The following is a 113,924-nucleotide window of genomic DNA, read 5'->3' as shown; positions in this document are numbered from 1 at the left end:
CTAACGGATTATGGTTTTTATCCAGCTGGTGGCGGTGCCTGGCGTGCGCGTATCCACCCCCTCTCCAATTTATCAAAACTGGAACTGACTGAAAGAGGAGAGCTACTGGAGCGCAAAGCTGTAGCCATATCCGCGAATATACCGGCTCATATTGGCTTGCGTGAACTGGCGCAGGTGAGTAAGCAATGTGAGTGGCCGGCTGAGTATTTGCAGCGAAAACAGGTGCGTTCCCAAGGGCCCGGTAATTTGCTGTCGCTGCGGTTGCAATCTGAACAGGTAACTGAAATCTTCGATTCCATGGGCGAGCAGGGCGTAAGTTCAGAGCGGGTTGCCCAGCGTGCGATTCGGCAGATGCAGCGTTATCTGAATTCTGGTGCGCCGGTAGGTGAATATCTGGCCGATCAACTGTTATTGCCTATGGCTTTGGGCAATGGTGGTCGCTTTTGTACATTGAAGCCCAGCCAGCATTTATTGACCAATATTCAGGTGATCCAGAAAATTGCCGGAGTTAATATTCAGTTGCGCGAGTTAGGTGAAGATACTTGGGAAGTAACGGTTGGTACTATTTAGATGCAAAATTGTAATTGAGGGATACGGGAGTAGCTCTAATGGCGAAAAGTTGGATACAGTTTTTCCTTGTTTTTTGATACTGGGAACGGCACATAATTTCCTTGGCCGGATTCCCGGTCTGCATATTGTCTATTAAATGATTCAGCAAACTCCTTTTCCTCGCTATGTTGCTGATCTTTGAAAACTCAGCTTTATACAAATTGAAGACCAGCGGTTGTAATGGAAAGTGGCCCTACTCTCTATGTTACTCTGGTGGTTGAAAATCATCTAATGATTAATCGTCGCAGTGAGGGTTACCGTCAATACAGCACTCCTCCTGCAGGAATTCCACCAGCCTGAATAGTTCTTCATACTGAGGCACACAATAGAGGGTGCGGCCCTCTCGTCGTTGAATGACCAACCCCACAGATACCAAACGGTTAATGTGGTGGGAGAGAGTGGAGCCAGGAACATCCAGCGCTTCCTGTATTTCTCCAACAGGCATGCCCTCTGGGCCACCTCTGACCAATAGGCGGAATATTTCCAGGCGGGTTAAATGGCCTAATTCAGCGAAGCACTTGGCGGCTATGTCTGTCTGCATTGTTGTGTTCCTGGGGCTCCAATATTTCTATATTACTAGAAATAACTTGTAGTCACAAAAAAGCTGCACTAATATATTTCCATGAATCTAGAAATACGGAATGAATGCAATGTCTCCAGAAGTTCTTGTAATGCTTGAAGAGGCGCTGGGCATGTTTGTATGGCTCGGTATCGAGCTGACAGCGTTATTTTTGGTAATCAGTTTTATTATTGGCGTAATTCAGGAATACCTGCCGTCAGGAAAAATCCAGGCTATTCTCAGCTCAAAGAATGGCCGTGGCTACTTTTCTGCAGCGATACTCGGTGGTCTGACACCATTCTGTAGTTGCTCAACCATCCCTATGCTGAGCGGCCTGTTGAAAGCCCGAGCCGGTTTTGGACCAACAGTCACCTTCTTATTCACTTCGCCACTTTTGAATCCCATCATTATTGGTCTATTCCTTGTGACCTTCGGCCTTAACATCACTTTGGTTTATGCCGCAACGGCACTGGCAGTTTCAGTGACTGCTGGGTATGTATTGGAGCGGCTCAACTTTGCTCGCTTCATTCGCCCGGAAGTATTGAAGGGGAATACTGGAAGCGGCTGCTCTGGTGCGAGTAAACCCAGGAAACCAGAGACTGGCGGCTGTGGTGCCAGTGCATCTGCAACTACTTGTACAGAAGAGAAAGCTTGCAATGGACCACCTCCCCAAGTCGCCGCTTGCGATGGTACCGTTGCATTGAGTGCCGTGCAGGACAATCGCTGGGTGCGGATCTGGCGGGAAACCTGGAGCCAGTTTAAGAAAGTACTGCCCTACCTGTTGATTGGGATCGCAATCGGTGCTTTCACCTACGGCTTTATACCTGCAGATTTCATTGCAAAGTATGCTGGAGCCGGTAACCCTCTCGCCATCCCTTTCGCGGCAGTAATTGGGGTCCCGCTATATATCCGTGCTGAGGCCGTAATCCCCTTATCTGCGGCGCTGCTCGCAAAAGGCATGAGTATGGGGGCAGTAATGGCATTGATTATTGGCAGTGCCGGTGCCAGCCTAACTGAGGTGATCCTACTGAAGTCAATGTTCCGCAAACCAATGGTAGCGGCTTTCCTGCTAGTGATCTTCGGTATGGCAATTTTTGCAGGTCTGCTGTTCCACCTGTTTTTCTCATAAACCCCTGAACCACATGTAGGAGCAATGATGGACTTTAATAAAAATAATTCCGGTGCTGAAAATCACTTTGTGCGTAACAGCCCATCGGCACTTAAAAATATTTTTGGCACAGAGAAAGTAACTCCCTTTTGGGTAGCGGATATGGATTTCAATGTAGCCGACCCTATTAGAGCAGAATTGCAAAGGTTGGTGGATAGAGGGCAGTTCGCCTACGAGTTCTACCCCGCGGGGATCTTTAGTGCAATTAGTAGTTGGTATCAGCGGCGTCACAATTTGCGGTTAGAAACGGATAAATTTGTTCAGGTTACAGGCGTTTTGACTGGTATTGCGCTATTGATCCGTGAGCTTACTGAAAAGGGTAATTCCGTTCTGGTTCAGCCCCCGGTCTATCACCAATTTAGTAAAGTGATCCAAAGTGCAGGCCGTAAAATTGTTAAAAGCCCGTTGCGAATGAGTGATGGAAGGTACCGGATGAACTTTACGGATCTGGATAAGCAGTTCGCAGATCCGGAAGTAAAAGCAATGATCCTTTGCAATCCGCACAACCCGGTTGGGAGGGTCTGGCAAAAGGAAGAGCTGGAAAAGCTCCTGCAATTAGCCAATAAATATAATGTGACCATTATCAGCGATGAAATCCATGGTGATATTATTTATTCGGGTCATCAATTTACCAGCTTGATGGCTCTGGATTCAGAGAAACATGTAGCCTTGATTGGCTCGCCAGCCAAGACTTTTGGTATGCAGAGTATTTCCAATGGATACATCTATACCCAAAACAGCAGGTTGCTAAAGGCAGTTAGTGATGTAAGTGAATCCATGTATCTGAATCATGGCAATGCCTTCACCACTTTTGCAACTATTGCTGCTTTTGAAAAGGGGGATGCCTGGCTGGATCAGTTATTGGCTTATCTTCAGGATAACTTGGGTTGGATAAAGGAGTTTTTGCTGGAGGAATTATCGGTTGTAAAAATGACGTCCGTAGAAGGTACCTATCAGGTCTGGCTGGACTTTTCAGAAACTGGCTTTGCGGGTAGCGAGCTTACTACAAAATTGGCTGAAGCCGGCTTTGGCGCATCGCCAGGAACCTGGTTCGACGACACAGCAACACAGTTTGTACGGATGAACTTTGCTGTACCCAGGGCCGATATAAAAAAGGCCTTCCTGCGTTTAAAAGAGGTTTTTGCAAAGCCCAATACAAGTTCTGGGAGCAGTGCCGGTGATAGAAAGTGTTGTGGCTGCTGCGATTAGCTCAAAGTATCATCGTTTGCTAGTTGTCTATTGTTAGTAAGTATTTGGGCGGCCTCCAGTGCCGCTCAAGAAATCCTTGAGGCTACCAGGTAGATAATGGTCCCAGCCACTTTTGCACATATCCCAACATTTCATCTCAGGGGAAAGGCCAATGTGGGTAAAAGTAACCAGAGTTCCCTTATTCTCCTCAGAAAACTCGAAGCGCAGGGTACTGCCCTTCCACTCCTCGGGGTCGTCCACGTTATCGGACACCATATTCGACTCGATGCATTCGAGCTCAATCAGTTTTTCTGGCTTCAATGTTTTGGCGCGGAAAACCCAGTAAGACTCTCCCTTAAACCCGGTTTTGGCAGTGTCGCCCACCTTTAGAAAGGGTGCGCTTACCGGTGTCCACCACTGGGACATTTTTTCGGCTACCGCTTTATAAGCATCTCCCTGGGAGCTTGGGCTAAAAAAGAGGTGGTGTAGTTGGACATTACCGCTCTCCATAAGGTTGTTGTAATTGGCCCAGCAGGGCATTCATTAAATACTATTTATCTTTTACCAATAATCCAGAGACTTCGCCTTTGGGGTCCAGTTTTGTATGCAAGTTAATGAACACTTTATTATCCATTAATCCTTTCCGATAAGGTTCCTCGACAAGCCATTTCCCCATAATAAAACCGCTGTTGCCCTCAGAGCATTTCTTTTTAAGTCCGTGTTTATCCTTGTCTGTTTTGGTAGCGGGCCAGTCTGGGACCATCCCCGGTTGGGTTGGCATACCACAGATAGTTTGAATAATCGGGCCGCTCGCCTTGCCAGGCTTGCAAATAGGAGGTTCCTTGCCGTCGCCCGAACACTGGAGGTGGAAATGCGACATGGCGACCCCACCCTGTGATAGATCACTGTACCCAACCATAAAGCTCAGCATATGCGTCTGGTTGTTATAGGCGCCGATTAAGAAACCATTAGCATCTTTGGGGGTTTGCGGATTGACTTTTTTACCGAGCATATTTTCATTAGCAGTGGTTAGGTCAGCTTTAAAGATGGTAAACCGCTTGTCATCTCCCGCATCAGACCAGGCTTTCTCGCCAGCACCATGTTTAGCGGTTGGTGTATCTTTTTCTTTTTTATTGTGGCTATCGGCAGTTGTGAAAGTGGAATAGGCCAGTACAAGCATCGCCATTATTGAAAAAACGGCGATGGGCAATGAATTCAGTTTCATTAACCTCTCCTCTTTATTAAATCAATATTGTCATTGCACGGTGGAAAATGGGATGCCAGCCCCTAAACAAGACTTATTCACCATGATGAATGGGGACAAATCATGGGGTGTATTGGCGATAAGTACTTGTAGCATATGTGGTAGGTATTGGCCTTACGGGGCCAATTTAAAAGACAGTATTTTTTACCCTATTTTTTATCCTGGACATGTTTAGGGTTGGGCGAACCCCGCGGTGAGAGCCTGGCTCACAGCGACTTACTGGCTCACGGAGTGGGAAGCAATCGGAAAATATTGGGATATTTCGCTGAATTTTATTAACAGAGGTATTTGCCGAATTTAAAAAACTGGTTACGGAGCTTATTTATCCGTGCCCAATGATTCTTCTATCTAAAGTGGGGTGCTGTCACCCCACATCCTTCCAAACCAATTCCCGCTCCCGGGCATACAGGGGAATAAAGTTAAACCGTACTTCTGTGCCCCCTCATCGCGCCGGCGAATATTTAATTTGCCGTTCAGGTTGCTGGCGCGCTCCTGCATGATCGACATGCCAAAGTGATTGCGCTTTTCCGGAGAATTGCTGATACCGACGCCATTGTCACGGATACGCACGTTGAGAGAGTGATTCTCGGCCTGGGTAAGGCTGATCTGTACCATATCCCCTTGGGAGTGGTAGACGGCATTTTGCGAGGCCTCGCGCACCAACTGCAAAAGGTGGATTTCCTCATGGGGAGTGAGAGGTACCTCGTTGAGGTGATAGTCGAGCAGGATGGTGATTTGCGGGTGTTGCTCACGGTAAGCGAGGATGGATTGCTCGAGGATATTACGCAGGCCACCGGGGCCTATTTGCAGGCGGAAGGTGGTGAGCAGTTCGCGCAACTGGCGATAGGAGGAGTCCAGCCCCTCCTTCAATTCGGTAATAATTTCCTCCACCTTGGCTTTGTCCATCTGCTCATTGCGGTTGGCGCGATTGAGCCGGGTAACCTGGATTTTCAGGTAGGAGAGGGATTGTGCCAATGAGTCGTGCAGTTCCCGCGCGATTATTGCGCGTTCATCCAGCAGGGCGACGCGGCGTTCCTGGGCTTCACGCTCGTTGATGGCGATGGCAGCGGTAACGCTGTCGGCAAAGGTAGCCAAGCGTTGTTGCTGCTCCTCATCGAGGCTTTCACCGCGGGGTAGGGTGCACATCAGTACGCCGTAATTGCGCTTGTCCACTTCCAGCGGGAAGCGGTACACGCGGTAGTCGCCCTCGTCGGAGGGACCACAGGTGCTTACGCACATGCGGCACTCATTACCGTCACACTGGCTGTTGCCGAGGCCCTGCACCAGGTGCTCGTAAGGAGCTTCGCCCTCGGGAGTCATCAGGCAAAGGTCCAGGTTGCTCAGATCGGCCACATTAGCGAACTCTCCCAGCCATTGTCCCAGCTCAGCACTTGCCAGGGGCCCCTCGCTGATACGTCGCGCCAGGCGGTATTGGAAGTCCAGTGCCTCGTGACTCTTTTGTAATTGTGCAGTTTTGAGTTCTACACGATGGGCAAGGTCACGGTGGGTTGCGTGGATCTCATCGCTCATGTAATTGATGGTGCGCGCCAACACCCCCAGCTCATCCTCACTGTCGATTTCCAGGCGGTGCCCGTTGAAGTCTCCCTGTGCAATGCTCAGGGAGCGGTTGGTGAGTTGCTTGAGTGGTTGTTCCACGGAGCGGTGGAGTATGTAAAGAGACAGGTACACTAGCGCCACTATGGCGAACAGGGAGCCCACCTGTACTAAGCGCAGCAAGCTGATCTTCTCTTCAGCGATGGTTTGGTAGTCGGATACCAGGGTATCTACATCGCCAATAAACGGTTCCAGGCGGTTAGCCAGCTGCAGAGAGTCCATGGGCAAGCGGCCGGCGGCAATGGATTCCAACAGGGGGCGTATCTCCCCTTCCCAACTATCGATCACCTTGCGGTAGTTGTGTGCTGCGCGCAGGTTGTCGCTGGCGTTGAAGTCGGAGATGCTCAGTACCCGAGCCAGGCGCGATGCAACCTCATCGGCGAGTTCGGTAGTGGCATCAATATCGCCGGAGGGGGCGGTAGCGGCCAGCCGGTAGCTCATGGCGCGCAGGGAGCCAGCCAGGTTTACCGCGGCGGCATCGTTTTCGGCGGCATCGGAGATGATATAGGACGCCACCATGGAGCTCAGGGCCACCAGCACGGTGAGCAGCATCAGGGTACCGATGCGGTAGACGATGGATTGTCGGATTCGGTTCAGCATATCTGATTCACTTCGCCCCTGGGCGGTTGTGGGAACTCTTCCCTATTGTGTCGCCCACGGGCGCTCAAATTTGTGAGTACCACCAAAGAACGCCAGTTTTGCACAAAATTTAACCTGATGCCTGCTTTTTAAGCGGAGGCCCAGCCACTCTGCGGTTCGCGCAATACCTTAGCCATGAGTTGGCGCCATTTCCCTACCCACTCTGGGGTAGTTCGTCGCTTTTCTACCCCTTTTTGGTCAGGTGATCCTTCCGCACAGCGCTTTTATATTCCCCGCTAAACCGATGCTTTAACCGCATTTCGATGCCCTGGGAGTACCGCATGAGCCATTTCCTGGACCGACTGAAATACCTGAAGAAACAAAAAGAGCCTTTTTCCGGAGGACACGGGGAAAAGACCGATGACGACCGCAGCTGGGAAGATGGCTATCGTCGCCGCTGGCAGTTCGACAAGATTGTGCGCTCCACCCACGGGGTGAACTGCACCGGCTCCTGCAGCTGGAAGATCTACGTCAAAGACGGCCTGGTCACCTGGGAGACCCAGCAGACCGACTACCCGCGCACCCGCCCGGACCTGCCCAACCACGAGCCGCGGGGTTGCCCCCGTGGTGCCAGCTACTCCTGGTATATGTACTCGGCCAACCGCCTCAAGTACCCGAAGATCCGCAAACGCCTGGTAAAACTCTGGCGCGAAGCCAAGTTGAGACACAGCGATCCGGTAGAGGCCTGGGCCAGCATTGTTGAGGACCCGGCCAAGGCCAGGTCCTACAAAGAGCGCCGCGGTATGGGCGGATTTGTGCGGATCAAATGGGATGAAGCCAATGAGCTGATCGCCGCTGCCAATGTATACACCACCAAGAAATATGGACCCGACCGGGTAACCGGCTTCTCGCCGATTCCCGCCATGTCCATGGTCTCCTACGCTGCCGGTGCCCGCTATTTGTCATTGATCGGCGGTAACTGCCTGAGTTTCTACGACTGGTACTGCGACCTGCCGCCCGCCTCTCCGCAGATTTGGGGTGAGCAGACCGACGTGCCCGAGTCCGCCGACTGGTACAACTCCAACTACCTGATCGTCTGGGGTTCCAATGTGCCGCAGACCCGTACCCCGGATGCGCACTTCCTTAGCGAGGTGCGTTACAAGGGTGCCAAGACCTGCGTAATCACTTCCGACTACTCCGAGTGCTCCAAGTTTGGTGATACCTGGCTGGCACCGCGCCAGGGTACCGATGCGGCCCTGGCGATGGCCTTCGGCCACGTGATTTTGAAAGAATTCCACGTCGACAAGCCCAGTGCTTACTTCACCGAATATGTGCGCACCACCACCGATATGCCGATGCTGGTGACCCTGGAAGAGCGCGACGGCAAGCTGGTACAGGGCCGCTTCCTGCGCGCCTCCGACCTGGCGGATGACCTCGGCCAGGACAACAATCCCGAGTGGAAGACCATCGCCGTCAACCATGATGGCCAGCTGGTGTCACCCCAGGGTTCTGTAGGTTACCGCTGGGGCGAGCAGGGAAAATGGAATATCGAACAGCGCGACGGCCTTAGTGGCGAAGAGGTAGAGTTGAAACTCAGCCTGAAAGACTGCGCCGATGAAATTGCCCAGGTGGCCTTCCCTTACTTCGGTGGCCAGACCCACGAGCACGACTACTTCCAGCACACCGACCACAGCGATGTGATTGACTACAAGGTGCCGGTGAAGTACGTGCGGAACAAAGACGGCGAGGTGCTCAAAGTTGCCAGCGTCTATGACCTGACCCTGGCCAACTACGGCGTGGAGCACGGCCTCGACGATCCCAACTGTGCCCACAGTTACGACGAAGACAAGCCCTACACTCCCGCCTGGCAGGAGAAGATCACTGGCTGTCGCCGTGAGAACGTTATCCAGGTAGCGCGCGAGTTCGCCAATACCGCCGACAAGACCCGTGGACGCTCCATGGTGATTGTGGGTGCCGCCCTCAACCACTGGTACCACATGGATATGAACTACCGTGGCCTCATCAATATGTTGATGATGTGCGGTTGTATCGGCCAGAGCGGCGGTGGCTGGGCCCACTATGTGGGGCAGGAAAAACTGCGTCCGCAAACCGGCTGGACCCCCTCGCTTTCGGCCTCGACTGGCAGCGTCCGCCGCGCCATATGAACGGCACCTCCTTCTTCTACAACCACGCCAGCCAATGGCGCTACGAGAAGTTGGAGATGGACGAAGTGGTTTCGCCGTTGGCCGACAAGAGCAAGTGGCAGGCTTCCATTATCGATTACAACAGCCGCGCCGAGCGTATGGGCTGGCTGCCCTCCGCACCGCAGCTGGGTATGAACCCGCTGCAACTGACCAAAGACGCCGCCGCTGCGGGTATGTCCGCCAAGGATTACACCGTGCAGCAGCTCAAGCGTGGCGCGCTCAAGTTCGCCAACCAGGACCCGGATAATCCGCAGAACCACCCGCGCAATCTATTTATCTGGCGCTCCAACCTGCTGGGTTCCTCCGGTAAAGGCCACGAGTACATGCTGCGCCACTTGCTCGGCACCAAGCACGGTCTGATGGGTAAGGACCTGGGCGAAGCCGGCGGCAAGAAGCCGGAAGATGTGGCCTGGCACGATACCCCCAGTGAGGGCAAAGTCGATCTGCTGGTGACACTGGACTTCCGTATGTCCACCACCTGTCTCTACTCCGACATCGTGCTGCCGACGGCCACCTGGTATGAGAAGGACGACCTCAATACCTCCGACATGCACCCCTTTATCCACCCGCTCACCAAAGCGGTGGACCCGGCCTGGGAAGCGCGCAGCGACTGGGACATCTTCAAAGGTGTGGCGAAGAAATTCTCCGAACTCACCGATGGCCACCTGGGGGTGGAAAAGGATCTGGTAACCCTGCCAATCCACCACGATACCCCCACCGAAATCGCCCAGCCCTTTGGGGTGAAGGCCTGGTGGAAGGGCGAGTGCGACCTGATTCCCGGTGTTACCGCGCCGAGCATGATCGAGGTGGAGCGCGACTATCCCAACACCTACAACCGCTTTACCTCTATCGGCCCATTGCTGGAAAAGCTCGGCAACGGCGGTAAGGGCATCAGCTGGAATACCGATGACGAGGTGGACTTCCTCAAGAAGCTCAACCGCACCTGGAAAGATGAAAGCGCCCGCGATGGCCGCGCCCGTATCGACAGCGCCGTGGATGCCGCCGAGATGATCCTGTCTCTGGCTCCTGAAACCAATGGCCAGGTGGCGGTGAAGGCCTGGGAAGCCCTGGGCAAGATTACCGGTCGCGATCACACCCATCTGGCCAAACCCAAGGAAGACGAGAAGATCCGCTTCTCCGATATCGTGGCGCAGCCCCGCAAGATCATCTCCTCGCCCACCTGGTCCGGCCTGGAAGATGAGCATGTGAGCTACAACGCCGGCTACACCAACGTGCACGAGATGATTCCCTGGCGCACCATCACCGGCCGCCAGCAGTTCTACCAGGATCACGAGTGGATGCGCGACTTCGGCGAGACCATGTGTGTGTACAAGCCGCCCATCAACCTGAAAACCGTACAGCCGGTGCTGAACCAGAAGCCCAACGGTAACAAGGAGATCCTGCTGAACTGGATCACCCCGCACCAGAAGTGGGGTATCCACAGTACCTACTCCGACAACCTGCTGATGCTCACCCTGTCTCGCGGTGGCCCCATCGTGTGGATGAGTGAGAACGACGCCAAGCTGGCGGGTATTGAAGACAACGACTGGATCGAAATCTTCAACGTCAACGGCGCCATTGCTGCCCGCGCGGTGGTGTCCCAGCGAGTGCCAGACGGCATGGCCATGATGTACCACGCCCAGGAGCGCATCGTGAATACACCGGGAGCGGAAACCACCGGCACCCGCGGCGGTATCCACAACTCCGTAACCCGCGCGGTGATGAAACCCACCCATATGATCGGCGGCTACGCCCAGCAGTCCTACGGCTTTAACTACTACGGCACTGTGGGCTGTAACCGGGACGAGTTTGTGGTGGTGAGAAAAATGAACAAGGTCGACTGGCTGGATGGCGAAGACGTCAAAGAGCCGACCCGAGAGGAGGTGTAACAATGAAAGTTAGAGCCCAGATCGGCATGGTGCTGAACCTCGATAAGTGTATCGGCTGTCACACCTGCTCGGTGACCTGTAAAAATGTCTGGACCTCCCGCGAGGGGGTCGAGTATGCCTGGTTTAACAACGTCGAGACCAAACCCGGTGTCGGCTATCCCAAAGAGTGGGAAAACCAGGACAAGTGGAACGGCGGCTGGACCCGCAAGAAAAACGGCAAGTTGCAGCCGAAGATCGGCAGCAAGCACCGGGTGCTGGCGAATATTTTCGGCAACCCGGATATGCCGGAAATCGACGACTACTACGAGCCGTTCGACTTCGACTACCAGACCCTGCACAAGGCGCCGGAGCAGAAGCACCAGCCGGTGGCCCGCCCGCGCTCGCTGATCAGTGGCGAGCGTATGGAGAAGATCGAGTGGGGTCCCAACTGGGAAGAAATTCTCGGTACCGAATTCGACAAGCGCAAGAAGGACAAGAACTTCGAGCAGGTCCAGGCAGATATCTACGGTGAGTTCGAAAACACCTTTATGATGTACCTGCCGCGCCTGTGTGAGCACTGCCTCAATCCCGCCTGTGTGGCCTCCTGCCCAAGTGGTGCCATCTACAAGCGCGAAGAGGACGGCATCGTCCTGATCGATCAGGACAAATGTCGCGGCTGGCGCATGTGCGTATCCGCCTGCCCCTACAAGAAGATCTACTACAACTGGAAAACCGGTAAATCCGAGAAGTGTATCTTCTGCTACCCGCGTATTGAGGCGGGCCAGCCAACTATCTGTTCCGAGACCTGCGTGGGCCGTATCCGTTACCTGGGGGTGCTGCTCTATGACGCCGACCGCATCGAGGAAGCTGCTGCGGTAGAAGACGAAAAAGCCCTCTACCAGGCCCAGTGCGATATCTTCCTCGACCCCAGCGATCCCAAGGTCCAGGAAGCTGCCCGCGCCGAGGGTATCCCCGAAGCCTGGCTCGAAGCTGCGCAGAAATCCCCAGTGTACAAGATGGCCATCGACTGGCAGATCGCCCTGCCGCTGCACCCGGAGTACCGCACCCTGCCCATGGTTTGGTACGTGCCGCCGCTGTCTCCGATCCAGAACGCAGTGCAGGCCGGCCAAGTGGAAACCGTCACCGTGGGCCGCAGCGCCGAGATCCCGGATCTCTCCACCCTGCGCATCCCGCTGCAATACCTGGCCAACCTGCTCACCGCCGGCGACGAGAAGCCAGTGGCCCGCGCCCTGGAGCGCATGATTGTGATGCGCGCCTATATGCGCGGCATCCATGTGGACGGCGTGCAGGAACGCGAACTACTGGAAGAGGCGGGCCTGACCGTACAGCAGGTAGAAGAAATGTATCGCTATATGGCCCTGGCCAACTACGAAGACCGCTTCGTAGTGCCCTCAAGCCATAAGGCCTACGCGGAAAACGCCTACGACATGAAGTCCTCCTGTGGTTTCAGCTTCGGCAACGGCTGTAGCACCGGCAACGACAGCACCAATATCTTCGGCGGCAAGCAGCACGCAGTGCGCGAAGTAATACCAGCCAAAGTGGTCGACTGAGGCCGAGGGGAGAATACCGATGAAAGTGTTAAACCTGATTGCCCGCCTGCTGGATTACCCATCCGAAGAGCTGGTGGCGCACCTGGATGAGCTGACCAACTGGGTGGCGGAGTCCGATGAGCTGGATGCACCCCTGCGGGATATGTTGCTGGCATTTATTTCCCACTACGAGTGTATGGATGCGCTCGACTGGCAGAGTGAATACGACGGCCTTTTTGAGCGCGGCCGCGCCGTGTCCCTGCACCTGTTCGAGCATATTCACGGCGAATCCCGCGATCGCGGCCAGGCCATGGTGGACCTGACCGCGCGCTATCGCAGTGCCGGTCTTGAACTGAATGAACGCGAGTTACCGGACTATCTGCCCACCTATCTGGAGTTCTGCGCAACCCAGGGTGAAGAGGCCTACGGCTGGGTGCATGACATCACTCATGTCATCGCCTTGTTGAGCGCGCGCCTGTCCAAGCGCGAAAGCCCCTATCACTTGTTGATGGACTCACTGCTGCTGATGGCAGGCGTTTTTGTCGATCTGACTGCACTTAAGGAAGAGGTGGCCAACGAGGAACGCGACGACACCCCGGAAGCCCTGGACAAAATCTGGGAGGAAGAGGTGGTCAGCTTTACCGGCGCCAACAATTGCGACCAGTCCATATCGCGGCCCAGCGCTGCGCAGCTGCGCGACGGCCAGCCCCTTACCTGGGCCCCCAGTGCCAAAGATGCCGCGCAGAATTCTGCCCAGCCCGCACCACAGGAGTAACAAGATGAACTATCTGAATACGCTGCTCTTCGCCATTTACCCTTTCGTCGCCCTCACGGTCTTCCTGGTGGGGAGCCTGATCCGCTACGACCGCGACCAATACACCTGGCGCACCGGCTCCAGTCAGTTATTGGAGCGCAAACAATTGCGCATCGGCAGTTACCTGTTTCATATCGGGGTGATCGCCATTCTCGCGGGCCACTTTATCGGCCTGCTCACGCCCAAAGCGGTGTGGCACTTCCTCGGCATTGAAGCCTCCACCAAGCAGATGATGGCAATGGGGATCGGTGGTTTCTTCGGGGTGATCTGCTTTATTGGCCTTACCATTTTGATCAAGCGCCGCCTCACCAATCCGCGAGTGCGCGCCACCACTTCCAAAATGGACCTGACCATACTGTTGATGCTCTACGCCCAGTTAATCCTCGGCCTGATCAGCATCCTGGTTTCCGCCGGCCATATGGACGGTGCCGAGATGCTCAAACTGATGGCCTGGGCCCAGTCCATTGTCACCCTCGATGGCTCCGCAGCCGCAGCGGCTATCGCCGACGTGAATATCATCTACAAGCTGCATATTTTCCTCGGCATGACCCTGTTCCTGCTGTTCCCCTTCAGCCGCCTGGTACACGTATGGAGTGTTCCGGTGCAGTACTTCCGCCGCAATTACCAAATAGTCCGCGCCAAAGCCGCGCGCTAATCCCAGCAATTGTTAACCCGGCCCGCTATGAGCGGGCCTTGTGTGGAGTAGAGTCATGAGTGCATTACTGGCCTCCGACGCCGCCGGGCGCGAATTCGAACTGGCTGAAGCCGTGGCCGTTAACGGCAATGAAATCCCCGCAGACCTGATTTACCAGGAGATGCAATACCAGACCGCCAACTCCCCGCGCCAAGCGATTTACCGCGCAGCGCGGGCCCTGGTTATCGGTTGGCTTTTACGGGAAAAGGCCGCGGGGCAGGGGCTTTGCGCCGCCGATGAAGACCTGCATAGCGAAGCTTTCGATCACGCAGTTTCAGACCTTTTAAAAGGCGAGCTACAAGTGAGCCCGGCCAGTGAAGCCGAGTGCCGCGCCTATTTCGCAGCCCATCCACATAAATTCCGCTCCGATCCCCTCGCCGAAGTGCGCCATATCCTGATCCCGGCCGCACCGGATGATTCCGAAGCTTGCGCCAAAGCGCGCGCCGCCGCCGAGGACATGCTTAAGCAGATCCGCGCCGATGCCAATCCGCTACAGGCCTTCGCCCAGTTGGCCCAATCCCACTCCGCCTGTTCCTCTGCGGAAGCCGGCGGCAGCCTCGGCCAAGTGGGGCGCGGTGATACCGTCGCCTCCTTCGAGCGCGCAGTGTTCGAGCAGGGCACCGGTTTGGTAGCGGAACCCGTGGAAACACCTTACGGTGTACACCTGATTTATGTAGAGCAATGTGAGCCGGGCCGCCCGCTGGAATATGAATATGTTGCGGAGCGAATCGAGGAATACCTGACCGAAAAACGCCGCCGCCAAATGACCAGCGATTACCTGCAAAAAATGGTGCAGGCCGCGCAAATATCCGGCCTGGACTTATCGGGGGAGGCCCACTGAGGTGGCAGAGATTCGCCAACTGTTCGCGCGCAATCGCGCCTGGGCAGAGGAGAGGACGGCAAAGGACCCGGAATTTTTCCAACGTCTGAGTCGTCTGCAGGTTCCCAAGTATTTATGGATCGGCTGCTCCGACTCCCGCGTGCCCGCCAACGAGATTGTGGGTATGGCACCGGGGGAGCTATTCGTACACCGCAATATCGCCAACGTGGTGGTACATACAGACTTTAATTGCCTCTCGGTGCTGCAATACGCCGTAGAAGTACTCAAGGTGGAACACGTGGTGGTGTGTGGCCATTACGGTTGTGGCGGCGTACAGGCCGCCATGGGCCACAGCGAATGTGGCCTGGTGGATAACTGGCTGCGCCATATCAAGGATGTCTACGCCCGCCACCAGCAGGAACTGGAATCCCTCGATAAAGAATCGCGTTCGGCACGATTGTGCGAATTAAATGTGATGGCACAGATACAAAACCTGGCCATGACCAAGATAGTGCAGCACGCCTGGGACCGAGGCCAAAGCCTCAGCCTGCACGGCTGGATCTACGATATTCGCGATGGCCTGATTCGAGACCTGGGTATGCGGATGGACGATCGCGGCCAGGTGCCGGAGATTTATCATGTTTATGGTGGGGTGCCGGAGGAGGGGTGAGGCTTTACTGCGTATCTTAATCAGAAAATCCCTAAGTTATTTTCTGCTCAAGCTTCTAATAATTGGGCGCAGTATAACACCCGTGGTATACACGGCTTTGAAATGAAGGCAAAGTCGAAATGGAAAAGCCAATACCGAGCCTGTGAGTGTTATGTGGCTAGCTCGCTTCTGATCTGCACCTCAGGTGCAATATGATGCAAATCAATATAAAGCTCAAGCATTGGTCTTCAGCCATAATCATCTCAGTTACAATTTACAGAAATTAACTACTGCTCATCAGCTTGTATTTGTTTCTCGGCCAGAATTTCTTGCTGCTTCTGTTTGGCACGCTCTTCGCGCAGCCTGTTAGACTTTACAACGAACTTACCATCAATAAAGTCAAAGTTTTTTGTAGAAATAAGCGTATATAAATCGTCTTTTTCACCAGAACCCTCTGTAACAAAGACAAAATAATTTTTCCCAACTTGGTCATCCGGTATTCTTAAGGTACAACTGGTATTATAATCATGTACTGCTGAAATAAAATTCTTCTTTTCCCCTTTATATATTTTTATCACTTCAAACTTAGCGACCTGCAGATATGCTGGGACATACATTAAAGATAAAAGTTTGCCTTTAAATACGGATTTTGAACGTTTAATAACTTTCTGAGGGTTTTGAAGAGCAATCGTTCCAGGGGCAATTATACAGGCTGATGTATTCAGGCTAATCAGTATAAAAAAAGAGCTATAAGAAATTTCATAAAACAAAACATCATTAGCAATTGTAAATTAAGGGGCTGAAGTGATTTTTCCGTTCACCTAAGTTTATTAATTTTGTCCAGCTCCATATGTAGCAGAGGATACGGTTTTCCTTGACCATCTAGCGGAGATCTACCTACTACAGTAAAACCTAAATGCTTATAGAACTCTAGGGCTTGAAGATTCTGTTCGTTGACGTCAACTTTTGTCACACCTAGATTTTCAATGGCATACTTAGTTAAAAAAGTTCCAACGCCTGAGCCTCTTGATTCAGGCGCAATGAACAACATTTCAATATTCCCGTTAAGAACTCCACAGAATCCAAGAATCTTTCCATCCTCATTTTTTGCACACATCAGGTCTACTGAGTCGAAGTATTGTTCTAATATGAGCGGTTTAAGAATGACAATATCCTCTTCTTGCAAAAAATCGTGAGTAGCTCGAACAGAATCCTCCCATATTTCGATCAGCGTTGAATAATCGCTTTTACCTGTTGTCTCTACTTTCATATATTATTCTGATAGATATGTAATACCGTGAGAATCGGCATGCCGTGTGAGGCGTAGCATTTCCAGTAGGGCCTGTAAGGCCGAAATAAAAAGCATATACCTTAGTATATGAGCTTCACTCCTTACATTTTAATTTCTTGAACTTTCGCACTTTTGTACGAATATTTTTCATTGGGGATGAAGTGTTAAATTGAATCATTCGTCCCAGTGTGTAATTTTTATACCAACTTCTAGCATAGAGTTCATCGTTGCTCAGTGACTCGATTAGCTGCAATATTTGCTCGGTAGTTAATTGAAACTCTGATAGCAGATTTTTAAAAGACCAATCTCGATATTGCCTGTGAAAATGATGAGCTAACCGACCAAGTTCATTCCATTGATAACCTGTTTCAGGAAAGTCTACCTTAAGTCCTCTTGATGTGAGGTCATACCATTTCAGGACCAGTTTTCCCCATCCAATCAAATATGACAGTGTATCGCAAACACTTATCTCAGTATTCTTTATATTACCTTCAACACCAATTTGTCGTGAGTATTCTTCCGGGATTTCTGAATAATCCGTAAGAAGTTTATCAAAAGTGGTTCGAATGGCTTGATGCAACTCTTCTTTATTATTGGGTATTGATGACATAGTTGATTAATTTACATAATGCCCGGCATAGCGGAAGTTTTGTAGCAAAATGGTTTGCATGCAAATGTCATAGCAAACATAAATGAGCTGAAGGAAAACTATTCAGCTGATGCTAATTGTTTATCTCCAAGAGTACCCTTGGAAATTTTAAATATCCAATGAGCACCAACTAAAATTGGTAAAATCCATGGCGTGGTTACCGGCTTAAACAATTGACGGTCACTAATTTCACCAACTAAAAATAAGCAAGCGATACTTAGTGCTCCAGACAAATAATAATAAGTACATTTTGTTAATATTAAGCTCACCCTAAACTCAAGAAACAGAAACATTCTCCATAATGAATATACTCCAAGAATACCACCAATGTAAGCTGGAATAATGAATTCAGGACGGAGTAATATTCCAAATGGAAAAAGTAAAGTGGCAAACAAAATAATGGCTGTAGATGGCAGTACCACCACAGTGAACTCAGTCCAATGTATGAAACGCTCAATCATAAAAAGCTAATGCTCTAAAAGCGGGTAGCCGTAGAAGCTAGGGTTGCCGTAGAAGCTAGGGTTGCCGGATGCACGTTTTCCATGCATGAAATTGGTTGGCTTGTATGATAAATATTATCCAATTCCTTAGCACGGAACTAGACTCCCCGCCTGGCCAATAGCTTTAAGGCAGGCATTGAGTGCTTCTGTTGTTATCCTGGCTCCATTAAAAATGATGTCACATAAGATAGCAAAGACAAAGCTCAAGTAACTAACATATGCGAAACCGGTATAGTCATTGTAAATTATGGTGTAGAACCAATTCTGCTCAAAGAGATAAAAATATGAGCATATACCTGTTGATGCCAGCATTAACCCAGCAGGCAAGAATAATTGTTTGATAGCCCTAGGCTGCATAAATGAAGCAATTAATAAGAGGATAAAAACAATTGAGTTAGTGGCCAAAAAAATACGTACGTCCAAAGTTAATTTATGGACAATTTCCATGTACTTGATATGGCTGAAATCAATTAGTTTGGTCTTGGCAGTCTCAAGCGAGGCAAGCTTTGACTGCATAGATACCCTGATTGATCGTTCCCATTTTCTTCGACATTCGCAATCCAGATTTCGAAGTTTTGCAATTTGATTTGCAAGAATGGCTGGTGCATCTTCTTTGAGCTGTTGCTTTACCTTTTCAAGATCCCGCTCAGTTTTAGCTCGAAACTCTCGCGCTTTGGCACCTAGCAGACCTTCTAGCTTCGTTGGCGCAGGAAGTCGTAAGGCATCAATCCTTTTATCGGCTTCAGATTTAAGCTTCCATTCGATAAAGGAACTGCCCGATTTTTCTATGATATGAGGAGCGGTGAATGTAAATAGATATAGAGGAACAAATAAAAGCACCCCTAGAAGCCCCCAAATTCTTAGTGACACTTTTTCCATGTATTACTCTGGTACTATTTAATAGCGTATTAAAAAGAAATTATATTATATCTCGTTATTCTATTCCTTTAGATCACAGGGTCAAATCGTTAAAACCCAATAAGTTTGAATTACCCCGGCACTAGCACCGACAAAAGTTGCAAGAAAGCTTCAACCAGGCTCTATTTATTTCCTGCACAACTTATATCTTGCAGCTCGACTAAAAAAAGTGACTGTCAACTTCTCAGCTTTTGTTACAGCAACACCCTTGTAGCTTGGGCGGGTCCTATTTTCATAGGCTTTTAATGCCGAATTTTTGGGGCCGGAGTGTAGAAGCGGAGTGATGGAACGGAGGTCTCAGTCGCAATACGGCGACAATAACAGCGAGCAATCTATGGGTGGGCAAGATCGCCAGGTAGAACAAGCAATACTACGGTGCATTGAGTTTAGCCACAGACGCCTCAATAGAAGAGAGGACATTTCTCACACGTAAGCGCAACATCTCGACCTGTGTAACTGTTTCACGTGCTCCGACTTCACCGTACCAAAAGAAGTGGTTGCCAGGGACACGGGCGTTTAGTGCACCAGAGGTTGCATAACTAAACTGATCCATTAAATTCTGCCAATTCTCCGGGTCAATCTCTTCAGATTTTGACAAAGCAGGAAGCGCGATATTTCGATATAAATGCTGAACCTGATAAAGCCCCCAATTGCCTCGATCAGTTAGCGCGTGGTCATTGTCTAGCACTTTATTACCAGAGATTGTGACGACCATGGGAAAGTCGGTAAATTTAAGGGCTCCTGTATCGGCAATTGCCCAATCCAGATCCTGTACAAAGTTGCCGTTATCATAGCGAGACGCAATCATAATCGCATTTAGGGCTACCGGAATTTCTCCGAGTACATCACTTTCGAACGTCTCCCAAGGAATAATAACGTGCCCGTTCATCTTGTTCTGAGCAGTCACGTACCTCTTAAACAACTCGTAGAATTGCGGCGCTTTCGAAAGCCCATTCTTTGACTTTGAGATTGCACCTGGTGCAGCCAGTAGCAAAGGGATAGGTGGGGTTGATGCAATTGAAACGTAAAGGCTCATATCCAGCCCGGCCGCCTGTGAAGCCTCGTAAACTGATTGAGTAATCTGCCCGCCTGCGCTCCAACCAAGAACAATGATCTCACCCGAAAGCCCATGCTTGTCCACGTAGTGTTTGGCGACCGCAGCTACTTGGTTGCCCCAATCACGGATCGAGAATGCAGGGTAGACCTTGGAATAGACCTTGTTTCCAGTCGGATAAGATGCGCCAAGAAAAGAAAACCCTTTCTGCCCAAACCAATAGGCGAGAAAATCCTTCTCGTCGCCACCAGGGTAGCCATAGGCGACACGAGCTAGATGAAACCCACCCGGAACGAAGATCACCAGAGGTTTTTGAGGATCGCCGGCTTTGAAATAATTCAGTGTTTCTATGCCGTTGGTTAGTAGCATCTCCTCACCTGGATAAAGGTGAGCATTCACCTTGGTTTTTTCGACCGTCCAACTCTGCACAGCCTGGGCTCCCAAAGAGACTAAAGAAAAGAATAACGCATGAAATACATTAATATATAGCCTCATTTTTAGGCTCCTATATGGGCTTAATACCTATTTATAGGCTTTTCTCATCATTAATCACTGAAATATTTCTTTCTATAAGGCTTCTATAAGCTTTTTGGGGGAGGAATGGGGATTTGTTCTTTACATTGAATTTTTCCAAAATATCCTTAACTTGTGTATCTATCATTATTCCTCCCACACTCCCCCTTTTTGATGAAGCTCTCGAATTTTGTTTACTCATTCGAAAGTATTTTTCCTAAATTCAAGTAATGAGAGTTTACTTGATGGAACACCATGCCCCGGTATTATCAAGCTTTGCTCATCACCTAGATTTAAAATAGCATCAATCGCTTCATTAAAGCCTTTAATTCCGCCAGAATAAAATACTGGGTGCCAGCTGGTATCGAATACATCACCGACAAATATTGAATTACTTTCCTTAAGGTAATAGATATTGTCGATTGCTGAATGAGACTTGACTTTAATGTGGGTAAAGCTATCCAAGTTAAAGGTATTCTCTTTAAGTTTTCCTCCTCGCTTTTCAAAGTACTCGTTTCCACCGGTGTGGTCAGAATGTGCGTGTGTGTTTAAAATGAAAGAGATTGGCTTGTTGTGAATTAATGTTTGCTGGTGAGAACTAGCTATTTCATTGAATGAAAACCGATATTATTTCCTTCGGTATCTTGCGCTATTGCGATAAAACCATGCTCCCCAATAGACATTTTAGGCACTACTAGCTTCCCACCTGCTGGTTCGACTCTGGCCAGTTCAACAGAACAATCTTCGCAATCAAAATACACTAGGGTGCTATTACCTCCAGCTTCAACACCATCCATTTTACAAATTGCTCCGCTTGCACCCGGTTCTTGTTTCATTGGAAATGCCCACATCTCGGGCTGAGGAAAATCTTTTACTTCGTCGGGATTGTCTAGTCGAGTTAACTCCTGCTTGAGCACAGCTTCATAAAAGGACTTTGCGCGTACCATATCATTTACATAAATTTCAAACCAACAAACTGCATTTGTATTCATTTGAGTATCCTCACTGTTAAGTATCTAAGTATGGTTTGTATTTCTGGAGACATAACGAAGTTTTAGAAAAATCATCCATATTTTACGTTGGCGCGGAGCTAGTCTCTATTTGGTTAGTAAGGTCAATATACCCGCCGCCTTCAGCTCACCCTATTATGAGTCAATTTTACGCGCAATAATGAAAACTACCATATTATGCATTCCATGTTGCCATTGAACTTCAATGGTAAAACCAGCGTCTTGAATTTCTTTCGCTAATTTTACTTTTGTTAGGATGAAGACATCGGGCATTATGCCCATGAATTTTCCCAGAGGTGCTAAGAGCTTAATAAACCGTATATAGGAATTGCCCATACAAACGGTACTACTCACGAAAACACCACCAGGCTTGAGGATTCTAGCAGCTTCTGCCAAAACATCTCTTCGATCTGGTAGTAAGTGAATAACATTTAAACCCAATACTGCATCAAAACTCTCAGACTCAGCATTGAATTCGGTTAACGTACCTCTGGTAAATCTAATATTATCGATGCAGGCTTCCCTGGCCTTAGTTCGACCAATCTCAAGCATGTTTTCAGATATATCTACCGCTTCAATATGTTGCACATACGGAGCGTGGTAAATCGCCGTAGTCCCTGTTCCGCAGCCAAACTCCAAAATATTCATATCAGGCGTAAAGAATTTCTGGGTATCTGAGAGCTTCTTCTGATAACTTGCCTCGTCAGAAATAGGGCTCCTAGCATACTCCTCTGCTTTTCTATCCCAGAACTTATCAGACCTATTCATATCAGTTCCTATATATAAACGCCAAGGCGTTATCGACGCTGTTTTTATACTCCCTGATTCATAAAGCCTCAAGCTGCGGACCGAAGTGTCTGAAAGCCTTAATATTTTATGTTTCTAAAACCCATTAAGGACACCCCACAACTTATCCCAGCGTTCAAGCTTTTCATCGGCACTCAAGAGTCTTGGCTGAATTTGAATAGGATTGCCAAGTTGATTCACGCCTTCCAATAAATTGGAATTTACTGCCCCGCGAAGCTGACCATTTATATTGCAGCCTACGGCTAGTAGTTCATTACAAGCTTTGCAATAGTAGAAATTAGCAAGCTGATCACCATTTTGTTTGGTTGAAATCCCATCACCAATGAAAGCCACTGACATATTCGGATCACTTATAATAAGTGACGGGTTGGCTTGGCAATAATTACAATCGCAAACGCGCGGATTCAAACCTTCGAGCGGTCCAGCTAACTGAACTTCAACCCGCCAACGGTTACATTTACACGATCCCTTAAAGAGCATAATAATTAGTGCCAATTACGATGAAAGATGCGCTTGCCTCAATTGCTGGAGGCTACTGGCGCATTTTTTGCCGGTTTTGTGGCAAAAAAAGGTGACAGTAACCAGAGATCAGATTGCAGGCATTTGGTACGCCCAGCATAGGCGCGAACTAATAGAGTGAAAGTCCCCTGTAGGAGGATCACTATTTAATGGCATTCCATTAAATGCTAACTACCAGCGAATGGCAACTGCAACATAGAGAGAAAGAGGCCATTAGCAAAACTACCAGCTGATGAACAGAAACGTCATATAAGGCTTAACCTATAAGGCGAGTTGGCCAAGGACGCCGGAGTCATGTGATCTAATGGGTAGAGTAAATGATGCAGTTGTGTAGTGGAAGTTCACGTTCTTATCTGGGGAGATCTGTTTAACTTACTATTGCTGAAGCTGCCAGCGTGGTCGCAGACTCATAAGTAGGCCCAGCCGCCACCATCGTGGGGATAGAACAAAGTGGTGGAACACACCAGCGCCTCGTCAGCATTACCAAATTGATTTGGCAGAAGTCAGCCGACAGCATAGTAGCCTAATGCCAAGATTACTACCTTGGTCATGGTGAAGGCTTGAACCTAAATCCATGAGTTAAAAGACAGGGCTAGCCTACCGATAGTTTTCCAATCGGATATAAAGTTGAGGTAGCGCACTGACATGGCATTCGACTCAAATGAAGACCTGCTCGACACTATCGTTGGGTAGAAATTTATTGCGGATAGGGAATCGTCCATTGCAGAACCGCACGATGGGCGGTGTGGGGCCGGTAGCTAGAAGCTACCGGCTACCCGATTTATATCCTTAGCTAAATAGTGGCACATCATCATGGATGTTCGACCAAGGTGGTTTTTCTGAGGTATACACTTGGATTTGTGGTGCTAGCTCATCAGTATAATTTTTAATTATACCTAGTGGTAAAACAAAATCGGCCGGGAAATGCTTCCCGTTAATAAGGTGAGTTGGTGTTCCACATGTGGAGCAGAAATTTTTGTATGATTTTTCGGTAGCTTGGTAACTGATAACCGAGTCTTCACCTTTAGATAATGAGAATTGTTCTTTTGGAATAACAGCATATGTACTGTGATCAGAGCCTTGTAACTTTCTACACATAGAGCAATGACACTTCACTACTGTCTTAATAGGAAGATCAAATTCCCAAGCTACAGAACCACAATGACAGCCTCCTTTTATTTTATTCAATTCCAGATCTCCGTGAAATATAACCGTTGATTATATTCATTTATTTTATTTTCTCCGGCTTAAGAGAAGGCTACATGTTAAACGAGATATAATATATGATACAGGTCATATTAAATTGTAGGCACATAAGAACTCATGCCTTATACAAAAGAGCACAAGGAAATTACTCGTAGACGAATTCTTGAAAGCGCATTCAGGCTTTTTACGGTCAAGGGTTTTGATGGCGTTACAGTGGATGGAGTGATGAAAGATTGCGGGCTCACCAGAGGAGCGTTTTATGCTCATTTTGACAGCAAAGCGGTGTTGTATCGTGAGTCCTTAAAATTTGCAGTCAATGGCACTAAGCTTGCTGAACTTAAACCAGATGGCACTACCGATAAGGAATGGCTATGCCTACTACTTGATGGATACCTTAGCTTAGAGCATGTGCGGGGTGAATACCCATGTCCACTTGCATTTCTAGCTTCGGATATAACCATGCAGGATGAAGAAACAAAAGCAACTTATGCAAGCATCTACGATGGCATGAACAAAGCAATTTTGGAATACGCTAAAAGCTATGTTGATTGCGACGAAGATGATATTTTGTCAGTAACTGCAATGCTCATTGGTGCAGTAGCCATAGCAAGAATCATAGGTAACGAGAGTTCCGTTACAAAATTATTGCAAGCGTGTCGCCAACAGGCGGGGTTGAAATTGGGTGGAATATAATGCTAAGCACAGGGACGGTCGAAACAGAGCGAAGCGGCGTATAAGCCGCCCCAGCCCGCGCTATTTGCAGAAGAGTACTGCGCTTGTATGGTTGATTAAATACAACCCTCCGCCAATATTAATTGACTATTAGTTGTCTTGTGGCGTATCGCAAATAGATCCTGTGCTTCTGGATCAGCTAAAAATTCTTTTGCTTTTTCAGTTGATGGAAATTCCAATATCACTAACCTCTCCGGAATCCAATTGCCTTCCATTTTTTCTGGAATCACTCCTTTTACAATGTATCTGCCGCCATGCTTTTCAATAAATGCCGGTATTTTTTTAGCGTATTCTAAGAAGCTCTCTAATACTTTAATTGAGAAATCTAAAACCAAATACCCTTTCATTTGCATTTACTCTATAATTTCTTTTGATGCATATTGCTGCGCTCAGCCGCGGATAACCTTGTGTGCTTTATGCACGGTAATGGGAACGCAGCGACCACACATAAAGTTCACAAAGTTAGCCGTTGGCCTGCAACGCATTGTTATGATTCTTGCCGGTTATTTTGTTTCTCAATTTCCTCGACCTTCCTATGCAACTCAACTAGAGAAGTAGAAATCTCAGTTAGAACAGGATTTGATTTAGAGTGGTTCCTTATTTCTTCTTCTCTCAATCCTAACTTAGAATCAATATAACCCAGTACCAAAGAGCAAAATACGAAGACAACAAGAATTATTGGGATAGATACATAGGGAAATTGAAAAACTAGATCTGTGAAGGTGTTTTCTCCAAAAGACTTGATGAAAACGAAAATTATCAGCAAAAACTGAATATAACCGATATACATCTTTGAACGATCTATATAGACCTTCCATCGAATTAAAGTTCTTTTATTTAACTTATTTCTCAATTGACCTCCCAGGTTATAACGCCGCCAGCAGGGGGTAGAGCACGCAGTACTGGCCTTGTATGGTTGTTCTTGCCCGATTCTAATGTTGAAAACCTTTCGCTAACGGGTAAATTGAGACCCACCTTCGGCGGCCACCGAAGGCTTTGTTTGCCACAGTTCGTTGTATTGTCGGCTCTTAAAAGACCGATAACAAGTAGGAACGTGACAGACACTCACTAGGCATAACTCGAATAGTCATGTGGGCCTCGAGCCCGAATAACAAGGTAGAGATAGCTTATCTTATGGAACCTCAAGAGATCAATGTCGGTATCGATACTAGCAGCAAGCAGCTCGATATTTTTGTGAGACCAACTGGCCAATTCTTTAGTGTTACCAATGATAAAAATGGTATTAAGCACGACATTAAACGACTGCAACCCCTTAAACCCAAAAGAGTACTTATCGAGTCCACCGAAAGGCTAGAACTGGAGTTTGTCTGTGCTGCCCACGAAGCGGGATTGCCGATTATTGTTAGCAATATCATCCCAAATTAAAGCAGATTTTTAAGCAATTAGTCGACGCTGGCAAACCCAAAAAATTGGCTCTCATTTCCTGTATGAGAAAGCAACTTACCATCCTGAATACCATGGTGGAAAATAAAACCTACTAGGATGAAAATATGGCTTAAAGGCTTGACGAGCAACCATAGTCACTTGTTATGTGATATGTCCTCGTACCAGTTGGCATGTGAGTACCGGACTGGGGGATGCTTCGGTTAGCACTTGGGTGTTGCCTTCGATGATCATAAAGCTCTGGGCGACTCGTAAGCTGATTAAGCAATTCGAAAGGAAGTTGGAGGGCTTCGGGAAAACCGATGCCTGGAGGCGGTTCGCGTTATCATCTCCAGTGAAACTTAGGTCCACGCCGGCCGATCGCCTCATTCACCACGCACGAGTAATTGCAGGTCCTCCGGATTCCCTTCGATAAGGCGGCTAAGGGATTCGGCGCGCGAGATCCGACCGTCTCTTAGCGTGTACAGGCTGATTACCTTGATTGTGAGCTGTTGGCCATCTTTCGCCTTCGCGCGCACCAGATGCACATCAGCTATCCGATCGCCCTCGCCAATTACGGAAAGGTAGTCGAACCTGACGGCCGAGTACTCCATACGGAACAAATTGATACGAGAATCGAGTTGCGATCGCCCAATCGTTGTGTCGTCGATCACCTGCACGAAGTCTTCGGTAAAGTAGCGGTCGGTGACCTTAGAATCAGCGTTTGGATCACATACCGCTTTGGCCATCTCATCCAGAAACGCTTCGGCCTGTTCACTATTCATTTTTCGATTCTTCTCCGTTCGCGTCCGATTGTGGTCGAACGCATGGGCAGACATCTACCACTGTCTAACGTTAAGGTTGACCGAGCCGTCATGCAGATCGCAAGAATTTAACAAACTAGGCGAAGCCTATCCCGCGAATTTGATTATAGCGGCTTCAGGCCAGCGCTTTGTTATGCGCAAGTTGGTCCGTACAAACCCTCGTTAGCGGGGTGGCAGTAAAGACAACCGCCGCCCTGAAAGTCGAAAGTGAGTAATGCACGAGTGTTGCACCGGTTCATGGTACTCGGGTCAGAATTTCTATCGAAAGCGTGTACAACCCTGTTTCTATCAATACAGAAAGCTCCCCATGCGTCACATGTCTCCAGGCGGAGTTTGCTGTGAATGGGTTTGGGCCTGAAGCGGAGCGTAGGCTGCACAGCCCAGCCAATGGCTGGGCGAACCTGCTTGGCCTATGGGGCAGCACCGTATAGTAAGTACCCCTGAATTACCCCATAAAAGAATACGCTCATCACAACACTACTTGGAACATAGTAACGAGCGTTATTTACCGGTAGAGTCGCAGCCAATAATGCTGAGCAAACCGATGAAATCACAGCAACCCCATACCAATTTCCCTTTAACCCCGGTGAAACCACCCATAGAACATATGTCATGGGAATCAAGCTTGACGCAAAAAGACAAGCCGTAAATTTCCACAGATATACACTTAATTTTTGGCCTTTGTGAATTCGGTTCAATTTCCAGCCCTATAACGCCCTGCATAATCGGCAGGCTGCGCGAAGCCTGGGCTGTCCGGTGGAAGCCACGTAGTGTCTGGAGCGAGGTTGATGCACTTGTTATGCATAGTCTGTCCACCGTCGTTGTTTACCAACCTTTTGCTTGTGCTCAGGATTATTATCAATAAATTCGGAGATGTCAGATTTACTTTTAGGTAGTGCCGGATCACTGTGATAGCCGCTACCCACAAAACGAAACCCAGCCTCCCATAATCTCTTTGCTGCTTCCCAAGCAGAAGAATCTGCTTTTGATGGTGCTGCAAAATTACGCCCCATGAATGCCATGCGATGACCGCAATTTGGGCACGCATGGATCATATCCGAATCTGGCTGATGAGCCGAGCCAGACGACGTACCTTCAATTGCTCGCCGCTTAAATGCAACTTGGCAATCAAAGCATGCAAACTTATGTAGGAACTCAGTCATAGTGCATAACGCCCAACACAGCGGCTAGAAAAGCTACAAGTAATTGTGAAACAATTTGAGTGACTGGTTTGACAGTCCGTTGCTGCTGCTTGTTAGGGCTACCATGCTAATTACTCTTGGGGGATTGGCAAACCATGTTGTTTTAGAAAAGAAAGCTTATCCCAATACCCTCTTTGAAATACGATCTTTCCATATTGGACTTGAAAGAAACCACATCCACGCAAACCTAGAGGGTCTTTCCATTCTAAAATTGCCCAATCTCCATCTTGAAAGATATGCTCTACAATGCAGACCATTTCTGCCGAGGTAAATTCTTCTTCAAATCTAGCTCGAATTGCTTCTTTGCCAACCACCTTATCATTAGCTACTTGATGGTTAATCGCATTATCAGAATAGAAGCTCACTATCTGATCTACATCAGCTTTATTAAAGGCTTCTACCCAAGCTTGAACAATTTCTTTTGGCTCCATAACTCGAATCCTCTTAGGACCTAACGCCGCAAACAGCGGCAGATTTGAAGCAGCGAAGCTGCTGAAAAACTGTCCAGCCCGTGTAGTGGGCGGTGCTGCTTTGCTTTGTTATGCAATGCTGGCATTGTTACTACTCTATTATTTGGCTTACGCTACTTGGATCAACTCCACACTCTTTGAGCCACGATGCCATTTCTGACAAGCTAATTGAGTGTTTTGTGGACGCTCCGCCGCTATAGTCCTCAAAATAGTAGCCTGAGCTATTGTGCCCCTCGTAGATTGTTTTTATACCTTTGCAATCTGCAAGAAACTCCCGTTTAAACGCATTCTTTCCCATTGGAGGCTTAGTTTGTGACTGCGTTGTACAACCCGCTTGCACAAGAATAAGGAATATTAAAATAAATATCGGGACTTTCTTCACTCGTTTTCCTTGTGAGCATAACGCCTAGCACACGGGCGGCCGAAGCAAAGCGTAGGCCGTCCAGCCCACATATTTTGTGGGCAATCGTGCTGCTTTTTGTTATGCATTAGCCTCTCCGCCAGTCTTTAATAGTTGCAATAAGTAGGGCTATGAAAATTACTAGAAGGAAAAAGGCAACACCATAGCCCACGGCACCATCTACTTTAGCTCCTTTGGCCTCCCAATGCCCATAGGTTATAAGCTGATATAGCATTGCAAAAGATATGAAGCCACTAGTAAATACAGCTAGTAACATATGCCGCAAATTGAAAAGCTTTTTCCCAAAAGCAAGCTCCCCCATGAAGGAGTCTCGATTTTTCTATCGAGGCCTTTTCGACGCCATCGGCGGTCTTTGAGATTAGACATAGTTTTATTCATAACAGTGTATTCAAAAGAAGCTGCATCATATCACCTGTCAACATATCCCTAGAGTGGGAGGTCACTCCTATCAGGAAAAAGCAGATAAATCAGTACGTTAGCTATTACCGGTGAGAAATTGCTCTATTGGATATGCTGCGGCCGCAATATATTTTGTTCATTTGATCACAAGTGTAAACCATTAAGAATCAGCAAGTTAGGTTATATGTTGCTGTGGATATGTGAAGCTGCTCTTGATCATTGGTGGTGAAATTACAATAAATTGTCAGAGGTTGAGCTGAATCTAAGGAGAGTATAAAAGGTGTGATAGATGATATCCGCTCAAATGATCTGCTAAAGCAGAGTGCTTTATTAATATTCGGGGCCAAAGTATTCGAAAATAGTTACCACCGTACCGGTACCAGATAACCTTATCTTAAACGCTTGATGAAAACAGCATTGCCTTCGCTAATTGGGTAACCCCTAAAAATTCACAGCAATAATCTAAAAGCCTGCAAGATACTCAGGCTATCGAGAGACCATTCCCATCGATACAGGGAAGGAGTTTCTATTGGCGGTATTGATGATCTATTGTTTCTTGAATTTAATATGAGAGTCAGTGAAGAGTACTCATCCATTCTCCCTTTTCTATAGGCAACTGATAGTTTTCGCAGTATGAGCATTAAGAAATATAGGCACAAAAATGATCTTATTGGAATTTATTCAGTTTGTTTTAGTGTCAAAGCTGCGTAAAATCGATTGATATTTATTGGTATTTTGGCCGGAATTGGGTGGCCTTTTGAAGGCCGATGGCCAAAGACCAAAGGGATTCGAGAGAATCAAGACTTCTAAGAGTTTTCTAAAGAACCATCTTCTCACAGGAGAACGGTAGCGTGACGTAAGAGACAGTAAAAGGCGCTGACCCAAGGTGCAGCAACACCAGGGGCCAGCTAACCAAATTGATACACAGACTATCAAAGTGGCTACATGCATAGTACGCTAGAAACCCGCTCGTCTTCAATAAACTGGAGAACATTCAGCGGCTTGGAGCGATTCCCCAAGCTCCGGGAGCGTTGTGCCTGCCTTTTCTTCTTCTATGCTTACCGTTCCCGCGCACCACCCCGTATTTCCTCACAACGTTACTTTCTCAGCCTTCCATCGTGGGAAGGTCTACCCATGGTTTAACTATCAGTAGGAAATAACTATGTTGATTTTAAAGCGCCGGACAGGTGAAAATTTAAGGATTGGAGCCAATGTGTCGATTACAGTTTTGGAAGTTAAGGGTAATCAGGTAAAGATAGGGATACGTGCTCCCAGATCCCTGCCCGTGCACCGTGAAGAAATATATATACGTGTTCAAAAGGAGGGACATTAGAGAATTGAAATCGTCGTGACTCGGTCGCAACTACGGAAAATTACGAAGTTCGGATTTTTAAAGTAAAGGCCAACGGCTAGAGCTTAAAAAATTCCGAACTATCGCTTTGTATGTGTGGTTCTACATTCTAACAATTAATTTCTGTGAAGAGTAATTATTTAAATAAATTTAAGCTGCTATGCGGTAAATTATTTGGTTTTATTTGGGAGGTTTTTTTAAGAGTTTTTGCTAACCACGGTTCAGAGGTTTTTTGTAGGTTGAGTGGATTAGCGCCACTATTTAATAGTACGAGATTACCACTAGCATCTGATTGCTGTTTGACAAACAAAGGTACCCAATTGTTTTCGCTATTTTCTATTGCTCCAGCCCAAGTTCCGCCTTTTCCTTCATCAGCTCTCACAACTAAGGCAGAGTTTGCAATGGTATAAATATATTTATTACGAGCCATAGCATTACCGACATTAAAGCCTGCCTCTGGGTAAAAACTTGATATCAATACTAGTTGGCCACTCTTGAGGTGTTTGCGCCATTTACTTGCTGTAGCTGCTTTTAAAAGGCTGTCACCCATAATACCGATTGCAGTGCCACCAGCATTTAGTGACGCGAGCATGGCGGTCTCATCAACGCCACGTGCAGCACCGGAAACAATATTGATATTTTCTTTCGCAGCTTGCTCAGCAATTTTTTGTGTAAATTGCTCATCGACATAATCGATTCCGCGAGAGCCAATAACAGCTAATCCCCCTTTTGAAGTAATTCAATATTTCCAATACCAAAGAATACCGGCGGTGAAATATGGCGAAGTTGCTTTTTTAGTAGCTGTGGGTACTCACTGTCTTGCCTAGTAATCACCCAAATTCCAGCTCGTTGCCATTTTTCCAGAGCCAAGCCCATGGCAGCTTTTCGATCTAATATGTTTGCTAGACGATCGGTTGTGATTTTTCCTTTTGGGTCTTTCCATTTTACTGCTATTTCATCAAACTGATGGAATAGTGAACAAGGTGTATAGTGAAATTCATGCAACCAACGAGCAAAGCGACCATATTCGGCGGCTGTTAGTGGGCTAGCCTCACCTTTTTTAGGTTTACTAAAAAAGGTTGATAACAGAATAAGTGCTTGTTTATTTTCACTATATAGATTGCTTTGAGTGTTCAATTTATTGCTCATTAATTCGATTTCGTTGACATAACAGCCATTGGAAATACTGGGCCGCAATTTGCTTTTCTCAGCAATGCAGATATAACCGCGAAAGTCCAACCTGAATCTGAAGCATCATCAATCAATAACACAGGTTCTGATTCTTGCACATTTTGTACAATAAAGGCACCATCAAGGTTTTTACAACGAAAATCGCTATTTTCCATGCGCTTTTGTGGATATGTCTCTTTTACTTTCACTACCGCCTCTTTACACTCCAAACCAAGCTTTTGAGCCACGAGCTCAGCAAAGTCTTTAACTAGATTAGGGAAGTTTTGTGATGGTACATAAGTTACCCATGTAGGCATAGGGTTTGGCTGCCAGCGGTGTTTAATCATTTCGATGCAGGCATCGGCGAGTTTTGGATCAAATGCATGTGCTCGTTTGCCAGCAGCAGCTATTTCACCCCAGCCAGCTTCACCCCAGTGGCATAGTGCTGCACCAGGTTCGTGTTCTAGCTCCTCTAGACGGTAAGGAAATTTATACTGAGGAAACCTATTTGCTGCTTGAACGTGACCATTACCAAATTGTTTTTTGGGCGGGATTTCAATCATGGTATTACCCAAAAATTCCTGAGCCTGTTGCCCTAGTTTCTGAGGAAAAGTCGGATCAATTGCATTATCAGGATCACAGTTGGCACATTTACCACAAGGCGATGCAAGTGTATCGTCAAGTGCTGAAGCTAATACTTGCATTAGACATCTACTACGTTCCCTAAGGTAATCTTGGATTTCCTGCCATTCATGCCTCTTTCTATTGGATAAACGTTGAATCATTTCTACAGGTAAGGAGTAATTATTAATTGTACGCTTATATAGAGTCCCTTCTTTGACAATCGGCGCTGGATATTCAGCCTGCAAGAATTTTAGCGCGGCCTCTATTTTCATTGGTGCATAGTTAAGGTGATTTTCAAGGTCAGTTTTTTTAAGTCCATTACAACCATCTTTTTCTAAAAGTGAGAGTAAATCATTTACTAATTCTTCTTTAGGAAATGCTTCTCGAATAAAATAGTTTTGTATTTCATGATCCTCATCACCAGAAAGTAATACACCATAAGCATCTTTAATGCTGCGACCAGCTCGGCCAACCTGTTGGTAGTAACTTATGATAGAGCTGGGACTTTGATAATGAAATACAAAAACTAAATCACCTTTATCAAAACCCATGCCCAAAGCGGATGTGCTCACGAGTACTTTTAGTTCATTATTTAGTAATTGTTGTTCTAGTTGCTCCCTTTTTAAGGCGCTATCATTATTATTCATGCCAGGAGATGATCCTGCATATCCCTCTGCTTTAATACCACAACTTCTTAACCACTTTGCTACTAAGAAAGCGTCATTTATAGTGGCAGTATAGACAATGCCCGTACCTTCTATTTGTGAGATGGTGTGAGTGAGCCAGGCTAAACGTTGTGAGCGCTTAGCTAGATAAATATTTTGTAGATGAATTGATTCTCGTGTCAATTGGCCGCGAAATAAATTAATTTGTTGTCCTTCAATTTTTAATTGCTCTCCTACATCTTCAATGACACGGCTAGTAGCAGTAGCAGTTGTTGCAAGTACAGGTATATTTACAATGTTACCAAGCACCCGTGAAATACGCCTATAATCAGGTCTAAAATCATGACCCCAGTCAGAAATACAATGAGCCTCATCGATAACAAAGAAGCCTGGATTAGATGGTATTATTACATTAGTAATGAAATCTGTATTGGCTAATTGTTCAGGTGCAATAATTAATGCATCTAAATATCCGGATAATAGTTTTTCTTTGTTCAGTTCATTTTGTTCAGGTTGCTGTGATGAATTAACCGTCCCTAAAGCGACGCCATACTTAGCAGCAGATTCAATTTGATTGCGCATTAAGGCCAGTAAGGGAGAAATAATTATTGTCGGGCCATGACCTTGCTCACGTATCATTTTAGTTGAAATGAAATATACTGAACTTTTACCCCAGCCAGTTCGTTGAACACAAATTAAACGATTACGTTGATTTACTATTGCATCAATTGATTCCCACTGATGCTCATGAAAATTAGCGGTCGAGCTACCAACCCCTTGTCTTAATAATTCCAATGCTCTTTGCTGACTCATTCTTAATCCTTCCTTGCTTTAAATTGTTTAATCCCTATGAATAGTGCTTATCTCACCAGCTCTGATTCATATCATTTTTATGATATCCATACAGTACAGATTAAAAGGTATTTATTAAAGCCGATTATTAATCACAATCTTAGTAGTATATTACACCCGGCTAAGGTTAGCTCTAGGTGTCGCTTGTTACATTTTGGTTCTGTTGCTCTCTTTGTTTTTTCCTTTTTTCACGTATACTTTCCCACTTTTGCCTCTCCTTTTCTCTTTCTTCTGAATTATAAGTATCAACGCTAATTCTATTTCCTGAGTTGCGAGTAAGACTTTCAGCCCAATCAGCAATCTTTTCTATATCTTTCGATATTCTATGCATCGGATCGCCATTGCCGATTTCTACCACGCCCTCGTATTCGGACGTATCTATTGTTACTTCATTTTTATAATTGTGACCATTGACATCTGTAAATAAAATCTGGACTATGAACTTTGTAGAGAACGTCTCGCGCTCTCCCATCTTCACTATCATATCTGGAAAACTGAATAGGAAAGAGTTATATATTTGCTCTACACCTAACGATGCTATACCAGTTTTTATTGCACCTAGATTTTTTATTTTTCTAATTATTTCATTTTCTTTTACTATTTCTCTCGTTTTAGGATCTAGAAACCTAAAGTTAATATTTTGAGCTATTCCCTTTCCATTATTTTTTATTTCAAGCTCGATAAATTGCATCGAGAGTTTACTTGTTACAAAATAAAAATCTACCGACGGTCTGATGGCATCTAACCGAAGTTGGTCTAACTGCTCATTTTGAGCTGCTCTCAAATACCACGTTTCTTTTGCTAGAAAAAAGGTCAGTATGGCAATTGAGACTGTTGCAATTGATGCAACCCATGATGATAAAGAATCAGCTGTAAGTCTAAAATCTGGTTGTAGAGAATCTCCAAAAATTATTCCACCGATAAAAGCTAAAGGTGTAATTATAGCCAGTATTATCACTGATAATATCAAAGTGTTGGTTTTATTCTCTTTCATGTTTACTCAACAGTTAAATGAAAAATGTCGAAAGGTATTCTAAAGAAACAGTATCATATCACCTATGAATATGACCGAAGAATTGAAGGCGACTTTAATCAGAAATGTATATTACTTAGGTGGCCGCCTGCGCTGGTGAAAAATTGTTCTGCTGAAAAACCTTTTGGTGCTTTTTTTACCTCATGTTTTTCGGTCAAAAAATTAAATCATTAAAAATCAATAAGTTAGCGTGTAGATTGTTGTGGATGTATTAAACTGCTTTTGGTCTTTTGTGTTTAAAGCATCAAAAAATTTGAAATGTTGTATTTTATGAATATAGGAAGATCGTTGAATGACGTCCGCCAAAAACCACCTGGAAAAAATACATATTTTATAGATATTCTAGATCAGCATTTTTTCAATAGGGTACTATCGTACCTAGAAAATTAAATCTTAGGTACTAGAAGAAAACAACGCCGCCACCGCCAACAAAGTAGCCACCCAAATCCCACAAAGAATCTTCCAAAACAAAGAGGCATCCCCTTTTTCAGTAGGATCTTCCCTTAGGTAATCCGGGTTGGGATTGGCGAGGTCGCGCATAAACTCTGTCAGCGTGGAATAGCGCTGTTCCAGGTCGATACTGAATCCGCGCTCCAGGGCGCGGTCGAACCAGATGGGGACTACCGGGTTGAACTGGCTGGCGGTGCGGTAGCGCAGGCGTTCGAAGTCGGCGTGGGAGCGGCAGTTTTCTATTTCCTCGCCGTAGGGCAGTTCGCCGGTAAACATTTCATAGGCAATAGTAGCGAGAGCATAGATATCACCGCGAATACCGCTGTTGTGCCCAAGGATATAGTGGGGGTCGGAATAGCTGGCGGTGCCCAGCGCTTCTGGGTGTTCCAGGGGGCGGAAAATCTCGGCACTGCCGGCTACATAAACTGAGCCGAAGTCGATAATTTTCACCCGCCCATCGCTGTCGATCATGATATTGGCCGGACGCAAATCCTGGTGAATGGTTTCCTGATCGTGGAAGGCCTGTAGCCCGGTGGCAATCTCCTTAAGGATGCGAAACGCCTCTGCGGGTTTAGGAAAGCGGTTGTTGGTGATCCACTGCTCCAGGGTGCTGCCCTGTACATACTCCATCAGGTAATAGAGCGCGGTGCGCGGCCGGGTCTGCCGGTGCAGGCGCACTACCTGGGGGCTGCGAATACGCAGGCCTATCCACTCCTCCTGAATAAAGCGGTCGATATAGTGGATATCGTCCTCGTAATTTACCGAGGGGGTTTTCATTACCAGGATTTCCCCGGTGGCACTGTCGCGCACCAGGTACAGCTGGCTGCGCTGGGAGGAGAACAGCTCCCGCTCTACCTGGTAGCCATCCAATACCATGCCGGGTTCCAACTCCGGCGGGAAGGGCAGGCGGGTAAGCTGGCGGCTGTAGTCGTCCAGGGTGGTTTGTGGCAATGCTTTTACCTTTACCACTAATGCGGAGAGGTTATCGTCACTGCCGTTTTCCTCGGCGAGGCGCACCAGGGTTTCCGCTGTTTCCTGTTCGCTCAGTTGGGTATCTGCCAGCAGCTCGCGCAGCAAATCCTGTTTGATAAAGTCGTGCACACCGTCGCTGGTAATCAGCAGCACATCGTCCTTAGCGAGGCTTAGCTGGCCGTAATCCACTTGCAGGCCGGTATCCATTCCCAGCGCGCGGGATAGCATCTGTTGGCGGTGGGCCAGGGTGATGTTGTGGTCCCGGGTGAGGCATTTAAGGTTGTCACCGCGTAGGTGATAGATACGGCTGTCGCCGATATGGAAGTAGTGGGCGGTGCGGGATTTAAAAATCAGGGCAGAGAAGGTGCACAGGAAGCCCTTTTCCTGTTGGGGAAAGTCGTGGCTCTTGCGGTATAGCTTGCTGTTAATGGAGGCGAGGATTTTCTGTCCGGCGTGGGCCACAGACCAGGTATCCGGCACCTTGTAATAGTCCCGCACAAACTGCTCGGTGGCGGTGTGGCTGGCTTGGGCACCGGCTTCGGCGGAGCTGACACCATCTGCCAGCGCGGCGACTGCTCCCAGGTATTCCTGCAAGTGCGGGCTGGCTGGCCAGTGATAGATTGCCGCGTCTTCGTTCTGCGGTTTGATGCCGGCACTAGTGCAGAGGCCGTGGCTCAATCGCGGTGTCTGGGCTTCGGGGTTTGCCTCGGTTTCTGTTTGCACCCCGGAATTGGTTTCGCTCACAGCTTTCTCCACTCTCTTTTCGTCCCCTCAGACCAACGGCGAAAAACAAAGAAGGGCCATTGGCCCTACTTTGCGTTTGTTGCTGGATAACTGCTTTCCGATCACTCCACGCTAATCAGCTGCACTGTGCCATCCGGTAGCACTTCGGCGATATTGCCTTTGGGCTCTTCCAGGAACAGGCAGGCGAAGAAGATCACCGCTGCTGCGCCGCAGATAATCAGGAAGAACTGGCTGTAGCTGACATAAGACAGGGCGGTAAGGAAAGTAACCGCACCCACGTTGCCGTAGGCTCCGGCCATACCGGCGATCTGCCCGGTCATGCGGCGCTTCACCAGGGGTACGACGGCGAATACGGCACCCTCACCGGCCTGCACGAAGAAAGAGCAGCACATGGTGGCAACTACCGCAGCGGGAATCCACCAGCTGCCGTTAATCTGGCTCAGCACAAAGTAACCCACTGCCAGGCCGCCGATCAGGAACATCAGGCTGCGGCGGCGTCCCAGTTTGTCAGAGAAGTATCCACCGGTTGGGCGAGCCACCAGGTTCATAAAGGCGAAGCCAGAGGCGAGCAGGCCGGCCTTCACCGGGCTCAATCCTTCAAAGGTTTCCAGGAAGAACAGGGGCAGCATAGAAACCACGGCCAGCTCTGAGCCGAAGGTGACGAAGTAGGCCAGGTCGAGGATGGCTACCTGCTTGAAGTTGTATTTCTCCAGCTCGGGCACACCTTCGCGCAGGTGGTCTTTGTTTACATTCCAGATCATGCGGGTCTGGAAGGCGAACAGTGCTACCAGCAGTCCCCACATTGCGTAAGTGGCATTCTGGCTCAGCAGGGCTACGCCGCTGGGAGACAGTTTGTAAGCCAGCGCTGCCAGTGCCAGGTACATGGGCACATTCATCAGCAGGTAGAAGTAGAAATCCCGCTTGCTGGTCACTTCCAGGCCGCCGCTCTTTTTCGGTTTGAAGTAAGTGGAACCTTTAGGAGTGTTGCGGGCAACGCGGTAGTAGATGATGCCGTACAGGCCGGCGATGATGCCGGTGAGGCCCAGGGCGTAGCGCCAGCCGTCTTCACCGCCGAACAGCAGGGCGATGGTGGGCAGGGTCATGGCACCGGCAGCAGAACCGAAATTCCCCCAGCCGCCGTAAACACCTTCAGCCAGACCTACCTGCTTGGCTGGGAACCATTCACCCACCATGCGGATACCAATTACAAAGCCGGCACCCACAAATCCCAGCAGGAAGCGGAACAGGGCCAGGGACTCATAACTGTCTGCGGTGGCGAAGCCTAAACAGATTAAAGATGAGGTCATCAGCAGACCGCTGTACACCAGGCGCGGCCCCAATTTATCCACCAGCATACCGATAATGATTCGGGCGGGGATGGTGAGTGCCACATTAAGGATTAACAGGGCTTTTACCTGCTGGCTGGTGAGGTCGAACGCTTCCTTGATAAAGACCATCAGCGGAGCGTGGGAGAACCACACCACGAAAGTCAGGAAAAACGCAAACCAGGTAACGTGCAGCGTCTTTATTTTGGGATCGCCCCAATTAAATAAATTGAGGCCGCTGGATTGACTCATGACTATTTTCTCCGGCTTCTCAGAAATTTAGAGGTGGATAGGGTCATGGCCGATAGTATTTGAGCAGAGCTACAGGAAAAGCGCGCAAAAGGGGTAGTCAGGATAGGGGCTGATATCCGAATAGTATGGAGTAACCCCTTTGGATTAGTCCTGTGGAGTGGTGAGCATCGCGAATATCTTGCTAACTACCCCATGGTGAGTAGTAGCGAAAAATTGTCTTATCACCGAAAGGTTTTTGGGAGTAATTGTCGGCCTTAAGGTTTTTGTGCATCTTGCAAGCAGGTGGCTTCGAACAATCATGCAAACGTTACTGTATTTTTACTGCTTCTGTCTGTGAAGGGAGTAACTACCGTTCGGGGTATCGGCGTGATGGCCAAATATATTTTCCGAAAAATTGAAAAAATTGGGAGAAAACTGCCGTGCAATATACACAGCAACTCGCCGGACGTGCGCTGATATTTGCCTCGGCCATGTTTGCCGCAAACTTTTCTGTTTGGACACTCTATGCAGTGCTCGGAGTGGAAATCGGCGAGCAGCTGGATCTCTCAGCTACAGAATACGGCATCTTGCTGGCCGCGCCGATCTTAAGCGGTGCGCTACTGCGTTTTCCCGCCGGGTTGATGGTGGAATATTTCTCTGCAAAAAAACTCATCCTCTTGCAAATGCTATTACTGCTGCCGGTACTTTTACTCTTGCCCTATATCGAGAGTTACGGTGCGCACCTCCTGGCCGGTTTGTGGTTGGGGATTTCCGGAGTCTCCTTCGTGTTGGGTATTCGCTATATCAACCCATGGTTCGAAAGGAGGCAGCAGGGCACGGCAATGGGCATTTTTGGTGCAGGCAATGCTGGGGCAGCCATCACCCTGGCCCTGGCGCCGGCGATCCAAAATTGGCTGGGGCGTGAATGGATCGGGCCGATTTACGGTATTGGTATAGTGATCATGATGGTGCTATTCGAATTTTGTGCACCTGAAGAAACCCGCTATATGCGCAGCCGCAGCAAGGTGGATATTCACAATCACCTAAGACCACTGATGCAGATCAAGGTGTGGCGCTATGGGCTCTATTACTATTTTGTCTTCGGCAGCTTTCTCGCACTTTTACTGTGGCTGCCGAATTACTACCTGGCGGTGTATGAAGTGAGTACACAGGTGGCGATGGCTCTGACACTGCTGTTTGTGGCCCTGTCCAGTTCACTGCGTGCCCTGGGTGGCTGGTTTGCAGATCGCTATGGTGCGCGCACGGTGAATTGGAGTGTTTTCTGGACTTGTCTGGTATGCCTTTTTTCCTCAGTTACCCCCCAACCAGTATGACGATTCATGGGGTGGAACGGGATGTGCATCTAAATATCGAGGTGGGCATTGAGTTGTTTACCTTGTTGTTGCTGGTAATTGGCATTGCCCAGGGGTTTGGTCGCGCCTCGGTATACAAGGCGCTACACGATAATTTTCCGGCACACATGGGCAGTGTCGGTGGCACTGTAGCCACAATCGGTGCGCTGGGTGGTTTTACCCTGCCAGTGCTGTTTGGTATCGCACAGGATTTAGTGGGTATTCACAGTGCTGCGTTTATGTTGCTCTATGGTGTGCTGGCAGTTTGTATGTTGGTAATGTACCTGGCAATCCAGAGAGAGCATCATCAACAGCGTTTGGCTTTCGCTCGGCAAAATAATTTTTTGCATGAGGATGCGAGTAACTCTGCGGCTTTGCCAGATAGGTAGTACCCACTACCAAAATGGAATTATGTGTGCGTAGAAGGTAGGGGGTAATGATTTTTTCTGTTGAAAAAAACTGTGGTTTCAACCACGTCTGAAAAATTGTAATTTGTCACTGTTCACTCCGTTGTTGCAAAGGAAAAGCGTAATGACCATTTCCAGATTCCCCAAAATATTCGGTGCTTTACTGTTGGGTGCCTGCAGCACTGCCGCATTGCAGGCCGCTGCGCAGGATGGTGAAAATGCCACTCTTGTCGACGCGCTAAAATCCGGTGAGGTCGGGTTGAATCTGCGCTATCGCGTGGAGATCGTCGACCAGGAAGATTATGACCAGGATGGTATTAATGGAGACGCAACCGCGTCCACTCTGAGAACCCGCCTCAACTGGCGCAGCGGTAGCTACCGCGGCTTCAGCGGTTTCCTAGAGATGGACGATGTTACTTCAGTCGGCAACGATAATTACAACTCTACCGTCAATGGTAAAACCAATTACCCGGTTGTGGCTGATCCAGATGGTACCGAGGTTAACCAGGCCTATATCCGCTATAACGGTGAAAATTCCGTAGTCACTGCCGGTCGTCAGCGTATTAACCTGGATGGCCAGCGCTTTGTCGGTGGTGTTGGCTGGAGGCAGAACGAGCAGACTTATGACGGCGTACGTTATCAGTATGGTAGCGCTGACAGTCTGCAGTTGGACTACAGCTATGTGTACAACGTAAACCGGATTTTTGGTGAAGATAGCGCCGGCGCTGAATTTGAAGGCAATATCCAGCTATTCCATGCCAGCTACCCGGTGGCTGAAAACCACAAAGTCAGCGGTTTCGTTTACAACCTGGATTTAGAGAATTTCGTTGAAAATGCCAGCCGCACTTATGGGGTGGACTACAAAGGGAATTTCGGCCCTGTAAAAGCCAATCTGAGTTATGCACGCCAGAACGATATTGGAGATAACACCTTCGATTACAGTGCGGACTACTACCTGGCAGAAGTGGGTACCGACCTGGGCCCGGTCACTGCGAAACTCGGTTATGAAGTATTGGGTTCCGATAATGGTGTCGGTTTCAGAACGCCTCTGGCTACCCTGCATAAATTCCAGGGCTACACCGACCAGTTCCTGACAACCCCCGGTGATGGCATAGAGGATATGTACATCAGCGGCGCTATGAAAATAGCCGGCGGTAACTTGAATATGGCCTATCACAATTTTGATGCGAATGAAGGTTCCGCAAATTATGGCCATGAGTGGAATATCAGCTACGGGCGCAAGCTGACAGAGGAAATTTCTGCACTGGTGAAATACGCCTCTTATCAGGCTGACGACCACAAGGTGGATACCGACAAGTTCTGGTTAATGGTGACCGCCAATTTCTAATTAAATAAAGCAGCTCCATAGCGAGGCCCCCGGCTCCGGCCGGGGTTTTCCTGTAAAAACCGATCAATTTCTGTAGAGGAATTTTTCGGTTTTTAGTAATTCTGCCCACTGAATTTCCATTTTGTGATGTTATTTCCCTTAACGGTTGGCATCACTGTGAGTACCTAAGGAGTACCACCTTTGCCCCAAGCATAAATTAACCAGCTTGATACACTGACATCAGTTTAAACACCGAGTCCCGCTACCTAAACAGCGCTGATTTTTATTGTCGCTGCAAGGTGCCGGGACCGTGGCCGTACCGGCCACCAGGGTCTAGCGGGAAACTGCGCGGCCTCCCGAAATTGGAAAGGCGTTTAATGTTACAAGACAATTTTGGCCGTAGGTTTTATTACCTGCGCCTGTCCGTGACGGACATCTGCAACTACCGCTGCAACTATTGCCTGCCCGAGGGCATCGGTTGCGGACGTTCCCTGGAAGGGGAAAATCCTCTCTCAGTGGCTGAGGTGGGCACATTGGTGCGCGCTTTCGCTTCCCTGGGTACGGAAAAGGTACGCCTTACCGGCGGGGAGCCCTCCCTGCGCAAAGACCTGGTGCCACTGCTCGAAGCTGTGCGCGCTAGCGATAAGATTCGCCGCTTAGCCATCACCACCAACGGTTACCGGCTGCCCAGTCAGATTGACGACTGGCACCGCGCCGGGCTGGATCAGGTGAATGTCAGTATCGACAGCCTCGACCCGGATCAATTCCACCATATCACCGGGCACAATCGCCTGGATAAAGCCCTAGCAGGCCTGGATCGCGCCCTGGCCTTGGGTATCGATACCAAGGTCAACGCAGTGCTGATGCGCCAGTACAACCTGGCCGAGCTGGATAACTTCCTCGCCTGGGTTCGCGAGACTCCGGTGACCCTACGCTTTATTGAATTGATGCGCACCGGCGATAACCGCGAGTTCTTCGCCAGCAACCATGTCTCCGGTGGCGATATAGAAACCCTGTTGCTACGGGAAGGCTGGGAGCAGGTGATCCGCACCCGCGATGCGGGCCCGGCGCGGGAGTATTTCCACCCGGATTACGCCGGCCGTATCGGCCTGATTACCCCTTACGGCAAAGACTTCTGTGCAAGCTGCAACCGCCTGCGGGTATCGGCCCAGGGCAAGTTGCACCTGTGCCTGTTTGCCGACCAGGGCTTTGATATGCGTGAAATCATCGCCGATGGCGATAGCGAGGCACTGGCAGCCCATATCCGTGAGTTGATTGTGGATAAGACTGCAGGCCACCAGCTGCACGAAGGTTTTACTGGCGCTACCCGCAACCTGGCGATGCTGGGGGGCTAGGGTTATGGCCAGGGCTTTCGTTGGCAAATCGACAATCGGCGTGGTGCTGGCCGGCGGCCGTTCCAGCCGGATGGGCCGCGACAAGGCCCTACTGGCACACCCCCAACGGGGCAATTTTTTGCAGCATGCTGAGGCATTGCTGAGTGAGCTTCCGCTGGAAAAAGTCGTGACCAGCGGCGCCCGCCCCGGAGCGATTGAAGACCTGGTGCCAGAGCGGGGCCCACTGGGCGGCCTTTATTCGGTGGCCCTGACAACCGGTGCCGATGCGGCCCTGGTGATCCCGGTAGATATGCCCCTGCTTGGGCGTGAGCACCTCGCAGAGTTATTGGCTGAAGGGCAGGCAAGTGACCGGCCCTGTTATTTTGAAAACTTCTTTTTTCCCCTGTGGCTGCCTTTAAATGGCGACTGCCTGGATTATTTGCGCCGTGCTGTTGAGGGCAGTGCGCGCAATTCTGTCGGCGCGCTGCTGCGTCACCTGGGGGCCAAATCCATACCCATAAAAAGTGCCGGCGATTGGCATCGCAATATCAATACGCCGGCAGATTATCTCGGCTTGAGTACGCCGGATAAAACTCCAGAAAACAGTTTTTTGAGAGACCATTGATTATGTCCGCACACGCTAGCAAAGAATTTGTACCGCTCAATATCGCGGTACTTACCGTATCCGATACCCGCAACGAGCAGACTGATACCTCTGGCCAGTACCTGGTGGAAGCCCTCAAAACTGCCGGCCATCAGCTCGCAGATAAACGCATTACCCCGGACGATGTTTACCAGATGCGCGCGGTGGTCTCCGCCTGGATTGCCGATCCCAAAGTACAGGTGGTCTTGGTGACCGGCGGTACTGGTTTTACCGATCGCGACTCCACGCCGGAGGCCCTGAGCCCGTTGTTCGATAAAACCGTCGACGGCTTTGGCGAGCTGTTCCGCCATATTTCCCTGGGGGATATCGGCAGCTCCACCGTGCAGTCCCGCGCGCTCGCCGGCCTGGCTAATCGCACACTGATATGTTGTATGCCCGGTTCCACCGGAGCCTGTCGCACAGCTTGGGAAGGCATATTGCTGGAGCAGCTGGATGCCCGCCACAAGCCCTGTAACTTTATCCCCCATGTGCGCTTTGCCAGCGCGCCCTGCGAGAGCCGGGGGTAATTTGTGAGCCAGTTAACCCATTTAAACCAGCGCGGCGAAGCCAGCATGGTGGATGTTACCGAGAAGGACATCACTGACCGCAGCGCCCTGGCCGAGAGCAGCATCTGTATGAGTGCCGAGGCTTTTGCACTGCTTAGCCAAGGGGCGCACAAAAAAGGCGACGTGCTTTCTGTAGCTCGCATCGCCGGCATCCAGGCTGCGAAGAAAACCTCGGATTTAATTCCCCTGTGCCATCCACTGGCGTTGACCAAGGTAGCGGTGGATTTCGAACTGCAGCCGGAAAAACACAGTGTGCATATTACTGCTTTCTGCCGCTTAGCCGGGCGCACCGGGGTAGAGATGGAAGCGTTAACGGCAGCTTCGGTAGCGGCGCTGACTATTTACGATATGTGCAAAGCCGTGGACCCGGCGATGGAAATCGGCCCGACCCGCCTGCTGCAAAAAACCGGCGGTAAGCGCGGCCACTGGCGCGGCGATGCTGCGGACAAGGCGTAAAAATTTCAGAGGTGTAAAGCGATGGTAAAGGTTCTGTTTTTCGCGCGTCTGCGCCAGCAATTGGGCATGGGCGAGACTACCCTGGAGGACTTTTCCGGCAGTCTCAGCGAGTTGCGCAAAACCCTATGTGAACAGCACCCGGATTGGAGCCCGCACCTGCAAAGAGACGATATTCGTATGGCCCTGAACCAGGAGCTGGCAGAAACCGGAGCCCAGGTGAAGGCTGGGGATGAAGTTGCATTTTTCCCGCCGGTTACCGGCGGTTAGTGGTGCCAATATGAAAGCCGTTGATCGTATTGAAGTCTGTGAAACGCCCCTCGACGTAGCGGCTGAATATACTGCGCTGCAGGGCAACAGTGGTGATGGTGCCTGCGCCCTGTTTGTGGGTTCGGTGCGGGACTTCAATGCGGGCAGTGATGTCTGCGGCCTGGCCCTGGAACACTATCCGGGCATGACCGAAAAAAGCCTGCAACGGATTATTAATGATGCCCGCGATCGCTGGTCCCTGGGTCGTGTGACTATCGTCCACCGGGTTGGCCCCATGCAGATCAACGATGAGATTGTTTTTGTCGGCGTTACCAGCCCCCACCGCCAGGCCGCCTTTGCCGCCTGCCAATACATTATGGATCGCCTCAAAACTGAGGCGCCTTTCTGGAAGCGCGAAGCGGTTGCGGATGAATTCGGTAAGCCCTCAGAGCGCTGGGTCGAAGCCCGGGCCAGCGACGCTGCGGAGATGGAAAAGTGGTCCGCCGGCTGAGCCTGCTGCTATCCGCTTTACTGGTGGCCATCGCGCAGCCGGTTAACGCGGATAACTGCACCTTGCGGGTGGCGGTAGCGGCCAGCTTCCGCCCGGCACTGGAAGAGGTACTGCCGGAATTTGAGCGTCGCCATGCTTGTGTGGTGCAAATCAGCAGTGGCAGCTCCGGGGTGCTTTACCAACAAATAGCGCACCGCGCGCCCTTCGATTTATTTTTGTCCGCCGATCGTGAGCGGCCCGAGCTGTTGGAAAAACAGGGTGGGGTGCTAGGCAACAGTCGCCAGACTTACGCATTGGGCTTACTCGCTCTTTGGCACCCAAAATCAGAATCCAATATCAAGCAGCTACTGCAAACCTGGCCCGATAAAATTGTATTAGCCGATCCGAAAGTAGCGCCTTTCGGCAGTGCCGCACGGCAAGCGCTGCAAAGCCTGGATTTGTGGAAGAAAAAACAAACTCAATTGGCCCGGGCCCACAATGCAGGCCAAGCCTATTTAATGCTGGATTCCGGCAATGCGCAGCTGGGCTTTGTCGCCGCCAGCCAGATGCAAGCAGCCGGCCGCGATAACTACTGGTTGCTGCCGCAGCATTTGTACAAACCCATTGAACAGCAGCTGCTGATTCCCACTCAGAGTCGCCGACCTAAAGAGGCACAATCCCTCGCTAACTATTTGCGTTCAGGGGAAGTGCAGGCGCAGTTATACCACTTGGGTTACGGTGTTTTGCCAACTCAAGATCGAAGTAGAGATGGAGGGAGTGGCTTATGAATATCGCCACTGCCGACTGGCAGGCCCTGTGGCTAACTTTAAAATTGGCCGGATTAACCACCTTACTCCTGTTTATTATCGGTGTGCCCTTGGCCTGGAAATTGAGCCAATGGCAGAGCCGCTGGCGCCACGGTATCGAGGTATTAATTACCCTGCCGTTGGTACTGCCACCCACGGTTTTGGGTTTTTATTTACTGCTTTTATTTTCCCTAACTATGCTCCCGGGCAGTGGCTGTCACAACTTTTTGATGGCCCTTTGGTGTTTTCCTTCACTGGCCTGGTATTTGCGTCAGTGATTTATTCCCTGCCGTTTATGGTGCAGCCGTTGCTAGCCGCGTTTAATGCCAATGGCCAGCGATTGACCCAGGCTGCCGCAGCACTAGGTATTGCGCCCTGGGTGGCATTATTAAAAGTTCTTTTACCGGCGAGTCGCGCCGCTATTGTGAGTGCCTGCGCTTTAACCTTTGCCCATACCCTGGGTGAGTTCGGGGTAGTGCTGATGATTGGTGGCGCTATTCCCGGTGAGACCCAGGTGGTTTCTATCGCTCTTTATCAACATGTGGAGGCGATGGAATACGGAGCCGCGCACCGGCTGGCTTTGATGTTGATGGGAATTACTACGGTACTGCTACTCGCTGCCCGTTGGCTGGGACATAGTCTGGCTCCGCGCGGATCAAACAGCGAGCGCGTTAAACCGGTAATGGGGGTGCTGGGCTAATGGAAATTACCTTACCCCTATTCGGTACTGCGTCTACCACTTCTGATTCCAGCGGACTGAGTGTTTCAGGGCTGGTGACTCCGCTTAACGCTGCGACTCCCTGGCAATTAGAGCTGCCTGCCTCTGGGATTTTTGGTCTTACCGGCCCCTCCGGCAGCGGCAAGAGTACATTGTTGGCAGCCCTGGCTGGCCAGCGCCATTGCCGTGGCAATATCACTTTTGCCAATACAGTCTGGCAGCGCGGACGCCGCGCCCTGGCTACCCACAAAAGAACGCTTTCTTTGGGCTTTCAGGATAGCCGCTTGTTTGCCGGCCAGTCGGTGGCAGATAACCTGGCACTGGCCCGCCGTTACAGCCGCAGGCCACTGCCCGAGGAAGAGTGTGATCGGCTGCTAAAGGCTTTTGGTATTGATCCGCTACTCCATCAGCCGGTAGAGCTATTGTCTGGCGGAGAAGCGCAGCGTGTGGCTGTATTACGCCAGCTTTTTAACAATGCGCCGCTGCAATTATTTGATGAGCCGCTTTCAGCGGTTGACCGCGCCCAAGTACTGCGGCGCCTATTGCCGACCCTGCGGGATTTCTGGGCCCGATATCCGGCGCTGGTAATCTGGACCAGTCACGACTTTGATGAAATCCAGCTGCTGGCCCAGCGCTGTTTGTGGATGGATTCTGCCAATTTGTCCGCACCACTTTCTTTACCTGAAGTTGCCCAGCGCCTGGATAGCCACGGCGTAGGGGATAGTTGTCGCAGCCGGATTGAAGCGCGAGTGGAAGCCCTAAGCGATGGTCTGCTCACTTTGGATTTAGGTGGGATTTCCATCTTTGCAGATAGGGTGACAGGCCATTATCGAAAAGGCGACACTGCAGCTTTTCTGCTGGAAGCTGGAGATATCAGCCTCAGTGTAGAGAAGCCGGGCCTTTCCAGTATCCTCAATTGCCTGCCGGTAACTTTAGTTGCTAAGCAGAACCTTACCGATGGCCGCATACGCTTACAGTTAGCCGCTGCTGATCAGGTGTTCTACGCAGATATTTCCCGCCTCTCCTGCGAGCGCCTAAAACTATGCGAAGGTACTACCTACTTTGCCCAGTTTAAGGCCGGTAGTCTTGCCGGTTTGTAAGTAGTTCCAGCGCAATTTCTGAAAGCGCATCTCTTCGATCCCTAAAACCCTGGCAATTTTTTTGCTAAGTTTGAACGCTAGCTAATAATTGGTGCTCCTATGGGCGTTGTGTTGGGAATTTCCCTCTTTAACGAGGGCGATAAATTTTACCGGGAACAAGCACAGGTCGAGGGCTTACCTGTAGCGAAAGCTGTGACCATTGAGGATCTACACCCGGTACTTATTCGCTGCATAGAAGAAGGTGGGCACAACTATCGAGTAAGACGCCTGGAATCGGGTGAGCTGGAAATTGCCGAGCTACTTGAGGATTGTGAGCCCTACCGGGTCGATGCTTTCCGCTATCAGCTTCGCCGAAAGGGCGACGCTATCGTTATCCACTCTACTTACAAAGATGATGCCCTGTACTTTCATCTGGCTTGCCGCGCAGCCAGTGGGCAGAGAGTTAAGATAGATTTCCACGGCGAGCACCTGTTTTATAACTATGACTCCATAGCGGAATACCTGGGTGGTGGTAACTATCATCTGGCCAATTTCTTTGACCTTCAATATTTGCCAGGTTATATCGAAGAGCACTGCCGGCGATTTATTCACTGCCCGGAGTACTGGTCCTTTACCTTCTTTATCCCGTATTTGGGCAAGGTAGAGCTGAATAACCACACTTCCGATCCAGAACAGCCTCTCTACCACCTCGATTTCTATTGCCCGGAGCGCAAGCTAAAAATCTTCCAGTCGGCAACGGAGAGAGAGGGTTCTTACTATTTTCGCGACGCCATCTCGGCAGAAAAGCTGGTGAAATTGCTTGAAGCCATGGCGACTGAACTGCTGCCAGAGCTGCAAAAAGCCGATGTTACGTCTTGCTTGAGCTGCTTTGAGGCTATCCACCAGGCTTACAGTGAAATAGAGAGCACCATTGAGACGGATGAAAGTCTTGCCTCAGTTGCGGAGGATCTTATTGGGTACCAGCAGAATATCCGTGGCAGACCTGTCCAATACGAAGTCACTGAAAATGCAGATGGATCTATTACTGTGCAGGCCTACTATTTTCAGCCGCCCGTAGGTTACAACTATACGGTCAGTGCTGAGGATATCGCCGGGGGCCATATTTATCTGGATAAGCTGCACGATTTAGATTTTTATGAGCAGATGTGCAGAGCTATTGCCAGGCATCTATGCCCGACGATGCCGACCGTTGAAGATTTGGATGAAGTGACAATTTATTATCATCGGGATTCAGATAAAAAGCTGATTGCCAGCTTACTTGAAGGCTCGGATATAACGCCGATATTGATTCAGGTGAAATAAAAAAGGGGAGGTAAAACCTCCCCGAATCAACGGTATCCCGTGAGTGAAACCGAATTAAGGATTGTAGAATTCGCCGTTCTTGCGCAGGTAGAACCAGTAGTTAATCACCAGGCATACCGCGTAGAAGATGGCGAAACCTGCCAGTGCATATTCCGGGGTAGTGGCTTTGATTTGCTCGCCGAAAACCTTGGGAATGTAGAAGGCACCGTAGGCGGCAACGGCTGAGGTCCATCCCAATACCGGACCTGCCTGCTCTTTCGGGAACACCATGGCGATGGTGCGGAAGGTAGAACCATTGCCGATACCGGTAGCGGCGAACAACAGCAGGAACAGCAGGAAGAAGGGCAGGAAGAACTCTTCCGGAGTGGCTGAGCCGTAGGCAGCCTTCATGTAGTAGGCCACCCCCAGGGCGCTACCCACCATTACCGCTGCACAGATCTGGGTGACCAGGGCACCGCCGATACGATCGGAGATCCAACCACCTACTGGGCGAATCAGGGCGCCGATAAAGGGGCCCATCCAGGCGTACATCAGGGCGCTGGGGCCATTGTTGTTGATGGTATCGTGGGTCATAACCCCGTCCACCATTACATGGCTGTAACCAAAGATCACCTTGATAGCCAGCGGGAAAGCCGCAGCGAAACCGATAAAGCTGCCGAAGGTCATGGTGTAAATCACACTCATCACCCAGGTGTGCTTGTTGTTGAAGATACGGTACTGACGCTGCAGGCTGGTTTTGATCTCACCGGGCAACAGTTTCAAGCCGAACACGGTGGCAGTGATTACCAGCACCAGCACGATTTCCTTGGGCACGCCCCAACCAGAACCGTTTGCCGCTTCAGGTAAGAGCAACCACAGCCCCACGATGGCGGTGAACAGGCCGATTCCCAGCATCATGGTCATCTTCACCATGGCGCCGAGAGAACTGCCTACATCCGGGGTAACTTCCTCGGTGCGCAGGTTGTTCATACCGAACCAGCCAATAAAGGCTAGCGGTACCAGGAACAGCAGCCATACAAAACCGGCATTTTGAATCCACGCTTCAGAACCGGCGGGTACCTTGCCAATCAGGGAGCCAGAGCTGCTCACCAGGGTCATGGGATCGCCGCCGGCAGCGCCAAAGGCACCGAAGGTCATAAATAGCGGTACCAGGATCTGCATGGTGGTAACACCGAAGTTACCCAGTCCTGCATTCAAGCCAAGCGCCAGCCCCTGCTTTTCCTTGGGGAAAAAGAAGCTGATGTTGGACATGGAAGAGGCGAAGTTACCACCGCCGATACCAGACAGCAGCGCCAGCAACTGGAATACCCACAGTGGGGTCTCCTTGCTCTGCAGCGCGATACCGGTGCCGAGGGCGGGGATCATCAACAGGGCGGTGGTGAATACGATGGTGTTGCGTCCACCGAACAGTCGAATAAAGAAACTACTGGGTATTCGCAGGGTGGCACCGGTAAGACCGGCGATAGCCATCAGGGTGAACAGGTCGGCTTTGGCGAAGGGAAAGCCGAGGTTGAGCATTTGAACGGTAATAATGCCCCAGTAGAGCCACACGGCGAAGCCGCACAGCAAACTGGGAATGGATATCCACAAATTCCGGTTTGCGATTTTCTTGCCCTTGGACTGCCAGAATTTGCTGTCCTCCGGGGCCCACTCGTAGATGTCAGACACGGCGGCCACTCCTCCTCGAAATGATTCGTGCTGCCACTATGGGCCGGGGATTTAGCCTGCTCAATTACCAACAGTAAGTAACCCTTTTGCTCCCGCGCGTAATAGCTACCTCTTTAGGGGTAAGCGCAGCCAATGGACGCTATGGTAAAGTCACTGTTCAGATTTAAACCAATTCTCACCAATGAAGTAGGATCTCCCATGACTTCTTCTGCCACGGTAATGATGGTCGATGACCACCCCCTGTTCCGCAAAGGTCTCAAGCAGCTGTTTGCCATGGAGCCCAGTTTGGAGTTGGTGGCTGAAGCCAGCAGCGGAGAGGAAGCGCTGGAGTTGGCCAAGCAGTATGAGCCGGACCTTATTCTGCTGGACCTGAATATGCGCGGTATGGATGGGCTAGATACCCTACGGGCGATGCGGGCTGCCGATGTCTCCTCGCGTATCGTGATACTGACGGTTTCCGATAACAATGCCGACGTGGTGTCCTGTATCCGCGCCGGTGCCGATGGTTATCTTCTCAAGGATATGGAACCGGAAGATATTCTCGACCAGGTGATCCAGGCCACCCACGGCAAGCTCGCTATCAGCCAGCGCCTTACGGAGATCCTTGCTTCGGCCCTACGCAAGCCAGATAACTCCGGTGCAGATACTCTCTCTACCCTTACCAGCCGCGAATACCAGATATTGCAGTTGATCGCTGATGGCCTCAGCAACAAATTGATTGCCCGCGAGTTAGATATTAGTGATGCAACCGTGAAGGTACACGTCAAACATCTGTTGAAGAAACTGGGGATGCGCTCCCGCGTGGAAGCTGCCGTGTGGATGGTCAACCAAAAGCGTTCAGAGTCCCAGGACCGGGCGCACTGACCGGCACTGCCCCAACTGCAAAGGATTGAAGTAAGAGAAATTTTTCCATGCCCACCATTGATTGTTGTAGCCAGCCGGGCCTGATGCCCATAGAGAGCGCTCGCGAGAAACTCCTACAGGCACTGAACCCTATTGAGGGTACTGAGATATTACCGCTGGCCCAAGCGAATGGTCGGGTATTGGCTGAATATGTTATCTCCATAGTAAACCTACCGCCCTGCGACAACTCCGCGATGGATGGTTACGCCCTGCGATATGAAGACCTTGCCAGTGGCTTACCGCTGGAGCTGATCGGTAAATCCTTTGCCGGCGCGCCCTTCGATGGTGTGGTGAACCCGGGTACCTGTGTGCGCATTATGACAGGAGCGGCAGTACCTGCCGGTGCGGATACGGTGGTGATGCAGGAAAATGTTGATGCCCAGGGTGAATCGATACGTATAAATTGCGAGGTTCGCTCCGGCGATCATATCCGTCGCTGCGGTGAGGATGTAGCTGAAGGCTCCATTTTGCTTAAAGCTGGAGAGCGTATCAGTGTTCCCCATATCGCCCTGCTTGCCGCTGCCGGTGTTGGCACAGTGACAGTAGTGCGCAAACCGGTAATCGCTCTTTTTTCAACTGGTGATGAACTGCGCCAGCCCGGTGAAGCCCTGGGCAAGGGCGATATCTACGATAGTAACCGTATTGCTCTATTGGCAGCCTTGGCCCAGATGGATCTGGAGGTTTTGGATTTGGGCATATTGCCCGATAACAAACAGGCTATTACCGATGCGCTGCAGCGTGCAGCCCAAGAGGCCGATGCCATTATTACCTCCGGCGGTGTCTCTGTCGGTGAGGCAGATTACACTCGCGAAGTGTTGGAAGAACTGGGAGAGATCGGTTTCTGGAAAGTGGCGATGAAACCCGGCAAACCTTTTGCCTTTGGTTTCCTACAGGGAACGCCCTTCTTCGGCCTGCCTGGCAACCCGGTTTCCGCCCTGGTAACTTTCTACCAGCTGGCCGTGCCCGCACTGAGCGTGATGAAAGGCGATCACTGGAGTGGCCCGAAGACCTTGCAGGCCAAGCTTCTAAAACCCCTGAAGAAAAAGCCCGGCCGCACCGATTTCCAGCGGGGAGTCTATTGCACCGATGATAGTGGAGCTTTGGTGGTGGAACCGGTTGGCACCCAGGGAAGCCATATTCTCACAGGGCTAGCTGCTGCAAACTGTTTTATTGTTTTGGCGCGAGAGAGTGGCAGCGTGGAAGCGGGGGAACAGGTGGTGATTGAGCCTTTGAGGGTGCCGTTGGGGTAGGTTTTTTATAGCTGCTTTCGTATTGAGTATGGGCTCGTATAAGCTATATCCAAATTAATTTGATTGAAGTTAGTAAAGACGGTGAGGGTTTGTTTCACCTTTTGGGGGGCGCTGCTCTGCGGCAGCTTTGCTACCTCTGAGTCGAACCTGAGTTCGAATGAAAGCTGGGAATGAGCCATATATAAAGAAGCCCGCATAAGCGGGTGGTGTGCGGGAGGATTAGCTTCGCCCTTTGGGCTCGCTGCTCTCCGGCAGCTTTGCTGCCTCCGAGTCGAACCTGAGTTCGAACAAAACCTGGGAGTTAGCCATATACAAAGAAGCCCGCATAAGCGGGCTTCTTTGTATATGGCCCGCCCGAGAGGATTCGAACCTCTGACCTTCGCCTCCGGAGGGCGACGCTCTATCCAGCTGAGCTACGGGCGGTTAATTGGCTATCTGTGCCAGTGGGAGGCGGATTATACAGAAGGGTAGGGGTGTGCGAAAGGACTTGCGGCAAGGTTACGTAAGCTTTGGCAGGTGGCGGTGCAGTGCTTATAATGCGCGGCGTAGAAGTTTGCGGCAGTAATTCGATAGTCTACGGGCCATCTCACTTCGGTCCTTTGGGGGAATAGTATGAAGAGTATTTTGGGTATTGTGGCGGTACTGGCCGTCAGTGCAGCTGCGGCAGTGGCCCAGCAGTCTGTTAACGAAGAAATTGCAGAGCGCATTGCTCCGGCAGGTGAGACCTGTATGAAAGGCGAGGAGTGCGCGGCAGCAGTAGCGGCAGCTCCTGAGGGCGCAAGTGGTGGCGAACGTAGCGGCGAGTCTGTTTACAATGCCAGCTGTACAACTTGTCATGCCATGGGTATTGCAGGTGCACCAAAGTTTGGTGATGCTGCAGCCTGGGCACCGCGTATTGCCAAGGGAATGGACACTCTTTATACCAATGCTATTAAGGGTATCAATGCCATGCCGCCTAAGGGCTTGTGTATGGATTGTAGCGATGGTGAGATTAAAGCCGCTGTGGACTACATGGTGGATAACAGTAAGTAAGCTGTTTCACTGTTGGAAAAAGGCCGCTCATTGAGCGGCCTTTTTTGTTTCTCTTCGGTAAAAGTACATTTTCAATCAATTGATTTTACGGTTTGGAATTTTAATTAATTCCAGAATTTTTCTTTTGTATTAAGTGTCGTGCAAGGGTAAATTGTATGACTGCCTAAACTGACTATATGTAAAATTTTTACTGAATATTTTCTAATCAAATATGTAATAAGCCGTAATCAGGCATTACATCCCTCCTACTTTGAAAATTCTGTATTATCCGCGCTTGCTCGAAAAATAGATTTATATGACAAGACAAGGATATTGGGCATGAAGTTGGGGAAGCTTCTTTCATTTATCATTATTTCATCTTTTTTGACCGCTTGTGGAGGCGGTGGGGGTGGGGGAGGAGGTGACTCAGACACTAAGACAGAGGTCTCCGACACGACACCTGATGCATTCTCCTTTGTAGATGTTGTTAATGCGAAAACAAATACGCTTGTTGTTTCAGAAGCGATCGTTGTTGAGGGTATTAATAGCGAAACTTCAATTGAAATAGAGGGCGGGGAGTATTCAATTAATAATGGAGGGTTTACGGACGCGGCAGGGAAAATCTCCAATGAAGATGAATTTCGGGTTCGTATTTTATCATCGCCTGATTTGAGCGCAGAGACGTCCGCAGAGCTAACAATAGGTGGTATCAGCGATAGCTTCGAGGTCACTACCCGAGCGGATGAGGTTGCCCCTAATGCAGAAATTGAGTTTCCAAAATTACAAGATACATGGGTATATGAGCCATTATTAATAATTCGTGGAACTGCTACAGATAATCGGGGTGTTGAGGCTGTATATGTAAATGGAGTACTTGCGGAAACCTCTGATGACTTTCAAAATTGGCAACTACCAGTATCTGTTACAGAAAAAAATACAGAATTTTCAGTGACAGTTGTTGATATTGATGGCAATGAAGCAGAGTTGAATCCTCTGGTTGTTAATGCGCATCAAGGGAATACTCAACGAGCATTCCGTGCATTGTCTATTGATGTAAACGGCGGTAATTTATTCGCAGGGCCAGAGCTTACCAAAATAGATAGCACTGAATTTGAGTTTGAATTGTACCCTAACTTGGAACTGACGGTTAGTCATCTGGTATTTGATCCGGAGAGAAATAAATTATATGGAATGGCTGGTGATAATTTAGTTGAATTATCTCATCAAACTGGAGAGGTATTACAGCAGTTTGATGCAGGAAGTTCCTATACCTATGCGCTTGATATTGACCCTATATCAGGAAAGCTTTATTGGGCAGATGGTCGTATCCAATCCTTTGATCCGAGCACAGGAATTTTTGAAACTGTATCTAGTTTTGATAAGGGTGCTGGCCCTGAGTTAAATCCTGATGCATTGGTTGTAGTAAATGATCAGTTAGTTTACGCAATTTCTGGTTCTGACCTAATTCAAGTAAATAAGGATACAGGTGATCGTACACTGCTTTCTAATTTGTATGAATCTGATGAGAAGATTACAGAGATCATATCTATTGACTCTCATTCCAAAGAATCAAAATTATATCTATTAGCTAAGTCTGAATTATCTCCTAAGGGGGCTGAAAATCTATATAGTTTTGATTTGGCTAAACAAACGGTCGAAAAAGTTTTTGACCAGATGACAGAGGAAGAAGTTTTTGCAGATTTCCTTACTTCTGGTTTGCAAATTGATCATGAAAATGATTTGGCATATATACTATCTTACAGCTCTGGCCACTTATATAGAATTAATCTAAAAGAAAAATCACTTAATCAAGTATCCTCTGCCTATCGTGGTCAAGGTCCGGTGATAGCAGGTAATGCTGAGAAAACTATTAGATATGATACTTTTCTAAATCGCCTAATTGTTCACGATTCTTCGGTGTGGTCTGATTTTGGTGGGAAATTGTTATCCATTAATATTGATAGTGGAGACCGAGAAATTTTATCCGGGCCAAATACTGGAGCTGGCCCTGAGTTTTCTGATTTAAGAGATATAACTGTTACAGATGGTGGCCGAATTTTTGTGGCTGACTATGGCGATGATTCGTTCAAAGAAGTTGATGCTACAACTGGGGATAGAAAAGTTTTTATTAGTTCTGAGGTTGGGTGTTGCAATGTAATTGAATTATCAAATGCGATTGATGTTGATCCTGCAGGCGTGACGGCTGTTGTTATTAATGATATGGATTATTTGCTTAAAGTTGATGTTAATACGGGCGCAAAATCTATTTTATCTAGTAGCCTTTTGGGCGTTGGCTCTGGTCCAGATTGGAATGGGCTGCGTGACATTGAAACAAATTTTGATACAGGGGTTGTTTATGCATTAGGACATCAAACTGGAGCAATTACCACTTTATATGAGATTGATTTGAATACTGGGAATAGAAAAATTTTAGCCAGTGAGGATCAGTGGTCAGATGTTCCGGGTATCCAGCATATTTTCCTCAGCGAAGATAAAGAGCGGCTGTTATTTATTCCGAGAGATAGGTACACAGGGTATTTTGAATATAACCTGAAAACTAGTCAGTTAGTAAAGAAGCCATATGCAGGAACTAATGTATCAATTTTGATATCAGGTTTTGCTGAATATGGAGATCGATTGTTTGGGATAACGAATGTTCCAAATAGTGTGGTGGAAATTGATCAGAAAACGGGTTCCATGATGATTATTTCCCAATAGTACTTTTAGTCATTGAAGTTGAGGCTGCATTTGCGGCCTCAATCAAACATACTCAACAAAGACCCCAGAGTTTCCTCCCCCTTTGCCTGATTCTGCTCCGGCGTCGCCTTACCAAACCCTTCAAGCAACACATCTTCTTCCGGCAATTCGTCGATAAAGCGGCTGGGTGTGGTGTCCTGGGTTTCGCCAAACTGTTTGCGCTTGCCCGCCAGGGTCATGGTGAGGGTACGTTGGGCGCGAGTGATACCCACGTAGGTGAGGCGGCGCTCTTCTTCGATATTGTCATCCTCAATACTGTTGCGGTGGGGAAGTAAGTTCTCTTCCATACCGATCATAAACACGTGGGGGAATTCCAGGCCCTTGGCGGCATGCAGGGTCATCAGGCTGACCTTATCGGTGGCTTCCTCTTCTTCCTGGCGTTCCAGCATATCCCGCAAGATCAGTTTGGAGATAGCCTGTTCCAAGCGGATATCCTGCTCCAGCTCATCGTCGGTGCCCTCCATAATCTTGTTAAGGCTTTCCAGCAGCCAGTACACATTCTCCATGCGCTTCTCGGCCACCTTCTCGCTGCTGGCGTTTTGCGAGAGCCAGCCGGCGTAGTCAATATCCTCTAACATTTCACGCAGGGCGCCATTGGCAGAGGTATCGCGACAGTTGCGTTGCACCCCTTCGAGCCAAAGGGCGAAGCGGTTCAGGCGCTCGTAGCCCTGTTCGTTGATATGCTCCTTAAAGCCCAGTTCCGAGCAGGCCTTAAACATGGAGATTTCGCGACCCTTGGCATAGTTGCCCAGGGCTTCCAGGCTGCTGGTGCCTATCTGGCGGCGTGGGGTGTTGATAATGCGCAGGAACGCATTGTCATCGTCCGGATTTACCAACAGGCGCAGGTAGGCCATCACATCCTTGATTTCAGCGCGGGCGAAGAAGGAAGTACCGCCGGACATCTGGTAGGGGACCTGGTGTTCCTGCAATTTCATTTCGATCAGGCGCGCCTGGTGGTTGCCGCGATAGAGCACGGCGAAATCCATAAACTTGCAGCCGCGGCGGCTCTTTTGCAGGAAGATCTCGTTGGCAACCCGCTCGGCCTCCTCATTTTCATTGGCCACCTTGAGTATGCGGATCTCTTCACCCAGGCCGCGATCGGACCACAGTGCTTTATCGAACTCGTGGGGGTTGTGGGCGATCAGATGGTTGGCCACTTTAAGGATGCGGCTGGTGGAGCGGTAGTTCTGCTCCAGTTTGATCAGGCGCAGGTTGGGAAAGTCGGTCTTGAGCGCGCTCATATTTTCCGGGCGTGCGCCGCGCCATGCGTAGATAGACTGGTCATCATCCCCCACTACAGTGAGGCCGCCACGTCCGCCGACTAGCAGTTTTACCAGCAGATACTGGGAGTTGTTGGTGTCCTGGTATTCGTCCACCAGCAGATAGCGAATTTTCTTGCGCCAGCGTTGCAGCAGCTCCGGGTCTTTGTCGAATAGCTGCACCGGCAGCAGGATCAGGTCGTCGAAGTCTACTGCGTTGTAGGCCTTCAGGGCTTCGCAGTATCGGTCATAGGCAATAGCGATAGCCTGCTCACCAGGACTCTGTGCCTGCTCCAGGGCGCGGCGCGGGGTGAGCATATCGTTCTTCCAGTTCGAGATCTGGTTTTGTACCCGATCCAGCAGATCCGTATCCAGGTCGCCATCTCTCAGCATCAGCTCCTTGATGAGGGCGCGGGCATCCTCGGCATCAAAGATGGAGAAGCCGGGCTTAAAGCCGGCGGCGCGGTACTCTTTGCGCAGGATATTCAGCCCCAGGTTGTGGAAGGTGGACACGGTGAGGCCGTGACTCGCCTTGGAGCGCTTGCCATCCGGGCCCGCCAGCAGCTTGCTCACCCGCTCTTTCATCTCCCGCGCCGCCTTATTGGTAAAGGTGAGGGCGGCGATATTGCGCGCGGCATAGCCACACTGCTCGATCAGGTAGGTGATCTTGCGAGTGATTACGCTGGTCTTGCCAGAGCCGGCGCCGGCCAGAACCAGGCAGGGGCCATCGACATACTTCACGGCTTCAGATTGGCGGGGATTGAGCTGAGTCATAGATGGGGTTGCATCTTCGCGTGGCGAGAAAGCGGGGGATTCTAGCAGCCTTGGTTCGAATCCTCCCAGCACCATTGAGAACGATCGACCGTATGTGTACTTTGCACTTGGGATTGGCTATAACTGCGCCTTATTCCCTGCTTGTGTAACCCCATGCAACAACCCATCGCCGGCTACCACCTGGATGAAGAGGATCACTGGGTGGCGGAGCTCGCCTGTGGCCATTTTCAACATGTCCGCCACAATCCCCCCTGGACCAATCGGCCCTGGGTGATCACTGAAGAGGGGCGCGAGTCCATGCTGGGTTTCCAGCTCAATTGCAAGAAATGCGATGAGGGCGCACCGCCCGATACGCTCGAAAAGGTTGTACAACCATGACAAAACTCTGGGTTGATGCCGACGCCTGCCCTGTAGCTATTAAGGAAATTCTGTTTCGCGCCGCCGAGCGCACTGCCACTGAATTGACACTGGTAGCTAACCAGGCGGTGCGGGTACCGCCGTCGCGCTATATCCGCTCTGTGCAGGTAACTGCCGGCTTTGATGTGGCGGATAACGAGATAGTACAGCGCTGCGAGGCTGGGGATCTGGTCATTACCAGCGATATCCCCTTGGCGGCAGAAGTGATCGATAAGGGTGCTGAAGCCCTAAACCCCCGTGGAGAGCGTTACACCAAAGCCAATATCCGCGCGCGACTCAATATGCGGGACTTTATGGATACCCTGCGCTCCAGCGGCGTTCATACTGGCGGACCGCCAGCGCTTAGCCAGGCGGACCGCAAAGCCTTTGCCGATCAGTTAGATCGGTGGTTGGCAAAAAGTCGCAAATAGGCTGGAGGGATGGCCATGGAAGGTTTAAGGCTGGAGCCATTACAGGAATGGCAACTGCCAACGTTGATGTCCTGGTTGCCGGATAAACAGCAGTGCCAACAGTGGGGTGGCCCCAATTTCCGATTTCCGTTCGATCAAGGATCTTTTCTAGAGGACTGCCGGTGGCCGGAGTTGCCAAGCTATGTTCTTCTGGATCGAGAAGGAGAAATGCTCGCCTTCGGTCAATATTACCAACACCTGGACCGGTGCCATTTGGGCCGTCTGATTGTCTCCCCAAATCACCGTGGGGCCGGCCTTGGGGGAGAACTGGTAACACTTATTGCACAAACCGGTATCAAAGCCCTGGGTGTAGCAGAGTGCTCTTTGTTTGTATTGCGTACTAATTTGGCGGCGCGCAGACTCTACGATAAGTTGGGTTTTATACAAGTTGCCTACCCTAAACAACGCGAATGGCTTGATCTGTGTGATTTTATGGTCGCACCGGCTGAAGGCTTTCAGTGAGAACAGATAATAGAATAGTGATTATCCGATGTCTGAATTAATACAACCAGCTACCGAGCGTCTGCAGCTACGCCAATGGCGGGAAGAAGATAAGCCCGTGTTTGCCGAAATGAACGCTGATCCCAGTGTGATGGAGTTTTTCCCTTCGCTACTGACACGGGAAGAAAGTGATGCGGGTGTCGATCGTAGTAGCGCACATATAGAAAAGTATGGATGGGGCTTCTGGGCTCTGGAGCTCAGGGAGAGCGGAGAGTTTCTTGGCTTTGTCGGTATAAAAAATGTGACCGATAACCTGCCCTTTGCCCCGGCGGTAGAGATTGGCTGGCGACTGGCTCGCCCCTTTTGGGGTAAGGGTTATGCCAGTGAAGCGGCACGGGCATCTCTTCATGTAGCTTTTAATACTCTGTGTCTTAATGAGGTGGTATCTTTTACGCCGTTACAAAATATTCGTTCCCAAAAAGTAATGGAACGCTTGGGTATGCAGAGGGATTCTCTCGTTTTTGAGCACCCGCAGGTTTCCCGAGAAAGCCCTTTATTGCGTCACTGCCTGTATCGTCTAAGTGCCAGTGACTGGAAAAAATTTGATGTAATTGGCTTCGACTAACCCGGGAACAAATGCTCTTGGCTGGGTTCGGATAAGAAGGCGAAAAATAGGTTCGCTCTCTTATTAATAATAACCAGTCAGATATTTTCTCACTTCCGATGTCAGGTGAGGGTAGGGAGTTCTTGCTATGGGATGGTGGTTTTCTTTTAAGTCGATCTTTATAACGGCTACTGGCCTTTTGCTAATGGTTGTTCATCTCAGCGCATCGGCTGAGCCTTATCTCAAAATCAGTCAGCGCCCGGATGGTTCATCACTTTATTGGTCTCTGGAAAAACCAGCGAATAAAGGAAAAATTGGTTTGTTCCTGATGGCCCAGGGCTCAGGCTGTTTACCGGCAATTAAAAACACCACTCTTCAGCAGGCCAAAGAGATGGCTGTGGATTATGCCGTTTTAATGGTAGAGAAATATGGAGTAACCCATACCGACAGCCCCGAAGAACAATTTAAAGATTGTTCTCAGGAATACATAGCCAATCATACTGTTGAGCAGCGTACGGTAGATGTTGAGCAAATTGTTGACGAACTACGCGGGGCCGATTGGTGGAATGGCAAGCTGGTCCTGTTTGGTGGTTCCGAGGGCGGTGACCTTGTTGCCCGATTGGCGCCCAGGTTAAATCCCGATGCCGCAGTGGTCTTTTCAAGCGGGTTGGGGGAGTCGTTTGCCCAGGCGTTAAAGGGTTTGGTTCCACCCCATGTCGCTAGAGAGGTGGATGTCAAACTTGCCTATGCCCGAGCCAACCCCAAAAGCGCGGAAATCTGGGGTGGAAACTCTATGCGTTGGTGGGCCGATGTCGCTGATCGGGTACCGGTCAATGACTTACTGGATAGCCGTGCCCCTGTCTTGTTGATTCAGGGCGCAGAGGATAAATCTGCTCCGGTCAGTTCCGGCCGTGCAGCGAGAGATGCTTATGTTTCCGCCGGGCGCTGTGAGCTGACTTATTGGGAGTATGCTGATTACGATCACTTTATGACAGATACTGATGGGATCAATCACCGAGGTGAGGTATTCGAGCGGATTACTGGCTGGATTGAAGACGCTGTACTTAATGGAGCTCCTGGCTGTATCTCCGATGCAGGAAAAAAGAAATAGAGACCTATAGATGAATATAAGAATCAAATTAGCCGCAATAGTAATGGCAACTTATTCCAGTATTGCGATGGCAGAAAATTTCCCTGTATTGCCGCAACTGGATACCTATAAAGTGCCGGAATCCTGGCGTCAGCCGGTAGCGCCGCTAAAGATAGCGGATAATACATGGCAGATAGGTACCCAGGGAATTACTTCTTTACTGCTAAAGGGTAAAGAAGGTGCGATTCTAATTGATGGAGGAATGGAGCAGACGGCTAAGCACTTATTGGGAAATATGCGCAGATTGGGAATTGCACCCACCGACCTGAAATTAATTTTGCACAGTCATGCCCATGCAGATCATATCGGTCCCCTGGCCGAGCTAAAACGTATTACCGGCGCCCAGGTAGTGACAAATGCTGAGTCGGCAGTATTGATGGCTCGTGGTGGCGCTAATGATATTCATTTTGCAGATAAAATTTTATACCCATCAGTAAACGCGGACCGTATCCTGCATCATGGAGAGCAAGTTGTCCTTGGGGACTTACGACTTCGTGTACATTTTATTCCGGGGCACACTCCTGGCAGTATGGCTTGGACTTGGCAGGATACTGTTGATAGTAAGGTTATCGATATCGCTTATGTAGATAGCCTTACGGCTCCGGGTTATCAGTTGGTCAATAATCTCCGTTATCCCGATATTGTTCAAGATTACCGAATGAGCTTTGAACGGGTGCGTAAATTACCCTGTGACCTACTTATCACACCTCATGCGGGCGCAAGTGGATGGGTGTTTCGTGATACAGCTAAGCAGAAGAAAGCGGTTAGCTGCGAGAAATATGCAGCTAAAGCTGGCAAAAATCTGGAGAAAAAACTTGCAAGTAATTCACAATAAAATCTCTCTGGGCATATGAAATTACATGGTTAAATTTTTAACGTCCCCTACTGGATTTAGATTGTAATAGTTATTGCAGGGTAATATGTGATGTTTACAAAATTATTCAAAAAGTATCCCAAGCAGAATGCTGGATCTCAAATTTATTTTTTGAAATTGGCTTATATTTTTTCTTTGCTTCTATATCAGCAGGTTGCCAACGCTGACACCTTTGCCATTGAAGGGGGAAGTGGTTTGATGGAATGGGTTTTAAGCCAGCGATCTGGTTTGTTGATGAGAATGGCCTCTTGACCAAGACTCGGCCACAAGAAGTTGATTACATCATTGATGCCAGAGGAAAATTTGTAGTACCACCGTATGCCGAGGGGCATAATCACAATCTGCAAAACCCTTGGGGTATTAAGAATTTTGGGGCCTTGCAAGTGAAGTCCGGAGTTTTTTACAGTGTGCAGATGTGCAGCTTTGGTAAGGGGTTGGAAACGCAGTTTAGCGGTGAAGATACCATGGATGTTTTATTTGCCTCAGACTGCATAACGGCTTCTGATGGCCATCCCCTAAGGATGATTTTAAATGGTAAAAAAAATGTCACCAATGATGAATTAAAAAGCGCCCAGGAAATGGTCATGGTGGCAGAGGATAAAGGGGATCTAGATCAAATATGGGAGAAAGTTAAAGCTAACCATCCCTCTTTTATTAAAATTATACTTGTTGGCAGTGAAAAATTTGAGGAGCGCCATGGTGATAAGAAATACCTTGGAGTTAATGGCCTCAATCCTAAGCTGGTGCCGGTTATTGTCGAGCGTGCGCATAAATTGGGGATTCCGGTGGTGGCTCATGTGGATACCGCTCATGATGCCATGGTAGCTATAAAAGCGGGTGTAGATATCTTGGGTCATTTGCCCGGGTATCGAATCGCAAGAAATGAAGGGTTTGATAGACAGGATTATGTGTTAAGCGATGCTGTTATTGCTGCGGCTGCTAAGCAAGGTACCAAGCTGATTGCTACTGCCAGTGTGCCTTCTGAGCATAGCTATCCTGAAGATGAATTGAAGGAAATCCAGACGGTTCAAAAAGATAATCTTTCTCGTTTACGCAATGCGGGCGTACCCTTATTAATGGGGAGTGACAACTTCTCCGGTACGGTGCTTCGTGAAATTCGTTACCTGGATACTCTGGATATTGCACCGAGAGAAGTATTGCTGAAGTCCCTAACTATGGATACTCCAAAGTGGATGTTCCCAGAGCGCCACTTGGGCTCGTTTTCTGAAGGTGCGGAGGGCAGCTTCTTAATATTAGAGGGTAACCCTCTGGAGGATCTTGGGTTTCTCGATAAGATTTATATTGGTGTTAAGCAGGGGCATATATTAGTCAGTTCCCCCAGTAGTAATTAGCGATAAATATACTCAGAATTTTTTCTTTGGCCAATGTAAGCTTGGTTGAATATCCCCAGCTTGATGACCAAGCTGGGGTTTAGCCCTTATATTTGCCATCCGTCTTCTGCTTTTATATTTACTTTTCCAACAAGCGATGTACTTTTGGCACAAGATAGAAATACATTAGGGGGACGAGAATTCCTGTCATGATCAAAGATTTCAGTCCTATCGCAATTTGTAGATCCAGTGCTTTTATTGCCAATAGTAAAAGAGTGACAATCGGATAAACCAATGCCCATATACACAGGGCATGTAGTATAGATTTATTCATTATTTTAAGCCTTCCATAAAATTGGATATCATCCGGAAGTATCCGGGCAATATTTTTTGTAAAAAGTACTTTCCGTCTGTAGTGAGTGCTACACATTTAGCCCGGCCGTCACTGGAATCTGCTTTTATGGCGATGAGTCTATCCTCCACCATACTTTTAAGTGTGCGCGTCATTACTGGCCGGGAAATATCGATACGCTCTGCAATCTCCGAAACCAGTAAGCTATTTCTTTCCGGTTCCCGGTCGATAACGATCATTATCAAAAAACGTAGTTGGGATGTCCCATGGTCGGAAAAATAACTCTCCAGCTCCCGCAAAAGCAGGCTCGCATCCCGCATTATGGTGAGAGCATCCTGAATCGCTTTGGGGTTATTTACAGAAAACTGCTTTGCATAGCCTTCCACCATTTGTTGTGAAGGTAGTTCTTTAAGAAAAAACATAGGGAGCTACACCAATCTTTCCAGCTTATTGATTTCTACAGGTTCTTTTAGCCAGTCTTTATAAGCTTCAAAAATCGGTACGATGTAGGGCATGGCGTAATGCCTATCGAGGTCTTCCTGGCTGCACCACTCTTCGTATAAAAACAAGCTTTTCTTATCCTGGTGTACAGCAAACTGCAGGCAGCCCTCCTCTTCCAAGGTATTTGGAACTATGGATAGGATTGCCCGTCTGGCTTGTTCGAAGAACTCCGCCTTTGGTGAGATTTTGGCAATGATAAATAGATGGCTTTTCACAGTCGCTTTTCCAAAGTATCAATATAGTTATCATGATAACTATATCCCAAAAGACGTCAACCGCTAGTGGCTGATGTAGCAATCTAGGGAAATGCCACCTATCAGCATTAAATGACAGGATTCTGGTCTATAGGAATTAACTAATTGAAAGAGCTGGCCACCTGGCGTCTATCAAGGTTTCGGTAAGCCAGAGCCTCGGCAATCTGCGTGGAGCTTATCGTTTCTTGCTTGGCGAGATCCGCCAGGGTGCGAGCCACTTTGAGCACTCGGTGGTAACTGCGTGCGGAAAGGCCCAGTTTTTCCACTGATTGGCGCAGAAGATGTTTCTCTTTATCCCCCAGGGTACAGTGTTTTTCCAGCTCTGCCCCTTTTAAAAGGTTGTTGGTACTTCCTTGCCTTTGAACCTGTAGTTGCCGTGCAGCGCAAACCCTTACCCGCACACTTTCGGATGCTTCCCCCGGAGCTGCATCCTGCAGTTGCACAGCATTCATAGCACCAACCTCTATCTGCATATCGATACGATCCAGCAAGGGGCCTGACAGTTTATTGCGATATCGGTCTATCTGGTCCGGAGTACAGCGACAGCGGGGCTCACCCAAGTAGCCGCATGGGCAGGGATTCATTGCGCCTACCAGTTGAAAATTCGCGGGATAAGTAACCTGGGCGCGTGCCCGGGAGATGCGCACTTCACCGTTCTCCAGGGGCTCGCGCAGGATTTCCAGGGCATGGCGGGGAAACTCTGGCATCTCGTCGAGAAACAATACTCCGCAATGGGCGAGTGAGATTTCACCTGGCTTTGGAGTACTGCCGCCACCGACCAAAGCGGTTGGTGAAGCGCTGTGATGTGGAGCCCGAAAAGGTCTCTGGCTTTGGTGAGGCATACCGGCACTGGAGTAGACAGCGGCGACCTCAATCGACTCGGCAGTTGTGAGTGGTGGCAATATACCGGGCAGACGACTGGCTAACATGGTTTTGCCTGTTCCCGGAGGGCCATAGAACAACAGGTTGTGCCCCCCGGCTGCGGCTACTTCCAGGGCGCGTCTGGCTTTAAGCTGACCGCGAATATCTGCGAGGTCTGCGCACTGGATGGTGGGCTCCTCCTGAGATTTTACGGCTTGGGACAGGCTTTCACGTCCATGCAACTCCGCGCAGATCTGCAGCAGGGAGCTGGCGATTAGAGTTTCACCCTCAGCCAGTGCTGCTTCAGCTCCGCACTCCCGGGGAGCTACCAGTTTGCGTCCGGCGGCCGAGCAGGCAATGGCAGCGGGTAAGCTACCGCTCACTTCACGTAGAGCGCCGGTAAGGGCTAATTCCCCGATAAACTCGTAGTTTTCCAAGGCTTCAGCGGGAACCTGCCCCGAAGCAGCGAGTATGCCTATGGCAATGGCGAGATCGTAGCGACCACCTTCCTTGGGAAGGTCGGCGGGGGCGAGATTGACTGTGATACGACGCTGGGGGAACTCAAAATGGCTGTTGATCAGGGCGCTGCGCACCCGATCGCGACTCTCTCGCACTGCCGCTTCAGGAAGGCCCACTATATGAAATGCGGGGAGGCCATTGGCCAAGTGAGTCTCTACGGTAACTAGTGGGGCAGATACCCCTAACTGGGCTCGGGCATGGGTTACTGAGAGGCTCACAATTTCATTCCTGAAATGGTTGCCGGAGAGTTCAGTCTTCGGCTTGGTTATCCCTTTGTGCCAGAGCTTGCTCCAGCATTTCCACTTTATCTTCCAGGCGCGCCAGTTTTTCACGGGTGCGCCTCAATATTTCCACCTGGGTATCGAATTCGCGCTGGGATACCAGCGGTAGCTTATCCAGAGACACTTCCAAAGCGTTGCGTAGGTCATTGCTGACCACTGCGCCCTGTTGTTGCAGTTCTTTCAGTAGCTGTTGCAGTTTATCCGCAGCCACAGGCAACTCCTTACTGAGTAATTCATATCTTTTGGCACTGGATTGTAACCCACAGAGTTTTGCCGCAACAGTTGCCTAAAGGTGCACTATTCTGAACTTTGCTCCTGCAGGAACTCCCCACTTCTGTGCATATACCGACAATTGGAGCCATCTTGGTGCGCACTGGTTTGCGGGCGCTCTGTTCGTATTTATTTCAATTTCTCATTTTCTTATCTAACTCATTGATTTTATTGAGTGCTGCGGCTTTGGCATCAACTCTGCAAACAGTCAGGGCAGGTGTGCCATTTACGATCACTGGGAGTCCGGGAAAGTAGCGGTTCACAAGACGCAAGAGACCCTCTGTCATACCCGACAGTAAAGGACCGGTTGCAGGCGGCGCCATTTCAAGAATCAAAAAATTTCAGACTTAATAAATCTTGGAGGATTAAAGGTGAAAACTAAAATGAACAAAATCGCCACTGTCTTCTCTGGCGCTGCCCTAGCACTAGCTATTAGCAATATATCTTTTGCCGAGCAAAGTGATCCAAGTTTCAGTGTTAATGCTGGATTGGTTTCAGATTACAAGTTTCGAGGTATTAGTCAAAGTGATGGAAGGCCAGTAATTCAGGCTGGAATGGATCTGGATGTTGGCAATGGCTTTTATTTGGGTACCTGGGCTTCCCAAGTGGATTTTGATTATGGCAGTGATGAAACTGATTATGAGCAAGATTTCTACGGTGGTTACTCCACAGAAATTAATGAATCTATAAGCTATGATATTGGATATATTTATTACGCCTATCATGGAAGTGGTCGCGATGAAGATTATCAAGAGATCTATGGAAGCCTAACCTTCTCCGATCTAACATTAGGTTTTGCATATTCAGATGATTATTGGGCCGATTCAGGCAATTTTTATTATCCATATGCAGGTTACAGCTTTTCTTTGCCTTCTGATTTTAGTTTAGACCTTCATGTTGGTTTAAACCTATTTGATGAAGAAATATTTCTGTACGAATCCGACTCTTATATCGATTACTCCGCAACTCTCAGTAAAAATTTTGGCGGCCTTACTCTGAGCGCTGCTTTTGTTGGCACTGATGTGAGCGACAGAGAGTGTTTCGATACCGACTGGTGTGAACCCACCTTGCTCGCTGGAGCAACCTACGCCTGGTAATAAAAACGCCCGCAATTGTTAGCGGGCATTATTTTTTTGTGGGGGAGATCCATGAAACTGATTACTGCAATTATCAAGCCCTTCAAATTGGATTCAGTGCGGGATGCTCTGCGAGAGGCCGGTGTTAAAGGCGTTACAGTCAGTGAAGTGAAAGGATTTGGCCGGCAAAAAGGCCATACAGAATTATATCGGGGCGCAGAGTATGTAGTGGATTTTTTGCCTAAAACCATGTTGCAAATTGCTGTAACTGAGGAGCAACTGGATGAAGCATTGGAAGTAATTGGCTCCAGTGCACAAAGCGGAAAAATCGGCGACGGCAAAATTTTTGTGGCTAATCTTGAACAGGTGGTTCGCATACGTACTGGAGAGACCGGTAGTGAAGCTATTTGAGTCAGTAATAATCAATAAATAATTTTAAAATTCTAAGAATTAAACGGAGAGAGAAATGGAGAATCAAGTATTTCAATTGCAATATGCAATTGATACGTTTTATTTTCTAATGTGTGGTGCACTAGTGATGTGGATGGCTGCAGGCTTCGCCATGTTAGAAGCAGGCCTGGTGCGCTCAAAAAACACCACTGAAATTCTGACTAAAAATGTCGCGCTATTTGCAATTGCATGCATTATGTATCTGATGACCGGTTACGCCATTATGTATGATGGCAGCTGGATGCTTGCAGGCATAGAGGCCTTTAGTCTTGAAGGTGTATTGGCCGACTCTGCCAAGAATGGCTTTGAAGGGGACTCGGTATATTCCGGTGCTTCCGACTTTTTCTTCCAGGTAGTATTTGTTGCTACCGCAATGTCCATTGTATCTGGTGCCGTTGCAGAGCGCATGAAGCTGTGGAGCTTCCTCGCATTTGCTGTAGTGCTCACAGGGTTTATTTACCCGCTTGAGGGTTCCTGGACCTGGGGCGGCAAAGATGTATTTGGACTGTACAGTTTGAGTGATCTTGGCTTCTCTGACTTTGCCGGTTCCGGCATTGTTCATATGGCTGGTGCTGCTGCCGCGCTGGCAGGTGTTCTACTGTTGGGTGCCCGAAAAGGTAAGTACGGTCCCAATGGGCAGGTCTATGCCATTCCCGGTGCAAACTTGCCGCTGGCAACCCTTGGTACATTTATTTTGTGGATGGGCTGGTTTGGTTTTAATGGCGGTTCCGTGTTGAAGCTGGGAGATGCAGCCAGCGCGCATTCTGTGGCTATGGTATTTCTCAACACCAATGCCGCTGCAGCAGGTGGGGCTATAGCCGCACTAATTACTGCCCGCCTGCTATTTGGGAAGGCTGATCTCACTATGTTGTTGAATGGAGCCTTGGCCGGCTTGGTGGCTATTACTGCAGAACCATCTACGCCGACTGCGTTACAGGCGACCCTGTTCGGTATGGTTGCTGGAGTCCTGGTAGTTTTCTCTATTATCACTTTGGACAAGTTGAAAATTGATGATCCGGTTGGTGCTATTTCTGTGCACGGTGTTGTCGGCTTGCTTGGTCTGTTATTGGTTCCAGTGACCAATGAAGGTGCCTCTTTTATTGGCCAGTTCGTTGGTGCATTGACTATTTTCTTCTGGGTTTTTGTCACTTCCTTTGCCGTGTGGTATCTGCTTAAGTTGGTGACCGGTATTCGTGTCAGCGAAGATGAAGAACAAGAGGGTGTTGACTTGGCTGAATGTGGTATGGAAGCTTACCCGGAATTTATGAGCAAATAGTTGTCCTGCGACGATACTGCCCCATGTAGGGGCGCTATCTGACTGAGGTTCCCGCAAAGAAGACAAATCAGGGGAAATACAAGAAATGAAATTGATTACGGCCGTTGTAAAGCCCTTCAAATTGGATGACGTGCGTACCGCATTGTCTGAGGTTGGGGTTCAGGGGATGACAGTAACTGAAGTAAAGGGCTTTGGTCGCCAGAAAGGGCATACGGAGCTCTACCGTGGCGCTGAGTATGTGGTGGATTTTCTACCCAAGGTTAAGCTGGAGTTAGCGGTCGACGACGATATGGTGGACTCTGCTGTTGAAGCGATTACCAAAGCTGCACAGACCGGGAAGATTGGTGATGGAAAAATCTTTATTACAGCACTGGAAGAAGTGATCCGTATTCGGACCGGCGAAACCGGATCTGAGGCTGTTTAATCGGCAGCAAACTTAGTTATTCTCTTCTCTCAGGCCATCTGTGTCTGGTGCCTATACAAGCCCCTTCCGGGGCTTTGTTGTTTCAAAACCTTAGTCCTCCTAGATGCCTTTAGGTTATTTGCAATGGTGGGCTGCCGTATTGTCGCTAAATTCCCCATAGCAAACCGTAATATTCCCCGGTTTTTGTCCCAACAAAAAACTCTACTGTACCGGCTGCTTGTGGCTGGCGGCTCAGATCGAGAGTGCCTATATATTAATCGCCGCTTTGATGCGGTAGGGGATCGCCACAGATTGTGGCTTTCGGTTTCATTCTCGCCGCGGGAAGGGGCGGCACAGAGGTACTCCCTCTGTAACAGGAGTAAGGGTTACAGGGTTTTGCTATGAAAGATGGTTATGAAGATCAAGGCAAGAGCTCCCGCAGCAAAGAGTCTGAGGAATTTGCCGAAGAACGCTCTATTACCTCCCGTGAACGTGCCAGAAGCCAGTTGAGCACGGATGTGGAGGAATTTCTCGCCAGCGGCGGGGCAATTAGTGAAATTGACCCGGAAGTTACTGCCGATCCCCCGCGTAAACCGCAGCCTAAATACGGCAGTCGCCCTATTTAGCGCCTGAGGGATTGCCGCCCCTGCAGTGAGGATGGCGGCAATTCCTTTTTAAAGATCCTCCCGGGCTTTGGAAGGTGCCGTTTCAGCGCCCCATCAGACTGGGCAGCAGGCGCTCTAATACTTCGCCAATGTAGGAAAGAAACAGGGTGCCGAGGCTTGATCGATAGTACTGAGGGTCAGAAGAGCCAACGGCGAGCACGCCCAACTGGTTACCTAAGGGAACCACCGCCGCGGAAGCGACATCCTGCCAGCTTTCACCAAAAAGGAATTCTTTCTCGCCGGGGCGTAAGGCACCACATACTGGGCGACCATTACGCAAAATTCCTCCAATTGCCGTTTCTGCACCTGCGAGTGAGCTGGTTTGTACCTGTCCCAGGCTGCGGGTACTGGGTAGTGGCCCAAATAGGGTCAGGTTGGTGAATTCCACATTGAAATCATTAGCAAAGCTGGAATAGAGAGCGTCTGTTGCTTCGCCGATGTCCTGAGCTTCAAGAAGGGCTAGGATCAGGCGGCGGCTGTTAAAGAAGAGTTGGTCGTTGTCACGGGCATTGTGCAGTAGTTGGTCCAAGCGCTGGCGCATTTCAATATTGCGCTCTCGCAAGAGGTTGGTTTGATGTGTCATCAGAGACACGGTCTTCCCATTTTCCCGCGGTAGCTTGATGGTTTCGAGTAGGTCCATCCGGTCGACAAAGAATTCGGGGTTTTGCATCAGGTAGCGAGCCACCTGCCGAGCTAGAAGCTTGTCATCCCGCTGTGTTTCCTTGTGACTGCCGGCGACAATCTCTTCAGAGCTCTGATTGGCGTCTGTCTGTTCCATCATGGTCCATTTACATTATTGGCGCGGGTTTTGGGTGAAATGACAGTCCCAGTGGGTAAGGACCCACTATCGAAAGGTACTACAGAGTTCCCCGGGAGGTCGGATAGCCGCCATCTTGCCCGCAAAATTATTCAAATAATGATTTGCCCGTGGAAAACTGTTGTTGCGGGCCCGGTCATAGTAACCGGCTGGCCTGGCCCACTCCAGTGAATTGTCAGCTTGCCACCGGGAAGGTGAATTTCAACCTTTTCATCCACAAGCCCGCGCTGGTGGGCATAAACCATTGCCGCGCAAGCACCAGTGCCGCAGGCACGAGTTTCTCCCACCCCTCGTTCAAACACACGCAGTTGCGCTTCGTCACGGGAGTCGATTTGTAGAAAGCCCACGTTGACCTTTTGTGGGAAGCGCGGGTGAGCTTCAATTAGCGGTCCCAACTGGTCAACTGGGGCTTGCTGTACATCCTCAACCAGCAGTACCGCGTGGGGATTGCCCATAGATACGGCACCGATGGTATATGTCTCGTCAAGGACATCAATGGGGTAACTGTCAGCGTAGCGATCGGCACTGAAGGGGATTTGTTCCGGCTCCAGCACTGGTGCGCCCATATTGACGCTTACTTGGTCGCCATCCATGACTTTAAGTTGCAGAATGCCACCGGCCGTTTCGACTTTTAAACGCTTCTTGCCGGTGAGGCGGCGGTCGCGCACAAATCGGGCGAAGCAACGCGCGCCATTTCCGCAATTTTCCACTTCACTGCCATCGGCGTTGAATATTCGGTAGCGGAAGTCTGCATCGGGGTCGCGGGGAGATTCCACCAGTAAAACCTGATCGCAACCAATGCCCAGGCAGCGGTCGGCAATTCGACGAATTTTGTCGGGGGATAGTTTGATTCTTTGACTGATGCCATCGAGCATCACAAAATCGTTGCCAAGCCCATGCATCTTGCTGAATTTAACGCGCATTCCATTTCTCTAATGATTTTGTGTACCTGACGGATATGGATGCCTCTCAGGCTCGAATATGCCGTGGCGACACAGGTGTTTCCTGGTCCACCTGGTCACCATCGATTGGCATTACCAATATGTCGAGATTTTATAAGTATCGAACAGCCTGTCTGTGGGGTGTTCGCGTAGCCCCCAGAGATGGTGGCACTAAAATCTTTATTTTGACATCTATTTCGCCACAAAGGATCAGGCTTTCTCCGGTACCGGGGTTTCTCCCCGCACCAGGTCGCTAAAGCTTTCCCGCGCCCTTACCTGGTAGGTGTTGCTACCGTCGACCAGCACTTCCGCTGCCCGTGGCCGGCTATTGTAGTTGGAACTCATGGTAAATCCGTAGGCACCGGTAGAGAGCATGGCTAGCAGCTGACCCTGTCGTAGAGTCAGGGCCCGGTTTTTGCCGAGGAAATCACCGGTTTCGCATACTGGCCCGACGATATCCCACATGGCGTTTTCCCCGTGATCGGGGGTCACCGGCACTATATCCTGCCAGGCCTGGTACAGGGCCGGACGCAGATTATCGTTCATTGCCGCGTCAACGATGGCGAAATTGTGCTCCTGCGTGCGCTTTAGATAGTCAATGCGGGTCAGAAGCACACCGCCATTGGCGGCGATTGAACGCCCTGGTTCAAGGACCAAGCCGAGATTGCGATCGCCAATGCGCTTAAGTACTGCCTCGAGGTAATCCGCCACCGGTGGGGGCTCTTCACCTCGATAGCGCACGCCCAGGCCGCCGCCCAGGTCCAAATGCTCTAATTGGATGCCTTTATCGGCGAGGTCATCTACCAAAACCAGGAGTCGATCCAGGGCATCGAGGAAAGGTGCGACTTCAGTGAGCTGAGAGCCGATATGGCAGTCCACACCAATTATTTTCAAGTGGGGGGACTTGGCTGCATCTAGATAGACTTTCAGGGCACAATCAATAGCGATGCCGAATTTGTTTTCCTTGAGACCGGTGGAGATATAGGGGTGAGTTTGCGCGTCGACATCCGGATTTACGCGCAGGGAAATTGGGGCGACGGTTTCGCATTCGGCAGCTACCTGCTCCAGGCGCAGCAATTCAGCTTCAGATTCGATATTGAAGCAGTGCACACCCACTTCCAGCGCGCGGCGCATCTCATTGGCAGTTTTGCCCACACCGGAAAAGACTATCTGTGAGGGATCACCGCCTGCCAGTAATACACGCTCCAGCTCACCGCCAGAGACGATATCGAAGCCTGACCCCAGCTGAGCCAGTAATGAGAGTATGCCAAGATTGCTGTTAGCCTTGACCGCGTAGCAGATCAGGCCGGGATGGTTGCCCAGGGCATCGGCATAGGCCCGGTATTGCCGCTCAAAATGAGCGCGGCTGTATACATAGGTGGGAGTGCCGAATTGCTCGGCAACCTGCTCGAGGGAGACGTCTTCAGCCCAAAGGCTGCCGTTGCGATAACTGAATTCACTCATTTCTCAGTTTCTTGCTCCTCTGGGTATTCTTCATACAGCGGCTCTTCTCCTAATGGTTCAGGCACAGCTTCACCGGCCGGTTCAATGGCTGGTCCACTGGGCTCCACTGCAGTGCTGCTGGTAGGCGCCGTATTGGGCGGACCAGTAGTAATACTCGGCGCGGGCTCTGCCGGTGCCTGAGGTAAGTACAGCGGGCCCTTCTGGCCACAGCCTGCTATCAGTGCGGAGGCACCTAGCAGCGTGAGGAGTGGGAGAAGTATTTTTTTCGGCATGGGTGACATCCTGCGCTCGGGCTTTCGAAGCGGTGTTCGGCAAAAGCCTGATAGTATAGCGGCCGAATAAATTCATCACAGTAGACGGTAACAGAAGTAACAAAAGATGAGCCAAGCGGAATACGAAGCGGCCATTGAGCGAAGCCTGATGGCGATAGAGGATGCCCTGGATGAGTGTGATTGGGACATCGATTACGAGCGTAGTGGGTCGGTTTTAACTCTTACGCTGGAGGATAATGGAAGCCAGGTGATTCTCTCTCGCCAGTCGGCCAGTCGCGAATTGTGGGTGGCAGCTAAATCCGGCGGTTATCACCTGGCCTTTGAAAACCCCGGCTGGAAATGCGGCACTACCGGGGAGGATCTGACCACTCTGCTTGATCGTGTGCTGAGTGAGCAGCAGGGCGAAGAGGTCAGCTTGGGGCTGGGGCCCTAACCGCAGTAATTTGGCTTTTTAGAAAGCCCGGAAAGCCGGGCTTTAACTTCAAATCCACTAACAGCGCTGTTTGATTGCTTCACGTGCGCGCGCACAGGCCGCACGTACCTGATTGGGTGCGGTACCACCGATATGGTCACGGGCGGCCACCGAGCCCTCAAGGGTGAGCACTTCAAATACATCCTCGCTGATTTCAGCAGAAAATTGTTGTAGTTGCTCCAGGCTTAGTTCAGCCAGGTCCTTGTTTTGTTCAATGGCAAAGGATACTGATTGACCGACGATCTCATGGGCATCACGGAAGGCAACACCTTTGCGTACAAGGTAATCCGCCAAGTCCGTCGCGGTGGAAAAGCCCTTGGCGGCCGCCTCCAGCATATTGTCTTTTTTCGCCTTGAGAGCCGGTATCATATCTGCAAACGCGCGCAGGCAATCCAGAGCGGTGTCGGCGGCGTCAAACAGCGGTTCTTTATCCTCCTGGTTGTCCTTGTTATATGCCAGCGGTTGACTTTTCATCAGAGTCAGTAAGGCGACTAGGTGCCCGTTTACACGGCCGGTTTTACCGCGTACCAGCTCAGGCACATCCGGATTTTTCTTCTGTGGCATGATGGAGGAGCCGGTGCAAAAGCGATCCGGTAGATCAATAAAATCGAACTGGCTCGAAGTCCAAAGGACCAGCTCCTCGCTCGCTCGGGAAAGGTGAGTGAGCAGCAGCGCGGCGAAAGCGCAGAATTCAATGGCGAAATCCCGGTCGCTGACGGAATCCAGAGAGTTTTCGGTCGGGGCATCAAAACCGAGTAATTCAGCAGTGCGTGCGCGATCAATAGGGTAACTGGTGCCGGCCAGTGCGGCTGCACCCAGGGGAGAGCGGTTGACTCGCTTGCGGCAGTCCATCAAGCGCTCATAGTCCCGGGTAAGCATGGCGTTCCAGGCCAGTAGGTGGTGGCCAAAAGTCACCGGTTGAGCGCTCTGTAGGTGAGTAAAGCCCGGCATAATAGTGCCCGCTTCGCGTTCCGCCAGCGCTACCAGGCCGGTTTGCAAGCGGGTTAGCTCGCCTGCAATCCTATCGATGCGCCCCCGCAGCCATAGGCGAATATCCGTTGCTACCTGATCGTTGCGGGAGCGGCCAGTGTGCAGTTTTTTACCGGTGGCACCGATGCGCTCAGTCAGGCGCGCCTCGATATTCATGTGCACATCTTCCAGCTGCACTGACCACGGGAACTCCCCTGCCTTAATTTCCTCTGCTATTTCCTTCAGGCCATGGGCGATCTTTTGATATTCATCTGCACTCAATACCCCTACCTCAGAGAGCATCTGGGCATGGGCGAGAGAGCCTTGGATATCCTCCAATGCCATGCGTTGGTCAAAGGTGACTGAGGCGGTGAACCTCTCTACGAAGGCATCAGTGGCTTCACTGAAGCGGCCTCCCCAGAGTTTGGCGGCCGGGTTATTGGCGGAATCGGTGGGGGCTTTTTCGTTGCTCATGGTTTTCCTGGCTGCAGTGAGGTGAAAGGCCGGGGAGCTTGGTGGTATCTTGCGCTTTAAACGTTAGGGACAGTCAAGAATAACAATTGCATGTCAAACTCCAGGCCGGCAGGCATTATATCGCAGAAAATTCGAAAAACTGATACTGATAACAAGGATTCTGCGCTTCCTGGTATTTTGCCTTTCCTGCCGGATTTGTGCAGCGTCACTTCCCTGGCAGCACTGGTGCTGATGGGAGAACTGTTGGCCCTGGTGCTGGTATTGGCGCTGGATGGGTTGCGAGAATTCAGCTGGCAGCGCCTGGGGTTGATCTCCCTGGTTATCCAGTGGGTGATATTGCCCTCTGCAGCTGTACTCTGCCGCCTGCGCCCCCTTTTGGCCAAGCTCTCGCACAAGCGCGCCGGTGCTATCAGCTTTATAGCGGTGCTGGCGGTATTGATAAGCGTGATGGGAATACAGCGCTATCTGCGCGTACTGCTGTTACAGGCTGATTTCGATTGGTGGGGCCTGGCCAGTGATTGCTTGCTGGGGGCCATTTGCTCTGGGGTGGTTTTGCGCTACGCCTATTTGCAGCAGCAGTTATATAACCAGCAACAAGCGGAGCTCGGCGCACGTATTGAGGCGTTGCAATCCCGTATCCGTCCCCACTTTCTGTTTAATAGTATGAATAGCTTGGCCAGCCTGATCGCTGTGGACCCAGATCGTGCCGAACGACTGGTAGAGGATTTGTGTGCTCTGTTCAGGGCCAGCCTAGCCGATCCAAAACTGGTGCCTTTACGGCAGGAGATTTTGCTGGCGCAGCGCTACCTGGAGATCGAGGCATTGCGTCTGGGGGATCGCCTGAGACAAGAATGGCAATTGGGTGAAGGACTGAATGACATCCAGTTACCCAGTATGTTGCTACAGCCCCTGCTTGAAAATGCGGTGTTACACGGCGTGGCTAAATTGCGTGAAGGTGGGGAAATCAACGTACGAGTTGAAGTTGAAAGTGGTGTTCTCAGGATTGCTATCGAAAACCCCTTGCCCCAGGAAACTGTGCACACCTCCCGGGAAAATAATGGCATGGCGATGGAAAATATCCGCCAACGCCTGTCCGCTTATTACGGCAATCGCTTTATGTTTACCGCCTGTCGGGAGGATGGACACTACAGAGTGGCCCTGCAGCTACCCTTGTTTCCCCGGGAGGCGGCTCTGCGGGAGACAAAGGCCGCTGTATCTACCACTAGAAAAGCCGAGGTGATGGAGTGACCCAGCTGCGAGTCCTGATTGTCGACGATGAACCCCTGGCCCGTGCGCGCCTACAGCGGCAATTGGCCGCGATCGATAACTGCACAGTGATCGGTGAGGCAGCCGATATTGAAACCGCACTAGTGCAGGTGCAGATACTCGATCCGGACCTTGTATTGCTAGATATCGAAATGCCCGGTGGCAGTGGTTTGGAATTGGCACAACAGTTATCTGTTCGCGAATGCCCACCGGCAGTTATTTTTTGCACTGCCCACGATGAATTTGCCTTGCCGGCATTCGCAACTTCAGCAGTGGGCTACTTGTTAAAACCGGTCACTTTAGAGCTGTTGCGCCAGGCTATTACAAAGGTACAGCGCCTCAGCAAACCCCAACAAAAAATGCTGGAAGAGCAGGGATCAGAAGCACCCGATCATCGAAGCCGCATCAAAGCTGTCAGCCGCCGGGGAGTGGAATTACTGGAAGTGGATACGATCCGTTGCCTGGTTGCCGATAGTAAATATGTGGTAGCTCACCATCTTGCCGGCGAAACAATTTTGGATGAGTCCCTTAAGGAGTTGGAGAGTGAGTTCGGCGATCGCTTTGTGCGCGTACACCGCAGCGCCCTGGTCGCTGTGGAATATATCGCCGGTTTGCGCAGGGAGGGTGGAAATTATCGGGTGGAGTTGGATGGTGTAGCAGAGGCGCCGCTGGTAAGCCGACGCATGCTGCCCTCTGTAAAAGCACTAATTACGGAGATATGCTGAGTATTCAGTTTTTAACGCAGAAAAACAAACAATACTGCAGCTACCATCAATAGAGCAAAGCTCACTCTGATTACTCTCGCTTGTTTTGGTTTGTGGAAAACTGGCCGCAGGCTGCCCCCAAGGTATAGCCAGATAAAATCCACTACAGCAGCGACAATCAAGCAGACCAATCCTGTGGCAAGATAGCTGAAACCGCTCTCTTCGATAGGCAGTAGAAACTGGGAAAAGATCGCAAAAAAAGCGGCGTAGGCTTTTGGATTGAGCAGATTAAAAATAAACCCATCCAAAAGGGATGGCGGTTGGGCTGCTGCCGACTGTTCCTGAACCAGTACCGGTGCCGTGGCAATTTTGAATGCGATGTAGCCAATGTAAAGTGCTCCACATATCTGCACTGTCAAACGAGCCTCGGGCCAGGCAGAAAGCAGGGCGGCTACACCGGCAGTGGCACCGACAATGGCTACGCATAACCCAAGCAGGATACCGATAAGGAAACCGGTACTTTGCCTCACTCCAAAGGTTGCTCCTGAAGCTGCCAGAGCGAGTGGTGCGGGGCCGGGAGAGCCGAGTAACAGGCCTGTGGCTGCAATCAGTGAAGATAATGCTTCTAACATAAACTCTTGCCCTATTTCCCACCTGCGACATCAATAAATGAGCCAGTGGTAAACGACGATTCATTGCTTAAAAGCCAAGCTATCGCAGAGGCCACTTCTTCTGGCAGTCCCCCTCGTTTTAGAGGGGTCGTAGATTTTAGCCGCTCCACCCGATCTGGTTCTCCGCCAGCAGCATGCATCTCTGTATAGATCAAACCTGGCCGTACTCCATTTACCCTGATTCCCTCGCTGGCAAGTTCCTGGCTTAGCCCGATGGTCAAGGTGTCTACTGCCCCTTTACTCGCTGCATAGTCAATATATTCGTTGGGTGAGCCCCAGCGGCTGGCAGCAGAAGAAATATTGACGATGGCACCACCGCTGCCCCCCTGTTTGGTCGACATTCTTCTTATGGCTTCGCGGCAGCAAAGTAGGGTGCCAGTAACATTCGTTCGAAGTACCTGGTTAATTCGCTCCGCTTCCATTTTTTCAACGCGCATTTGGGGTTTGAGTGTCGCGGCATTGTTCACCAGGTATTGAAGGGGGCCGAGTTGCCGGTCTACTTCATTAAATAAGTGGGTGATATCGGCTTCTGATGAAATATCAGCGCGTACGGCGATTGCTTTAGTACCTAAGGCCTTGAGTTCATTCAGCAGGCTTTCGGCCGAGTCTTTTCTCTCCCGATAACTGATGGCGATATGGTATCCATGCTGGGCAAGTAATCGTGCCGTTGCGGCACCGATCCCACGGCTTCCGCCGGTGACTAAGGCAATATTATTTTTAAGGGGCACTTTGCAACTCCTGAAAAGGGGGAACTATTGGGAATAAATAGGGGTACCTTTGATTTTTTTGTTGTTAAAGAATGAGGGAGGGTATCTGAAAAATACGGAGGAGGCACTGACGGCAGCGCTGTCAGTGCCCCTGGATGAGATCGGGCTTAATGGGCTTTAATTTTAATACAGTTGAGGGCCACCATCGCCGTATTCCGAATCATTTTGCAGGCTTAATTCGCCAGCGGCACTATTCAAATATTCCGCATCGGACTCGGACTTGAGTTTGATCATCAAGCGCAAGTCGTTGGAGGAGTCAGCGTGGGCGAGGGCATCCTCGTAGGTAATCTCGCCGCGGTCGTAGAGTTCATACAGGGCCTGGTCGAAGGTCTGCATACCCTGTTCGCCGGAACGCTTCATCAATTCTTTCATTTTGTGTACCTCGCCCTTGCGGATCAGGTCCGACATCAGCGGGGTATTGATCATAACCTCCAGGCAGGCCCGGCGGCCATCGCCGTCAGGTGTTGGCACCAGTTGCTGTGCCACCATCGCTTTCAGGTTCAGCGACAGGTCCATAAACAACTGTTGGTGGCGGTCTGCCGGGAAGAAGTGAATGATACGGTCCAGGGCTTGGTTGGCGTTGTTGGCATGCAGGGTACAGAGACACAGATGGCCGGTTTCGGCAAAGGCAATGGCGTGGTCCATTGTCTCGCGGGAGCGTACCTCACCAATCAGAATGACGTCCGGTGCCTGACGCAGGGTATTTTTCAGGGCCACTTCGAAGGACTCTGTATCCAGGCCAACTTCACGCTGGGTTACGATACAGCCGCGATGCTGGTGAATAAATTCAATCGGGTCCTCAATAGTGATGATATGGCCTTTGGAGTTCTCATTGCGGTGGCCAATCATCGAGGCAAGGGAGGTAGACTTACCAGTGCCGGTTGCACCTACAAAAATAATCAGGCCACGCTTGGTCATCGCCAGCTCTTTGAGTACATCCGGCAGGCCAAGCCCGTCAATCGTGGGAATCTTCGTTTCGATACGACGCAGCACCATGCCCACCAGGTTGCGCTGGAAAAATGCCGAGACCCGGAAGCGACCTACGTTGCGTACGGCAATGGCGTAGTTCAGTTCCTTTTGTTCAGCGAATTCGCGTCGCTGCTTCTCATTCATGGTGCCCACCACCAGTTCGCGTGCTTTCTCTGGTGTGAGCGAGGTACTGCTGCAGGGTACAACACGTCCGTGCAGTTTGATCGAGGGTGGTATGCCTGCGGTGATAAACAGGTCCGATGCACCTTTCTCTACAACCAGTTGTAGGAGTCTTTCAATTTCCATGGGTGTTTACCGCGTTTATTTTTGACTTTGAGGGGCCCTGCAGCGAGCCCCCGGTGCGCTGTAACGCTTAGAAGTTTTCCGGCATTTTGGCTTTTTCTCGCGCGACTTCGCGGCTGACGATACGGCGTGCCACCAGATCCTCAAGGCACTGGTCCATGGTCTGCATACCGACACTGGCGCCAGTCTGGATAGCCGAGTACATCTGCGCGATTTTGTCCTCGCGGATCAAATTACGGATTGCCGGGGTGCCGCGCATAATCTCGTGAGCGGCGACACGGCCTCCGCCATTTTTCTTCAGGAGGGTTTGGGAGATTACCGCCTGTAGTGACTCCGACAGCATTGAGCGAACCATCGCTTTCTCCTGCGCAGGAAAGACGTCTACAACCCGGTCAATGGTTTTTGCTGCAGAGGTGGTGTGCAGGGTACCGAACACCAGGTGACCGGTTTCTGCGGCGGTTAGTGCCAGTCGGATGGTTTCCAGGTCCCGCATCTCACCCACGAGAATAATGTCCGGGTCTTCACGTAATGCAGAGCGCAGAGCTTCGGCGAAGCCGTGTGTATCCCTATGTACCTCGCGCTGGTTTACCAGACACTTTTTTGACTCGTGTACGAATTCAATTGGGTCTTCGATGGTGAGGATATGTTCGTACTTGTTGTCGTTGATGTAATCCATCATCGCGGCCAGCGTGGTGGACTTACCGGAACCGGTAGGCCCAGTCACCAACACCAGGCCACGCGGGGTATCGGAGATCTGTTTAAAGACCTGGCCCATCCCCAGGTCTTCCATGGTCAGTACCTTGGAGGGAATAGTCCGGAATACAGCGCCGGCCCCACGGTTGTGATTAAAGGCATTCACACGGAAACGGGCCACGCCAGGTACTTCAAAGGAGAAGTCGGTTTCCAGCAGCTCTTCATAATCCTTGCGCTGCTTATCATTCATGATCTCGTAGATCAGGCCGTGCACCTGCTTGTGCTCCATGGCTGGCAGGTTGATGCGGCGCACGTCGCCGTCCACACGAATCATCGGTGGCAGACCGGCGGAGAGGTGCAAATCCGAGGCGTTTTGCTTGGCGCTGAAGGCGAGGAGTTCAGTGATATCCATACTGCTACCTTATGGTTCTTGTTTGGGCTCAGGTAAAATCGCCACTTATTTCGGTAAGGGCCCCAGTATATGCGCAAAGAGACAATCGTCGAAAACCTGAATGCAGTAGGTGAGCGGATTGTGACATGCTGCAACAACTGCGATCGCAACCCGGCAGAAATCACTCTGCTGGCGGTTTCCAAAACGCGACCCCCACAAGATTTGCGAGTCGCCTACGCGGCTGGCCAGCGCCACTTTGGCGAAAACTATTTGCAGGAAGCCCTGGAAAAACAGGATGCCCTTTCTGATCTCGATATTCACTGGCATTTCATTGGGCCGTTGCAGTCGAACAAAAGCCGTGCGGTTGCCGAGAGGTTCCAATGGATGCATACAGTCGACCGGCTGAAAATTGCCCAGCGTCTTTCATCGCAGCGCCCCAAAAACATGGGCCCTCTCAATATCTGCCTGCAAGTGAATATCGATGGCGAGCAGAGCAAGTCTGGCATAGCTCCACAGGATTTGGTGGCTCTGGCGCGTGAAGTGGTGAAACTACCTGGGCTTCGTTTACGCGGGTTGATGACGATTCCCGCTGAGCGACAGGGTATTACCGCTCAACAAGAGCCCTTTGCCAGGCTAGCCAGCTTGTTGCAGCACTTACGTGAAGAATTTCCTAACGAAACCATGGATACCCTGTCGATGGGAATGTCCGGGGATATGGAGGCAGCGATTTCCTGTGGCGCCACCATTGTGCGCATCGGCACAGATATTTTTGGCGCTCGTAATTATTCTGCGTAAATGGGGCTGTGTTTTACCCAAAACTGTTAGGGAAATGGAATGACGAAATCAGGGAATCTCGAGGTGGTATTACTGGGATTAACCCTGTGTGCTGTAATGGCTTTATCAATGGCGCAGAACTTGTGGACCACTTGGTTGGCACTTGAGTGGCTAGCATTTATTTGCCTTCTCTCATTTTACTTCCCGAAGATGTCAATGATTACCGACTTCCTTAGTAATACGGTAACCCGATCGCTGTGGCCGGAGAGCCGACAATGGTTGTAGCTGGTGACAATTGCCTTAAATCTCCTTGCGATAATAGAGGCGTCCCTATTTGGCAGTGATTAAAAAGGTGCTAGTAGAATTGATATGAAAACGGCCCAAAGGGCCGTTTTCGTTAGAGGGTTCGTATTAATTTTTCAGCGCCAGTTTCTTTTTCCGCTCTTCGCCGAGCAAATGTTCTGCAAAGAACAATGCCGTAGCTTGAGTAAAGGCATCGCTATTCTCCTTTTTGCGATAACCGTGTCCTTCGTTTAATGCGTTCATATACCAAACCCGGTTGCCGTTTTCACGCAGGGCGTCCACGATCTGCTCGGCTTCTGTAACAGGTACTCGAGGATCATTTTGTCCCTGTACCACAAACATCGGCACCTGGATTTTCTCCACATTATTGTTGGGGCTGATTTTTTCCAGGAAGGCCCGCATCTTCGGATCGCGTTCGTCACCATACTCTACCCGGCGCAAGTCTCGACGGTAGCTCTTGGTGTTGGTGAGGAAAGTGACAAAATTAGAGATGCCGACAATATCTACAGCAGCTTTCAGGCGGTTTGAGTAGTAGACACTACTGGCCAGCACCATATAGCCGCCATAGCTACCGCCGAAGACAGCAACCCGCTCGGCATCCAAGTCTGGTTGGGTGGCGATCCAGTCCAGTAGGGCACCGATGTCTTTCACCGAATCCTCGCGCTTATACCCGTTGTCCATGGCCAGGTAGCTTTTACCGTAGCCGGCAGAACCGCGTACGTTGGGAGCAATTACTGCGGCCCCAAGCTCCTCCAACCACATTTGATAGGTGCTGGAGAACAGCGGGCGATACTGTCCCTCGGGTCCGCCATGAATGGAAATAATGACTGGCACCGGGCCTTTAGTGTTGCGTGGTTTGTACATGAAAGCTGGAATTTCCCGATGCTTGCCATCTACCTTGTCGAAAGTTGGATAGTGCACCAGCTGGGGTTCGACAAATTGCTCGGTGTCGAGGCCGCCGACTTCGCTGAATGTCCAGCGGTTGAGGTCACCACTGGAGAGTGGACGACGGCCCAGCTCTAAAACGAAAGTATCTGTAGGGGTTTTTGGGGTATTCAGGGACATCGCCAGCCTATCGCCTCGAGGATTGAACTCGATGCCGCCGATAACGCCAATCGGGAGGGAATTGATCTTGCGATAGCGGTCATTGCGCGGGTTATAGAGATAGAGTGAGGACATACCCCCCTCGTTAGCCACGAAGGCACCGCGACGACCGTCTTCACTGAGAACAAAATCGTTGATGTCCCAGGGGATATCAGCGGTAATGACTTTTTCATCACCACTGGCTAAGTCTTTGCGAATCAGCTGGGTGAATTCTCCCCCTTTATCACTCATCAGGAATGCAGAGCGGTCGTCGTGGCTAAAGCCAACGGGAAAATTGCGGGAGTCTACATCGTCATCCCCGGCGAGCAGTTTCAGTTCTCCGCTATCTAGATCCAGCAGGTGGACTTTGGATCGAGTGGAGGAAACATACTGCAACACGAGCAGTTGGCTACCGGATTGTGAGAAGCCGCCTGGCCCCCACCAACTGCCATCTGTTGATTTCAGAATCAGGCGGTCTTCTTTCTTAGCTCCGTCAAAAGTGGTGAGCCAGATATCATTGGCTTTACCGTCGCGGCGAGTACTCTGATAGGCCATGGCGGAGCCTTGCTTATTCCAGAGGATAGCGCCGTTTCGGGATTCGCCATCAGTGATCATCTCACTCTGGCCATTGTGCGTATCAAATAGAAATATTTGTGTATATTCATTCCCGCCAGCATCCATAGTGAATGCCAGTTGCTCGTGATCCGGACGTGTGGCGACACTGCCGATAGGCTCTTCGAAGAAGGTCAACTGGCGGCGGGCGCCACCGGCGCGATCTACTTTGTGTAATTGATTCACCTCGCCAAAGCGGGTGCTGACATACATTCCGTTGCCATCTATATCCCAGCCGCGGAAGCTGGCTGATCGTACATTTTGATAGCGGTTCAGTTCATCAATGATGCTCTGGGGTACCTGTGGAATGTCCTGCAATATCAGTTGGCCGTTGTTTTCGGTACGAGTTTCTACCGCACCGGCAGCGCCCGTCGCGCAAAGCAGTGCGGCGGTCACTAAAGAGCGCCATTTATGCATATCATTCTCCTTGGCAACGCGTGAGGCGCGTTTCTCTTGTTATTGGAATTGAGTGACCACATATTAACGAAATCCCCGCTGGGGAAAATAGCGACTGAAATTCACAGCAGCTGAGCCGAGTGCTCGCCGAGGTAATCCGAGTGACTGTAAAAAATCCCAAAATCGTTTTTATCGGCGGCGCCGGCAATATGGCTGGAGCGGTGATCGGCGGCCTGCTCGCGGCTGGCTATCCGACGGAAAAGGTTGTTGCTACTGGGCGCGATCCTCTCAAGTTGGAGTCGTTTGCCAAACGCCATGGCGTTGTCGCGCACGATGATAACATCGCTGCAATTGATGAAGCCGATGTTATCGTGCTGTCAGTTAAACCCCAGGTCATGCGCGATTTGTGCATGGATCTGCGTCCGCATCTGACTAGACGCAATCCCCTGGTGATTACTCTGGCTGCCGGTATACCCCTGGCTGCCTATCAACGCTGGCTAGGTGAGCACCTGCCAATTGTGCGTGCTATGCCAAATACTCCAGCGTTGGTTCAGGCAGGGGTCACTGGTCTTTACGCCGATGCGGCGGTGACCGCAGAACACCGCGCTATTACCGAGCGTATCGTCAATGCAGTGGGTATTTCCCTGTGGGTGGAGCAAGAGGAGGGAATTGATCAGATTATCGCCGTTGCAGGATCTGCCCCAGCATACTTTTTTCAATTTATGGAAGCCATGATTGATGCATCATCTGCCAGTGGCTTTGCCCGTGCTGATGCGGAGCGCCTCGTGTTGCAAACTGCCCTGGGCGCCGCCAAACTGGCCATGGTCAGCGATGTGGATGTGGCCCAATTGAAGCGTAACGTAATGTCGCCGGGCGGTACCACAGAGCGTGCGGTACAGCGCTTTGAGCAGGGCGGCCTTCCCCAGCTGGTAGCGGATGCAATGCGTGATTGTGCCGAGCGCGCTGCAGAAATGGCCAGGGAGCTGGACCGCTAGGTAAAAACAAATTAAAAGCGGCGTATGGAGCGCTGTAATTCACTCAAATTTTTGGAACTTTTCGATGGCAAATACCTTCAGCAATATCGGGGTCTTCCTGGTGGCAACCCTCGGTATCCTGTTCCTGTTTGTGGTTTTGATGCGCTTTTTGCTTCAGTTGGCCCGCGCAGATTTTTACAATCCAATTTCCCAGGGCATCGTGAAAATTACCAATCCGCTGTTATTACCACTGCGCAAGGTGGTGCCGGGGTTTCTCGGTGTGGACATGGCCTCGCTGGTTTTGGCACTTCTGGTGGGGTTGGTGATGATTTTGGTTTGTGGCCTGTTCGCCGGCTATGGCCTATTTAATCCTTTGAGTGCACTGCTTTGGTCTCTGATCGGCTGTGTAGCGACGGTGATTGCGGTTGTTTTTGTAGGAATGTTGATTTCGATCGTGTTCAGTTGGATCGCGCCCCATAGTGGCCACCCTGCTTTGATGTTGTTACGTCAGTTGCTCGAACCATTTTGTGCGCCGATACGCCGCCTGATACCGCCTTTGGGGGTGATTGATATCAGCCCGATCTTCGTGTTTATCCTGCTGACAGTGGCAGACAAATTGCTGTTTGGTTTTGCACAAATGGCAAATATGCCAGCTTTCGTCTACAGCCTTTTCTGGCATATCCCCGGATTTTAAGTGGTGATGTCGCAAGTTTTCTTGCGGCGCGCGCACTGGATCGCATTTGGCGCGGTGTTAGACTCTTATACTTAAGGTTGACCATCCCAATACTCGCATTCGGAGTGTTGGGGTCTTGTCTGCAGGGTATAGATAACAAGAACACCGTGAAATGGAAGACGCACTCCTTCGCCAGCACATCTCCGATTACGACCGTTGGAAGAAAAACCTGGACCGCCAGTTTGCCCAGTTCAACCAGTGGTTACAGCAACATTTCCCAAACTCAGCCGGTGCTTGCCAGGTTGTCCAGCAGGCACGTGCTTTACTCACCGATGATCAATTTACCCTTGTATTGGTCGGTGAGTTTTCCCGTGGCAAGACCGAGCTGATTAATGCTCTGCTATCACAGACCTACAGCCAGAGGCTGCTGCCATCTAAACCTGGCCGCACCACAATGTGCCCTACGGAAATTTTCAGTGATGGCAGCGAGCGTGCCAGTCTGCGACTGTTGCCTATAGAGACCCTCGCTACCAATACCAGCCTGGAGAGTTTTCGCCGGATTCCGCAGAAGTGGATTACCCACGAGTTCGATGCCAATGATCCCGAGGCTACTCGCACGGCGTTATTGAAGGTGGCTGCGACCAAATCAGTGTTGCCTGAAGAAGCTGCGCGTTACGGCTTTGATCGTCGCCACTTGGATGATAAAGGCAACTTGGTAGAGATCCCCGCCTGGCGTTATGCATTGATCTGTCTGCCACATCCTCTGCTTGACCAGGGGTTGCGTATTATCGATACGCCGGGGCTCAACGCTCTCGGCAACGAGCCGGAACTGACATTGAGTACACTGCCCAGCGCCCAGGCTGTGGCCTTTCTATTGGCCGCGGATGCCGGCGTCAGTGGCACCGATATGAATATGTGGGAGACCCACCTGGCTCCGCTGCGCGATCACCGCGGCACTGCAGTGATGGCGCTGTTGAATAAGGTCGATGTACTTTGGGATGATCCCGATGAGGACGCGGAACTGCTACTTCGGCGTATGAGTGCCCAGGTGGCAAAACTGTTGTCTGTACCACAGGAAAGCGTTGCTGGTGTCTCGGCGAAAATGGCATTACTTGCGCGCCAGCAGCAGGATCTGAACTTGTTGCGTAACAGCCGGTTTGGCGATTTTGAAAAGCTGCTGGTGCAGCGCCTGTTGGAGCACCGCCAAAAAGTGGCAGAGCATCGCTCATTGCACCAGGCCCTTACGCTGATGGCGGACACCCGCGATCTCCTCAAGCGCCGCCTTAATAGCGGCCGTGCCGCATTGGTACACTTACAGCGCAATAGTGCCAGCACCGAGGAGCAGTTGGCAGAACTGGGCCAGCTGCAGCAGACCGTGAAGGAGCAGCACAAGCTCTGCCACCACGAACTGCTTACTCTAAAGTCCAGCCAGCGCATGTTGATGCGGCAGAGTACGTCTCTTTTGGCGCCAATTTCCACTCAGCAGCTGCAGCAACTGATTGATGACACCAGCAAAGCGCTGCACAAAAGTTGGACACCTATGGGGCTGGCTAAGGCTATCGACACTTTCATGGAAGGTGTCGATCACCAACTCGCCAACCTGGAGCGGGAGGTAGACCAGGCAAATCGGTTACTCGATGCGGTTTTTGAGCGTTCCAGCCTGAAGAAGGTCGACAGCGTCGAGCAGTATTTCACCGTCCGGAAATTCCGTGCCACCCTGCGTGGTTTACATCGTCAGGCGGCCCAGCTGCGCCGCTCTCCACAGTTATTGCTTGCTCGACGCAATCGCCTTAGTGAGCGATTTATAACCACCCTTGCCAGTGAGGTGGGGCGCCTCTACAACCAAATGGGAGTTGCTGCGGAAAGCTGGCTGGAGCAGGCCCTTGAGCCGTTGAAACAACATGTTCAGTACCAGAAACACCTGCTCAATCGCCACCTGATTAAGCTTACCGAGTTGAAGCAGAAGACCCGCAGTAGGCGCACCGATCTGCGCACGCTTGAAGATGAAGTACTGCGCAACGATCGTGCGTTGACGGCACTTGAAGAATTGCTGCGCCATAGCAGCTCTGCACCGCAGCCGTTGGCTCCTGCACCTCGGGCTCATAATGTCACACCACTGAAGGCCTCCCTCTCGAGTTGAGTTGGAGTGGAGGCTTAATTGGCGGTTACAGTGATTGTCATAAGTCGCGGCGCTCCCGTACACTTGAGGCATCAGCATTTGCCAACCGCCAAATAACCCGACAGATATAAACACTTTGTCTACGGAAAACCCCACCGCTTCCAGAGAGTGCCAGAATACCGCTGATGCGGACTCAGTAGGCCTTGTTACGCCCAAGAAACAAGAATTTACTGAGCCATTACAGCTTGCCTGTGGGCGTGTATTACAAGGCTACACCCTGGTCTACGAGACTTACGGAACACTAAACACTGATAGAAGCAATGCGATTTTGATTTGCCATGCCCTATCAGGCCATCACCACGCTGCTGGTAGGCACAGCCCTGATGACAAGCGGGCGGGCTGGTGGGACCACTACATTGGCCCTGGTAAGCCTATTGATACCAGCAAATTCTTTGTGGTCTCCCTGAATAACCTGGGTGGTTGCCACGGTTCTACCGGCCCGGTTTCTATCAACCCGACCACAGGCAAGCCCTGGGGACCGGATTTTCCCCCAATGAGAGTACGTGATTGGGTTCACAGCCAAGCGCGTTTGGCGGATCTATTGGGTATTGAGCAGTGGGCAGCGGTCATCGGTGGCAGCCTGGGTGGAATGCAGGCTATGCGCTGGGCATTGGAGTACCCAGAGCGACTGCGCCATTGTGTGGTGATTGCTTCAGCTATGAAACTCTCAGCCCAGAACATCGCTTTTAATGAAACTGCACGTCAGGCTATTACCTCTGACCCGGACTTCTGTGGTGGGCGTTACCTTGAGAGGGAGAAATTACCGCGGCGTGGTCTGGCTGTGGCGCGTATGATCGGTCACATTACTTATCTTTCCGATGATGGACTGGCCAATAAATTTGGGCGCGAATTGCGCACTGGCAGTTTTCAGCCGGGTTCTGATGAGGAGGTGGAATTCCAAATCCAGAGTTACCTGCGCTATCAGGGCGATAGCTTCTCCAGCAGCTTTGACCCCAATACCTACATCCTGATGACCCGTGCGCTGGATTATTTTGATCTTGCGCGGGAGTACAAAGATGATCCGGTGGCGGCATTTGCCAATGCCAGTTGTCGCTTCCTGTTGGTTGCCTTCACCTCCGATTGGCGTTTTGCCCCCGATCGCTCTCGGGAGATCGTCAATGCTCTGATGCACGCTAACGTTTCGGTAAGCTATGCCGAAATTGAGTCCGCTATGGGGCATGATGCATTCCTGCTGCCAAACGAACGCTATGAGGGGATCTTCCGCGCATATATGCAACGAGTGGCCGCTGAGATAATAGAGGAGGGGCGCTATGCGTATTGATCTCGATGTTATCCAGGACTGGATAGCGCCCAATAGTCGTGTTCTGGACCTGGGCTGCGGTGACGGTGCACTGCTGGAGCAGCTGGGGAAAAATAAGAATGTTATTGGCTATGGCTTGGAGATTGACCCGGAACAAATAGAATTGTGTGTGGAGCGTGGCGTTAATGTAGTTGAGCAGAACCTGGATACGGGGCTCGGTAACTTTGCTGACGGTAGTTTCGACGCAGTGGTCATGACACAGGCTCTGCAGACCCTGAGGCATCCGCACGAGGTTGTACGGGAGATGTTACGGGTGGGGCGCGACTGTATTATCACTTTCCCCAATTTCGGGCAGTGGAGGGCACGCTGGCACCTGGCGTTTTCCGGACGAATGCCAGTTTCGGATCTATTACCTTTTGAGTGGTACGACACGCCCAATATTCACTTTTGTACTTTCCGTGACTTTGAAGTGCTGTGCAAACAGAACGACTGGACTATTTTACACCGCCAGGTAGTATCCGAGTCGAAAATTGGTGTGACTTTCAAAGACTTTTTACCAAATTTATTTGGTGAGACAGCGATATATCACCTAACTCGCTAAACTAATATTTGCGCCAAGTTTTTGTCCTTGGTTCGGGGCAGATCGCAGCTTTTGGTGGGTGGCGCACAGATAGTGGCCCGCCGTCGCAGTCCAGCGCCCGCCAACTCAATAGGTGGTGCTCATAACAATTGGAGGTGAAGCGTGAAACGCATCCTTGCCGCAGCCGCCACTCTGGCCCTGCTTTTTATGACCGCCGGTGCCGTTGCGCAAGAGGCCCGTATCATAAAGAACTATGAGGATTTTGGTGACTACCGGGTAGTTTATTCTGTGTTCAACAGCGACTTTATCCAGCCTGATATCGCCCAGAAGTATCAGCTGGCGCGAGCCAGGGACCGCGCTTATGTCAATGTCTCGGTGGTAAAGAAAGATGGTGGTACCCGGGGCCTTGGTGCAGAGCTGACCGGCAATGCAACCAATCTGATCCAGCAATCGCGCCCATTGAAGTTTAAAGAGATCCGCGACGGCAATGCGGTTTACTACTTGGCGCCGTTGCGCTTTGAGAATGAAGAGACCCTTACCTTCAATGTGGATGTCACCTTACCCAATGGTAAAAAGGAGAGGATTACTTTCCGCCGCAAACTGGAAAGGCCTTAACCGCTTCAGCGTTTTGTTTGTATCTAGACGCGGTGGCGCACCTTTCATTTGATTGAGAATCGATGCGGGCCTCGGCCCGCTTTTTAGTTGATGCAACATGCTAAAAAAATTGTCTTAGCCAGCGGCAACGCCGGCAAACTACGAGAGTTCTCGCAGCTTTTCAGTACTTGGGATATTCAGGTTCTGCCCCAATCGGAGTTTGGTGTGGAAGACGCCGAGGAGACTGGGCTGAGCTTTATCGAAAATGCTTTGATCAAGGCCCGTCATGCTAGCCGCATCAGCGGTTTGCCCGCGCTGGCTGACGATTCCGGCTTAGCGGTAGATGCCTTGGGCGGCGCTCCTGGGATTTACTCTGCGCGCTATTCCGGTGAAGGGGCGAATGATGAACGCAATAACAGTAAGTTGCTTGATGCTTTGCGGGGGATTGAAGCATCGGCTCGCAGTGCGAGTTTTCATTGTGCCCTGGCTTTCGTACGTAGCTATGACGATCCGGTGCCATTAGTGTGTAGCGCCCAGTGGCGTGGGCGCATACTGGAGACGCCCATGGGAGAGCAGGGCTTTGGTTACGATCCGCTTTTCTATGTAGCTTCAGAGGGCATGACTTCCGCTCAGTTACCGCGAGAGGTAAAAAACCGATTGAGCCATCGCGCTCGGGCTGTAGGGCTGTTTGAGGCTATGTGGCGTGAGCAGATGGCGGGTGCCGATCTTGAATGATAACAGTGGGTTATTGCAGCTGCCGCCTCTCAGCCTGTATGTGCATATTCCCTGGTGTATACGCAAATGCCCCTATTGTGACTTCAATTCCCACCAGGCTGCGAGGGATCACACAGATACTGCCTATGCCCTTCCGCAAGAGGAGTATGTGGCTCAGCTGCGGCGAGATTTGTTAAGTCAACTGCCTTGGGTTCAGGGGCGTAAGCTGCAATCGATTTTTTTGGCGGCGGCACGCCAAGCTTATTTTCCGCAAATGCTATCGGGGAAATTGTGGCTATGGCTGCAGAGCTGGTGGGCTTTGCCGAAGGCATAGAGATTACCCTGGAAGCCAATCCCGGTACTTTTGAGCAGGCAAAATTCAACGGCTACCGTAGGGCAGGCATCAATCGCTTGTCGATCGGGGTGCAGAGCTTCAATAGCACACAGTTGCATAACCTGGGCCGCATCCACAGTGGTGATGAGGCTGCCGGCGCCCTGTCTATGGCGCGCAGGGCCGGTTTTGACAATATCAACCTGGACCTGATGCACGGCCTGCCAGGGCAGATGGAAGATGAGGCACTGGAGGATCTGCGCCGTGCTGTGTCCCTGGGACCGGAACATATTTCCTGGTACCAGCTTACGATTGAGCCGAACACCGCCTTCTACAGTGCTCCACCGTCCACACCTGGTTCACAGCTGATTGCCAGCATACAGAGTAGCGGGCGCGAGTTTCTCGCTGCAGAAGGTTACCTTCGCTATGAGATATCTGCTTATAGTGGGCGCGGTTTGGAATCTCGCCACAACATCAATTACTGGTCGTTTGGGGATTATCTAGGTATAGGTGCAGGTGCTCACGGCAAGGTCACCCTGCCTCATGAAGGTCGAATCCTGCGCAGTCGGCGCACACGTACGCCGCGGGATTACATGAATTTTGCAGCTTCGGGGAACGAGTTGTTGCACAGGGAGCTGGCAGCGCCCCATGCCGATGCAATAGAAAAGGCCGATTTGCCTCTGGAGTTCCTGATGAACACCCTGCGCCTAGCCGGCGGGGTGCCGAAAGGCACTTTTGCGTACTATACCGGCCTGGCCCTGGAGACTTTACAGCGACAATGGCCGACCTTGCTGGCGATGGATCTGGTTCAGCCGCTGGAGCAACGTATTGCTGCCAGTGCTTTTGGCTTCGACTATCTTGATGAGATTCTGCAGCGCTTTCTGGAACAGCCGTGAGCCCAGGGGACTTGAAAAGTGCACCTGCGCCCCAATCTACGCGTTCAATGGCGCATTTTGGCTGTACTCTCATAGCCCCCATCGTGAGATGATGCGTCCGCGGTGGCACCGCATTGTGTAACTAAAGAACAGGAAAGCAATATGAGCGAGCACGCAATCATCAATGTAACTGACGCCGAGTTCGAAGCTGAGGTTCTCAAAGCCGAAGGTCCGGTGCTGGTGGACTTTTGGGCTCAATGGTGCGGTCCGTGCAAAATGATCGCTCCGGTTCTGGATGATCTGGCGGGTCACTACGGCGAAAAGCTGAAGATTGTCAAAGTCGATGTGGATGCAAACAAGGAAACCCCGGCTAAATACAATGTGCGCGGTATTCCTACCCTGCTGTTGTTCAAAGGTGGTAACGTGGAAGGTACCAAGGTTGGTGCTCTGTCTCGCGCCCAGCTGACTGAGTTTATCGATAGCCAGCTGTAATCCTGCCGCTCCATCCTGTGAAGAGGGTAAATTTCTTTGCAGGATGGGAAACACCCGTTATACTGGCTGTAATTCTGTAATAGTTCAGTCAGCTGTGAATCCAGTGACGACCAGCTGAAGATAACGCCCCTCCACAGGGTCCCTGACCATTCCCGGCGTGTATATTCCTCGAATTGAGCTTAATTGGTAGTGCTCTGCCTTTTGATTATGTAGAGCCAAAGCTTGATAGGTATTACGCTTTTGATAGGTACGGGTGCCTAAGTGTACTGGGCAAATAAACGAGCAAATCTCTGATTTTCAAACCCCTCCCCAAAATAATTTCCGGCGTGTCCGCGCCAAATGACAACAGAAACCTTAATAAGCAATTGGTATGAATCTCTCCGAATTAAAAACCAAACCCATTGAAGAGTTGATTGAAATAGCCAAAGGTATGGGCCTGGAAAACCTGGCTCGGTCGCGCAAACAAGATATTATTTTCAATATTCTTAAGCGCCACGCCAAAAGCGGTGAAGATATTTACGGCGATGGCGTATTGGAAATCCTTCAGGACGGTTTTGGATTTTTGCGTTCTGCTGATTCCTCTTATCTTGCGGGACCGGATGATATATACGTTTCCCCTAGCCAGATTCGCCGTTTTAATTTGCGTACGGGTGACTCAATTTCCGGAAAGATTCGCCCACCAAAAGAGGGTGAGAGATATTTCGCTCTTTTAAAGGTTAACGAAATTAATTTCGACAAACCCGAAAACGCCCGTAATAAAATTCTTTTCGAAAACCTTACTCCCCTTTTCCCTAACGAACGTCTCGGTCTGGAATGCGGTAATGGCTCTTCCGAAGACCTTATTGGCCGAATTATTGATTTAGTGGCCCCGATTGGTAAAGGGCAGCGTGGGTTGATCGTGGCTCCCCCAAAAGCCGGTAAAACCATCATGCTGCAAAATATGGCGCAAGCCATAACTCGCAATAACCCCGAATGTCACCTGATCGTGCTGTTGATTGATGAGCGCCCGGAAGAGGTGACTGAGATGCAGCGTTCTGTTCGCGGCGAAGTGGTTGCATCTACTTTTGATGAGCCGCCTGCTCGTCACGTCCAGGTTGCTGAAATGGTGATTGAAAAAGCCAAGCGCCTGGTGGAGCACAAGAAAGATGTGGTTATTTTGCTGGATTCTATTACTCGTCTGGCACGTGCGTATAACACCACCGTACCCAGTTCTGGCAAGGTACTGACCGGTGGTGTGGATGCCCATGCCCTGGAGAGGCCCAAGCGTTTCTTTGGTGCTGCACGGAATATTGAAGAAGGCGGAAGTCTGTCTATTATTGCTACTGCACTAATTGATACTGGCTCGAAGATGGACGAAGTGATTTTCGAGGAGTTTAAAGGTACTGGTAACATGGAATTGCAGCTTGATCGTAAGATCGCTGAAAAGCGTGTATACCCGGCCATTAATGTACGGCGTTCCGGTACCCGCCGCGAAGAGTTGCTAATGCCAGAGGGCGAATTACAGCGGGTATGGATTTTGCGTAAACTGTTACACGATATGGAAGATGTAGCAGCAACGGAATTCCTAGTGGATAAGTTGAAAGATTTCAAGACAAATGACGAATTCTTCCTGTCCATGAAACGGAAATAATTTTTGTATATAAAAGGCGCCGATTCAGGCGCCTTTTATATTCTGGATTGAATAAGGCGATTATTTGCGCTGATTAATGTTGAAAAGGCGAGCTATTAGGCATATAAAGTTCCACATCGTGGCGCTGGGTATGAATTTTATTAAGCGGCGCCCGACCGAATTGGCTCAGGAGATACTCCGTCAAAGGGCCAATCTCAAATGAATAATCTGGTGGAGCTGGTTATTCATTTGTGACTGCACGACAGCCCACACATCTAGTGAGAACCTTTTGTGAATATCTATATTGGAAATCTGGCCTACGCGGTAACCTCTGACGACCTGCACGAAGCTTTCGGCGCATTCGGAGAGATCTCTCGGGCTACTGTAATCACCGACCGTGAGACTGGCCGCTCTAAAGGCTTCGGTTTCGTAGAAATGCCTAACGACGATGAAGCGCGTAAAGCAATCGAAGAGATGAACGACCAGCCACTGTCCGGCCGTAACATCCGTGTTAACGAAGCTAAGCCCCGCGAAGATCGTCCGCGCCGCCCCCGCTTCTAAGCTTGCGACAAGCTTAAGATTTTTTCGGCCCGCAGCTTAGCGCTTGCGGGTCGACTCTCCCCCTTATTTTAAGCACCCTGACCAGGGCGCCATTCCCCATTTTGTCTTTTCTGTTTTACACTGCGCGTTAGTTTATTTTCATCGTCCGGTAATCCATGAAATACAAAGACCTGCGCGACTTTATCAAGCTGTTGGAAAAGCGGGGCCTATTGAGGCGGATTCAGCACCCTGTAGATCCGATTCTCGAGATGACGGAAATTGCAGACCGCGTGTTGCGCAGTGGCGGTCCGGCCCTACTTTTTGAAAATCCAGTAGGCTTTGAAGCCCCTGTACTTGCAAACTTGTTTGGTACTACCGAGCGGGTAGCTCTGGGAATGGGGCGTGAGAATATCGGTGAATTGCGTGAGGTCGGTGAACTGCTGGCCTTTCTTAAAGAGCCACAGCCTCCGGAAAATTTGCGGGATGCCTGGGAAAAACTGCCAGTTTTCAAGCAGGTTCTGAATATGGGGCCAAAAGTGGTCAAGGGAGCAGTCTGCCAGCAGGTTGTGCTGGATAAAGAGCAGGTGGACCTCAACAAGCTGCCTGTTCAAACTTGCTGGCCAGGAGATGCAGCGCCCCTGGTGACCTGGCCCTTGGTGATAACTCGTGGACCAGAGAAGAAGCGCCAAAATTTAGGTATTTACCGAATGCAGCTGATTGGTAAAAACCGCTTGATTATGCGCTGGCTCAGTCATCGTGGCGGTGCACTTGATTTTCGCGACTGGTGTAAAAAACATCCCGGCCAACCGTATCCCGTTGCTGTAGCACTGGGCGCAGATCCCGCCACCATTCTGGGGGCTGTTACTCCAGTACCGGATACACTGTCTGAATATGCATTTGCCGGCCTGTTGCGTGGTGATAAAACTGAAGTAACCAATGCACTGCTCAGTGATTTACAAGTTCCTGCCAGTGCAGAGTATGTGTTGGAGGGATTCATTTATCCCGATGATATGGCCGATGAAGGGCCATATGGAGACCATACCGGCTATTACAATGAGATAGATAGCTTTCCTGTCTTCACTGTTGAGAAAATTACTCATCGCAAGGACCCAATCTATCACAGCACTTATACCGGACGGCCACCGGATGAGCCCGCGATCTTGGGTGAGGCTCTCAATGAAGTGTTCGTGCCGATTTTACAGAAGCAGTTCCCGGAAATTGTCGATTTCTATCTACCTCCTGAAGGTTGTTCTTATCGGCTCGCCGTGGTGACCATGAAGAAACAGTACCCCGGCCATGCAAAAAGGGTGATGATGGGGGTCTGGTCTTTCCTGCGCCAATTTATGTACACCAAGTTTGTTATCGTCACAGATGATGATGTAAATGCGCGAGATTGGAATGATGTTATTTGGGCTATGACAACCCGCATGGATCCAGCTCGGGATACCGTAATGGTAGAAAATACTCCGATTGATTATCTGGATTTTGCTTCTCCAGTATCGGGTTTGGGCTCCAAAGTTGGTTTTGATGCCACTAATAAGTGGCAGGGTGAAACTGATAGAGAATGGGGCAATCCTATTGAAAGAGACCCGATGGTAGTTAAAAAAGTCGACGAGATTTGGTCCAAGTTGGGTCTTGGATAATTTCGTTAGCGATAATTTTAATTTTCTATCCCCTTCGTGCTGGAGCAACACTGGGGTGTTCTGCCTACGGCTGCTTACTGGTTCGCTTGCCTAGCAGCTGTAGTTTGTTGTGTCTCTGATTTATTTATATCAATTTGTTTACATCTATAAGTAGTGCGTGTGACCTCTTATGGTGGAGTCTTTGCAAATTCTTAAAAGTGTGGATGAGAAATTTTTAAGAAAATAATTTACTCAATTAGTACTGTCATTTTTTTATTTTAATATTTGTGATGGCATTACCAGGTGAATAAGAAAAAGGTATAGGTGTTAATAATATTAGGAAATTTATACCCGAGATAAGACAGAAAAGTTTTTTCTGAATCCATGTGTAACGGAATGTTTCGCTTCCGATTGTCAGAAGTTATTTCTGACTCAGAGCGTTTCTTTTGGCAGGATCGCAATGGTTTCACAGGATAAATGAGACCAGACCTGAACTTGTTTGCGTCAATGTATTTTGATATTGAGCGTAAAGATGGATTTATCTTGGTTGTGAATCGGGGCGTTGATACTAAATCAGCTTATGCGATGAAAAAGACTACTGGCCGGTTAAGAAGCTTAGTAATATATTTGTCGTTTGAATATTTTGAGGCGGGACTATGATTGATAGGTCAAATAATTTACTAAAATAGAGCGGATTTAAACTGTAAGCTGGCAGAGGTGATTAGTAAAGTGCAAATAAATATAAAGATCATATTTTAAAAGCAAGTGGTGGAAATTTATTTTCTGGTTTTTAGATCAATGATTAGGTATATCGAATATGTTGAGAAAAAAATTACGTTTTTTAAAAGCATGCTTATTAGCCTTGTCTTTAACAGTTGTAGCTGTAAATGCAGCCGAATCTGATTCTAACGTAAAATGGGCATTTGGTCGTATAAAATCTCTTGAGGGGGATTGGAAAAAAGAAGGGTCTGATCGGGAGAAATTCTATATTAATTTTTCTCAAATGGCTGGTGGTGCTGTACTAATTGAGAATTGGATCTATGATGGACAATCCCGCCCACTTACCATATACCATATGAATAATGGAACTCTTCTTGCTGCACATTACTGTCCCCAGGGGAAACAACCACGTTTATGGCTAGAAGGCCATGTAAGTGATGAGCAGTTAGCTTTCACATTTATGGATGTTACAAGCTTAAAAAACTCTTTAGTAAATCATCAGCACGATTTGGCTTTTAAATGACTGAAAAACGACAAACTGCTACGCAGAGAAAGCTATATTGAGGCAGGCAGTCTTGTTCCGCCTGAGATGATGTTAGTTCGTAGATAAGCTGTCATTGCTCCCTAAGCAAAATTACTGACACTTATTTCATTGAATAAAGAAGGGCTGTGATTTTTCCTGCCATCTTTTTTTATGCGTTTGCTTAAACGAAATTCCAATAAAGTAGTATGATACTCGAGATATAGAACTTTAGTGCCATAAGTTCAAAAAAGTGCCGTCGATGTAGCCTGCCTTGGTTGCAAGGCTATATTTTATCCGTTGGCGACGACCTGATAAGTTAAGCATCACTTGGTGAGAAATATCGATTGTGGGGATTTTTTAAATAAATACAAAATGAAGGAGTGGTAAAAAATGGAATTGATTATTTTTGTAATCATAATGGTGGCAGTTCTTGTTTTGCCATTAAAGTTGGCCGCTGCTATGTTAGGTGCAAGAAATACAGGGGTTTTTTATTGTCTTTTTGCTCTGTTATTAGCATTAATTATTCAGAGGATTGTTGGTGGGATGTTGCCTGGAGTTAGTGACAGTGCAGGTGTCCTACTAACGATTCCATTAGCGGCAATTGCCTATATGCTGGTTTTAGGCACTGGTTTCTTAAAAGCAATTCTTATTGCTTTACTGCAGGGGGTAATCACTTTCTTTGCCATGTTGCTATTTGCGGGAATGTTTGCAAATATCTAGTTACTTTATTTGGATTTCAGTTGTACTTTAACAAGTCTGTTTTCTGCAAGCAGGGAGCCTACCCTAAGGACCCTGCTTAAGTTATTATCCAGTCAAAATTCAATACAAACAAATCTCATCCCAAGGTTTATTTTCTTCTTCTCCGAGCCTGAGGGGAGATAACAATTCTTCTTACCCTTAATCTGCAATTTTATATATAGAGAATCACTGTTTATTTTCCAGCGTGCTTATCTGGTTTCCCTCTTGCTGAGTGAAGGTTTTCTTTTTGTAAAAAGTGGCTCAGTGCATCGAAGTATGCGGGAAAAGCTTCATATTGGGGGATATGTCCGACGTTGGTAAGTTCCACTAGTTTCGCATTAGGGATTGCTTCGGCGGCTTGCCGGCCCAGCTGATCATAACGTCCAAGGGAACTCTGAAGTGCCGCAGGTGCGCGATTGCGGCCGATGGCAGTGCGATCTCGGGTACCGATAATGAGTAAGGTTGGCACTTTCAGATCGGAAAATTCATAAAGTACAGGCTGGGTAAAAACCATTTCGGAAGTAAGTGCGTCTATCATGCCCATATGGGCGGCATCGGGTCCTAGGGTCCAACCGGCCTGGATACCGAGAAGGGGTGTATACCGGGCTTGCCACTCCCCTGCAAAGTAGGCGTTGGACATATAGCGTTGGATACTTTCCGGTGTTTGTGCTTGTTCCCTGGCGATAGCTTTTTGCAATGGTTCATAGGGTACAACGCGCTTCCAGTCCTCAAGGCCGATAGGGTTTATCAGAGCGAGCTTCTGGGCTACCTGTGGATACATCAGTGCAAAGCGCACTGCTAACATGCCCCCCATAGAGTGGCCAACCACCGCAACCTCGGTTATCCGGAGGTGATCCAGCAGTGCTTTGGTATCAGCGGACATACTGTGCAAGGTGTACTGGCGTAGGGGTTTACTGGATTTCCCAAAGCCAATCTGGTCTGGTGCAACTACTCGGTAACCCAGCTGGCTAAGCGCATCAATGGTGTCTTCCCAGTAAGCACCAGAAAAATTTTTGCCATGTAAAAGTAGGACAGTACCTCGCTGGGCTCTTTTTCCGAAGGCTGGTACATCCATGTAGGCGAGGGATACAGGCTGATTTTGCCACGTTTGCTGGAATACCTTTACCGGATAGGGGTATTTGTAATCGCTCAGGAGTGCATCCTGTGGTTTGATCTGATTATTTACCGGTGCCTGAGCATAGGCATGCACTAGAGTGTTAAATATCAAAATGCTGATAAAAATGTAAAAACTGGGGGTTTCATTGGCCTTCCTATCCTATTTGCCTGAATAGTGACAGAGAATGCACACTATAGAGAGATTCGGCTGCGCTAGAAAAAGGGCCCGAGGAATTGTGGGCCCGCGGGGAAAAGCGTCAGGCATGCACGCCGAGTAGGGGTTTGTCCTGGCTGGGCATAGGCAGTTGTGGTAAGTCTTTAACCGCTTGCATTAGCCCTTCCTGGAAAAGCCGTGCGGCTTTGTCTTTTTCTCCCAGCGCTTCGAACAGGCGGGCAAGTTCAGCGGAAGTTACTGGGTCTTGACGTAACAACAGGCTCTTTTCTAAATACTGTTGGGCTTTCCCCCACAACTCATTACGCATACACAGGCGGCCGAGGCAAGTGAGGAGGTCGGCACTTTCTCCGTATTCCTTAAGCCAGCCCTCGGCGGCAGAAAGCTGTGCAGAAGAATCAGCTCCAGTAAGGCAGCCATATAAATCAGCCAGTTTGGGGTTCCACTCTCTGTTTAGTAGCCAGCGCAGATGTTTCTCTGCTTCGATATCGTCACCGATCTGATGCAGTAGCCGTGTATATAGATTGCGCAACTCCATATTACGCTGCCAGCGCCCGTTCAGACTGTGCCAGACACCCTGTAATGTTTCACTGTCATTGCGGTTTGCAGCCTCATTCAACTGGTGCTGGTAAACTTCCAATTCTAGCTTCTGCAATTCTTCATCATGCATGTTGGCGTGTTTTTCCAACTCTGGCAGAAGCTCACGCAGGCTGCTCCAGTCGCCCAGAGAGTAATAAGCCTGTTTTAGCAGTTGCAGTAAGGCGGGATGTTTGGGCTCTAGTTGTTTGGCCCTTTTAAGGCTGGCGATACACTGCTCATAATGTTTGTCCTGGAGTTGCATACGTGCCTGACTGAGAGCCACGGCAAGGCGGGTATCCTCTCCGCAAGCTTCTGCTTTTGCCAGAAGCTCATTGGCCTCCTCGCGAAAGCCCAGTTCAAAGGCGCTACGCGCCGCTGCCAGATAATTGATCAATGGTGCTTCAGAGCGTGGCGCACTTTTCAAAAGCTGCCGCCGTGCGCGGGACCAGTTGCCCTCCATAAATTCCACCAAACCGCTGGTGAGCCTCCGACGGGCGATACGTTGGCGGCCAAAACGAAGACGGTCGACACTTCCTCTAATCGCCCGAAACAGACTGCGCGCGAGCCAGACCAGTATAAAGAAAGCGAATAACAGGGACACCAATGCGACTATGGCGAACCAGAGATTCATCTCATAACCTTTGTTCAATGCGCCACCAAAACCGATGATCAGATATCCCGGATAATTTTGATTGATTTGTGGCAGCAGGGCGCCGAGTAGTAGCAGCGCTATAGCGATAAAAAGGACCTTTCTCACTGAGCTGTCTCCTCCAGTGCGGGACCACCTTGGCCGGAGGTTTTATGCAGGCGCTCGATATAGTTGTACAGGGCTAACTGTGAGGCGTTTAGATCAGGCATTTGCGCCAGGATGGGTTGTCTGCTTAGCTCAGCCAGCTGTTCGGCCAGCGCATTGCGCTGAGCGTTGGCAGTGCCATAAGTCAATAGCAGCTCGCGGGCACTGTCCAGGGCATCCTTGTATACCCTAGAGTCGCCGCGCAGCAGAGCGAGCTGCGCCTGCTCCATATTTAAACGCAGGGTCTGGCGAAAGCGTGTTTCACTCTGCGGAGAGAGCATGACAGGGTTGATATCACCATCAATGGGGCGAACTGAATCACGGAGGAAGGAGGTAAATCGATGCCAACTGCGCTCCCAGGGAGCCTGATCGACTTGTGCAGGCTCCGCCTTAGGCTCTTCTTCCTGGGTCTGGGTCATGGTGAATTCCGGTTGAATATTGGCGCGGATCAACTGCTCCTCCAGGGCACGTAGGCGCACGTAAATCCCCTCCCGGTCTACATTCTCGACCAGTCTCAGTGCGGTGATATCTTTCGCCAATTGTTGGCGTACGCCATATAAATCAGGCAGGTTAACTTGGCGGAGTATTTTGTCGACTTTCTCCACCAGGCCCAGGGCAGCGCGGCTGTTATCTTCCAGCATAAGGCGCTGATTGGCCATGCGCAGTAAGTAATCGGCCTCAGCAAGCTGCCAGTCCTGGCGGCTCACATTACCCAGCTCACTCAAGCGATTGCCCTGCGCAGTGATACTGCGCTGCATGCTGGCCAGTTGCTGTTTCAGTTCCGAGATAGTATTTGCTTGTGCTTGAATCTGATTGCGTAGGCTGGCATCGGTCTGCTGCAGCTGGATGAGCTGCTGATTAGGATATGGAGTGGTCGGTTGGCCGGGTGTTTGAGCGGGCTGTGAAAAGCCTGATTCAGAATGTGCCTGGTTCGACAGCCCATCAGTGGTTGGTGCTTTCTCAGTAGGCTCTTCTGCCCGTTGTTCTGTATTAGCCTGCCGCGTTTGGGATGTATCTGTAACCTGGCGTGACTCATTACCAGTTGATGGTGAGAAACCCAGGTAAGCACTAATACGACTGCCTAGTTGAGGCCAGCTGAACCAGACGAAAGCGATGAGAGCTACTACCAGCAGGAAAAATACTAACCACCACCAGTTACCACCACTGTCTTTGGCAGTACTTCCAGCGGGCCTCCCTTGTGTCGCTTTGGCGAAGTTACTTGTGCTTTCCGCCTTGCCCTTATCCGCGGAAGTGGGCGCTACTTTTTTTGCGGAGTTGTTGTCCTGGGGTTTTTCGTTGGTCATGGGCATGGAGCGAAGCTGAAAATTGTCGTCGAATTATAGCGAGTGGCACCGGCCTTTATAGTCGGGGTGGCGCTGTTTTGGGAACTTTTACCAAATAGGGCGGAGAATCCGATGGAAACTCAGTTCAGTGCACGGTGCAGAGCTTCCAGCATAGCTTTGTCGCTGGCATTGATAGCAGTGTGGACCACGGAAAAGCCGATCCCCTTTGCCTGCCCGGCAACCCGGGCGCTTGGGCAGATAAGCGCTACTTGGCGCAATTGCTCCATTGAAGTTTGTTCGATGCAAAAGGATAGATTTGTGAGTGTTTCACCACTATGCACAGTAATGGCGTCTGCATCAACGCCATACTTTCTCAGTTGCTCCTGAGAGTTACTGGGTAGGGTGCGATTGTATAGCTCGCAATAATCCACCCGAGCACCACGAGCGCCCAAGGTGTCACCAATCAAAGTGCGCCCGCCACTGCCACGGAAAATAAGAATACGCTGCCCGCTAATCTCCTGCAGCGATGGCAGGCCAAGCAAATCCTCAGAATTCATATGAGCGCCGCTTTGCTCACAGGGAATGCCTCGAGCATCCAAGGCTTTTGCTGTGGCGGCGCCGATTGCATAGTAGCGCGGTCCTTGTGGCAATTGTGGCCAGTAGTCTTCCAGCCAATTCACTCCATAGTGCACGGCGTTCTGTGAGACAAAAATTGCCACTTCCACTTGATCAAAATCGAGGATACGTTTTTTGATTGCCTGTCGGGCATCGTCGCTCTCGAGGGGCTCAATACCCAGCATGGGAATGTTTTCCACCTGAGCGCCCTCTGCCTGTAGCAGAGCGCACCAGCTCCCCGACTGGTGAGCTGGTCGGGTGGTTAATATACGCTTGCCACGCAGGTGATTGGGCATTTTAAGAGTGCTCAGAGAGCGTCGAGAATTTTGTCGGCGCCACCGGCCAGTAGTTGCTCCGCCAGCTGGGTGCCAAGGGTCTCTCCGTCGGAGGCAGCACCGCGGCACTCGGCGCGAATCATGGTTGTACCGTCGGGGCTCCCTACCAAGCCTCGCAGCCACAGGCTGTCTTCATTCAATTCGGCGTAGCAGCCAATAGGTACCTGGCAGCCGCCGTTCAAACGCTTGACCAGGGCGCGTTCGGCGCGGAGGCGAGAGGCAGTTTCTACACAATGCAGGGGTTGTAGAAGTGCTTCCAGCTCAGCATCGCAGCGGGCTTCGATGCCTACGGCGCCCTGGCCACCGGCGGGCAGCAGTAGATCCGTTGGGAGGAAGCTGCGGATGCGCTCTGGCATTTCCAGGCGTAGCAGGCCGGCAGCAGCCAGGATAATCGCGTCGTATTCCCCGGCATCGAGCTTGGCTAAACGAGTATTTACGTTGCCGCGCAGAAACTTGACCTGTAAATCAGGGCGTTGTGCTAGAAGTTGGCACTGGCGACGCAAGCTTGAAGTGCCGACCACTGCGCCCTGGGGCAACTCTTCAAAACTGCCGTAGAGATTGCTGACAAATGCATCGCGGGGATCTTCGCGTTCACAAATGATAGGCAGGTGTAAGCCTTGTGGAAACTCCATAGGTACATCTTTCATGGAGTGTACGGCGATATCTGCGCGCCCCTCCAGCATTGCCACCTCCAGCTCTTTCACGAAGAGCCCCTTACCACCAACTTTGGTGAGGGGGATATCCAAAACCTGGTCGCCACGACTGGTCATAGGCAGTAATTCAATCAGAAGCTCGGGATATGCCTGCTGCAGACGGCCCTTCACGTAATTGGCTTGCCAAAGGGCCAGGGCGCTCTCGCGAGTGGCGATACGGATGCGGGAAATGGACATACTGCTCGATCAATTGGTTGAGTGGGAGGGCAATTCTATCAGACAGGTGCCTAACATGTTTCCAATGGCGGGATTCGGAGCGGGTAATTATCGGTCACGGGCTCGTAGCCAATCTTCAAGAATAATGCGTGCGGCAATGGAGTCCACCGGGTTGTCGGCGTAACTGCCGCGGTGACCTCGCTCAGCGGCCTCTTCCTTGGCGGCACGGGTACTGAGACGTTCGTCAATCATTTCCACTGGTAACCCGGTGCGCCCGTGCAGGCGCTGGCCAAACTTGCGCGCGCGCGCGCCGAATTCACTCTCAGTGCCGTCCATATTCAGAGGAAGGCCGACCAATAGGTAGTGCGGTTGCCACTCGTCAATTAAACGCTGAACTTTTTCCCAGTCCGGCTTGCCGTCCTTCGCTGGCAGTGGGGGCAGCTCCTTGGCACTGGCAGTCAGACTCTGGCCAAAAGCGAGGCCAATAGAGCGGGTGCCAAAATCGAAGGCGAGGGCGGTAACTGGTTTATTCATATGCCGGGCAGTTTTCATTGTAAACATGTGGGCGGGCAGTTTACTGCAAGAGGGGTGATCAGGCGTGTCCAGCCTGTGATCCGAGGCCGGAGAGGTCAATACCGTGACGCGCCGCAGCGCTCTGCCAGCGTTTTTCCACCGGGGTGGCAAATAGGATTTCGGGTTCCGCTGGCAGGGTCAGCCAAGCGTTCTCTACCAACTCCTGTTCCAACTGTCCCGGGCCCCAGCCGGCGTAGCCGAGGGCCAGTAGCACATCGTCCGGGCCGCGTCCGGCAGCGAGAGATTCAAGAATGTCCTTGGAGGCGGTGAGACTGATATCCATATTGATTTCGGTGGTCGAGTCAAATTTGATCCCGGCGCCGTGCAGTACAAAGCCCTGCTCCGGTGACATTGGCCCCCCCAGGAGTACGGCTTCTTCGCCCCGCAGGCTGGTGTCGTCTAGGGACAACTGTTCAAACACCTCTCTCCAGTGAACCTTGCTGGGGGCATTGATCACTATACCCATGGCGCCCTCTTCATTGTGCTCGACAATAAGCGCCACAGTTTGCTTGAAGCGCGGATCCTCCATGCCGGGCATGGCCAGCAGGAACTGGCCGCGCAAGCTGCCGTGGGTTAGGTCACTGTCGATATTGGAGTTGGGCATAGCTTGATTCTAGGTTGCCTGAGTGAAACGCAAGTTTAGCCGCGCTCGGGCAGCTCACCTGCACTGGTGGAGAAGCCGGTCATCTCAAAGCGCCAAGTGCGGATGATTTCCAGGCGATCGGCGTCCTTGCGAATTTCAGCAGGAAAAGGTGCAAAGGGCGCCGCCAGGCGAACAATTTGCTGGGCGGCATCATCGAGAATTCGCTCCCCGGAGGATTCAAGGATGACTACCTCCTCTACCGCGCCCGTGGGCAGTAGGCGTACCATCATACGCAGGCTGCCAGTAATTTGTTGCTGCAGGGCCTCTTCGGGGAAGTTGTCACTGCCGATGGCCTCTACTTTCTGGCGCCAGTCGTGTAGATATGTGGCGTCTGCAGATGCTTTGGTTGCGACTGAAGTTAGGCGGCGCACCCGTGGGCGCTGGGCGATTGTCTGGCGGATTTTATCCAGGCGGGCTTGCAGGCTGGCGATCTCGGGATTGGTGCGGGTCAAATCACTAGGAGCATCGCCACGCTTTTCTTCAGAAAATTTGTCTTCGGCAGGGAGTTCCGGAGCCTGCTGCGGGCTATTGCCAATAGTGGTGATCAGTTGTCGGCGCTGATCAGCTGGGCGAGCGGCCTGTTGCTGCGGCAAAGGGTTTACATCGTGAATTTGTGTGTCGTCAAACTCCGCGCGGCGATTGCTCGATAACTCCTTGGGGGTGTCAGCAGTGCCACTGGCTAGTTGGTTATATTGTGCCAGATAGTCAGCGTCTTCCGGTGCTTGTGCAGAATTATGTTGGGCCAGTGTGACTTCCAGAGTAGGCGCCGCTCGGCGCCCTTCAGGATCGGTAAAGGCCACGCCAAAAATCAAAAGCGCATGAATGGCGCCGGCGAGAAATAGCGAGAACACAAAACGCTCGCGTTGGGCTGCGTTAAGTGGCGTCGTGTTGGCGGTGGAATTCATTGTTTGTTATCGATTACTGCTTTTGTTGCCGAGCTTTTGCTCGGCTTTCCGCCCGGTCCGTTCACTGGCAAACAGCCTGGGTTAATTTAAAATTAAGCGCCCAGTTTACCCTTTTTGTGCCAATCGGTGTGTGATGGCGCTCATTAGTCGTGCACCGATATCGGTATTGTAAGCCGCATCAATCTCACGCACGCATGTTGGACTGGTGACATTGATCTCGGTGAGGTAATTGCCGATCACATCCAGGCCGACAAAAAGCAGCCCTTTCTTTTTCAGAGTGGGGGCAACCTGCTCCACAATCCAATGGTCACGATCAGTAAGTGGGCGCGCTTCACCACGCCCACCAGCGGCCAGATTGCCGCGTGTTTCACCCGCCTCGGGAATTCGCGCAAGGCAGAAGGGAATCGCTTCACCATCGACAACAAGAATCCGTTTATCACCATCCTTGATTTCGGGAATATAGCGTTGCGCCATGATCTGCTGGCGCCCATGTTTGGTGAGCATTTCCAATATTGCACCAAGGTTGGCACCGTCAGGCTTACAGTGAAAAATACCGGCGCCACCCATGCCATCCAGTGGTTTGAAGATTACATCTTGGTGGGCCTTGTGGAATTCACGCAGCCTGCGCATATCCCTACTTACCAGAACAGGTGGGCAGCACTGCGGGAAAGTGGTAGCGAAAATTTTCTCGTTACAGTCGCGCAAGGACTGGGGGTTGTTTACTACCAGCGCACCTTCGCGTTGTGCGGCCTCGAGAATATAAGTGGAATAAATGTACTCATTGTCAAAAGGGGGATCGACACGCATCAAAATAGTATCTAGTTCGCCCAGCGGCACTTCCTGGGGCTCCTCCAGGGAAAACCAGCACTTGGAATCGTCAAATACTTTGAGGGCCCGTGCCCTGCCAATTGCCCGGCCGTTGTCCAGATACAAGTCTGTTTGCTCGAAATAAAATAACTGAAAACCGCTGTCTTGTGCGGCCTGTAACAGTGCGAGTGTCGTATCTTTTTTAAAATTGATTTGGGCGATGGGGTCCATCACCACACCGAGGGAGTAATTCATATGGGCTTCCATATTTGATGGGATATTTCATCCCGCGCCGCGGTGGTTGTGGCTTTAGTAGTATGGCCACTCCCGATTTTTAAGATGGATAAGGTAAGAGCAGCTTCGTCAAGGTGCAACTTTTTAACACCTCCGACCGGGAGGGCGTGCAAAGTGGTGATAATTTGAGCTGCATCGCTAGGGGTATGTCGACTCTGCTAGATTCACCTGGGGTTCTGTGATAAAAGTTCCATCCAGTGTGCGATCTTGGCTAAGCGAGACACCCAGGCCCCATAGGCGGTCCAAATAAGGGTGCAGGTAAAAAATTTTCGCGTGCCCGAAAATAAGTAAACAGGGGATTCAAAAAAGACTATGGAGCTTAACTGGGAAAGTCTGACTGTAATGGTGATTGACGACAGTAAGACAATTCGCCGCACTGCTGAGACGTTGTTGCAAAAGGCGGGTTGTACTGTAGTCACAGCAACCGACGGTTTTGATGCGCTGGCAAAAATCGCGGACTCCCGTCCGGATGTTATTTTTGTCGATATTATGATGCCGCGCCTTGATGGCTATCAAACCTGCGCACTGATCAAAAATAACAGTGAGTTCCGCTCTACCCCTGTTGTAATGCTGTCGAGTAAGGATGGTTTGTTCGATAAGGCAAAAGGGCGCGTAGTTGGTTGCGATCAATATCTAACCAAGCCGTTTAGCAAGAGTGAACTTTTGGGCGCTATTTCCGCCCATGCTAAGCCGCACCACGCGGCTTGACAGCGCACATAAAAAGAATAAGGCCCTGTGGAGGCCACAAGCCTGCCGCAGGGCAGGATTTATATTGAGGGAAGCGCGATTTTTTCATCTATCAGGATGAAAAAATCCTGTAGTCAGGCAGTAAATTGGTAGTAAGTGCAGACTTGGCACACGCTAACAAAGATAATGACAATAATACCGCCAAGCGCTGTCGTTGTTGCACAGTTGCCGATTAGAAGATGTCATGGGGGAAATGATGGCAAGAGTATTAATAGTTGATGACTCTCCTACCGAAACACACAAACTCACCACGATTCTGGAAAAGAACGGCCACGCAGTAATTACTGCACCTAATGGTGAAAATGGTGTGGATGTGGCGCGTACGCAGCGCCCGGATTTAATTCTGATGGATATTGTGATGCCGGGTCTAAACGGCTTCCAAGCCACTCGCCAGTTGAGCAAGGACGGTAGCACAGCTGGAATTCCAATCATTATCGTTACCACCAAGGATCAGGACACGGATCGTGTCTGGGGGATGCGTCAGGGTGCGAAGGCCTACCTGACCAAGCCTGTGGATGAAGGCAAATTGTTGAGTGCCATTGAGGAGGTGTTGGCCTGACGGTCAGCTGCTCAAAGTGCAGTCACAAACACCTTATTTAGCTCTTGTTGATATCGCACGGCGCGCAAAGGCGCAGGCCACAGGCCTGCCTGGGCGCCGGGAAATCAAACCCTATTGGACCGGAATCGGTTTTTCTCTTCTAGACCATAACTTTGTCGCCTCTATGGATGACGTTGTGGAATTGCTCGAAGTGCCACCGTATACCTTTATTCCTGGAGTGGAACCCTGGGTAAAAGGTGTTTCCAATGTACGTGGCCGCCTGTTACCCCTGATTGATCTCGCTGCCTTTTATGGTGGCAACCTCACCGGGCCACGTCAGCAGCGTCGTGTTTTGGTGTTGGAGCGAGATAAAACCTATGTGGGACTGATTGTCGACAGGTTGCACGGAATGCAGCACCTGGCATTTGAATATGCCCGGGAAGCTCCAACAGATTTGATTGAGCCATTTGCGCCGATGGTGCATGGCCAGTTTATTTTGCAGAAGGACCGATGGCTGGTGTTCGACATGCGGGCTTTGATTAGTGATTCCCGCTTTATGGATGCCGCTGTCCATTAAAAATCCAATCTGATTATTTCCAGCATTTCGTATCGAGATGCTGGGGATGACCCGCAAGCGGTGCAGGGATGTCCGCACTGGCTGAGGGCCATTGTCGTTAAAGCGTTAAAAGTAAAAAGTGGTATTTAACCGGCCTCATGCTAGGGCCCGCTAGGAGTAAACTATGAAAACAGGCTCCCAGAGTTCCTTTTCCGCGTTGCGCAGTAACCCTGCCGCGCTGGGTTTGGGTCTGCTGGTACTCGCCGTACTGGCGGGACTGATTGTCAGTATCTATTTGGTGCAGACCCGCAGCGATCGCGATAAAGAATACCTGCAACAAGTCGCGGAACTGCGTGCACTTTCCTATCAGGTGGTTTCCTACGCACCTGCGGCTACTTCCGGTGATGATGCTGCATTTGCGGAACTGGAAAAGGTCTCTGGACAGATGGCCAGTGCCTGGAACCAGTTACAGGGTATGGATAAAGGGAGCCGAAAAGCTCTCGATGCTGAACTGGCTACCTATGGTACCGTTTGGCGCAAACTGCGCGAGCAGGTAGATACCATTATCGGTAACAAGGAAACCATTATCTTCCTAAACGATGTAGCTACCACGCTTAGTGCCTCGCTGCCTGAACTGCAGGCAGAGCACAACAATATTGTGGAGATACTGCTCGCCAACAATGCCCCGGCGAATCAGGTGGAACAGGCACAGTTGCAGGTATGGCGTGCGGAGCGTATCGGTCGGAATATCGACAAAATGCTGCAGGGCGGTGACGATGCGGAGTCGGCCGCTGATCAGTTCAATACTGATGCCAGCCTGTTCGGTAAAGTGGTGGATGGCATGAAGAGCGGTGATGTGGTGATGGGCATCTCCCGCGTTACCGATGAAGAAGCGCGTCGCTCTCTGGATGAAATTACTGAGCTGTTTGAATTCGTAAGTTCCTCTGTACGCGAGATATTTGAGGCGACTCCAGCCCTGTTTGCAACACGCCAGGCCTCTGACGGCATTATCGCTTCTTCGCCGCAGCTGCTCGAAGCCCTGAGTACCCTGAATGACCGCATCGTAAACCTGGCGGACGAACGCCAGCCAAACAATATGACCATCACCATTCTGGCAGCGGCATTCGTGCTTCTGATCTTTGCGATGATGGGAATGGCGTTCTCCGGTACCCGCCGCAGCCTGATACAGGAATCCGATACCAACGAACGTAACCAGCAGGCCATTATGCAGCTGCTGGATGAGCTGGCAGACCTCGCCGATGGTGACCTGACTACCTCCGCGACAGTAACAGAAGCTTTCACCGGTGCGATTGCCGACTCCATCAACTTTACAATCGACCAGCTGCGCGTTCTGGTGTCCCGAATCAACGGAGCTGCACAGGAAGTATCCGGTCTGTCCCAGGAAACCCAGCAGACCGCGCTGCATCTAGCCGAAGCCTCTGAACACCAGGCACAGGAAATTGCCGGAGCCTCTGCGGCGGTGAATGAAATGGCGGTGACCATTGACCAGGTATCTGCAAACGCCTCTGAATCTGCCCAGGTAGCCGAGCGCTCGGTACATATCGCGAGTAACGGTGCCAAGGTGGTACAGAACACCATTAAAGGCATGGATAACATCCGCGAGCAGATTCAGGACACCTCCAAGCGAATCAAGCGTCTGGGTGAATCATCCCAGGAGATTGGCGATATCGTAAGCCTGATTAACGACATTGCTGACCAGACTAACATCCTGGCCTTGAATGCAGCCATCCAGGCGAGTATGGCTGGTGATGCTGGTCGGGGCTTCGCGGTGGTTGCGGACGAGGTTCAGCGACTCGCGGAACGTTCCGCCGCCGCTACCAAGCAGATTGAAGGCCTGGTTAAAGCCATTCAGTCTGATACCAACGAAGCGGTAATTTCCATGGAACAGACCACCACTGAGGTGGTACGTGGAGCCCGCTTGGCTCAGGATGCCGGTGTTGCCCTGGAAGAGATCGAAAGCGTATCCAGTAACTTGGCATCCTTGATCCAGAACATCTCCAACGCTGCCCGCCAGCAGGCCTCTTCTGCAGGTCATATTTCCAACACGATGAACGTGATTCAGGAAATTACTTCGCAGACTTCTGCTGGTACCCAGGCTACTGCCCAGTCCATTGGTAACCTGGCACAAACCGCCAGTGCCTTGCGTGAATCTGTTGCCGGCTTCAAGCTGCCACAAGACGAGAGCATTGAGACGAACAGTGAACTGTACGATGTGGAACTGCCGGAGATGGACGCGGAGACTTTCACTATCGATAGCGAGGAATCCGATTCCTTGTCCCGTGAAGATCGGGCTCTGGCCTAACCCACTTATAAAACCCGGTAGCCAATTGGTGACCGGGCACATAGGGGCGCACGGAGTACCCTCCAGATAATCGCGGATTCAGGTTCGCATCGGGGTATAGCGCCTGTGTAGAGAATGAATTATTGGGGGCTCGGCGTGAGTCACGACAATCCGAACTTCATGGCCCTGGATTGGCTGATTGGTGAAATCAACGAGACCCTGGCGCAGGCGCGCCAGTTCCTCGAGACATTTGCCACGGATCCAGAAGCGGGTGCAACACTGCTGCAGAATAGTTTGTCCCTGGTTCACCAGGTACACGGCAGCCTGCATATGGCTCAACTCAGTGGCGCAGCGATGCTCGCCGAAGAGATGGAACAACTGGTACAGGCCCTTGCCAGTGGCAGTGTTGAAAACACCGACGAAACGCGCGAATTCCTTATGCGCGCTTTGTTGGAGTTGCCGCTCTACCTTGAGAAGGTCTCTTTTCAGCGTCGTGATAACGCAGTCCTGCTGTTACCCTTACTCAATGACCTGCGTGCGGTCCGCCGTGAGCGCCTGATCACCGAGGGTGCGCTCTTCTCTCCAGACCTATC

General features: G+C 50.3%; 119 protein-coding genes, 1 tRNA gene, 3 pseudogenes and 1 riboswitch (2 of these 124 running past the window's edge). Of the genes and pseudogenes, 68 read left to right on the top strand and 55 right to left on the bottom strand.

Annotated elements, in window-relative coordinates; all coding sequences use genetic code 11:
* A protein-coding gene (rtcA, locus tag P3339_RS22495; protein ID WP_282951970.1) for an RNA 3'-terminal phosphate cyclase crosses the window boundary here: on the top strand, positions 1–570 show its 3' portion. The gene continues 450 nt to the left of window position 1, outside the view; only the last 570 of its 1,020 coding nucleotides appear in the window; the start codon falls outside the window, past its left edge; the stop codon is at positions 568–570.
* Positions 571–844: 274 nt separating this feature from the next.
* On the opposite strand, the gene P3339_RS22490 is transcribed toward rtcA, so the two are convergent.
* Positions 845–1,150, bottom strand: coding sequence for an ArsR/SmtB family transcription factor (locus P3339_RS22490; RefSeq protein WP_020413766.1), 306 nt, complete (start codon positions 1,148–1,150; stop codon positions 845–847).
* A 109-nt stretch (positions 1,151–1,259) separates the two neighbouring features.
* Here P3339_RS22490 and P3339_RS22485 point away from each other — a divergent pair, with 109 nt between their 5' ends.
* Complete coding sequence (locus P3339_RS22485; RefSeq protein ID WP_282951969.1) at positions 1,260–2,297, top strand: permease; 1,038 nt, start codon at positions 1,260–1,262, stop codon at positions 2,295–2,297.
* 24 nt (positions 2,298–2,321) lie between these two features.
* Positions 2,322–3,545 (top strand): MalY/PatB family protein, encoded by a 1,224-nt coding sequence (locus P3339_RS22480; RefSeq protein WP_282951968.1) that lies wholly within the window; start codon positions 2,322–2,324, stop codon positions 3,543–3,545.
* Positions 3,546–3,578: 33 nt separating this feature from the next.
* On the opposite strand, the gene P3339_RS22475 is transcribed toward P3339_RS22480, so the two are convergent.
* The 3 genes from P3339_RS22475 to P3339_RS22465 form a co-directional block, all read right to left on the bottom strand.
* Positions 3,579–4,064 (bottom strand): SRPBCC family protein, encoded by a 486-nt coding sequence (locus P3339_RS22475; RefSeq protein ID WP_282951967.1) that lies wholly within the window; start codon positions 4,062–4,064, stop codon positions 3,579–3,581.
* 10 nt (positions 4,065–4,074) lie between these two features.
* Positions 4,075–4,749, bottom strand: a complete 675-nt coding sequence (locus P3339_RS22470) for a CHRD domain-containing protein (protein ID WP_282951966.1) — start codon at positions 4,747–4,749, stop codon at positions 4,075–4,077.
* Between the two features lie 387 nt (positions 4,750–5,136).
* The gene (locus P3339_RS22465) at positions 5,137–7,002 is read right to left on the bottom strand and encodes a histidine kinase (protein WP_282951965.1); all 1,866 of its coding nucleotides are present in this window, start codon (positions 7,000–7,002) and stop codon (positions 5,137–5,139) included.
* Between the two features lie 302 nt (positions 7,003–7,304).
* On the opposite strand from P3339_RS22465, the pseudogene P3339_RS23700 reads away from it, so the two are divergent.
* From P3339_RS23700 to can, 6 genes and pseudogenes are all read left to right on the top strand, one after another.
* Positions 7,305–11,074 (top strand): annotated as a pseudogene (locus P3339_RS23700) (nitrate reductase subunit alpha).
* A 2-nt stretch (positions 11,075–11,076) separates the two neighbouring features.
* Positions 11,077–12,624: a nitrate reductase subunit beta gene (gene narH, locus P3339_RS22450; RefSeq protein WP_282951963.1), complete on the top strand. Its 1,548-nt coding sequence runs from the start codon at positions 11,077–11,079 to the stop codon at positions 12,622–12,624.
* Positions 12,625–12,643: 19 nt separating this feature from the next.
* Entirely contained in the window at positions 12,644–13,378 is a 735-nt protein-coding gene (narJ, locus tag P3339_RS22445) for a nitrate reductase molybdenum cofactor assembly chaperone (protein WP_282951962.1), read from the top strand.
* Between the two features lie 4 nt (positions 13,379–13,382).
* Positions 13,383–14,072, top strand: a complete 690-nt coding sequence (gene narI / locus P3339_RS22440) for a respiratory nitrate reductase subunit gamma (protein ID WP_282951961.1) — start codon at positions 13,383–13,385, stop codon at positions 14,070–14,072.
* Between the two features lie 55 nt (positions 14,073–14,127).
* The gene (locus tag P3339_RS22435) at positions 14,128–14,952 is read left to right on the top strand and encodes a peptidylprolyl isomerase (RefSeq protein WP_282951960.1); all 825 of its coding nucleotides are present in this window, start codon (positions 14,128–14,130) and stop codon (positions 14,950–14,952) included.
* Between the two features lies 1 nt (position 14,953).
* Positions 14,954–15,601 carry a carbonate dehydratase gene (gene can, locus P3339_RS22430; protein WP_282951959.1) on the top strand — a complete coding sequence of 216 codons (648 nt, stop codon included), beginning with the start codon at positions 14,954–14,956 and terminating at the stop codon, positions 15,599–15,601.
* Positions 15,602–15,867: 266 nt separating this feature from the next.
* On the opposite strand, the gene P3339_RS22425 is transcribed toward can, so the two are convergent.
* The 13 genes and pseudogenes from P3339_RS22425 to P3339_RS22370 all read right to left on the bottom strand — a co-directional run bounded on the left by P3339_RS22425 (position 15,868) and on the right by P3339_RS22370 (position 24,029).
* Positions 15,868–16,350 (bottom strand): hypothetical protein, encoded by a 483-nt coding sequence (locus P3339_RS22425; RefSeq protein WP_282951958.1) that lies wholly within the window; start codon positions 16,348–16,350, stop codon positions 15,868–15,870.
* A gap of 47 nt (positions 16,351–16,397) precedes the next feature.
* The gene (locus P3339_RS22420) at positions 16,398–16,850 is read right to left on the bottom strand and encodes a GNAT family N-acetyltransferase (RefSeq protein ID WP_020413752.1); all 453 of its coding nucleotides are present in this window, start codon (positions 16,848–16,850) and stop codon (positions 16,398–16,400) included.
* A gap of 115 nt (positions 16,851–16,965) precedes the next feature.
* Positions 16,966–17,481 (bottom strand): ClbS/DfsB family four-helix bundle protein, encoded by a 516-nt coding sequence (locus tag P3339_RS22415; protein ID WP_282951957.1) that lies wholly within the window; start codon positions 17,479–17,481, stop codon positions 16,966–16,968.
* 98 nt (positions 17,482–17,579) lie between these two features.
* Positions 17,580–17,981, bottom strand: a complete 402-nt coding sequence (locus P3339_RS22410; RefSeq protein WP_282951956.1) for a hypothetical protein — start codon at positions 17,979–17,981, stop codon at positions 17,580–17,582.
* A gap of 126 nt (positions 17,982–18,107) precedes the next feature.
* Positions 18,108–18,899: a hypothetical protein gene (locus P3339_RS22405; protein ID WP_282951955.1), complete on the bottom strand. Its 792-nt coding sequence runs from the start codon at positions 18,897–18,899 to the stop codon at positions 18,108–18,110.
* 409 nt (positions 18,900–19,308) lie between these two features.
* Complete coding sequence (locus tag P3339_RS22400) at positions 19,309–20,487, bottom strand: alpha/beta hydrolase (RefSeq protein WP_282951954.1); 1,179 nt, start codon at positions 20,485–20,487, stop codon at positions 19,309–19,311.
* Positions 20,488–20,518: 31 nt separating this feature from the next.
* Positions 20,519–20,707 carry a hypothetical protein gene (locus tag P3339_RS22395; protein WP_282951953.1) on the bottom strand — a complete coding sequence of 63 codons (189 nt, stop codon included), beginning with the start codon at positions 20,705–20,707 and terminating at the stop codon, positions 20,519–20,521.
* Complete coding sequence (locus P3339_RS22390) at positions 20,704–20,970, bottom strand: MBL fold metallo-hydrolase (RefSeq protein WP_282951952.1); 267 nt, start codon at positions 20,968–20,970, stop codon at positions 20,704–20,706. Before P3339_RS22390 ends, P3339_RS22395 begins: the two co-directional genes overlap by 4 nt.
* Before the next feature lie 36 nt (positions 20,971–21,006).
* A pseudogene (locus P3339_RS23695) lies at positions 21,007–21,084 on the bottom strand (MBL fold metallo-hydrolase); the annotation flags it as partial.
* A gap of 23 nt (positions 21,085–21,107) precedes the next feature.
* Positions 21,108–21,497, bottom strand: a complete 390-nt coding sequence (locus tag P3339_RS22385) for a VOC family protein (protein ID WP_282951951.1) — start codon at positions 21,495–21,497, stop codon at positions 21,108–21,110.
* Positions 21,498–21,650: 153 nt separating this feature from the next.
* Positions 21,651–22,283 (bottom strand): class I SAM-dependent methyltransferase, encoded by a 633-nt coding sequence (locus P3339_RS22380; protein WP_282951950.1) that lies wholly within the window; start codon positions 22,281–22,283, stop codon positions 21,651–21,653.
* A 114-nt stretch (positions 22,284–22,397) separates the two neighbouring features.
* Positions 22,398–22,661 carry a hypothetical protein gene (locus P3339_RS22375; protein WP_282951949.1) on the bottom strand — a complete coding sequence of 88 codons (264 nt, stop codon included), beginning with the start codon at positions 22,659–22,661 and terminating at the stop codon, positions 22,398–22,400.
* 969 nt (positions 22,662–23,630) lie between these two features.
* The gene (locus P3339_RS22370) at positions 23,631–24,029 is read right to left on the bottom strand and encodes a GFA family protein (RefSeq protein ID WP_282951948.1); all 399 of its coding nucleotides are present in this window, start codon (positions 24,027–24,029) and stop codon (positions 23,631–23,633) included.
* A gap of 135 nt (positions 24,030–24,164) precedes the next feature.
* Between P3339_RS22370 and P3339_RS22365 the strand changes: the two genes are divergently transcribed.
* Positions 24,165–24,740, top strand: coding sequence for a TetR/AcrR family transcriptional regulator (locus P3339_RS22365; RefSeq protein ID WP_282951947.1), 576 nt, complete (start codon positions 24,165–24,167; stop codon positions 24,738–24,740).
* A gap of 95 nt (positions 24,741–24,835) precedes the next feature.
* Here P3339_RS22365 and P3339_RS22360 read toward each other — a convergent pair whose 3' ends face one another.
* Positions 24,836–25,126, bottom strand: coding sequence for a DUF1330 domain-containing protein (locus P3339_RS22360; RefSeq protein ID WP_282951946.1), 291 nt, complete (start codon positions 25,124–25,126; stop codon positions 24,836–24,838).
* A 787-nt stretch (positions 25,127–25,913) separates the two neighbouring features.
* On the opposite strand from P3339_RS22360, the gene P3339_RS22355 reads away from it, so the two are divergent.
* Together P3339_RS22355 and P3339_RS23855 are read left to right on the top strand one after the other, a co-directional pair.
* Positions 25,914–26,165 (top strand): hypothetical protein, encoded by a 252-nt coding sequence (locus P3339_RS22355; protein WP_282951945.1) that lies wholly within the window; start codon positions 25,914–25,916, stop codon positions 26,163–26,165.
* A 17-nt stretch (positions 26,166–26,182) separates the two neighbouring features.
* Positions 26,183–26,281, top strand: a pseudogene (locus tag P3339_RS23855) (IS110 family transposase); the annotation flags it as partial.
* Between the two features lie 267 nt (positions 26,282–26,548).
* Here P3339_RS23855 and P3339_RS22350 read toward each other — a convergent pair.
* The 4 genes from P3339_RS22350 to P3339_RS22335 all read right to left on the bottom strand — a co-directional run bounded on the left by P3339_RS22350 (position 26,549) and on the right by P3339_RS22335 (position 29,380).
* The gene (locus tag P3339_RS22350; RefSeq protein ID WP_108731335.1) at positions 26,549–26,947 is read right to left on the bottom strand and encodes a nuclear transport factor 2 family protein; all 399 of its coding nucleotides are present in this window, start codon (positions 26,945–26,947) and stop codon (positions 26,549–26,551) included.
* Between the two features lie 836 nt (positions 26,948–27,783).
* A complete protein-coding gene (locus P3339_RS22345; RefSeq protein ID WP_282951944.1) occupies positions 27,784–28,149 on the bottom strand; it encodes a hypothetical protein in 366 nt (121 codons plus the stop codon).
* A gap of 110 nt (positions 28,150–28,259) precedes the next feature.
* Positions 28,260–28,619: a nuclear transport factor 2 family protein gene (locus tag P3339_RS22340; protein WP_282951943.1), complete on the bottom strand. Its 360-nt coding sequence runs from the start codon at positions 28,617–28,619 to the stop codon at positions 28,260–28,262.
* Between the two features lie 527 nt (positions 28,620–29,146).
* Positions 29,147–29,380, bottom strand: a complete 234-nt coding sequence (locus tag P3339_RS22335) for a hypothetical protein (RefSeq protein WP_282951942.1) — start codon at positions 29,378–29,380, stop codon at positions 29,147–29,149.
* 1,260 nt (positions 29,381–30,640) lie between these two features.
* Between P3339_RS22335 and csrA the strand changes: the two genes are divergently transcribed.
* Positions 30,641–30,811, top strand: coding sequence for a carbon storage regulator CsrA (csrA, locus tag P3339_RS22330; RefSeq protein ID WP_282951941.1), 171 nt, complete (start codon positions 30,641–30,643; stop codon positions 30,809–30,811).
* A 154-nt stretch (positions 30,812–30,965) separates the two neighbouring features.
* On the opposite strand, the gene P3339_RS22325 is transcribed toward csrA, so the two are convergent.
* The 6 genes from P3339_RS22325 to P3339_RS22300 form a co-directional block, all read right to left on the bottom strand.
* Positions 30,966–31,526 carry a DNA-processing protein DprA gene (locus P3339_RS22325; protein ID WP_353056947.1) on the bottom strand — a complete coding sequence of 187 codons (561 nt, stop codon included), beginning with the start codon at positions 31,524–31,526 and terminating at the stop codon, positions 30,966–30,968.
* Between the two features lie 20 nt (positions 31,527–31,546).
* Complete coding sequence (locus tag P3339_RS22320) at positions 31,547–31,978, bottom strand: hypothetical protein (protein WP_282951940.1); 432 nt, start codon at positions 31,976–31,978, stop codon at positions 31,547–31,549.
* On the bottom strand, positions 31,978–34,101 hold the full coding sequence (locus tag P3339_RS22315) for a RecQ family ATP-dependent DNA helicase (protein WP_282951939.1): 2,124 nt from the start codon (positions 34,099–34,101) through the stop codon (positions 31,978–31,980). The genes P3339_RS22320 and P3339_RS22315 overlap by 1 nt, the downstream gene beginning before the upstream one ends.
* Before the next feature lie 172 nt (positions 34,102–34,273).
* Positions 34,274–35,134 (bottom strand): DUF8453 domain-containing protein, encoded by an 861-nt coding sequence (locus P3339_RS22310; protein WP_282951938.1) that lies wholly within the window; start codon positions 35,132–35,134, stop codon positions 34,274–34,276.
* Between the two features lie 432 nt (positions 35,135–35,566).
* Positions 35,567–37,339, bottom strand: coding sequence for a bifunctional protein-serine/threonine kinase/phosphatase (locus tag P3339_RS22305; RefSeq protein ID WP_282951937.1), 1,773 nt, complete (start codon positions 37,337–37,339; stop codon positions 35,567–35,569).
* A 101-nt stretch (positions 37,340–37,440) separates the two neighbouring features.
* Positions 37,441–38,916 (bottom strand): NarK family nitrate/nitrite MFS transporter, encoded by a 1,476-nt coding sequence (locus P3339_RS22300; protein WP_252084118.1) that lies wholly within the window; start codon positions 38,914–38,916, stop codon positions 37,441–37,443.
* A gap of 419 nt (positions 38,917–39,335) precedes the next feature.
* Here P3339_RS22300 and P3339_RS22295 point away from each other — a divergent pair, with 419 nt between their 5' ends.
* The 13 genes from P3339_RS22295 to P3339_RS22235 all read left to right on the top strand — a co-directional run bounded on the left by P3339_RS22295 (position 39,336) and on the right by P3339_RS22235 (position 49,642).
* Positions 39,336–40,229, top strand: coding sequence for an MFS transporter (locus P3339_RS22295; protein WP_282951936.1), 894 nt, complete (start codon positions 39,336–39,338; stop codon positions 40,227–40,229).
* Positions 40,193–40,636 carry an MFS transporter gene (locus P3339_RS22290; protein ID WP_282951935.1) on the top strand — a complete coding sequence of 148 codons (444 nt, stop codon included), beginning with the start codon at positions 40,193–40,195 and terminating at the stop codon, positions 40,634–40,636. Before P3339_RS22295 ends, P3339_RS22290 begins: the two co-directional genes overlap by 37 nt.
* A 142-nt stretch (positions 40,637–40,778) precedes the next feature.
* Positions 40,779–42,002, top strand: coding sequence for an alginate export family protein (locus P3339_RS22285; RefSeq protein ID WP_282951934.1), 1,224 nt, complete (start codon positions 40,779–40,781; stop codon positions 42,000–42,002).
* 217 nt (positions 42,003–42,219) lie between these two features.
* A riboswitch (molybdenum cofactor riboswitch) is annotated at positions 42,220–42,370 on the top strand.
* Entirely contained in the window at positions 42,359–43,336 is a 978-nt protein-coding gene (gene moaA, locus P3339_RS22280) for a GTP 3',8-cyclase MoaA (RefSeq protein WP_282951933.1), read from the top strand. (Overlaps the previous riboswitch by 12 nt.)
* Before the next feature lie 4 nt (positions 43,337–43,340).
* Positions 43,341–43,940, top strand: a complete 600-nt coding sequence (gene mobA / locus P3339_RS22275) for a molybdenum cofactor guanylyltransferase (protein WP_282951932.1) — start codon at positions 43,341–43,343, stop codon at positions 43,938–43,940.
* Between the two features lie 2 nt (positions 43,941–43,942).
* Positions 43,943–44,485: a molybdenum cofactor biosynthesis protein B gene (moaB, locus tag P3339_RS22270; RefSeq protein ID WP_108731355.1), complete on the top strand. Its 543-nt coding sequence runs from the start codon at positions 43,943–43,945 to the stop codon at positions 44,483–44,485.
* A gap of 3 nt (positions 44,486–44,488) precedes the next feature.
* A complete protein-coding gene (moaC, locus tag P3339_RS22265; RefSeq protein ID WP_282951931.1) occupies positions 44,489–44,980 on the top strand; it encodes a cyclic pyranopterin monophosphate synthase MoaC in 492 nt (163 codons plus the stop codon).
* Positions 44,981–45,001: 21 nt separating this feature from the next.
* Complete coding sequence (gene moaD / locus P3339_RS22260) at positions 45,002–45,247, top strand: molybdopterin converting factor subunit 1 (RefSeq protein ID WP_282951930.1); 246 nt, start codon at positions 45,002–45,004, stop codon at positions 45,245–45,247.
* Between the two features lie 10 nt (positions 45,248–45,257).
* Positions 45,258–45,737: a molybdopterin synthase catalytic subunit MoaE gene (moaE, locus tag P3339_RS22255; protein ID WP_282953638.1), complete on the top strand. Its 480-nt coding sequence runs from the start codon at positions 45,258–45,260 to the stop codon at positions 45,735–45,737.
* Positions 45,722–46,504: a molybdate ABC transporter substrate-binding protein gene (modA, locus tag P3339_RS22250; protein WP_282951929.1), complete on the top strand. Its 783-nt coding sequence runs from the start codon at positions 45,722–45,724 to the stop codon at positions 46,502–46,504. The genes moaE and modA overlap by 16 nt, the downstream gene beginning before the upstream one ends.
* A 28-nt stretch (positions 46,505–46,532) precedes the next feature.
* Positions 46,533–47,222, top strand: coding sequence for a molybdate ABC transporter permease subunit (locus tag P3339_RS22245; RefSeq protein WP_353056860.1), 690 nt, complete (start codon positions 46,533–46,535; stop codon positions 47,220–47,222).
* Complete coding sequence (locus P3339_RS22240) at positions 47,222–48,340, top strand: ATP-binding cassette domain-containing protein (RefSeq protein WP_282951928.1); 1,119 nt, start codon at positions 47,222–47,224, stop codon at positions 48,338–48,340. Before P3339_RS22245 ends, P3339_RS22240 begins: the two co-directional genes overlap by 1 nt.
* Before the next feature lie 99 nt (positions 48,341–48,439).
* Positions 48,440–49,642, top strand: coding sequence for an Ig-like domain-containing protein (locus tag P3339_RS22235; RefSeq protein WP_282951927.1), 1,203 nt, complete (start codon positions 48,440–48,442; stop codon positions 49,640–49,642).
* 54 nt (positions 49,643–49,696) lie between these two features.
* Here P3339_RS22235 and P3339_RS22230 read toward each other — a convergent pair whose 3' ends face one another.
* Positions 49,697–51,310 carry an MFS transporter gene (locus tag P3339_RS22230; RefSeq protein WP_020413715.1) on the bottom strand — a complete coding sequence of 538 codons (1,614 nt, stop codon included), beginning with the start codon at positions 51,308–51,310 and terminating at the stop codon, positions 49,697–49,699.
* 132 nt (positions 51,311–51,442) lie between these two features.
* On the opposite strand from P3339_RS22230, the gene narL reads away from it, so the two are divergent.
* Both narL and moeA read left to right on the top strand, forming a co-directional pair.
* Entirely contained in the window at positions 51,443–52,174 is a 732-nt protein-coding gene (narL, locus tag P3339_RS22225) for a two-component system response regulator NarL (RefSeq protein ID WP_020413714.1), read from the top strand.
* Between the two features lie 47 nt (positions 52,175–52,221).
* Entirely contained in the window at positions 52,222–53,463 is a 1,242-nt protein-coding gene (gene moeA / locus P3339_RS22220; protein WP_282951926.1) for a molybdopterin molybdotransferase MoeA, read from the top strand.
* A 346-nt stretch (positions 53,464–53,809) separates the two neighbouring features.
* On the opposite strand, the gene P3339_RS22215 is transcribed toward moeA, so the two are convergent.
* A tRNA-Arg gene (locus P3339_RS22215) sits at positions 53,810–53,886 on the bottom strand.
* Between the two features lie 189 nt (positions 53,887–54,075).
* Here P3339_RS22215 and P3339_RS22210 point away from each other — a divergent pair.
* Both P3339_RS22210 and P3339_RS22205 read left to right on the top strand, forming a co-directional pair.
* On the top strand, positions 54,076–54,495 hold the full coding sequence (locus tag P3339_RS22210) for a c-type cytochrome (protein ID WP_282951925.1): 420 nt from the start codon (positions 54,076–54,078) through the stop codon (positions 54,493–54,495).
* A gap of 318 nt (positions 54,496–54,813) precedes the next feature.
* On the top strand, positions 54,814–57,192 hold the full coding sequence (locus tag P3339_RS22205; RefSeq protein ID WP_282951924.1) for an NHL repeat-containing protein: 2,379 nt from the start codon (positions 54,814–54,816) through the stop codon (positions 57,190–57,192).
* A gap of 38 nt (positions 57,193–57,230) precedes the next feature.
* On the opposite strand, the gene rep is transcribed toward P3339_RS22205, so the two are convergent.
* Positions 57,231–59,264 (bottom strand): DNA helicase Rep, encoded by a 2,034-nt coding sequence (rep, locus tag P3339_RS22200; protein ID WP_026305120.1) that lies wholly within the window; start codon positions 59,262–59,264, stop codon positions 57,231–57,233.
* 153 nt (positions 59,265–59,417) lie between these two features.
* On the opposite strand from rep, the gene P3339_RS22195 reads away from it, so the two are divergent.
* From P3339_RS22195 to P3339_RS22160, 8 genes are all read left to right on the top strand, one after another.
* Positions 59,418–59,642, top strand: a complete 225-nt coding sequence (locus tag P3339_RS22195) for a DUF3565 domain-containing protein (protein ID WP_282951923.1) — start codon at positions 59,418–59,420, stop codon at positions 59,640–59,642.
* Entirely contained in the window at positions 59,639–60,091 is a 453-nt protein-coding gene (locus P3339_RS22190) for a YaiI/YqxD family protein (RefSeq protein WP_282951922.1), read from the top strand. Before P3339_RS22195 ends, P3339_RS22190 begins: the two co-directional genes overlap by 4 nt.
* A gap of 15 nt (positions 60,092–60,106) precedes the next feature.
* Complete coding sequence (locus P3339_RS22185; protein ID WP_282951921.1) at positions 60,107–60,592, top strand: GNAT family N-acetyltransferase; 486 nt, start codon at positions 60,107–60,109, stop codon at positions 60,590–60,592.
* 28 nt (positions 60,593–60,620) lie between these two features.
* Positions 60,621–61,196 (top strand): GNAT family N-acetyltransferase, encoded by a 576-nt coding sequence (locus tag P3339_RS22180; protein ID WP_282951920.1) that lies wholly within the window; start codon positions 60,621–60,623, stop codon positions 61,194–61,196.
* 127 nt (positions 61,197–61,323) lie between these two features.
* On the top strand, positions 61,324–62,286 hold the full coding sequence (locus P3339_RS22175) for an alpha/beta hydrolase family protein (RefSeq protein ID WP_282951919.1): 963 nt from the start codon (positions 61,324–61,326) through the stop codon (positions 62,284–62,286).
* 10 nt (positions 62,287–62,296) lie between these two features.
* Entirely contained in the window at positions 62,297–63,160 is an 864-nt protein-coding gene (bla, locus tag P3339_RS22170; protein WP_282951918.1) for a subclass B3 metallo-beta-lactamase, read from the top strand.
* Positions 63,161–63,250: 90 nt separating this feature from the next.
* Positions 63,251–63,451, top strand: coding sequence for a hypothetical protein (locus tag P3339_RS22165; protein ID WP_282951917.1), 201 nt, complete (start codon positions 63,251–63,253; stop codon positions 63,449–63,451).
* The gene (locus P3339_RS22160) at positions 63,403–64,551 is read left to right on the top strand and encodes an amidohydrolase family protein (RefSeq protein ID WP_282951916.1); all 1,149 of its coding nucleotides are present in this window, start codon (positions 63,403–63,405) and stop codon (positions 64,549–64,551) included. Before P3339_RS22165 ends, P3339_RS22160 begins: the two co-directional genes overlap by 49 nt.
* Positions 64,552–64,669: 118 nt before the next feature.
* Here P3339_RS22160 and P3339_RS23850 read toward each other — a convergent pair whose 3' ends face one another.
* The 5 genes from P3339_RS23850 to P3339_RS22140 all read right to left on the bottom strand — a co-directional run bounded on the left by P3339_RS23850 (position 64,670) and on the right by P3339_RS22140 (position 67,509).
* Positions 64,670–64,864: a hypothetical protein gene (locus P3339_RS23850; RefSeq protein ID WP_502867311.1), complete on the bottom strand. Its 195-nt coding sequence runs from the start codon at positions 64,862–64,864 to the stop codon at positions 64,670–64,672.
* Positions 64,864–65,304 carry a MarR family winged helix-turn-helix transcriptional regulator gene (locus P3339_RS22155; RefSeq protein ID WP_282951915.1) on the bottom strand — a complete coding sequence of 147 codons (441 nt, stop codon included), beginning with the start codon at positions 65,302–65,304 and terminating at the stop codon, positions 64,864–64,866. Before P3339_RS22155 ends, P3339_RS23850 begins: the two co-directional genes overlap by 1 nt.
* 6 nt (positions 65,305–65,310) lie before the next feature.
* Positions 65,311–65,598, bottom strand: a complete 288-nt coding sequence (locus P3339_RS22150) for a putative quinol monooxygenase (protein ID WP_282951914.1) — start codon at positions 65,596–65,598, stop codon at positions 65,311–65,313.
* Between the two features lie 140 nt (positions 65,599–65,738).
* A complete protein-coding gene (locus tag P3339_RS22145; RefSeq protein WP_282951913.1) occupies positions 65,739–67,235 on the bottom strand; it encodes a YifB family Mg chelatase-like AAA ATPase in 1,497 nt (498 codons plus the stop codon).
* A 31-nt stretch (positions 67,236–67,266) separates the two neighbouring features.
* The gene (locus tag P3339_RS22140; protein ID WP_020413697.1) at positions 67,267–67,509 is read right to left on the bottom strand and encodes an accessory factor UbiK family protein; all 243 of its coding nucleotides are present in this window, start codon (positions 67,507–67,509) and stop codon (positions 67,267–67,269) included.
* A gap of 442 nt (positions 67,510–67,951) precedes the next feature.
* Here P3339_RS22140 and P3339_RS22135 point away from each other — a divergent pair, with 442 nt between their 5' ends.
* The 5 genes from P3339_RS22135 to P3339_RS22115 all read left to right on the top strand — a co-directional run bounded on the left by P3339_RS22135 (position 67,952) and on the right by P3339_RS22115 (position 71,399).
* Positions 67,952–68,665 carry a TorF family putative porin gene (locus P3339_RS22135; protein WP_282951912.1) on the top strand — a complete coding sequence of 238 codons (714 nt, stop codon included), beginning with the start codon at positions 67,952–67,954 and terminating at the stop codon, positions 68,663–68,665.
* Positions 68,666–68,716: 51 nt separating this feature from the next.
* Positions 68,717–69,055, top strand: a complete 339-nt coding sequence (locus P3339_RS22130; RefSeq protein ID WP_020413694.1) for a P-II family nitrogen regulator — start codon at positions 68,717–68,719, stop codon at positions 69,053–69,055.
* Between the two features lie 55 nt (positions 69,056–69,110).
* Positions 69,111–70,370 carry an ammonium transporter AmtB gene (locus tag P3339_RS22125; RefSeq protein ID WP_282951911.1) on the top strand — a complete coding sequence of 420 codons (1,260 nt, stop codon included), beginning with the start codon at positions 69,111–69,113 and terminating at the stop codon, positions 70,368–70,370.
* Between the two features lie 85 nt (positions 70,371–70,455).
* The gene (glnK, locus tag P3339_RS22120) at positions 70,456–70,794 is read left to right on the top strand and encodes a P-II family nitrogen regulator (protein WP_020413692.1); all 339 of its coding nucleotides are present in this window, start codon (positions 70,456–70,458) and stop codon (positions 70,792–70,794) included.
* Between the two features lie 380 nt (positions 70,795–71,174).
* Complete coding sequence (locus P3339_RS22115) at positions 71,175–71,399, top strand: hypothetical protein (RefSeq protein ID WP_282951910.1); 225 nt, start codon at positions 71,175–71,177, stop codon at positions 71,397–71,399.
* A gap of 82 nt (positions 71,400–71,481) precedes the next feature.
* Here the strand turns inward: P3339_RS22115 and P3339_RS22110 are convergent, their stop codons facing one another.
* The 4 genes from P3339_RS22110 to lptM all read right to left on the bottom strand — a co-directional run bounded on the left by P3339_RS22110 (position 71,482) and on the right by lptM (position 74,932).
* A complete protein-coding gene (locus tag P3339_RS22110) occupies positions 71,482–72,219 on the bottom strand; it encodes a DUF484 family protein (RefSeq protein ID WP_282951909.1) in 738 nt (245 codons plus the stop codon).
* Between the two features lie 128 nt (positions 72,220–72,347).
* Positions 72,348–73,178 carry a diaminopimelate epimerase gene (gene dapF / locus P3339_RS22105; protein ID WP_020413689.1) on the bottom strand — a complete coding sequence of 277 codons (831 nt, stop codon included), beginning with the start codon at positions 73,176–73,178 and terminating at the stop codon, positions 72,348–72,350.
* Positions 73,179–73,406: 228 nt separating this feature from the next.
* Entirely contained in the window at positions 73,407–74,660 is a 1,254-nt protein-coding gene (gene lysA / locus P3339_RS22100; RefSeq protein ID WP_282951908.1) for a diaminopimelate decarboxylase, read from the bottom strand.
* The gene (gene lptM / locus P3339_RS22095; RefSeq protein WP_020413687.1) at positions 74,657–74,932 is read right to left on the bottom strand and encodes an LPS translocon maturation chaperone LptM; all 276 of its coding nucleotides are present in this window, start codon (positions 74,930–74,932) and stop codon (positions 74,657–74,659) included. Before lptM ends, lysA begins: the two co-directional genes overlap by 4 nt.
* A gap of 106 nt (positions 74,933–75,038) precedes the next feature.
* On the opposite strand from lptM, the gene cyaY reads away from it, so the two are divergent.
* A complete protein-coding gene (cyaY, locus tag P3339_RS22090) occupies positions 75,039–75,365 on the top strand; it encodes an iron donor protein CyaY (protein ID WP_282951907.1) in 327 nt (108 codons plus the stop codon).
* A 57-nt stretch (positions 75,366–75,422) separates the two neighbouring features.
* On the opposite strand, the gene argH is transcribed toward cyaY, so the two are convergent.
* Positions 75,423–76,847, bottom strand: coding sequence for an argininosuccinate lyase (argH, locus tag P3339_RS22085; protein WP_282951906.1), 1,425 nt, complete (start codon positions 76,845–76,847; stop codon positions 75,423–75,425).
* Positions 76,848–76,937: 90 nt separating this feature from the next.
* Between argH and P3339_RS22080 the strand changes: the two genes are divergently transcribed.
* Entirely contained in the window at positions 76,938–78,095 is a 1,158-nt protein-coding gene (locus P3339_RS22080) for a sensor histidine kinase (protein ID WP_282951905.1), read from the top strand.
* Entirely contained in the window at positions 78,092–78,838 is a 747-nt protein-coding gene (locus P3339_RS22075; RefSeq protein WP_282951904.1) for a LytR/AlgR family response regulator transcription factor, read from the top strand. Before P3339_RS22080 ends, P3339_RS22075 begins: the two co-directional genes overlap by 4 nt.
* Before the next feature lie 11 nt (positions 78,839–78,849).
* Here the strand turns inward: P3339_RS22075 and P3339_RS22070 are convergent, their stop codons facing one another.
* The 4 genes from P3339_RS22070 to P3339_RS22055 all read right to left on the bottom strand — a co-directional run bounded on the left by P3339_RS22070 (position 78,850) and on the right by P3339_RS22055 (position 82,632).
* On the bottom strand, positions 78,850–79,449 hold the full coding sequence (locus P3339_RS22070) for a LysE family translocator (protein ID WP_020413682.1): 600 nt from the start codon (positions 79,447–79,449) through the stop codon (positions 78,850–78,852).
* An 11-nt stretch (positions 79,450–79,460) separates the two neighbouring features.
* Complete coding sequence (locus P3339_RS22065; protein WP_282951903.1) at positions 79,461–80,216, bottom strand: SDR family oxidoreductase; 756 nt, start codon at positions 80,214–80,216, stop codon at positions 79,461–79,463.
* A gap of 162 nt (positions 80,217–80,378) precedes the next feature.
* Positions 80,379–81,530 (bottom strand): PilT/PilU family type 4a pilus ATPase, encoded by a 1,152-nt coding sequence (locus P3339_RS22060; protein ID WP_020413680.1) that lies wholly within the window; start codon positions 81,528–81,530, stop codon positions 80,379–80,381.
* Positions 81,531–81,597: 67 nt separating this feature from the next.
* The gene (locus P3339_RS22055; protein ID WP_020413679.1) at positions 81,598–82,632 is read right to left on the bottom strand and encodes a type IV pilus twitching motility protein PilT; all 1,035 of its coding nucleotides are present in this window, start codon (positions 82,630–82,632) and stop codon (positions 81,598–81,600) included.
* A 69-nt stretch (positions 82,633–82,701) separates the two neighbouring features.
* On the opposite strand from P3339_RS22055, the gene P3339_RS22050 reads away from it, so the two are divergent.
* Both P3339_RS22050 and P3339_RS22045 read left to right on the top strand, forming a co-directional pair.
* Entirely contained in the window at positions 82,702–83,406 is a 705-nt protein-coding gene (locus P3339_RS22050; protein ID WP_282951902.1) for a YggS family pyridoxal phosphate-dependent enzyme, read from the top strand.
* A gap of 39 nt (positions 83,407–83,445) precedes the next feature.
* On the top strand, positions 83,446–83,670 hold the full coding sequence (locus tag P3339_RS22045) for a hypothetical protein (protein WP_020413677.1): 225 nt from the start codon (positions 83,446–83,448) through the stop codon (positions 83,668–83,670).
* Positions 83,671–83,796: 126 nt separating this feature from the next.
* Here the strand turns inward: P3339_RS22045 and P3339_RS22040 are convergent, their stop codons facing one another.
* On the bottom strand, positions 83,797–85,800 hold the full coding sequence (locus tag P3339_RS22040) for a S9 family peptidase (protein ID WP_282951901.1): 2,004 nt from the start codon (positions 85,798–85,800) through the stop codon (positions 83,797–83,799).
* A gap of 140 nt (positions 85,801–85,940) precedes the next feature.
* Between P3339_RS22040 and proC the strand changes: the two genes are divergently transcribed.
* From proC to P3339_RS21970, 15 genes are all read left to right on the top strand, one after another.
* Positions 85,941–86,774, top strand: coding sequence for a pyrroline-5-carboxylate reductase (gene proC / locus P3339_RS22035; protein ID WP_040628952.1), 834 nt, complete (start codon positions 85,941–85,943; stop codon positions 86,772–86,774).
* A 64-nt stretch (positions 86,775–86,838) separates the two neighbouring features.
* Positions 86,839–87,447, top strand: a complete 609-nt coding sequence (locus tag P3339_RS22030; protein ID WP_020413674.1) for a YggT family protein — start codon at positions 86,839–86,841, stop codon at positions 87,445–87,447.
* Between the two features lie 151 nt (positions 87,448–87,598).
* Positions 87,599–89,566, top strand: coding sequence for a dynamin family protein (locus P3339_RS22025; RefSeq protein ID WP_020413673.1), 1,968 nt, complete (start codon positions 87,599–87,601; stop codon positions 89,564–89,566).
* A 115-nt stretch (positions 89,567–89,681) separates the two neighbouring features.
* Complete coding sequence (gene metX, locus P3339_RS22020; protein WP_020413672.1) at positions 89,682–90,887, top strand: homoserine O-succinyltransferase MetX; 1,206 nt, start codon at positions 89,682–89,684, stop codon at positions 90,885–90,887.
* Positions 90,877–91,467 (top strand): methionine biosynthesis protein MetW, encoded by a 591-nt coding sequence (metW, locus tag P3339_RS22015; RefSeq protein WP_020413671.1) that lies wholly within the window; start codon positions 90,877–90,879, stop codon positions 91,465–91,467. The genes metX and metW overlap by 11 nt, the downstream gene beginning before the upstream one ends.
* Positions 91,468–91,608: 141 nt before the next feature.
* The gene (locus P3339_RS22010; protein WP_020413670.1) at positions 91,609–92,061 is read left to right on the top strand and encodes a DUF4426 domain-containing protein; all 453 of its coding nucleotides are present in this window, start codon (positions 91,609–91,611) and stop codon (positions 92,059–92,061) included.
* 90 nt (positions 92,062–92,151) lie between these two features.
* Positions 92,152–92,775 carry an RdgB/HAM1 family non-canonical purine NTP pyrophosphatase gene (gene rdgB / locus P3339_RS22005; RefSeq protein ID WP_282951900.1) on the top strand — a complete coding sequence of 208 codons (624 nt, stop codon included), beginning with the start codon at positions 92,152–92,154 and terminating at the stop codon, positions 92,773–92,775.
* Entirely contained in the window at positions 92,768–93,088 is a 321-nt protein-coding gene (locus P3339_RS23690; protein ID WP_353056859.1) for a hypothetical protein, read from the top strand. Before rdgB ends, P3339_RS23690 begins: the two co-directional genes overlap by 8 nt.
* On the top strand, positions 93,052–93,981 hold the full coding sequence (gene hemW / locus P3339_RS22000; protein ID WP_353056858.1) for a radical SAM family heme chaperone HemW: 930 nt from the start codon (positions 93,052–93,054) through the stop codon (positions 93,979–93,981). The genes P3339_RS23690 and hemW overlap by 37 nt, the downstream gene beginning before the upstream one ends.
* A gap of 141 nt (positions 93,982–94,122) precedes the next feature.
* On the top strand, positions 94,123–94,452 hold the full coding sequence (trxA, locus tag P3339_RS21995; protein ID WP_020413667.1) for a thioredoxin TrxA: 330 nt from the start codon (positions 94,123–94,125) through the stop codon (positions 94,450–94,452).
* A 370-nt stretch (positions 94,453–94,822) separates the two neighbouring features.
* Entirely contained in the window at positions 94,823–96,082 is a 1,260-nt protein-coding gene (gene rho, locus P3339_RS21990; RefSeq protein WP_020413666.1) for a transcription termination factor Rho, read from the top strand.
* Positions 96,083–96,352: 270 nt separating this feature from the next.
* Positions 96,353–96,622 carry an RNA-binding regulator gene (rbp, locus tag P3339_RS21985; protein ID WP_020413665.1) on the top strand — a complete coding sequence of 90 codons (270 nt, stop codon included), beginning with the start codon at positions 96,353–96,355 and terminating at the stop codon, positions 96,620–96,622.
* A gap of 155 nt (positions 96,623–96,777) precedes the next feature.
* Positions 96,778–98,244, top strand: coding sequence for a 4-hydroxy-3-polyprenylbenzoate decarboxylase (gene ubiD / locus P3339_RS21980; protein WP_282951899.1), 1,467 nt, complete (start codon positions 96,778–96,780; stop codon positions 98,242–98,244).
* A 796-nt stretch (positions 98,245–99,040) separates the two neighbouring features.
* On the top strand, positions 99,041–99,466 hold the full coding sequence (locus tag P3339_RS21975) for a hypothetical protein (RefSeq protein WP_282951898.1): 426 nt from the start codon (positions 99,041–99,043) through the stop codon (positions 99,464–99,466).
* Between the two features lie 390 nt (positions 99,467–99,856).
* Positions 99,857–100,186 (top strand): hypothetical protein, encoded by a 330-nt coding sequence (locus P3339_RS21970; protein WP_020413661.1) that lies wholly within the window; start codon positions 99,857–99,859, stop codon positions 100,184–100,186.
* A 211-nt stretch (positions 100,187–100,397) separates the two neighbouring features.
* Here the strand turns inward: P3339_RS21970 and P3339_RS21965 are convergent, their stop codons facing one another.
* From P3339_RS21965 to gshB, 9 genes are all read right to left on the bottom strand, one after another.
* The gene (locus tag P3339_RS21965) at positions 100,398–101,432 is read right to left on the bottom strand and encodes an alpha/beta fold hydrolase (RefSeq protein ID WP_282951897.1); all 1,035 of its coding nucleotides are present in this window, start codon (positions 101,430–101,432) and stop codon (positions 100,398–100,400) included.
* 145 nt (positions 101,433–101,577) lie between these two features.
* Positions 101,578–102,828 carry a heme biosynthesis HemY N-terminal domain-containing protein gene (locus P3339_RS21960; RefSeq protein WP_020413659.1) on the bottom strand — a complete coding sequence of 417 codons (1,251 nt, stop codon included), beginning with the start codon at positions 102,826–102,828 and terminating at the stop codon, positions 101,578–101,580.
* Entirely contained in the window at positions 102,825–104,174 is a 1,350-nt protein-coding gene (locus tag P3339_RS21955) for a uroporphyrinogen-III C-methyltransferase (RefSeq protein WP_282951896.1), read from the bottom strand. Before P3339_RS21955 ends, P3339_RS21960 begins: the two co-directional genes overlap by 4 nt.
* A 113-nt stretch (positions 104,175–104,287) precedes the next feature.
* A complete protein-coding gene (locus P3339_RS21950; protein ID WP_282951895.1) occupies positions 104,288–105,058 on the bottom strand; it encodes a uroporphyrinogen-III synthase in 771 nt (256 codons plus the stop codon).
* Between the two features lie 11 nt (positions 105,059–105,069).
* On the bottom strand, positions 105,070–105,987 hold the full coding sequence (gene hemC / locus P3339_RS21945) for a hydroxymethylbilane synthase (protein WP_020413656.1): 918 nt from the start codon (positions 105,985–105,987) through the stop codon (positions 105,070–105,072).
* A gap of 87 nt (positions 105,988–106,074) precedes the next feature.
* The gene (gene ruvX, locus P3339_RS21940) at positions 106,075–106,500 is read right to left on the bottom strand and encodes a Holliday junction resolvase RuvX (protein ID WP_026305114.1); all 426 of its coding nucleotides are present in this window, start codon (positions 106,498–106,500) and stop codon (positions 106,075–106,077) included.
* A gap of 58 nt (positions 106,501–106,558) precedes the next feature.
* Positions 106,559–107,143, bottom strand: coding sequence for a YqgE/AlgH family protein (locus tag P3339_RS21935; protein ID WP_020413654.1), 585 nt, complete (start codon positions 107,141–107,143; stop codon positions 106,559–106,561).
* A 35-nt stretch (positions 107,144–107,178) separates the two neighbouring features.
* Positions 107,179–108,087 (bottom strand): energy transducer TonB, encoded by a 909-nt coding sequence (locus P3339_RS21930; protein WP_020413653.1) that lies wholly within the window; start codon positions 108,085–108,087, stop codon positions 107,179–107,181.
* Between the two features lie 105 nt (positions 108,088–108,192).
* The gene (gene gshB, locus P3339_RS21925) at positions 108,193–109,149 is read right to left on the bottom strand and encodes a glutathione synthase (RefSeq protein ID WP_282951894.1); all 957 of its coding nucleotides are present in this window, start codon (positions 109,147–109,149) and stop codon (positions 108,193–108,195) included.
* A gap of 351 nt (positions 109,150–109,500) precedes the next feature.
* On the opposite strand from gshB, the gene pilG reads away from it, so the two are divergent.
* From pilG to P3339_RS21900, 5 genes are all read left to right on the top strand, one after another.
* Positions 109,501–109,896, top strand: a complete 396-nt coding sequence (gene pilG, locus P3339_RS21920) for a twitching motility response regulator PilG (protein WP_020413651.1) — start codon at positions 109,501–109,503, stop codon at positions 109,894–109,896.
* Between the two features lie 235 nt (positions 109,897–110,131).
* The gene (gene pilH / locus P3339_RS21915) at positions 110,132–110,494 is read left to right on the top strand and encodes a twitching motility response regulator PilH (protein WP_026305112.1); all 363 of its coding nucleotides are present in this window, start codon (positions 110,132–110,134) and stop codon (positions 110,492–110,494) included.
* Between the two features lie 16 nt (positions 110,495–110,510).
* Positions 110,511–111,050 carry a chemotaxis protein CheW gene (locus tag P3339_RS21910; RefSeq protein ID WP_020413649.1) on the top strand — a complete coding sequence of 180 codons (540 nt, stop codon included), beginning with the start codon at positions 110,511–110,513 and terminating at the stop codon, positions 111,048–111,050.
* 163 nt (positions 111,051–111,213) lie between these two features.
* Positions 111,214–113,352 (top strand): methyl-accepting chemotaxis protein, encoded by a 2,139-nt coding sequence (locus P3339_RS21905; RefSeq protein WP_020413648.1) that lies wholly within the window; start codon positions 111,214–111,216, stop codon positions 113,350–113,352.
* A 159-nt stretch (positions 113,353–113,511) separates the two neighbouring features.
* Positions 113,512–113,924, top strand: partial view of a hybrid sensor histidine kinase/response regulator gene (locus tag P3339_RS21900; protein ID WP_502867341.1) — the 5' end (the start) only. Its footprint extends 5,968 nt past the window's final position; the window shows 413 of its 6,381 coding nt (coding positions 1–413); its start codon is at positions 113,512–113,514; its stop codon lies beyond the right edge, outside the window.

Origin of the sequence: Microbulbifer sp. MLAF003 (genome assembly GCF_030012965.1) — a bacterium.
GTDB lineage: Bacteria > Pseudomonadota > Gammaproteobacteria > Pseudomonadales > Cellvibrionaceae > Microbulbifer > Microbulbifer variabilis.
This window is presented reverse-complemented; position numbering and strand designations above follow the sequence as displayed.

What these genes read in the sequence shown, in the direction of transcription:
- P3339_RS23850 (WP_502867311.1), bottom strand. Translation starts at nt 64,864, where the DNA reads ATGAATAAATCTATACTACATGCCCTGTGTATATGGGCATTGGTTTAT.
- glnK (WP_020413692.1), top strand. Translation starts at nt 70,456, where the DNA reads ATGAAATTGATTACGGCCGTTGTAAAGCCCTTCAAATTGGATGACGTG.
- P3339_RS22205 (WP_282951924.1), top strand. Translation starts at nt 54,814, where the DNA reads ATGAAGTTGGGGAAGCTTCTTTCATTTATCATTATTTCATCTTTTTTG.
- P3339_RS22070 (WP_020413682.1), bottom strand. Translation starts at nt 79,449, where the DNA reads ATGTTAGAAGCATTATCTTCACTGATTGCAGCCACAGGCCTGTTACTC.
- moaE (WP_282953638.1), top strand. Translation starts at nt 45,258, where the DNA reads ATGAAAGCCGTTGATCGTATTGAAGTCTGTGAAACGCCCCTCGACGTA.
- P3339_RS22290 (WP_282951935.1), top strand. Translation starts at nt 40,193, where the DNA reads ATGCCTTTTTTCCTCAGTTACCCCCCAACCAGTATGACGATTCATGGG.
- P3339_RS22180 (WP_282951920.1), top strand. Translation starts at nt 60,621, where the DNA reads ATGTCTGAATTAATACAACCAGCTACCGAGCGTCTGCAGCTACGCCAA.
- P3339_RS22135 (WP_282951912.1), top strand. Translation starts at nt 67,952, where the DNA reads ATGAACAAAATCGCCACTGTCTTCTCTGGCGCTGCCCTAGCACTAGCT.
- P3339_RS22130 (WP_020413694.1), top strand. Translation starts at nt 68,717, where the DNA reads ATGAAACTGATTACTGCAATTATCAAGCCCTTCAAATTGGATTCAGTG.
- P3339_RS22470 (WP_282951966.1), bottom strand. Translation starts at nt 4,749, where the DNA reads ATGAAACTGAATTCATTGCCCATCGCCGTTTTTTCAATAATGGCGATG.
- narL (WP_020413714.1), top strand. Translation starts at nt 51,443, where the DNA reads ATGGACGCTATGGTAAAGTCACTGTTCAGATTTAAACCAATTCTCACC.
- trxA (WP_020413667.1), top strand. Translation starts at nt 94,123, where the DNA reads ATGAGCGAGCACGCAATCATCAATGTAACTGACGCCGAGTTCGAAGCT.
- P3339_RS22350 (WP_108731335.1), bottom strand. Translation starts at nt 26,947, where the DNA reads ATGAATAGTGAACAGGCCGAAGCGTTTCTGGATGAGATGGCCAAAGCG.
- P3339_RS22080 (WP_282951905.1), top strand. Translation starts at nt 76,938, where the DNA reads ATGTCAAACTCCAGGCCGGCAGGCATTATATCGCAGAAAATTCGAAAA.
- P3339_RS22195 (WP_282951923.1), top strand. Translation starts at nt 59,418, where the DNA reads ATGCAACAACCCATCGCCGGCTACCACCTGGATGAAGAGGATCACTGG.
- cyaY (WP_282951907.1), top strand. Translation starts at nt 75,039, where the DNA reads ATGAGCCAAGCGGAATACGAAGCGGCCATTGAGCGAAGCCTGATGGCG.
- P3339_RS21930 (WP_020413653.1), bottom strand. Translation starts at nt 108,087, where the DNA reads ATGAATTCCACCGCCAACACGACGCCACTTAACGCAGCCCAACGCGAG.
- P3339_RS22380 (WP_282951950.1), bottom strand. Translation starts at nt 22,283, where the DNA reads ATGAATAGGTCTGATAAGTTCTGGGATAGAAAAGCAGAGGAGTATGCT.
- P3339_RS22060 (WP_020413680.1), bottom strand. Translation starts at nt 81,530, where the DNA reads ATGGAAATTGAAAGACTCCTACAACTGGTTGTAGAGAAAGGTGCATCG.
- lptM (WP_020413687.1), bottom strand. Translation starts at nt 74,932, where the DNA reads ATGCCGAAAAAAATACTTCTCCCACTCCTCACGCTGCTAGGTGCCTCC.
- narJ (WP_282951962.1), top strand. Translation starts at nt 12,644, where the DNA reads ATGAAAGTGTTAAACCTGATTGCCCGCCTGCTGGATTACCCATCCGAA.
- moeA (WP_282951926.1), top strand. Translation starts at nt 52,222, where the DNA reads ATGCCCACCATTGATTGTTGTAGCCAGCCGGGCCTGATGCCCATAGAG.
- P3339_RS22175 (WP_282951919.1), top strand. Translation starts at nt 61,324, where the DNA reads ATGGGATGGTGGTTTTCTTTTAAGTCGATCTTTATAACGGCTACTGGC.
- moaD (WP_282951930.1), top strand. Translation starts at nt 45,002, where the DNA reads ATGGTAAAGGTTCTGTTTTTCGCGCGTCTGCGCCAGCAATTGGGCATG.
- P3339_RS22415 (WP_282951957.1), bottom strand. Translation starts at nt 17,481, where the DNA reads ATGTCATCAATACCCAATAATAAAGAAGAGTTGCATCAAGCCATTCGA.
- P3339_RS22355 (WP_282951945.1), top strand. Translation starts at nt 25,914, where the DNA reads ATGGAACCTCAAGAGATCAATGTCGGTATCGATACTAGCAGCAAGCAG.
- P3339_RS22480 (WP_282951968.1), top strand. Translation starts at nt 2,322, where the DNA reads ATGATGGACTTTAATAAAAATAATTCCGGTGCTGAAAATCACTTTGTG.
- moaB (WP_108731355.1), top strand. Translation starts at nt 43,943, where the DNA reads ATGTCCGCACACGCTAGCAAAGAATTTGTACCGCTCAATATCGCGGTA.
- P3339_RS22335 (WP_282951942.1), bottom strand. Translation starts at nt 29,380, where the DNA reads ATGGGGGAGCTTGCTTTTGGGAAAAAGCTTTTCAATTTGCGGCATATG.
- ruvX (WP_026305114.1), bottom strand. Translation starts at nt 106,500, where the DNA reads ATGAATAAACCAGTTACCGCCCTCGCCTTCGATTTTGGCACCCGCTCT.
- P3339_RS22300 (WP_252084118.1), bottom strand. Translation starts at nt 38,916, where the DNA reads ATGAGTCAATCCAGCGGCCTCAATTTATTTAATTGGGGCGATCCCAAA.
- P3339_RS22165 (WP_282951917.1), top strand. Translation starts at nt 63,251, where the DNA reads ATGTTTACAAAATTATTCAAAAAGTATCCCAAGCAGAATGCTGGATCT.
- P3339_RS22030 (WP_020413674.1), top strand. Translation starts at nt 86,839, where the DNA reads ATGGCAAATACCTTCAGCAATATCGGGGTCTTCCTGGTGGCAACCCTC.
- P3339_RS22055 (WP_020413679.1), bottom strand. Translation starts at nt 82,632, where the DNA reads ATGGATATCACTGAACTCCTCGCCTTCAGCGCCAAGCAAAACGCCTCG.
- P3339_RS22040 (WP_282951901.1), bottom strand. Translation starts at nt 85,800, where the DNA reads ATGCATAAATGGCGCTCTTTAGTGACCGCCGCACTGCTTTGCGCGACG.
- gshB (WP_282951894.1), bottom strand. Translation starts at nt 109,149, where the DNA reads ATGAATTACTCCCTCGGTGTGGTGATGGACCCCATCGCCCAAATCAAT.
- csrA (WP_282951941.1), top strand. Translation starts at nt 30,641, where the DNA reads ATGTTGATTTTAAAGCGCCGGACAGGTGAAAATTTAAGGATTGGAGCC.
- rdgB (WP_282951900.1), top strand. Translation starts at nt 92,152, where the DNA reads ATGCAACATGCTAAAAAAATTGTCTTAGCCAGCGGCAACGCCGGCAAA.
- P3339_RS22240 (WP_282951928.1), top strand. Translation starts at nt 47,222, where the DNA reads ATGGAAATTACCTTACCCCTATTCGGTACTGCGTCTACCACTTCTGAT.
- P3339_RS22320 (WP_282951940.1), bottom strand. Translation starts at nt 31,978, where the DNA reads ATGAGCAATAAATTGAACACTCAAAGCAATCTATATAGTGAAAATAAA.
- hemC (WP_020413656.1), bottom strand. Translation starts at nt 105,987, where the DNA reads ATGTCCATTTCCCGCATCCGTATCGCCACTCGCGAGAGCGCCCTGGCC.
- narI (WP_282951961.1), top strand. Translation starts at nt 13,383, where the DNA reads ATGAACTATCTGAATACGCTGCTCTTCGCCATTTACCCTTTCGTCGCC.
- P3339_RS21955 (WP_282951896.1), bottom strand. Translation starts at nt 104,174, where the DNA reads ATGCCCATGACCAACGAAAAACCCCAGGACAACAACTCCGCAAAAAAA.
- P3339_RS22360 (WP_282951946.1), bottom strand. Translation starts at nt 25,126, where the DNA reads ATGAAAGGGTATTTGGTTTTAGATTTCTCAATTAAAGTATTAGAGAGC.
- P3339_RS22365 (WP_282951947.1), top strand. Translation starts at nt 24,165, where the DNA reads ATGCCTTATACAAAAGAGCACAAGGAAATTACTCGTAGACGAATTCTT.
- P3339_RS22025 (WP_020413673.1), top strand. Translation starts at nt 87,599, where the DNA reads ATGGAAGACGCACTCCTTCGCCAGCACATCTCCGATTACGACCGTTGG.
- P3339_RS22485 (WP_282951969.1), top strand. Translation starts at nt 1,260, where the DNA reads ATGTCTCCAGAAGTTCTTGTAATGCTTGAAGAGGCGCTGGGCATGTTT.
- P3339_RS21970 (WP_020413661.1), top strand. Translation starts at nt 99,857, where the DNA reads ATGGAATTGATTATTTTTGTAATCATAATGGTGGCAGTTCTTGTTTTG.
- P3339_RS22420 (WP_020413752.1), bottom strand. Translation starts at nt 16,850, where the DNA reads ATGAAAGTAGAGACAACAGGTAAAAGCGATTATTCAACGCTGATCGAA.
- moaA (WP_282951933.1), top strand. Translation starts at nt 42,359, where the DNA reads ATGTTACAAGACAATTTTGGCCGTAGGTTTTATTACCTGCGCCTGTCC.
- P3339_RS22435 (WP_282951960.1), top strand. Translation starts at nt 14,128, where the DNA reads ATGAGTGCATTACTGGCCTCCGACGCCGCCGGGCGCGAATTCGAACTG.
- P3339_RS22400 (WP_282951954.1), bottom strand. Translation starts at nt 20,487, where the DNA reads ATGAGGCTATATATTAATGTATTTCATGCGTTATTCTTTTCTTTAGTC.
- P3339_RS22185 (WP_282951921.1), top strand. Translation starts at nt 60,107, where the DNA reads ATGGAAGGTTTAAGGCTGGAGCCATTACAGGAATGGCAACTGCCAACG.
- P3339_RS21905 (WP_020413648.1), top strand. Translation starts at nt 111,214, where the DNA reads ATGAAAACAGGCTCCCAGAGTTCCTTTTCCGCGTTGCGCAGTAACCCT.
- P3339_RS22475 (WP_282951967.1), bottom strand. Translation starts at nt 4,064, where the DNA reads ATGCCCTGCTGGGCCAATTACAACAACCTTATGGAGAGCGGTAATGTC.
- P3339_RS22465 (WP_282951965.1), bottom strand. Translation starts at nt 7,002, where the DNA reads ATGCTGAACCGAATCCGACAATCCATCGTCTACCGCATCGGTACCCTG.
- P3339_RS22345 (WP_282951944.1), bottom strand. Translation starts at nt 28,149, where the DNA reads ATGACTGAGTTCCTACATAAGTTTGCATGCTTTGATTGCCAAGTTGCA.
- mobA (WP_282951932.1), top strand. Translation starts at nt 43,341, where the DNA reads ATGGCCAGGGCTTTCGTTGGCAAATCGACAATCGGCGTGGTGCTGGCC.
- dapF (WP_020413689.1), bottom strand. Translation starts at nt 73,178, where the DNA reads ATGCGCGTTAAATTCAGCAAGATGCATGGGCTTGGCAACGATTTTGTG.
- P3339_RS22490 (WP_020413766.1), bottom strand. Translation starts at nt 1,150, where the DNA reads ATGCAGACAGACATAGCCGCCAAGTGCTTCGCTGAATTAGGCCATTTA.
- pilG (WP_020413651.1), top strand. Translation starts at nt 109,501, where the DNA reads ATGGAGCTTAACTGGGAAAGTCTGACTGTAATGGTGATTGACGACAGT.
- P3339_RS22395 (WP_282951953.1), bottom strand. Translation starts at nt 20,707, where the DNA reads ATGAGTAAACAAAATTCGAGAGCTTCATCAAAAAGGGGGAGTGTGGGA.
- P3339_RS22285 (WP_282951934.1), top strand. Translation starts at nt 40,779, where the DNA reads ATGACCATTTCCAGATTCCCCAAAATATTCGGTGCTTTACTGTTGGGT.
- hemW (WP_353056858.1), top strand. Translation starts at nt 93,052, where the DNA reads ATGGCTGCAGAGCTGGTGGGCTTTGCCGAAGGCATAGAGATTACCCTG.
- argH (WP_282951906.1), bottom strand. Translation starts at nt 76,847, where the DNA reads ATGAGCAACGAAAAAGCCCCCACCGATTCCGCCAATAACCCGGCCGCC.
- rep (WP_026305120.1), bottom strand. Translation starts at nt 59,264, where the DNA reads ATGACTCAGCTCAATCCCCGCCAATCTGAAGCCGTGAAGTATGTCGAT.
- P3339_RS22385 (WP_282951951.1), bottom strand. Translation starts at nt 21,497, where the DNA reads ATGAATACAAATGCAGTTTGTTGGTTTGAAATTTATGTAAATGATATG.
- P3339_RS22155 (WP_282951915.1), bottom strand. Translation starts at nt 65,304, where the DNA reads ATGTTTTTTCTTAAAGAACTACCTTCACAACAAATGGTGGAAGGCTAT.
- P3339_RS22375 (WP_282951949.1), bottom strand. Translation starts at nt 22,661, where the DNA reads ATGTCAGTGGCTTTCATTGGTGATGGGATTTCAACCAAACAAAATGGT.
- P3339_RS22190 (WP_282951922.1), top strand. Translation starts at nt 59,639, where the DNA reads ATGACAAAACTCTGGGTTGATGCCGACGCCTGCCCTGTAGCTATTAAG.
- narH (WP_282951963.1), top strand. Translation starts at nt 11,077, where the DNA reads ATGAAAGTTAGAGCCCAGATCGGCATGGTGCTGAACCTCGATAAGTGT.
- P3339_RS21975 (WP_282951898.1), top strand. Translation starts at nt 99,041, where the DNA reads ATGTTGAGAAAAAAATTACGTTTTTTAAAAGCATGCTTATTAGCCTTG.
- P3339_RS22050 (WP_282951902.1), top strand. Translation starts at nt 82,702, where the DNA reads ATGCGCAAAGAGACAATCGTCGAAAACCTGAATGCAGTAGGTGAGCGG.
- ubiD (WP_282951899.1), top strand. Translation starts at nt 96,778, where the DNA reads ATGAAATACAAAGACCTGCGCGACTTTATCAAGCTGTTGGAAAAGCGG.
- P3339_RS22110 (WP_282951909.1), bottom strand. Translation starts at nt 72,219, where the DNA reads ATGATGGAACAGACAGACGCCAATCAGAGCTCTGAAGAGATTGTCGCC.
- P3339_RS22315 (WP_282951939.1), bottom strand. Translation starts at nt 34,101, where the DNA reads ATGAGTCAGCAAAGAGCATTGGAATTATTAAGACAAGGGGTTGGTAGC.
- P3339_RS22160 (WP_282951916.1), top strand. Translation starts at nt 63,403, where the DNA reads ATGGGTTTTAAGCCAGCGATCTGGTTTGTTGATGAGAATGGCCTCTTG.
- lysA (WP_282951908.1), bottom strand. Translation starts at nt 74,660, where the DNA reads ATGAGTGAATTCAGTTATCGCAACGGCAGCCTTTGGGCTGAAGACGTC.
- P3339_RS22235 (WP_282951927.1), top strand. Translation starts at nt 48,440, where the DNA reads ATGGGCGTTGTGTTGGGAATTTCCCTCTTTAACGAGGGCGATAAATTT.
- P3339_RS21935 (WP_020413654.1), bottom strand. Translation starts at nt 107,143, where the DNA reads ATGCCCAACTCCAATATCGACAGTGACCTAACCCACGGCAGCTTGCGC.
- P3339_RS21950 (WP_282951895.1), bottom strand. Translation starts at nt 105,058, where the DNA reads ATGCCCAATCACCTGCGTGGCAAGCGTATATTAACCACCCGACCAGCT.
- P3339_RS22125 (WP_282951911.1), top strand. Translation starts at nt 69,111, where the DNA reads ATGGAGAATCAAGTATTTCAATTGCAATATGCAATTGATACGTTTTAT.
- P3339_RS22115 (WP_282951910.1), top strand. Translation starts at nt 71,175, where the DNA reads ATGAAAGATGGTTATGAAGATCAAGGCAAGAGCTCCCGCAGCAAAGAG.
- P3339_RS22310 (WP_282951938.1), bottom strand. Translation starts at nt 35,134, where the DNA reads ATGAAAGAGAATAAAACCAACACTTTGATATTATCAGTGATAATACTG.
- bla (WP_282951918.1), top strand. Translation starts at nt 62,297, where the DNA reads ATGAATATAAGAATCAAATTAGCCGCAATAGTAATGGCAACTTATTCC.
- P3339_RS22410 (WP_282951956.1), bottom strand. Translation starts at nt 17,981, where the DNA reads ATGATTGAGCGTTTCATACATTGGACTGAGTTCACTGTGGTGGTACTG.
- metW (WP_020413671.1), top strand. Translation starts at nt 90,877, where the DNA reads ATGCGTATTGATCTCGATGTTATCCAGGACTGGATAGCGCCCAATAGT.
- P3339_RS22405 (WP_282951955.1), bottom strand. Translation starts at nt 18,899, where the DNA reads ATGGAAAAAGTGTCACTAAGAATTTGGGGGCTTCTAGGGGTGCTTTTA.
- rho (WP_020413666.1), top strand. Translation starts at nt 94,823, where the DNA reads ATGAATCTCTCCGAATTAAAAACCAAACCCATTGAAGAGTTGATTGAA.
- P3339_RS22210 (WP_282951925.1), top strand. Translation starts at nt 54,076, where the DNA reads ATGAAGAGTATTTTGGGTATTGTGGCGGTACTGGCCGTCAGTGCAGCT.
- P3339_RS22340 (WP_282951943.1), bottom strand. Translation starts at nt 28,619, where the DNA reads ATGGAGCCAAAAGAAATTGTTCAAGCTTGGGTAGAAGCCTTTAATAAA.
- pilH (WP_026305112.1), top strand. Translation starts at nt 110,132, where the DNA reads ATGGCAAGAGTATTAATAGTTGATGACTCTCCTACCGAAACACACAAA.
- P3339_RS22045 (WP_020413677.1), top strand. Translation starts at nt 83,446, where the DNA reads ATGACGAAATCAGGGAATCTCGAGGTGGTATTACTGGGATTAACCCTG.